The organism is Pseudomonas sp. MAG733B, from assembly GCF_036884845.1.
Classification (GTDB): Bacteria; Pseudomonadota; Gammaproteobacteria; order Pseudomonadales; family Pseudomonadaceae; genus Aquipseudomonas.
Window position 1 is genome coordinate 1495268 of sequence record NZ_CP145732.1, and the last position, 113634, is coordinate 1608901.

The 113634-nt window shown below is 59.8% G+C and carries 106 protein-coding genes and 2 pseudogenes (2 of these 108 only partly in view); 69 read left to right on the forward strand and 39 right to left on the reverse strand.

Annotated elements, in window-relative coordinates; translation table 11 throughout:
- Nucleotides 1-875 carry the 3' portion of a sulfate adenylyltransferase subunit CysD gene (cysD, locus tag V6Z53_RS06735; protein ID WP_338584745.1) on the forward strand. The gene continues 43 nt to the left of window position 1, outside the view, so 875 of the gene's 918 nt are visible here — the last part of the coding sequence; its start codon lies beyond the left edge, outside the window; its stop codon occupies nucleotides 873-875.
- Nucleotides 876-884: 9 nt separating this feature from the next.
- A complete protein-coding gene (gene cysN / locus V6Z53_RS06740) occupies nucleotides 885-2783 on the forward strand; it encodes a sulfate adenylyltransferase subunit CysN (protein ID WP_338584747.1) in 1899 nt (632 codons plus the stop codon).
- Between the two features lie 169 nt (nucleotides 2784-2952).
- On the opposite strand, the gene V6Z53_RS06745 is transcribed toward cysN, so the two are convergent.
- The 3 genes from V6Z53_RS06745 to V6Z53_RS06755 are packed head-to-tail and all read right to left on the reverse strand — an operon-like array spanning nucleotide 2953 to nucleotide 6344.
- Nucleotides 2953-3858 carry an acyltransferase gene (locus tag V6Z53_RS06745; RefSeq protein WP_338584748.1) on the reverse strand — a complete coding sequence of 302 codons (906 nt, stop codon included), beginning with the start codon at nucleotides 3856-3858 and terminating at the stop codon, nucleotides 2953-2955.
- Complete coding sequence (gene pta, locus V6Z53_RS06750; RefSeq protein WP_338584750.1) at nucleotides 3859-5958, reverse strand: phosphate acetyltransferase; 2100 nt, start codon at nucleotides 5956-5958, stop codon at nucleotides 3859-3861. It abuts the gene before it with no gap.
- A gap of 59 nt (nucleotides 5959-6017) precedes the next feature.
- Nucleotides 6018-6344: a DUF3565 domain-containing protein gene (locus tag V6Z53_RS06755; protein WP_338584751.1), complete on the reverse strand. Its 327-nt coding sequence runs from the start codon at nucleotides 6342-6344 to the stop codon at nucleotides 6018-6020.
- Here V6Z53_RS06755 and V6Z53_RS06760 point away from each other — a divergent pair.
- From V6Z53_RS06760 to V6Z53_RS06770, 3 genes are all read left to right on the forward strand, one after another.
- Nucleotides 6313-6798, forward strand: a complete 486-nt coding sequence (locus tag V6Z53_RS06760) for a peptidylprolyl isomerase (RefSeq protein WP_128606625.1) — start codon at nucleotides 6313-6315, stop codon at nucleotides 6796-6798. The two genes, V6Z53_RS06755 and V6Z53_RS06760, sit on opposite strands and share 32 nt — an antisense overlap.
- A gap of 124 nt (nucleotides 6799-6922) precedes the next feature.
- Complete coding sequence (locus tag V6Z53_RS06765) at nucleotides 6923-7405, forward strand: glutathione peroxidase (RefSeq protein WP_338584753.1); 483 nt, start codon at nucleotides 6923-6925, stop codon at nucleotides 7403-7405.
- Between the two features lie 194 nt (nucleotides 7406-7599).
- Nucleotides 7600-8703 (forward strand): NADH:flavin oxidoreductase, encoded by a 1104-nt coding sequence (locus tag V6Z53_RS06770; protein ID WP_338584754.1) that lies wholly within the window; start codon nucleotides 7600-7602, stop codon nucleotides 8701-8703.
- Between the two features lie 112 nt (nucleotides 8704-8815).
- On the opposite strand, the gene V6Z53_RS06775 is transcribed toward V6Z53_RS06770, so the two are convergent.
- Both V6Z53_RS06775 and cysZ read right to left on the reverse strand, forming a co-directional pair.
- Nucleotides 8816-10015, reverse strand: coding sequence for a glycosyltransferase family 1 protein (locus tag V6Z53_RS06775; protein ID WP_338584755.1), 1200 nt, complete (start codon nucleotides 10013-10015; stop codon nucleotides 8816-8818).
- A 40-nt stretch (nucleotides 10016-10055) separates the two neighbouring features.
- Nucleotides 10056-10808, reverse strand: a complete 753-nt coding sequence (cysZ, locus tag V6Z53_RS06780; protein ID WP_338584756.1) for a sulfate transporter CysZ — start codon at nucleotides 10806-10808, stop codon at nucleotides 10056-10058.
- A 315-nt stretch (nucleotides 10809-11123) separates the two neighbouring features.
- Between cysZ and trxB the strand changes: the two genes are divergently transcribed.
- Nucleotides 11124-12080, forward strand: a complete 957-nt coding sequence (gene trxB / locus V6Z53_RS06785; protein WP_175389524.1) for a thioredoxin-disulfide reductase — start codon at nucleotides 11124-11126, stop codon at nucleotides 12078-12080.
- Between the two features lie 178 nt (nucleotides 12081-12258).
- Here the strand turns inward: trxB and V6Z53_RS06790 are convergent, their stop codons facing one another.
- The 7 genes from V6Z53_RS06790 to V6Z53_RS06820 form a co-directional block, all read right to left on the reverse strand.
- Nucleotides 12259-13509, reverse strand: a complete 1251-nt coding sequence (locus V6Z53_RS06790) for an aspartate aminotransferase family protein (RefSeq protein ID WP_338584758.1) — start codon at nucleotides 13507-13509, stop codon at nucleotides 12259-12261.
- Between the two features lie 195 nt (nucleotides 13510-13704).
- Nucleotides 13705-14043 carry a HopJ type III effector protein gene (locus tag V6Z53_RS06795; protein WP_008054402.1) on the reverse strand — a complete coding sequence of 113 codons (339 nt, stop codon included), beginning with the start codon at nucleotides 14041-14043 and terminating at the stop codon, nucleotides 13705-13707.
- Entirely contained in the window at nucleotides 14036-14332 is a 297-nt protein-coding gene (locus V6Z53_RS06800) for a DUF1244 domain-containing protein (RefSeq protein WP_095129425.1), read from the reverse strand. Before V6Z53_RS06800 ends, V6Z53_RS06795 begins: the two co-directional genes overlap by 8 nt.
- A gap of 67 nt (nucleotides 14333-14399) precedes the next feature.
- A complete protein-coding gene (folX, locus tag V6Z53_RS06805) occupies nucleotides 14400-14771 on the reverse strand; it encodes a dihydroneopterin triphosphate 2'-epimerase (protein WP_338584760.1) in 372 nt (123 codons plus the stop codon).
- Between the two features lie 2 nt (nucleotides 14772-14773).
- Complete coding sequence (gene folE, locus V6Z53_RS06810) at nucleotides 14774-15349, reverse strand: GTP cyclohydrolase I FolE (RefSeq protein ID WP_338584762.1); 576 nt, start codon at nucleotides 15347-15349, stop codon at nucleotides 14774-14776.
- Nucleotides 15350-15369: 20 nt separating this feature from the next.
- Nucleotides 15370-16080 carry a dihydromonapterin reductase gene (gene folM / locus V6Z53_RS06815; protein WP_338584763.1) on the reverse strand — a complete coding sequence of 237 codons (711 nt, stop codon included), beginning with the start codon at nucleotides 16078-16080 and terminating at the stop codon, nucleotides 15370-15372.
- Between the two features lie 160 nt (nucleotides 16081-16240).
- Nucleotides 16241-16810 carry an antibiotic biosynthesis monooxygenase gene (locus V6Z53_RS06820; RefSeq protein WP_338584765.1) on the reverse strand — a complete coding sequence of 190 codons (570 nt, stop codon included), beginning with the start codon at nucleotides 16808-16810 and terminating at the stop codon, nucleotides 16241-16243.
- Between the two features lie 210 nt (nucleotides 16811-17020).
- Here V6Z53_RS06820 and V6Z53_RS06825 point away from each other — a divergent pair, with 210 nt between their 5' ends.
- Entirely contained in the window at nucleotides 17021-17980 is a 960-nt protein-coding gene (locus tag V6Z53_RS06825; protein ID WP_338584767.1) for a MerR family transcriptional regulator, read from the forward strand.
- A 2-nt stretch (nucleotides 17981-17982) separates the two neighbouring features.
- Here the strand turns inward: V6Z53_RS06825 and V6Z53_RS06830 are convergent, their stop codons facing one another.
- Nucleotides 17983-18588, reverse strand: a complete 606-nt coding sequence (locus V6Z53_RS06830) for a hypothetical protein (protein WP_338584768.1) — start codon at nucleotides 18586-18588, stop codon at nucleotides 17983-17985.
- Between the two features lie 54 nt (nucleotides 18589-18642).
- Nucleotides 18643-19119 (reverse strand): PAS domain-containing protein, encoded by a 477-nt coding sequence (locus V6Z53_RS06835; RefSeq protein WP_338584770.1) that lies wholly within the window; start codon nucleotides 19117-19119, stop codon nucleotides 18643-18645.
- 102 nt (nucleotides 19120-19221) lie between these two features.
- On the opposite strand from V6Z53_RS06835, the gene V6Z53_RS06840 reads away from it, so the two are divergent.
- The 4 genes from V6Z53_RS06840 (at nucleotide 19222) to V6Z53_RS06855 (ending at nucleotide 22632) form a co-directional block, all read left to right on the forward strand.
- A complete protein-coding gene (locus tag V6Z53_RS06840) occupies nucleotides 19222-19677 on the forward strand; it encodes a flavodoxin (RefSeq protein WP_338584772.1) in 456 nt (151 codons plus the stop codon).
- 233 nt (nucleotides 19678-19910) lie between these two features.
- Nucleotides 19911-20693: a class II aldolase/adducin family protein gene (locus V6Z53_RS06845; RefSeq protein WP_338584773.1), complete on the forward strand. Its 783-nt coding sequence runs from the start codon at nucleotides 19911-19913 to the stop codon at nucleotides 20691-20693.
- Nucleotides 20693-21595, forward strand: coding sequence for an alpha/beta hydrolase (locus V6Z53_RS06850; RefSeq protein ID WP_338584774.1), 903 nt, complete (start codon nucleotides 20693-20695; stop codon nucleotides 21593-21595). Before V6Z53_RS06845 ends, V6Z53_RS06850 begins: the two co-directional genes overlap by 1 nt.
- Before the next feature lie 125 nt (nucleotides 21596-21720).
- The gene (locus tag V6Z53_RS06855; protein WP_338584775.1) at nucleotides 21721-22632 is read left to right on the forward strand and encodes an SDR family oxidoreductase; all 912 of its coding nucleotides are present in this window, start codon (nucleotides 21721-21723) and stop codon (nucleotides 22630-22632) included.
- A gap of 37 nt (nucleotides 22633-22669) precedes the next feature.
- Here the strand turns inward: V6Z53_RS06855 and V6Z53_RS06860 are convergent, their stop codons facing one another.
- Nucleotides 22670-22930 carry a bacteriocin immunity protein gene (locus tag V6Z53_RS06860; protein WP_338584776.1) on the reverse strand — a complete coding sequence of 87 codons (261 nt, stop codon included), beginning with the start codon at nucleotides 22928-22930 and terminating at the stop codon, nucleotides 22670-22672.
- A 1-nt stretch (nucleotide 22931) separates the two neighbouring features.
- Complete coding sequence (locus V6Z53_RS06865) at nucleotides 22932-25043, reverse strand: S-type pyocin domain-containing protein (protein ID WP_338584777.1); 2112 nt, start codon at nucleotides 25041-25043, stop codon at nucleotides 22932-22934.
- A 723-nt stretch (nucleotides 25044-25766) separates the two neighbouring features.
- On the opposite strand from V6Z53_RS06865, the gene V6Z53_RS06870 reads away from it, so the two are divergent.
- The 4 genes from V6Z53_RS06870 (at nucleotide 25767) to V6Z53_RS06885 (ending at nucleotide 32135) form a co-directional block, all read left to right on the forward strand.
- Nucleotides 25767-27560, forward strand: coding sequence for a DUF1302 domain-containing protein (locus V6Z53_RS06870; RefSeq protein WP_338584778.1), 1794 nt, complete (start codon nucleotides 25767-25769; stop codon nucleotides 27558-27560).
- A gap of 23 nt (nucleotides 27561-27583) precedes the next feature.
- Nucleotides 27584-28954, forward strand: coding sequence for a DUF1329 domain-containing protein (locus V6Z53_RS06875; protein WP_338584780.1), 1371 nt, complete (start codon nucleotides 27584-27586; stop codon nucleotides 28952-28954).
- A gap of 140 nt (nucleotides 28955-29094) precedes the next feature.
- Nucleotides 29095-31641 (forward strand): LuxR C-terminal-related transcriptional regulator, encoded by a 2547-nt coding sequence (locus V6Z53_RS06880; RefSeq protein ID WP_338584781.1) that lies wholly within the window; start codon nucleotides 29095-29097, stop codon nucleotides 31639-31641.
- Nucleotides 31642-31778: 137 nt separating this feature from the next.
- Complete coding sequence (locus V6Z53_RS06885; RefSeq protein ID WP_338584782.1) at nucleotides 31779-32135, forward strand: hypothetical protein; 357 nt, start codon at nucleotides 31779-31781, stop codon at nucleotides 32133-32135.
- 112 nt (nucleotides 32136-32247) lie between these two features.
- Here V6Z53_RS06885 and V6Z53_RS06890 read toward each other — a convergent pair whose 3' ends face one another.
- Nucleotides 32248-33045, reverse strand: coding sequence for an IclR family transcriptional regulator (locus V6Z53_RS06890; RefSeq protein ID WP_338584784.1), 798 nt, complete (start codon nucleotides 33043-33045; stop codon nucleotides 32248-32250).
- 165 nt (nucleotides 33046-33210) lie between these two features.
- On the opposite strand from V6Z53_RS06890, the gene hmgA reads away from it, so the two are divergent.
- From hmgA to maiA, 3 genes are read left to right on the forward strand one after another with little or no spacing between them, the layout of a single operon-like run.
- On the forward strand, nucleotides 33211-34515 hold the full coding sequence (hmgA, locus tag V6Z53_RS06895) for a homogentisate 1,2-dioxygenase (RefSeq protein ID WP_338584785.1): 1305 nt from the start codon (nucleotides 33211-33213) through the stop codon (nucleotides 34513-34515).
- 3 nt (nucleotides 34516-34518) lie between these two features.
- Nucleotides 34519-35823, forward strand: coding sequence for a fumarylacetoacetase (fahA, locus tag V6Z53_RS06900; protein ID WP_338584787.1), 1305 nt, complete (start codon nucleotides 34519-34521; stop codon nucleotides 35821-35823).
- Between the two features lie 12 nt (nucleotides 35824-35835).
- Nucleotides 35836-36471, forward strand: coding sequence for a maleylacetoacetate isomerase (gene maiA, locus V6Z53_RS06905; RefSeq protein WP_338584789.1), 636 nt, complete (start codon nucleotides 35836-35838; stop codon nucleotides 36469-36471).
- Nucleotides 36472-36591: 120 nt separating this feature from the next.
- Here the strand turns inward: maiA and V6Z53_RS06910 are convergent, their stop codons facing one another.
- Nucleotides 36592-37395, reverse strand: a complete 804-nt coding sequence (locus V6Z53_RS06910; protein WP_338584791.1) for a transglutaminase family protein — start codon at nucleotides 37393-37395, stop codon at nucleotides 36592-36594.
- Nucleotides 37396-37577: 182 nt separating this feature from the next.
- Between V6Z53_RS06910 and V6Z53_RS06915 the strand changes: the two genes are divergently transcribed.
- Nucleotides 37578-38597, forward strand: coding sequence for a Glu/Leu/Phe/Val dehydrogenase dimerization domain-containing protein (locus tag V6Z53_RS06915; RefSeq protein WP_338584792.1), 1020 nt, complete (start codon nucleotides 37578-37580; stop codon nucleotides 38595-38597).
- 247 nt (nucleotides 38598-38844) lie between these two features.
- Here V6Z53_RS06915 and V6Z53_RS06920 read toward each other — a convergent pair.
- Nucleotides 38845-39084: pseudogene (locus V6Z53_RS06920) on the reverse strand (YebG family protein); the annotation flags it as partial.
- A gap of 276 nt (nucleotides 39085-39360) precedes the next feature.
- Between V6Z53_RS06920 and V6Z53_RS06925 the strand changes: the two are divergent.
- A complete protein-coding gene (locus V6Z53_RS06925) occupies nucleotides 39361-39861 on the forward strand; it encodes a phosphate-starvation-inducible PsiE family protein (RefSeq protein ID WP_338584793.1) in 501 nt (166 codons plus the stop codon).
- Here the strand turns inward: V6Z53_RS06925 and V6Z53_RS06930 are convergent.
- The gene (locus V6Z53_RS06930) at nucleotides 39858-40175 is read right to left on the reverse strand and encodes a DUF3509 domain-containing protein (RefSeq protein ID WP_338584794.1); all 318 of its coding nucleotides are present in this window, start codon (nucleotides 40173-40175) and stop codon (nucleotides 39858-39860) included. The two genes, V6Z53_RS06925 and V6Z53_RS06930, sit on opposite strands and share 4 nt — an antisense overlap.
- 245 nt (nucleotides 40176-40420) lie before the next feature.
- Nucleotides 40421-41797 carry an L-serine ammonia-lyase gene (locus tag V6Z53_RS06935; protein WP_338584795.1) on the reverse strand — a complete coding sequence of 459 codons (1377 nt, stop codon included), beginning with the start codon at nucleotides 41795-41797 and terminating at the stop codon, nucleotides 40421-40423.
- A 135-nt stretch (nucleotides 41798-41932) separates the two neighbouring features.
- Between V6Z53_RS06935 and V6Z53_RS06940 the strand changes: the two genes are divergently transcribed.
- From V6Z53_RS06940 to V6Z53_RS06975, 8 genes are all read left to right on the forward strand, one after another.
- Nucleotides 41933-42874: a LysR substrate-binding domain-containing protein gene (locus tag V6Z53_RS06940; protein WP_338584797.1), complete on the forward strand. Its 942-nt coding sequence runs from the start codon at nucleotides 41933-41935 to the stop codon at nucleotides 42872-42874.
- 219 nt (nucleotides 42875-43093) lie between these two features.
- Entirely contained in the window at nucleotides 43094-43501 is a 408-nt protein-coding gene (locus V6Z53_RS06945) for an HPF/RaiA family ribosome-associated protein (RefSeq protein WP_338584800.1), read from the forward strand.
- Between the two features lie 215 nt (nucleotides 43502-43716).
- The gene (locus V6Z53_RS06950; RefSeq protein ID WP_338584801.1) at nucleotides 43717-44022 is read left to right on the forward strand and encodes a DUF3649 domain-containing protein; all 306 of its coding nucleotides are present in this window, start codon (nucleotides 43717-43719) and stop codon (nucleotides 44020-44022) included.
- Entirely contained in the window at nucleotides 44019-45596 is a 1578-nt protein-coding gene (locus V6Z53_RS06955; RefSeq protein ID WP_338584803.1) for a PepSY-associated TM helix domain-containing protein, read from the forward strand. Before V6Z53_RS06950 ends, V6Z53_RS06955 begins: the two co-directional genes overlap by 4 nt.
- Nucleotides 45597-45923 carry a DUF3325 domain-containing protein gene (locus V6Z53_RS06960; RefSeq protein WP_338584804.1) on the forward strand — a complete coding sequence of 109 codons (327 nt, stop codon included), beginning with the start codon at nucleotides 45597-45599 and terminating at the stop codon, nucleotides 45921-45923.
- Nucleotides 45924-45927: 4 nt separating this feature from the next.
- Nucleotides 45928-46500, forward strand: coding sequence for an RNA polymerase sigma factor (locus V6Z53_RS06965; RefSeq protein ID WP_338584805.1), 573 nt, complete (start codon nucleotides 45928-45930; stop codon nucleotides 46498-46500).
- Entirely contained in the window at nucleotides 46497-47486 is a 990-nt protein-coding gene (locus tag V6Z53_RS06970; protein ID WP_338584807.1) for a FecR family protein, read from the forward strand. The genes V6Z53_RS06965 and V6Z53_RS06970 overlap by 4 nt, the downstream gene beginning before the upstream one ends.
- A gap of 214 nt (nucleotides 47487-47700) precedes the next feature.
- The gene (locus V6Z53_RS06975) at nucleotides 47701-50127 is read left to right on the forward strand and encodes a TonB-dependent receptor (RefSeq protein WP_338584809.1); all 2427 of its coding nucleotides are present in this window, start codon (nucleotides 47701-47703) and stop codon (nucleotides 50125-50127) included.
- Between the two features lie 134 nt (nucleotides 50128-50261).
- On the opposite strand, the gene V6Z53_RS06980 is transcribed toward V6Z53_RS06975, so the two are convergent.
- The gene (locus V6Z53_RS06980; RefSeq protein WP_338584810.1) at nucleotides 50262-51137 is read right to left on the reverse strand and encodes an AraC family transcriptional regulator; all 876 of its coding nucleotides are present in this window, start codon (nucleotides 51135-51137) and stop codon (nucleotides 50262-50264) included.
- A gap of 138 nt (nucleotides 51138-51275) precedes the next feature.
- Between V6Z53_RS06980 and V6Z53_RS06985 the strand changes: the two genes are divergently transcribed.
- Entirely contained in the window at nucleotides 51276-52178 is a 903-nt protein-coding gene (locus V6Z53_RS06985; protein ID WP_338584811.1) for a DMT family transporter, read from the forward strand.
- A gap of 51 nt (nucleotides 52179-52229) precedes the next feature.
- Here the strand turns inward: V6Z53_RS06985 and V6Z53_RS06990 are convergent, their stop codons facing one another.
- Nucleotides 52230-53204 carry a D-glycerate dehydrogenase gene (locus tag V6Z53_RS06990; protein WP_338584812.1) on the reverse strand — a complete coding sequence of 325 codons (975 nt, stop codon included), beginning with the start codon at nucleotides 53202-53204 and terminating at the stop codon, nucleotides 52230-52232.
- 194 nt (nucleotides 53205-53398) lie between these two features.
- Here V6Z53_RS06990 and V6Z53_RS06995 point away from each other — a divergent pair, with 194 nt between their 5' ends.
- Nucleotides 53399-53635 (forward strand): hypothetical protein, encoded by a 237-nt coding sequence (locus V6Z53_RS06995; protein ID WP_338584813.1) that lies wholly within the window; start codon nucleotides 53399-53401, stop codon nucleotides 53633-53635.
- Nucleotides 53636-53792: 157 nt separating this feature from the next.
- On the opposite strand, the gene V6Z53_RS07000 is transcribed toward V6Z53_RS06995, so the two are convergent.
- The 5 genes from V6Z53_RS07000 to norR form a co-directional block, all read right to left on the reverse strand.
- The gene (locus V6Z53_RS07000; protein ID WP_338584815.1) at nucleotides 53793-54542 is read right to left on the reverse strand and encodes a YkgJ family cysteine cluster protein; all 750 of its coding nucleotides are present in this window, start codon (nucleotides 54540-54542) and stop codon (nucleotides 53793-53795) included.
- An 83-nt stretch (nucleotides 54543-54625) separates the two neighbouring features.
- Nucleotides 54626-54952, reverse strand: coding sequence for a hypothetical protein (locus tag V6Z53_RS07005; RefSeq protein ID WP_338584816.1), 327 nt, complete (start codon nucleotides 54950-54952; stop codon nucleotides 54626-54628).
- 44 nt (nucleotides 54953-54996) lie between these two features.
- Nucleotides 54997-55455, reverse strand: coding sequence for a GNAT family N-acetyltransferase (locus V6Z53_RS07010; RefSeq protein WP_338584818.1), 459 nt, complete (start codon nucleotides 55453-55455; stop codon nucleotides 54997-54999).
- 25 nt (nucleotides 55456-55480) lie between these two features.
- On the reverse strand, nucleotides 55481-56383 hold the full coding sequence (locus V6Z53_RS07015; RefSeq protein WP_338584820.1) for a chemotaxis protein: 903 nt from the start codon (nucleotides 56381-56383) through the stop codon (nucleotides 55481-55483).
- A 264-nt stretch (nucleotides 56384-56647) separates the two neighbouring features.
- Nucleotides 56648-58198 carry a nitric oxide reductase transcriptional regulator NorR gene (gene norR, locus V6Z53_RS07020; RefSeq protein WP_338584822.1) on the reverse strand — a complete coding sequence of 517 codons (1551 nt, stop codon included), beginning with the start codon at nucleotides 58196-58198 and terminating at the stop codon, nucleotides 56648-56650.
- 156 nt (nucleotides 58199-58354) lie between these two features.
- Between norR and hmpA the strand changes: the two genes are divergently transcribed.
- The 9 genes from hmpA (at nucleotide 58355) to V6Z53_RS07065 (ending at nucleotide 67542) form a co-directional block, all read left to right on the forward strand.
- Entirely contained in the window at nucleotides 58355-59536 is a 1182-nt protein-coding gene (gene hmpA / locus V6Z53_RS07025) for an NO-inducible flavohemoprotein (protein ID WP_150703700.1), read from the forward strand.
- A gap of 265 nt (nucleotides 59537-59801) precedes the next feature.
- Nucleotides 59802-60311 (forward strand): disulfide bond formation protein B, encoded by a 510-nt coding sequence (locus V6Z53_RS07030; protein ID WP_338584824.1) that lies wholly within the window; start codon nucleotides 59802-59804, stop codon nucleotides 60309-60311.
- Nucleotides 60312-61137: 826 nt separating this feature from the next.
- Nucleotides 61138-62073, forward strand: coding sequence for a ubiquinol oxidase subunit II (cyoA, locus tag V6Z53_RS07035; protein WP_338584825.1), 936 nt, complete (start codon nucleotides 61138-61140; stop codon nucleotides 62071-62073).
- Nucleotides 62074-62076: 3 nt separating this feature from the next.
- Nucleotides 62077-64107: a cytochrome o ubiquinol oxidase subunit I gene (gene cyoB / locus V6Z53_RS07040; protein WP_338584827.1), complete on the forward strand. Its 2031-nt coding sequence runs from the start codon at nucleotides 62077-62079 to the stop codon at nucleotides 64105-64107.
- Between the two features lie 3 nt (nucleotides 64108-64110).
- The gene (locus V6Z53_RS07045) at nucleotides 64111-64737 is read left to right on the forward strand and encodes a cytochrome o ubiquinol oxidase subunit III (RefSeq protein ID WP_338584828.1); all 627 of its coding nucleotides are present in this window, start codon (nucleotides 64111-64113) and stop codon (nucleotides 64735-64737) included.
- Nucleotides 64738-65079 carry a cytochrome o ubiquinol oxidase subunit IV gene (gene cyoD / locus V6Z53_RS07050; RefSeq protein ID WP_338584829.1) on the forward strand — a complete coding sequence of 114 codons (342 nt, stop codon included), beginning with the start codon at nucleotides 64738-64740 and terminating at the stop codon, nucleotides 65077-65079. It begins immediately after the preceding gene.
- Nucleotides 65080-65089: 10 nt separating this feature from the next.
- Entirely contained in the window at nucleotides 65090-65977 is an 888-nt protein-coding gene (gene cyoE / locus V6Z53_RS07055) for a heme o synthase (protein ID WP_338584830.1), read from the forward strand.
- Between the two features lie 490 nt (nucleotides 65978-66467).
- Nucleotides 66468-67106, forward strand: a complete 639-nt coding sequence (locus tag V6Z53_RS07060) for a DUF6036 family nucleotidyltransferase (protein ID WP_338584832.1) — start codon at nucleotides 66468-66470, stop codon at nucleotides 67104-67106.
- On the forward strand, nucleotides 67090-67542 hold the full coding sequence (locus V6Z53_RS07065; protein ID WP_338584833.1) for a hypothetical protein: 453 nt from the start codon (nucleotides 67090-67092) through the stop codon (nucleotides 67540-67542). The genes V6Z53_RS07060 and V6Z53_RS07065 overlap by 17 nt, the downstream gene beginning before the upstream one ends.
- Nucleotides 67543-67817: 275 nt before the next feature.
- Here the strand turns inward: V6Z53_RS07065 and V6Z53_RS07070 are convergent, their stop codons facing one another.
- The gene (locus V6Z53_RS07070; protein ID WP_338584834.1) at nucleotides 67818-69236 is read right to left on the reverse strand and encodes a PLP-dependent aminotransferase family protein; all 1419 of its coding nucleotides are present in this window, start codon (nucleotides 69234-69236) and stop codon (nucleotides 67818-67820) included.
- Between the two features lie 153 nt (nucleotides 69237-69389).
- Here V6Z53_RS07070 and V6Z53_RS07075 point away from each other — a divergent pair, with 153 nt between their 5' ends.
- From V6Z53_RS07075 to V6Z53_RS07120, 10 genes are all read left to right on the forward strand, one after another.
- The gene (locus tag V6Z53_RS07075) at nucleotides 69390-70490 is read left to right on the forward strand and encodes a hypothetical protein (RefSeq protein WP_338584835.1); all 1101 of its coding nucleotides are present in this window, start codon (nucleotides 69390-69392) and stop codon (nucleotides 70488-70490) included.
- 42 nt (nucleotides 70491-70532) lie between these two features.
- Complete coding sequence (locus tag V6Z53_RS07080; protein WP_338584836.1) at nucleotides 70533-71813, forward strand: biotin carboxylase; 1281 nt, start codon at nucleotides 70533-70535, stop codon at nucleotides 71811-71813.
- Between the two features lie 61 nt (nucleotides 71814-71874).
- Complete coding sequence (locus tag V6Z53_RS07085) at nucleotides 71875-72369, forward strand: RidA family protein (protein ID WP_338584837.1); 495 nt, start codon at nucleotides 71875-71877, stop codon at nucleotides 72367-72369.
- A gap of 83 nt (nucleotides 72370-72452) precedes the next feature.
- A complete protein-coding gene (locus V6Z53_RS07090) occupies nucleotides 72453-72938 on the forward strand; it encodes a cupin domain-containing protein (RefSeq protein ID WP_338584838.1) in 486 nt (161 codons plus the stop codon).
- A 211-nt stretch (nucleotides 72939-73149) separates the two neighbouring features.
- Nucleotides 73150-73794 (forward strand): glutathione transferase, encoded by a 645-nt coding sequence (gene yfcF, locus V6Z53_RS07095; RefSeq protein ID WP_338584839.1) that lies wholly within the window; start codon nucleotides 73150-73152, stop codon nucleotides 73792-73794.
- Between the two features lie 21 nt (nucleotides 73795-73815).
- Nucleotides 73816-75168 (forward strand): lysine 2,3-aminomutase, encoded by a 1353-nt coding sequence (locus V6Z53_RS07100; RefSeq protein WP_338584840.1) that lies wholly within the window; start codon nucleotides 73816-73818, stop codon nucleotides 75166-75168.
- A gap of 31 nt (nucleotides 75169-75199) precedes the next feature.
- The gene (locus V6Z53_RS07105; RefSeq protein ID WP_338584841.1) at nucleotides 75200-76072 is read left to right on the forward strand and encodes a branched-chain amino acid aminotransferase; all 873 of its coding nucleotides are present in this window, start codon (nucleotides 75200-75202) and stop codon (nucleotides 76070-76072) included.
- Between the two features lie 21 nt (nucleotides 76073-76093).
- Nucleotides 76094-76852: a TauD/TfdA family dioxygenase gene (locus V6Z53_RS07110; RefSeq protein ID WP_338584842.1), complete on the forward strand. Its 759-nt coding sequence runs from the start codon at nucleotides 76094-76096 to the stop codon at nucleotides 76850-76852.
- Between the two features lie 66 nt (nucleotides 76853-76918).
- Complete coding sequence (locus tag V6Z53_RS07115) at nucleotides 76919-77878, forward strand: diiron oxygenase (protein WP_338584843.1); 960 nt, start codon at nucleotides 76919-76921, stop codon at nucleotides 77876-77878.
- Between the two features lie 14 nt (nucleotides 77879-77892).
- On the forward strand, nucleotides 77893-78693 hold the full coding sequence (locus V6Z53_RS07120) for an N-acyl homoserine lactonase family protein (RefSeq protein ID WP_338584844.1): 801 nt from the start codon (nucleotides 77893-77895) through the stop codon (nucleotides 78691-78693).
- Between the two features lie 115 nt (nucleotides 78694-78808).
- On the opposite strand, the gene V6Z53_RS07125 is transcribed toward V6Z53_RS07120, so the two are convergent.
- The 4 genes from V6Z53_RS07125 to V6Z53_RS07140 all read right to left on the reverse strand — a co-directional run bounded on the left by V6Z53_RS07125 (nucleotide 78809) and on the right by V6Z53_RS07140 (nucleotide 83792).
- Nucleotides 78809-80239 (reverse strand): PLP-dependent aminotransferase family protein, encoded by a 1431-nt coding sequence (locus V6Z53_RS07125; RefSeq protein WP_338584845.1) that lies wholly within the window; start codon nucleotides 80237-80239, stop codon nucleotides 78809-78811.
- A 326-nt stretch (nucleotides 80240-80565) separates the two neighbouring features.
- Nucleotides 80566-81270: a hypothetical protein gene (locus tag V6Z53_RS07130; RefSeq protein ID WP_338584846.1), complete on the reverse strand. Its 705-nt coding sequence runs from the start codon at nucleotides 81268-81270 to the stop codon at nucleotides 80566-80568.
- A 285-nt stretch (nucleotides 81271-81555) separates the two neighbouring features.
- A complete protein-coding gene (locus tag V6Z53_RS07135; RefSeq protein ID WP_338584847.1) occupies nucleotides 81556-83076 on the reverse strand; it encodes a HAMP domain-containing sensor histidine kinase in 1521 nt (506 codons plus the stop codon).
- Nucleotides 83073-83792 (reverse strand): response regulator transcription factor, encoded by a 720-nt coding sequence (locus tag V6Z53_RS07140; RefSeq protein ID WP_338584848.1) that lies wholly within the window; start codon nucleotides 83790-83792, stop codon nucleotides 83073-83075. Before V6Z53_RS07140 ends, V6Z53_RS07135 begins: the two co-directional genes overlap by 4 nt.
- Nucleotides 83793-84071: 279 nt before the next feature.
- Here V6Z53_RS07140 and msrB point away from each other — a divergent pair, with 279 nt between their 5' ends.
- Genes msrB through msrA form a run of 3 tightly spaced genes read left to right on the forward strand, consistent with a single transcriptional unit; the run spans nucleotide 84072 to nucleotide 87137 of the window.
- Nucleotides 84072-84590, forward strand: a complete 519-nt coding sequence (gene msrB, locus V6Z53_RS07145) for a peptide-methionine (R)-S-oxide reductase MsrB (RefSeq protein ID WP_338584849.1) — start codon at nucleotides 84072-84074, stop codon at nucleotides 84588-84590.
- Between the two features lie 33 nt (nucleotides 84591-84623).
- On the forward strand, nucleotides 84624-86399 hold the full coding sequence (locus V6Z53_RS07150; RefSeq protein WP_338584850.1) for a cytochrome c biogenesis protein DipZ: 1776 nt from the start codon (nucleotides 84624-84626) through the stop codon (nucleotides 86397-86399).
- Between the two features lie 30 nt (nucleotides 86400-86429).
- Nucleotides 86430-87137 (forward strand): peptide-methionine (S)-S-oxide reductase MsrA, encoded by a 708-nt coding sequence (gene msrA, locus V6Z53_RS07155; protein ID WP_338584851.1) that lies wholly within the window; start codon nucleotides 86430-86432, stop codon nucleotides 87135-87137.
- A gap of 4 nt (nucleotides 87138-87141) precedes the next feature.
- Here msrA and V6Z53_RS07160 read toward each other — a convergent pair.
- Nucleotides 87142-88154 (reverse strand): annotated as a pseudogene (locus tag V6Z53_RS07160) (diguanylate cyclase).
- A gap of 61 nt (nucleotides 88155-88215) precedes the next feature.
- Nucleotides 88216-89121, reverse strand: coding sequence for a LysR family transcriptional regulator (locus V6Z53_RS07165; RefSeq protein ID WP_338584852.1), 906 nt, complete (start codon nucleotides 89119-89121; stop codon nucleotides 88216-88218).
- A 102-nt stretch (nucleotides 89122-89223) separates the two neighbouring features.
- Between V6Z53_RS07165 and V6Z53_RS07170 the strand changes: the two genes are divergently transcribed.
- A complete protein-coding gene (locus tag V6Z53_RS07170; protein ID WP_338584853.1) occupies nucleotides 89224-90393 on the forward strand; it encodes an aspartate aminotransferase family protein in 1170 nt (389 codons plus the stop codon).
- 247 nt (nucleotides 90394-90640) lie between these two features.
- On the opposite strand, the gene V6Z53_RS07175 is transcribed toward V6Z53_RS07170, so the two are convergent.
- Nucleotides 90641-91135 carry an adenylate kinase gene (locus tag V6Z53_RS07175; RefSeq protein WP_338584854.1) on the reverse strand — a complete coding sequence of 165 codons (495 nt, stop codon included), beginning with the start codon at nucleotides 91133-91135 and terminating at the stop codon, nucleotides 90641-90643.
- 124 nt (nucleotides 91136-91259) lie between these two features.
- Entirely contained in the window at nucleotides 91260-93176 is a 1917-nt protein-coding gene (locus tag V6Z53_RS07180) for an alkaline phosphatase D family protein (RefSeq protein WP_338584855.1), read from the reverse strand.
- Between the two features lie 205 nt (nucleotides 93177-93381).
- On the opposite strand from V6Z53_RS07180, the gene V6Z53_RS07185 reads away from it, so the two are divergent.
- The 7 genes from V6Z53_RS07185 to V6Z53_RS07215 all read left to right on the forward strand — a co-directional run bounded on the left by V6Z53_RS07185 (nucleotide 93382) and on the right by V6Z53_RS07215 (nucleotide 99772).
- Nucleotides 93382-94362, forward strand: coding sequence for a quinone oxidoreductase (locus V6Z53_RS07185; RefSeq protein WP_338584856.1), 981 nt, complete (start codon nucleotides 93382-93384; stop codon nucleotides 94360-94362).
- A 13-nt stretch (nucleotides 94363-94375) separates the two neighbouring features.
- The gene (locus tag V6Z53_RS07190) at nucleotides 94376-95224 is read left to right on the forward strand and encodes a TauD/TfdA family dioxygenase (RefSeq protein ID WP_338584857.1); all 849 of its coding nucleotides are present in this window, start codon (nucleotides 94376-94378) and stop codon (nucleotides 95222-95224) included.
- Between the two features lie 98 nt (nucleotides 95225-95322).
- Nucleotides 95323-96375, forward strand: a complete 1053-nt coding sequence (locus V6Z53_RS07195; RefSeq protein ID WP_338584858.1) for a 3-keto-5-aminohexanoate cleavage protein — start codon at nucleotides 95323-95325, stop codon at nucleotides 96373-96375.
- A gap of 91 nt (nucleotides 96376-96466) precedes the next feature.
- The gene (locus V6Z53_RS07200) at nucleotides 96467-97783 is read left to right on the forward strand and encodes an MFS transporter (RefSeq protein ID WP_338584859.1); all 1317 of its coding nucleotides are present in this window, start codon (nucleotides 96467-96469) and stop codon (nucleotides 97781-97783) included.
- On the forward strand, nucleotides 97780-98442 hold the full coding sequence (locus V6Z53_RS07205; RefSeq protein ID WP_338584860.1) for a DsbA family oxidoreductase: 663 nt from the start codon (nucleotides 97780-97782) through the stop codon (nucleotides 98440-98442). The genes V6Z53_RS07200 and V6Z53_RS07205 overlap by 4 nt, the downstream gene beginning before the upstream one ends.
- On the forward strand, nucleotides 98439-98765 hold the full coding sequence (locus V6Z53_RS07210) for a Rieske 2Fe-2S domain-containing protein (RefSeq protein ID WP_338584861.1): 327 nt from the start codon (nucleotides 98439-98441) through the stop codon (nucleotides 98763-98765). Before V6Z53_RS07205 ends, V6Z53_RS07210 begins: the two co-directional genes overlap by 4 nt.
- On the forward strand, nucleotides 98762-99772 hold the full coding sequence (locus V6Z53_RS07215; RefSeq protein WP_338584862.1) for a putative sulfate exporter family transporter: 1011 nt from the start codon (nucleotides 98762-98764) through the stop codon (nucleotides 99770-99772). The genes V6Z53_RS07210 and V6Z53_RS07215 overlap by 4 nt, the downstream gene beginning before the upstream one ends.
- 175 nt (nucleotides 99773-99947) lie before the next feature.
- Here the strand turns inward: V6Z53_RS07215 and V6Z53_RS07220 are convergent, their stop codons facing one another.
- The gene (locus tag V6Z53_RS07220; protein WP_338584863.1) at nucleotides 99948-100955 is read right to left on the reverse strand and encodes an AraC family transcriptional regulator; all 1008 of its coding nucleotides are present in this window, start codon (nucleotides 100953-100955) and stop codon (nucleotides 99948-99950) included.
- A 356-nt stretch (nucleotides 100956-101311) separates the two neighbouring features.
- On the opposite strand from V6Z53_RS07220, the gene V6Z53_RS07225 reads away from it, so the two are divergent.
- The 7 genes from V6Z53_RS07225 to V6Z53_RS07255 all read left to right on the forward strand — a co-directional run bounded on the left by V6Z53_RS07225 (nucleotide 101312) and on the right by V6Z53_RS07255 (nucleotide 112656).
- Entirely contained in the window at nucleotides 101312-101878 is a 567-nt protein-coding gene (locus tag V6Z53_RS07225; RefSeq protein ID WP_338584864.1) for an alpha/beta hydrolase, read from the forward strand.
- 136 nt (nucleotides 101879-102014) lie between these two features.
- Nucleotides 102015-104018: a DUF1302 domain-containing protein gene (locus V6Z53_RS07230; RefSeq protein WP_338584865.1), complete on the forward strand. Its 2004-nt coding sequence runs from the start codon at nucleotides 102015-102017 to the stop codon at nucleotides 104016-104018.
- Between the two features lie 41 nt (nucleotides 104019-104059).
- Nucleotides 104060-105418, forward strand: coding sequence for a DUF1329 domain-containing protein (locus tag V6Z53_RS07235; protein WP_338584866.1), 1359 nt, complete (start codon nucleotides 104060-104062; stop codon nucleotides 105416-105418).
- Between the two features lie 175 nt (nucleotides 105419-105593).
- Nucleotides 105594-106670, forward strand: a complete 1077-nt coding sequence (locus V6Z53_RS07240) for a YCF48-related protein (protein ID WP_338584867.1) — start codon at nucleotides 105594-105596, stop codon at nucleotides 106668-106670.
- Nucleotides 106671-106686: 16 nt separating this feature from the next.
- Nucleotides 106687-109206: an MMPL family transporter gene (locus V6Z53_RS07245; RefSeq protein WP_338584868.1), complete on the forward strand. Its 2520-nt coding sequence runs from the start codon at nucleotides 106687-106689 to the stop codon at nucleotides 109204-109206.
- Nucleotides 109207-109213: 7 nt separating this feature from the next.
- Nucleotides 109214-110992, forward strand: a complete 1779-nt coding sequence (locus V6Z53_RS07250) for an acyl-CoA dehydrogenase C-terminal domain-containing protein (protein ID WP_338584869.1) — start codon at nucleotides 109214-109216, stop codon at nucleotides 110990-110992.
- Nucleotides 110993-111012: 20 nt separating this feature from the next.
- A complete protein-coding gene (locus tag V6Z53_RS07255) occupies nucleotides 111013-112656 on the forward strand; it encodes a fatty acid--CoA ligase (RefSeq protein ID WP_338584871.1) in 1644 nt (547 codons plus the stop codon).
- A 3-nt stretch (nucleotides 112657-112659) separates the two neighbouring features.
- On the opposite strand, the gene V6Z53_RS07260 is transcribed toward V6Z53_RS07255, so the two are convergent.
- Entirely contained in the window at nucleotides 112660-112836 is a 177-nt protein-coding gene (locus V6Z53_RS07260) for a hypothetical protein (protein ID WP_338584872.1), read from the reverse strand.
- 141 nt (nucleotides 112837-112977) lie between these two features.
- Between V6Z53_RS07260 and V6Z53_RS07265 the strand changes: the two genes are divergently transcribed.
- Both V6Z53_RS07265 and V6Z53_RS07270 read left to right on the forward strand, forming a co-directional pair.
- Nucleotides 112978-113319 carry a potassium channel family protein gene (locus V6Z53_RS07265; protein WP_338584873.1) on the forward strand — a complete coding sequence of 114 codons (342 nt, stop codon included), beginning with the start codon at nucleotides 112978-112980 and terminating at the stop codon, nucleotides 113317-113319.
- Nucleotides 113320-113380: 61 nt separating this feature from the next.
- On the forward strand, nucleotides 113381-113634 hold the 5' portion of the coding sequence (locus V6Z53_RS07270) for a PH domain-containing protein (protein WP_338584874.1). The gene runs 115 nt beyond the window's last position; only the first 254 of its 369 coding nucleotides appear in the window; its start codon is at nucleotides 113381-113383; its stop codon lies beyond the right edge, outside the window.

Below are 113634 nucleotides of genomic sequence, written 5' to 3' on the forward strand. Positions count from 1 at the left end.
GCATCCACATCATCCGCGAGGTGGCAGCCGAGTTCGACAACCCGGTGATGCTGTACTCGATCGGTAAAGACTCCGCCGTGATGCTGCACTTGGCTCGCAAGGCATTCTTCCCTGGCAAGCTGCCGTTTCCCGTGATGCACGTCGACACGCGCTGGAAATTTCAGGAGATGTACAGCTTCCGCGACAAGATGGTCGCCGAGCTGGGCCTCGACCTGATCACCCACGTCAACCCCGACGGCGTGGCGCAGAACATCAACCCGTTCACCCACGGCAGCGCCAAGCACACCGACATCATGAAGACCGAAGGCCTGAAACAGGCTCTCGATAAATATGGTTTCGATGCAGCCTTCGGTGGTGCCCGCCGCGATGAAGAGAAATCCCGTGCCAAAGAGCGCGTGTACTCGTTCCGCGACAGCAAGCACCGCTGGGACCCGAAAAACCAGCGTCCAGAGTTGTGGAACGTCTACAACGGCAAGGTCAACAAGGGCGAGTCGATCCGCGTATTCCCTTTGTCGAACTGGACCGAACTGGACATCTGGCAGTACATCTATCTTGAAGGCATCCCGATCGTTCCGTTGTACTTCGCTGCCGAGCGTGAAGTCATCGAGAAGAACGGCACGCTGATCATGATCGACGACGAGCGCATCCTCGAGCACCTGAGCGATGAAGACAAAGCCCGCATCGTCAAAAAGAAAGTGCGTTTCCGTACCCTTGGCTGCTACCCGTTGACGGGCGCGGTGGAGTCCGAGGCCGAAAGCCTCACGGACATCATTCAGGAAATGCTCCTGACGCGAACTTCCGAGCGCCAGGGCCGTGTCATCGACCACGATGGCGCAGGCTCGATGGAAGATAAAAAACGTCAAGGTTATTTCTAAGGGGCTGTCATGTCGCATCAATCTGATTTGATCAGCGAGGACATCCTCGCCTACCTGGGCCAGCACGAACGTAAAGAACTGCTGCGCTTTTTGACCTGCGGTAATGTCGACGACGGCAAGAGCACCCTGATCGGGCGCCTGCTGCACGACTCCAAGATGATCTACGAAGATCACCTGGAAGCGATTACCCGCGACTCGAAAAAAGTCGGCACCACCGGCGAAGACATCGACCTGGCATTGCTGGTCGACGGCCTGCAGGCCGAGCGTGAGCAAGGCATCACCATCGATGTCGCGTACCGCTACTTCTCCACCGCCAAGCGCAAATTCATCATCGCCGACACCCCCGGCCATGAGCAGTACACCCGCAATATGGCCACCGGTGCGTCCACCTGTGACCTGGCGATCATCCTGGTCGACGCCCGTTACGGCGTGCAGACCCAGACCCGCCGCCACAGCTTCATCGCCTCGTTGCTGGGCATCAAGCACATCGTCGTCGCCATCAACAAGATGGACCTCAAGGACTTCGACCAGGGCGTGTTCGAGTCGATCAAGGCCGACTACCTGAAGTTCGCCGAAGGCTTGAAGCTGAAGCCAACCAGCATGCACTTCGTGCCGATGTCGGCGCTGAAGGGCGACAACGTGGTGAACAAGTCCGAGCGCTCGCCGTGGTACACCGGCCAGTCGCTGATGGAAATCCTCGAGACCGTGGAAGTGGCGGGCGATCGCAACTTCACCGACCTGCGTTTCCCGGTGCAGTACGTCAACCGTCCTAACCTGAACTTCCGCGGTTTCGCCGGCACCCTCGCCAGCGGCATCGTCAAGAAAGGCGACGAAGTCGTTGTGTTGCCTTCGGGCAAGAGCAGCCGCGTGAAATCCATCGTCACCTTCGAAGGTGAGCTGGAACACGCCGGTCCTGGTCAGGCGGTAACGCTGACTATGGAAGACGAAATCGACATCTCCCGTGGCGACCTGTTGGTGCATGCCGACAACGTGCCACCGGTGACCGACAGCTTCGAAGCGATGCTGGTGTGGATGGCTGAAGAGCCGATGCTGCCGGGCAAGAAATACGACATCAAGCGCGCCACCAGTTACGTGCCGGGTTCCATCGCCAGCATCGTCAACAAGGTCGACGTCAACACCCTTAAAGAAGGCCCGGCCAGCGCGTTGCAGTTGAACGAAATCGGCAAGGTCAAGATCGCGCTCGATGCGCCGATTGCCCTCGACGGTTACGACAGCAACCGCACCACCGGCGCGTTCATCATCATCGACCGCCTGACCAACGGCACCGTTGGCGCCGGCATGATCGTCGCCCAGCCGTTGGCGCATGGCACCAGCACCCACCATGGCAAACTGGCCCACGTTGCCACCGAAGAACGCGCCCAGCGCTTCGGCCAGCAGCCGGCCACCGTGTTGTTCAGCGGCTTGTCGGGCGCTGGCAAAAGTACTCTGGCCTACGCCGTTGAACGCAAGCTGTTCGACCTGGGCCGTGCAGTGTTCGTACTCGATGGCCAGAACCTTCGTCACGACCTCAACAAAGGTCTGCCGCAGGATCGCGCCGGGCGTACCGAGAACTGGCGTCGTGCGGCTCACGTTGCGCGTCAGTTCAACGAAGCCGGTCTGCTGACCCTCGCTGCTTTCGTTGCGCCGAGCGCCGAAGGTCGTGAACAGGCACGAGAGCTGATCGGCAAAGAACGTCTGCTGACGGTCTACGTCCAGGCTTCGCCGACTGTGTGCGCCGAGCGTGACCCGCAAGGCCTGTACGCGGCAGCCGGGGACAACATCCCGGGCGAGTCCTTCCCGTACGACGTGCCGCTGGATGCCGATCTGGTTGTCGACACCCAGTCCGTGACGCTGGAAGAAGGCGTCAAGCAAGTGCTGGATCTGCTTCGCAAGCGTGGCGCGATCTAAGCGTTAGCCGATAATAAAAAACCCGCCGATGAGTGATCATCCGGCGGGTTTTTTTTGAGTGCGGCTCGGTCAAATGTGGGAGCGGGCTTGCTCGCGAAAGCGGTGGATCAGTCAGCATCTATGTTGAATGTCAGTCCGTATTCGCGAGCAAGCCCGCTCCCACATTGGTTCAGCGGCGGTCTGGATACTCGCGATGCATCTGCCCCAGCAACGCATCCTTGTCCTGCCACAACTGGTTGATCCAGCCCTGAAACTGCAGTCGGTACTCGCCGTCCTGGTCGTAGTTCTTGCCAATGAACTGCGGCGGAATCTTCAGCTCTTCAAAGTGCACCACCACGTCCGCAATATTCCCGCACAGCAAGTCCCAGAATCCTGGACGCCCGGCAGGGTAGTGGATGGTCACGTTGACCAGGGACTCAAGCTGCTCGCCCATTGCATCGAGCACGAAAGCAATGCCGCCCGCCTTGGGCTTGAGCAGATACTTGAACGGTGATTGCTGTTGCTTGTGCTTGCCCTCGGTGAAGCGCGTGCCTTCGACAAAGTTGAAAATGCCCACTGGGTTGTTGCGAAACTTTGCGCAGGTCTTGCGGGTGGTTTCCAGGTCCTTGCCTTTCTTCTCCGGATGCTTCTCCAGATACGCCTTCGAATAGCGCTTCATGAACGGAAAGCCCAGCGCCCACCACGCCAGTCCAATCACCGGCACCCAGATCAGCTCCTGTTTGAGAAAGAACTTCAGCGGCTGGATGCGCCGGTTGAGCACGTATTGCAGCACCAGAATGTCGACCCAACTCTGGTGGTTGCTGGTGATCAGGTACGAGTGCTGGTAGTCGAGCCCTTGCAGGCCGCTGATGTGCCAGCGGGTGCGGCGCACCAGGTTCATCCAGCCCTTGTTGATACTGATCCAGGCTTCGTGGGTATGGCTCATCAACCAGCCCGCAATGCGCTGGGTAAAGGCGAACGGCAACACCTTGACGAGCGCCACGCAGAACAGAAACGAGCAGAGCAAAATCGTGTTCAGGGCCAACAACAGTGAGGCAATCACGCCTCGCAGTGGTGCGGGTAGAAAATCCAGCATTTAAACATCCATAGGTCGGTTGGCTGCCTGGATCGCGGTCAGCGCGATGGTGTAGACGATGTCGTCGACTTGCGCGCCGCGCGGCAAATCGTTCACCGGTTTGCGCAGGCCTTGCAGCATCGGCCCGAGGCTGACGCAGTCGGCGCTGCGCTGCACGGCTTTGTGGGTGGTGTTGCCAGTGTTGAGGTCGGGGAACACGAACACCGTGGCGCGACCGGCCACCTGGCTGTTCGGTGCCATTTGCCGGGCCACGGCTTCGTTGGCGGCGGCGTCGTACTGCAACGGGCCGTCGATCAACAGCGAGTGCTGTTGTTCGTGGGCCAGCAGCGTCGCTTCGCGGACCTTCTCGACTTCTTCGCCACTGGCCGACTCACCGCTGGAGTAGCTGATCATCGCCACTCGCGGGGTGATGCCGAACGCCGCTGCCGAATCCGCACTTTGCAGTGCAATCTCGGCCAGCTCGCTGGCGCTTGGGTGCGGGTTCATCACGCAGTCGCCATAGACCAGCACTTCTTCTGGAAACAGCATGAAGAACACCGACGACACCAGTGTGCAACCCGGTGCGGTTTTAATCAGTTGAAGGGCCGGGCGAATGGTGTTGGCGGTGGAGTGAATCACGCCCGACACCAGTCCATCGACTTCATCCAGCGCCAGCATCATGGTGCCGATCACCACGGTGTCTTCCAGTTGCTGCTCGGCCATCGGCGCGTTGAGACTTTTGCTTTTGCGCAGCGAAACCATCGGCTCGACGTAGCGTTCGCGGATCAGGTCCGGATCCAGAATTTCCAGCCCCGGTGGCAACTCGATCCCTTGGGCGCGGGCAACGGCCTGCACGTCTTCGGGTTTGGCCAACAACACACAACGGGCAATGCCTCGGGCTTGGCAGATTGCGGCCGCTTGAACGGTCAGTGGCTCGCTGCCTTCGGGCAGGACGATGCGTTTGTTGGCGTTCTGCGCGCGCTGGATCAGTTGATAGCGGAACACCGCTGGCGACAGGCGCATTTCGCGTGGCGTGCCGCAACGCTGGTGCAGCCACTTGGCATCGAGATGACTGGCAACGAAATCAGTGATGATCTCGGCGCGTTCGCGGTCGTCGATCGGGATTTCCTTGTTCAGCCCGTTCAACTGGTTGGCGGTGTCGTAAGAACCGGTACTCACCGACAACACCGGCAAGCCTGCCTGCAACGCGCCCCGGCACAAATCCATGATGCGCGGGTCGGGCAGGGTGTCGCTGGTCAGTAACAGGCCGGCCAGCGGTACGCCGTTCATGGCCGCGAGGCTGACGGCGAGGATGATGTCGTCGCGATCGCCGGGGGTCACCACCAGCACGCCGGGCTTGAGCAGCTCCACGGTGTTGCGCATGGTGCGCGCGCAGATGATGATTTTGGTCATGCGCCGGGTTTCATAATCGCCTGCGTTGAGCACTTGTGCGCCCATCAGATCAGCAACGTCACGGGTGCGCGGCGCGTTCAGTTCCGGTTGGAACGGAATGCAACCCAACAAGCGGAAATCGCCGCTGCGCAACAGCGGTGAATGCTCCTTCAGGCGCGAGGCGAAGGCTTCCATGCTTTCGTCGGTCTTGACCTTGTTGAGGATCACACCGAGGACTTTCGGGTCTTTCGGGCCGCCAAACAATTGGGCCTGCAACTCCACGCGACCGGAGAGTTCGGTCAGCACTTCGTTTTCCGGCGCCGACACCAGAATCACCTCGGCGTCGAGACTCTTGGCCAGGTGCAGATTGACCCGCGCGGCGTAACTGGCGCTGCGCGTCGGCACCATGCCTTCGACGATCAACACATCCTTGCCGATGGCGGCCTGCTGATAAAGCGTAATGATTTCTTCGAGCAACTCATCCAGCTGACCGTCGCCAAGCATGCGCTCGACATGTGCCAGTCCCAGCGGCTGCGGCGGTTTCAGGCCGTGGGTGCGGGCCACCAGTTCGGTGGAGCGCTCAGGCCCGGTGTCACCCGGATGCGGTTGGGCGATCGGTTTGAAAAAGCCGACCTTGAGGCCGGCGCGCTCAAGCGTACGCACCAGCCCGAGGCTGATGGAGGTCAGACCCACGCCAAAATCGGTGGGTGCGATAAAAAAAGTTTGCATGCGGATTCTCTAAAGGAGCAGGCAAAGGTGAACGCCTATAGCTGGCGATCTACCGAAATTCAGTCGCCAAGGTTATCGCTAACCGAGCCTTGTGCGCACCAACCGCAAGCAAAGGGCTGGCCTATTTTTTCAAGACGTTGCGCAGGGTCCATGACCCAGGCCCGCGATTGCCACGGTGGCTGGTGTCGCAGGTGTTGAGTGTGGCCGCAGGAAAGTTCGGCCACCCAGTGGCCGTCCTCGTCCTGATGGAAGCCTGTGATCGTCGCAACCCGTTTGTCCGGGTTGTGTTCGCTTTCGGACGATTGCTTCGCTAAACTTGGCCTTTCTATATTCTTATGCAAAAGGTCTCGCCCCATGCTGATCGCCGCCAATAAGGCTGTCTCCATCGACTATACCCTGACCAACGACGCTGGTGAGGTCATCGACAGCTCCGCCGGCGGCGCGCCGCTGGTCTACCTGCAAGGCGCAGGTAACATCATCCCGGGTCTGGAAAAGGCTCTGGAAGGCAAAGCAGTCGGCGACGAGCTGACCGTAGCCGTTGAACCTGAAGACGCTTACGGCGAATACGCTGCCGAACTGGTCAGCACCCTGAGCCGCAGCATGTTCGAAGGCGTCGACGAACTGGAAGTGGGCATGCAGTTCCACGCTTCCGCTCCGGACGGCCAGATGCAGATCGTGACCATCCGCGATCTGGACGGCGACGACGTCACCGTCGACGGCAACCACCCGTTGGCTGGTCAGCGCCTGAACTTCCAGGTCAAGATCATCAGCATCCGTGATGCCAGCCAGGAAGAAATCGCTCATGGTCACGTCCATGGCGAAGGTGGCCATCACCACTGATTTTCTGCGCTAAGCTTTCGAGAACTGGAGAGGCGCCCCGAGGGCGCCTTTTTAGTCTGCGGCTGTCCCAAGCGACACCGCCAAGTGGCTGTTTCGAGAAGAACACGGGAATCTGGAGTACGTCATGAGTGCTTTTCACGACCTTAATTTGACAGCCCTGGATGGTCAGGCGCTACCTTTGGCGCCTTTCAAGGGGCACGTCGTGCTGGTGGTCAACGTTGCCTCCAAATGTGGCCTGACCCCACAGTACGCGGCATTGGAAAACCTCTACCAGCAATACAAGGGCAAGGGTTTCAGCGTGCTTGGCCTGCCGTGCAACCAGTTTGCCGGGCAGGAACCGGGTTCCGAGCAAGAGATCCAGGAGTTTTGCAGCCTCAACTATGGCGTGACTTTTCCGTTGTCCAGCAAGCTGGAAGTCAACGGTCATGAGCGTCATCAGCTGTACAAGCTGCTGGCCGGCGAGGGCGCCGAATTCCCCGGCGACATTACCTGGAACTTCGAGAAGTTCCTGCTGGGTAAGGACGGGCGTGTGCTGGCGCGGTTTTCCCCGCGTACACCACCGGATGATCCGGCCGTGGTTCAGGCGATTGAAAAAGCCCTGAGCTGATACAGCAACTTCAAAAGATCGCAGCCTTCGGCAGCTCCTACAGGTGTACACATTCTTCTGTAGGAGCTGCCGAAGGCTGCGATCTTTTACTTTGTGTCTTTTGACTCTTAATCAACAAAATCAATAATGCTGTTCAAGGCGTCGGACTCTCCATATTATCGCCGTCATAAAGTCATTCTTCCGTGGAGCGTCCCATGCCCGTAAAAGCCCTGTTCAAACCGTTCCACCTCGGCACCCTCGAACTGCCGACCCGTGTCGTCATGGCGCCGATGACCCGCTCGTTCTCACCCGGTGGCGTACCGAATTCCAAAGTGATCGAGTACTACCGTCGTCGCGCGGCGGCTGGCGTCGGCCTGATCATCACCGAAGGCACCACCGTCGGCCACAAGGCTTCCAACGGCTACCCGAATGTTCCGCATTTCTATGGTGACGCGGCATTGGCCGGCTGGAAGAAAGTCGTTGATGCAGTGCACGCCGAAGGCGGCAAGATCGTTCCGCAGCTGTGGCATGTGGGCAGCGTGCGCCGCATCGGCACCGAGCCAGACGCCAGTGTGCCGGGTTACGGTCCGTCGGAAAAAATCAAAGACGGTCAGGTCGTAGTCCACGGCATGACCCAGCAAGACATTCAGGACGTGATCGCTGCGTTCGCCCAAGCCGCCAAGGATGCCCAGAGCATCGGCATGGACGGCGTGGAAATCCACGGTGCCCACGGCTATCTGATCGACCAGTTCTTCTGGGAAGGCAGCAACCAGCGTACCGATGAATACGGCGGCAGCCTGGCCAATCGCTCGCGTTTCGCCATCGAGCTGATTCAGGCAGTGCGTGCAGCGGTCGGTGAAGGTTTCCCGATCATTTTCCGTTTCTCGCAGTGGAAGCAGCAGGATTACACCGCGCGTCTGGTGCAGACGCCGGAAGCCTTGGGTGAATTTCTCAAGCCGTTGTCTGACGCCGGCGTGGATATTTTCCACTGCTCGACGCGCCGTTTCTGGGAGCCGGAGTTCGACGGTTCCGAACTGAACCTGGCTGGCTGGACCCGCAAGCTCACCGGCAAGCCGACCATCACCGTAGGCAGCGTCGGCCTGGATGGCGAGTTCCTGCAGTTCATGGTCAACACCGACAAGGTCGCGCAACCGGCCAGCCTGGAAAAACTGCTGGAGCGTTTGAACAACGATGAGTTCGACCTGGTGGCGGTCGGTCGTGCGCTGTTGGTGGATCCGGACTGGGCGCAGAAAGTGCGTGACGGTCGTGAGGAAGACATCCTGCCGTTCAGCCGTGAGGCGTTGATGACGCTGGTTTAAGCCTGATCAATCCCCATCGCCAGCAGGCTGGCTCCCACAGGTTCTGTGTACACCGCAGATCCCATGTGGGAGCCAGCCTGCTGGCGATGAGGGACTCCAAGTCAGCAAAACATCAGGGCACCGTCGGCGCATTCGGCACCACCTGCTCCCCAACACAAGCACCCCGCAACTGCCCTTCAAATTGTTCAATGATCGCCGCCCAACCCTGCCGACTGGCATGCTGGCGCGCATTGAGCCGCACGCAGCGCAAGGTTTCGCGCTCTTCCAGCAACCACACCGCCGCATCGCAGAACGCCTCTTCGTCCCCCGGCATCGCCAACACGCCGTTGTAGCCATGGCGGATATGCTGCGCCGCTGCAGCCTGATCGTAAGCCACTACGCCCAACCCTGAAGCCAGCGCCTCCAGCACCACATTGCCGAAGGTTTCAGTCAGGCTGGGAAACAGAAACACATCCCCCGATGCATAGTGACTGGCCAGGGCTTCGCCGCGTTGGGCGCCGCAGAAGATCGCTTCGGGCATTTCGCTTTCCATCAGCAGGCGTTGCGGGCCATCGCCCACCACGATCAGCTTCAGGTTGCGCTGTGGATAAGTCGCCTTGAGGGTGTTGAAGCAGCGCTTGAGCAAACCCAGGTTTTTCTCCTGCGCCAAACGTCCTACATGGATGACGGCAATGTCGTTCTCGCCCAGTCCCCATTGCTCGCGCAGCGCATTCAAGCGTTTGGCCGGGTGAAACAACTGGCTGTCGACGCCACGAGACAGCAAAGCCAGGCGCTCGAAATGCCGGCGCTCCAGTTCCATGCGCTGGCTGACACTCGGCACCAGCGTGAGGTTCGAACGATTGTGGAACCAGCGCAGGTAGTGGGTCAGCAGGCGCGTCAGCAAACCGAGGCCGTACTGGCTGGAATACTGCTGGAAATTGGTGTGAAAGCCGCTGACCACCGAAATGCCCAAACGCCGCGCCGCGCGCAATGCCGACAAGCCCAGTGGTCCCTCGGTGGCGATGTACAGCACATCCGGGCGCTGACGTTTCCATCGTCGCAGCAATTTGTGCATCGACGACTGTCCCCACTGCAAACCGGGATATCCCGGCAGCGGCCAGCCTCGGCACAGCAGCAATGCATCGTCGCTGCCTGCTGATTGATCGCAGCCCTGGCGCGGTCGCACCAATTCCACCTGATGCCCGCGCGCGCGCAAACCGTCGCACAAGCGACCAAGGGTATTGGCCACGCCGTTGATTTCGGGAGGAAAGGTTTCGGTGATCAGGGTGATATGCAGAGCTGTCGTCATGACCTCAGTGTCGGCTGAGGCCATGTCGACGTTGTGACGGGCAGATGATGGATTTGTTACTGGCTCAGCGCTGGACCACCAGGTTTTCGGCACCGCGCTCGCGGACCCAGAACAACGTCGCCCCCGCCACGGCCGCCGGCATCATCAGGATGTTGACCACCGGGATCAGCAACACCAGATACACGCTGCCGCCAAAACCCATGCTCTGCCAGCGCTTCTGCCGCAGCCAGGCGAGCATTTCGTTCCAGCCGAGTTTGTGGTTATCCGCCGGGTAGTCGATGTACTGGATCGCCATCATCCATACCCCGAACAGCAGCCACAGTGGCGCGGCGATGATGTTCACCACCGGGATGAACGACAGGATGAACAAGCCGATTGCCCGGGGCAGGAAGTAACCGAGCTTGCGCATTTCCCGGGCCAGGGTGCGCGGGATCATCGCGACCAGTTCGCCCCAGCTGAAGGCTGGGAAGTCGTCGGTGCCGCGCACCACCACTTCGACTTTCTCCGCGAGAAAACCGTTGAACGGCGCAGCGATGATGTTGGCGAGCATGGTGAAGGTGAAGAACACCATGAATATCACCAGCACCACGAACAGCGGCCAGAGAATGTAACTGAGAAAACTCAGCCACTCGGGCAGGGACGGCATCAGCGTATCGACCCACAGGCTGAACTGGTGGCCGGCCAGATAGATCAATCCGACGAACAGCACCAGGTTGATCGCCAGCGGCAACAATACGAACAAACGCAGGCTTGGGCTGAGGACCAGTTTGAGGCCTTCGCGCAGGTATTGCGGGCCAGACAGAACGGGGGCGGGCATAACGTGCTCCGAGCAGAGGGTAAACGCGCCGACCTTACCGGCTTTGCCTGACCGGCGAAAGCGCGGCAGCGGTATCGACATTCACTGTAACAAAGGCGTCCTGAAAATCACGCTGACGGGATAGAGACCACCTATGAGCTGGATTGTTAAACCGTATTTCCTTAATCTTCGCCCCCTCGATACGCTGCACCCAATCTTTTTACAGGACGGTCGTGTTCAAGCCTTCCCCAAGTGCTTTCAACCGTTCTTTTTTATTCCCGCCGGTGATCCGGCGTTCCGCGCCAGGTGTTCCGGGCCGGTCAACAGGAGCAGGTCATGTCTGAAGTCCGTCATTCGCGAGTGATTATTCTCGGTTCCGGCCCTGCCGGTTACAGCGCTGCGGTATACGCCGCCCGTGCCAACCTCAAGCCACTGCTGATCACCGGCATGCAGGCCGGTGGTCAACTGACCACCACCACCGAAGTCGACAACTGGCCGGGCGACGTCCACGGCCTGACCGGCCCGGCGCTGATGGAGCGGATGCGCGAGCACGCCGAGCGTTTTGAAACCGAGATCGTTTTCGATCACATCAATGCCGTGGACTTCGCTTCCAAGCCGTACACCCTGATCGGCGACAGCGCGACCTACACCTGCGACGCCCTGATCATCGCCACCGGTGCCAGCGCTCGTTACCTGGGCCTGCCATCGGAAGAAGCGTTCATGGGCAAAGGCGTGTCGGCCTGCGCAACGTGCGACGGTTTCTTCTATCGCAACAAGCCTGTGGCTGTGGTCGGCGGCGGCAACACCGCGGTTGAAGAAGCCCTGTACCTGGCCAACATCGCCAGCACCGTAACCCTGATCCACCGTCGCGAAACCTTCCGCGCCGAGAAGATCCTGATCGACAAGCTCAACGCTCGCGTGGCCGAAGGCAAGATCATCCTGAAGCTGAACGCGACCCTGGACGAAGTCCTGGGCGACAACATGGGCGTGACCGGTGCCCGCCTGAAGAACAACGACGGCAGCTTCGACGAAGTGAAAGTCGACGGCGTGTTCATCGCCATCGGCCACACCCCGAACACTTCGCTGTTCGAAGGCCAGTTGACCCTGAAAGACGGCTACCTGGTTGTGCACGGCGGCCGTGACGGCAACGCCACCGCCACCAACCTCGAAGGCATCTTCGCTGCCGGTGACGTGGCTGACCACGTGTACCGTCAAGCCATCACCTCGGCCGGCGCCGGTTGCATGGCGGCACTGGATGCCGAGCGTTACCTCGACAATCTGCAGAACGCTTGATTCTGTTTTCGTCGAAATGAAAAACCGGCTTCGGCCGGTTTTTTGTGCGCACGATTTAATGCCTGATCACAATCCATTGTGGGAGCGGGCTTGCTCGCGAAAGCGTCGTTTCAGGTGGCATTAACATTGACTGTCGCACCGCATTCGCGAGCAAGCCCGTTCCCACAGGGTGATGTGTTCAGGTCAGTTTGGCCAGGCAAGCCTCAAGAATATCCAGCCCTTCCTCCAGCACCGCTGCCTCGGTGGTCAACGGCGCCAACAGCCGAATGATGTGCCGCGACTTTCCGCTAGGCATCAGCAGCAAACCGGCGTCCCGCGCCAATGCCAGCAATTGCGTCAACTGCGCCGCTGCGGGCGAGCCGTCGGCATTCGCCAGTTCGATGCCGCGCATCGCGCCAACACCGGTCAGGCGTCCCAGATACGGCGACAGCTTGCTCGCGCGCCAGGTTTCGTAACGGCTGACAATCGCCTCTTCCTGCTGCGTACCCCACGCTTGCAGATTGGCATCGGTCATTTCGTCCAGCGTCGCCAATGCAGCGGCGCAGGCGATGGGGTTGCCGGAATAGGTGCCGCCGAGCCCGCCCTTGGGCAAGATGTCGAGCAGCGATTTGCGCCCGACGACCGCACCGAGCGGCACGCCACCGGCGATGCTTTTACCGAGCAGGATCAGGTCCGGCTCGATGCCCAGCCGCGAGAACGCAAAACGCTGACCGGTGCGGCCGAAGCCGGACTGGATTTCATCGGCGATCAGCACAATGCCCTTCTCGTCGCAGAATTTGCGCAGCGCCTGGGCGAACTCGACGTCCATGGCCAGGAAACCCGCTTCGCCCTGCACCGGTTCGACGATGAAGCAGGCCACGTCCTCGACGTCGATTTCAACGCTGAACAACCGATCCATGGCCTTCAGCGCTTCAGCGCAAGTCACGCCGTTGTCCTGGCTGGGGAAGGGCAGGTGATACACCGGCCCCGGCAGTACGCCGACTTTCTGTTTGTAAGGCGCGACTTTGCCGTTGAGGTTGAGCGTGGCCAGGGTGCGACCGTGGAAGGCGCCATCGAAGGCGATCACGGCCGTGCGGCCGGTCGCCCCACGGACGATCTTCAGCGCGTTCTCAGCCGCTTCGGCGCCGCTGTTGGTGAGCATGCCGCTGACCGGATAATCGACCGGGATAAACGCGCTGAGGCGCTCCATCAAGTCGATGTAAGGGCCATGAGGCGCGGCGTTGAATGCGTAGTGGGTCAGGCGCGTGGCTTGTTCGCGAATGGCTTCGACGATTCGAGGATGGCAATGGCCGAGGTTGAGTACGCCGATGCCACCGACGAAGTCGATGTAGCGTTTGCCATCGGTGTCCCAGACCTCGGCGTTTTTGCCGTGGCTGAGCGTGACAGGGTGAACGATATTGATCGACTGACTGATGGTTTCGCTGCGCATGGATGACCGGCTCGGAAGAAGGAGGACTTCTTTTTATCTAAGCCGTCAGCAGCGGTAGGGGGCAAACGAAATAAAGTTGCCGGGTCAATCTTAAAAGTCTGGATGTGTTGCTAGAACCTGTAGGAGCACGGCTTGCCGGCGATGGCGATTTCAAGTGCGCCATCGCCGGCAAGCCACGCTCCTACAGAAAAGCTATCAGCGGCGGGTCAGCGGCTGTTGAGCGAACTTCACACCCGCCAGGCCATGGGCGATCAACGCACGGATATTGCCGTGATCGCTGCCTTCAGGAGTAGCCAGCACGGAGCGGTAATGCTCGCCGAACGCCAACAGCGCTTCTTCATCGCTAAGGCCTTCCAGCAACGCCAGACCCAGGGTCTTGCACGAACCTTCGTTCTGCCCGGCAGCGTTTTCCACGCCGCCATTGTTGAAGGCCTGGGGCTGATAGTCGTAGCCGGCGGCGATGAAGGCCAGGGTGTCGGCGAAGGCATGTTCGCCGCTCTTGAGGCTGGCGCGCAGGGTGTTCAAATCACTCATTGGGTTTTCCTTTGGCGAACGCCGCTTGTTGTTCGGCGTTGGCTTCTTGCTGATATTGGGCTTTCCACTCGGCGTATGGCATGCCGTAAACCACTTCGCGGGCGTCGTCGAGGCTGACCTCGATCTGGCGCTCGTCGGCGGCGGCCTTGTACCACTTGGACAGGCAGTTGCGGCAGAAACCCGAGAGGTTCATCAGGTCGATGTTCTGCACATCCTTGCGGCTATCCAGGTGCGCGACGAGCCGGCGAAAGGCGGCGGCTTCGAGTTCCAGGCGTTGTTGGTCGTTCATGGCGGGCTCTGTGTGACTCAATCGTGCGCGGATGATAAGAGTCTGACGGGCAATGCGCCAGACGCGCTCAGCGGCTCGCCGCCAGCGTAATCGACACCGACTCGGCAAATCGCAGGGCATGAGGCTTGTCGACTTCGACCTCGGCGTACAGCACCGACTTGTTGGCCATGACCAGATCGAGAATTTCCTGGGTCAGGCGTTCGAGCAGGGCAAAGCGGTTGCCCTCGACGTGAGCGATGATCGCCTTGGTGATGGTCCGGTAATTCAGCGCGTGATCGATATCGTTGTCACGCACCGCTTCCTGGGCCGCATAGAGGATGGTCAGGTTGATCAACACATCCTGCTTGTTGAGGATTTCATCCTCGTTGATACCGATGTAGGTGCGCAGGCACAGGTCCTTGACCCGGATGCGTGCCATGCCTGGTTGAAGTTGTGGCATTACTACTTGCTCCGTCCAATCAATTGCAGGAACTCCTGACGGGTGTTGCTCGACTCGCGGAACGCACCGAGCATCACCGAGGTGTTCATGGTCGAATTCTGTTTCTCGACGCCGCGCATCATCATGCACATGTGCCTGGCTTCGATGACAACGGCGACACCCGCCGCGCCGGTGACTTGCTGCACCGCCTCGGCGATTTGCCGGGTGAGGTTTTCCTGGATTTGCAGGCGACGGGCGAACATGTCCACCAGCCGCGCAATCTTCGATAGGCCCAGCACTTTGCCTGTTGGAATATAAGCCACATGCGCCTTGCCGATGAAGGGCAGCATGTGATGTTCGCAAAGCGAATAGAGCTCGATGTTGTCGACGATCACCATTTCATCGTTGTCGGAGGCGAACAGCGCGCCGTTGACGATCTCTTCGACACTTTGCTCGTAGCCATGACAAAGGTACTGCATGGCCTTGGCCGCACGCACCGGGGTGTCTCGCAGGCCTTCGCGATCGGGGTTTTCACCGAGGCCGATGAGGATCTCGCGATAGCTCTGGGACAGGGCGTTCTGGTGCAGGGATTGCGTCATGGAAGATCCTCGCGGGACACTTATTTGATGTGCCTTCCGCCGTTGACGGTCAGGGTCGTGCCGGTGACATAAGGGTTGTCGAGCAAATAGCGCAGGCTGTGATAGATCACTTCGCTGCCGGGTTCGATGCCCAGCGCGGACTTGGCCAATGCCTTGGCGCGGTAGGCTGCGTCGTCGTCAGGATTGAACAGTAGCAGGGCCGGCGCAATTGCGTTGACCTTGATGGTTGGCGCGTATTTGGCGGCGAAAGACAGGGTCAGGCTGTCGAGCCCGGCTTTGCTGGCGCAATAACCGATGTGCTTGCTGCTGCCCTTGCGGGTTACGTCATCGCTGATGTGCACGATGTCGGCAGGGCTTGAGCGTTGCAGCAAGTCGGCGCAATGCAGGTTGATCAGGTAGGGCGCGAGCATGTGCACGCTGAACATGCGGGTGAACGCTTCGGCATCGGTGTCCGGGGTTTCGGCCAGCCATTCGGAAGCGTTATGGACGATTGCCCGCAGGCTGTCGGTATGGGTTTTCAGTTCGCTGATGAAGGCGAAAATTCCGGCTTCGCTGGAAAAGTCCGCAAACACCGCCGTCGCCCCCAGATCCCGCAGGGTTTGCACGCCGGGGCGTTCGCTGCGGTAGCTGAAGATCACGCGATGGCCGTCTTCGAGCAGGCGCTGCGCACAATGCAGGCCGACACGCTGGCCGGCACCGGTGATGAGGATGGGGGCTGCGGAAGAAGTCATGAACGGCTCGCATCGCGGTAAGAGCAAAACTATACCAGCGACGTAAAGCGAACACCTCTATCCCGTAGGAGCAATGCTTGCTCGCGATGAACGATGACGCGGTCGTGGCGCGGAACCGCGGCGTCCCTATCGCGGGCAAGCCTTGCTCCTACGGGGTTGATCACTGGTTTTGGGTGGTGGGCTCGGCAGGCAAGCGCCGTGTCGGCGCCGTGTTCAGCCAGTTGGCCAGCAATCGGGTCGACAATGGAATGAAGAAATAAACCATCAATGGCGTCAGGCACAAAGTGCTGATCAATACCCGGCTCAGCAGGCCCATTTCGCCGAGCAACGGCCCCAGGGCGAAATTGAACAGCAGGGACACCGGGAAAAACGCCAGCCAGATCGCCACGGCCTGTTTCCAGCGAGGTGGGCGTTGTCCGGCGGCGCCGAACCAGCCTTCGATGCCGCTGACCCGATGTTCCGTGGGGTGGGCAAACAGATCGCTGCCGCGTCCCAGCCAGGCAGTACGCGAGGCAGAGTGCTCCCAGGCGTGCAGGGTGTGCTCGTCGGCGAAGCGGAAAATAATCTGGAATTCATCATCGTCGGGTGGCGGTGCCAGCACGCCTGAACCGAGATAACCGGGAAAATCCGTGGCCAGTTGTTCGCCTTCGCGCAACCAGGCGATCAGGTCCTGATAACGCCCATTGGCGACACGGCGCGCAACCATCAGCGTGACGGGGGAGGTAGACATCATGTATCTCCGTAAACAAACGCGTCGCTCCGGATAGGAGCTTCGCCAGGCGCAGCACCGGGGTGGTGGGCTGCGCCTTGGGACAAGCAAGGATTATTCCTGATTCCAGCAGCGACGTCTGCGGCCTTCGAAACGACCAATGTCTTGAATCATGATGGGGCAGGCGAGTTAGAATGGGATCCAACTCACACATGGATGTAGCCCTCCCAGATGCCTGTCCTCACTGACGTTGCTCCTGGTGTGTCGCATACGCGCTCTCTTGACCGAGAGGAGCTCTTTCCCATTCGCGAAGTGGCGCGTCTGACGGGCGTCAACCCGGTCACGCTTCGCGCATGGGAGCGCCGCTATGGGCTCATCGTGCCAACGCGCACCGAAAGCGGGCATCGCCTGTATTCGATGACCGATATTGAACGCGTGCGCAGCATTCTCGACTGGATCGAACGTGGTGTGGCGGTCAGCAAGATCGGCAAGATACTGGCCAAGGCCGCACCGCTTGAGGCCCTGTCCCACATCATTCCAGACAACCTCGTGCAAGCCGACTATGCGCAATGGCAGCAGCAGGTCCAGGCAGCGGTGAGTGCGTTTGACGATGTGGCGCTGGAACAGGTCTACGGGCAGATTTTTTCCAGTTACTCCCAGCCGGTCGTGTTCCAGGACATCCTGATCCCGCTCTGGAAGCAGATGCTGCAACGGCAGGAGTCTTTCGGCGGGACGAGCGAGTGGTTGTTCTTCGATGGTTTTCTGCGATCAAGGGTACTGCAGCGCTTGCTGTTGATCCGTGACAAGCAACCACGGCGCGTGATCGTCAGCGCCCTGGCAGGTCAGTGCCGGGAGCTTGAGTTGCTGATTGCCGCCCTGTTCCTGAGCAGCGGGCAAACCGGTGTGCGCGTGTTTACCATTGGCCAGCCGTTCGACGAATTGACGCTGATCTGCGAAAGAATCAAGCCCCAGGCGCTGGTGCTGTTTTCCAATCACGTCCCTTCACCTGAACTTCCACGGCGTTTGAATCGCCTGGCGATGAGCCTGGATTGTCCGGTGTTGCTGGCCGGCGATGCGTCGGATCTGGCCGAGGAAAGCCTGGCCGGATCATCGATCGGGTGCTTGGGAAATGAGGGCGAAGTGATGCGCCAGCGACTCAAACAGTTCCTGGCGGGCAACCTCGATACTTGATGTCAGAGATGCAGGGAGGGGTGGGTCAGCCGATGCTGTTGCAGGATGTACTGGCGCAGGCGTTCGGTTTCGTCCTTGTCGTCCTGGCTCAACTGATAGGCATAGAAGCCTTGCTCGGTTTCTTTCTCGAACGTGCCACGCAACGCAATTCGCTCATAGCCTGACGGGCTGAACCACAACGCGAAATGCTTCGGCGCTTTGGTCTTGTTGCGAACTTCCAGCAAAACACCCTTGAACGACACTTCATGCACCCACATCGTGCCGGGCTGGCCCTTGGCGTTTTCCAGCGCAACCGGTTCGTCGAGCACCAGTCGCCATGGCCGGACCAGAGGCCCGTCTTCATAGATGCTGGGAACGCCAAGACGCAAATGCAACGCGTGAAACTCGTCTTCCACCAGGTGCAGCGGGAAGGTCATTTGCTGGTTTTCGAAATTGGCTTGAATGGTGACTTGCTCATGGGCGGCGAGGCGCGTGAGCAAATCACGGATTTGCGAACCACCGTTGACGAGCAGACTCGACGTCGCATCCCGCACATTGAGCTGCGGGTTATGTTGCATGGTCTGGATGAAATCCAGCTCATCCTGGGTCAGGAGCGCGTCGCGTTGCATGGCAGACTCGAAAGATATAGTTACAAAGTCATTGGTGATTGTAGTTAATGACAATTAATTCGCTGATTTGTTTGCGCCGTTCGTCGCCTTGAGTGCGGCCAATTCGGCCTGAACTTCAGCCAGTTGCGCCTCAAGCTGCACCACACGCTGCTGCGCCTTGACCTGGACGGTCACGTCTTTCTGCACGCCGATGAAATAAACCTGGCCGTCGCTCGGGTTTTTTACCGTCGAAAGGGACAGCTCATTCCAGAAGGGCGTGCCGTCCTTGCGGTAGTTACGCAGGATTTCCCGGCACGATCCTTCGCTGTTCAATGCGTCGCGAATTTTCGGCAGGACGTCTTGGTCGCGATCGCCCGATTGCAGGAAACGGCAATCCTGATAAAGGATTTCTTCGCTGGTGTAACCGGTCAGGCGTTCGAATGCGGGATTTACGTAAATCAGGATCTTGTCCTGCTCGCCTTCCTTTTCGGCAATCACGATGCCGTCGTTGGAGGCGTTGATGGCCAGTTGCAGCAGTTTTGCGTTGATCATCGGTGAAACCCTTTCTTGTTGGTTGTCTCGGGCATTCTAAAAGAACAATCGGGAGTGTGCTGTTAATATCCCGGTCCTTTACTCAGGTTCAGGATCAGATTGATGAAAGTCGCCATCATTTCCGGCTCGGTGTACGGCACGGCTGAAGAAGTCGCCCGGCATGCCGCCAGCATTTTGAAGGAAGCCGGTTTCGAAACTTCGTATAACCCGCGTGCAAGCCTTGCCGATATCCAGGCCTTCGGTCCCGAAGCCTTTCTGGCAGTAACCTCGACCACGGGCATGGGCGAGTTGCCGGATAATCTGCAGCCGCTGTATTTCTCGATTCGCGACCAGTTGCCTGCTGCCTGGCGTGGCTTGCCGGGTGCGGTGATCGCGCTGGGTGATGCTAGTTATGGCGATACGTTCTGCGGTGGCGGCGAGTTGATGCATGAGTTGTTCGGTGAGCTGGGCATCCGCGAAGTGCTGCCGATGCTGCGTCTGGACGCCAGCGAAAGCGTGAACCCGGAAGGCGATGCCGAGCCTTGGCTGGCGGAACTGGTCGGCGCTCTGCGCGGCTGACCAATTTGCCTGGAGCACCCGCAACGGGGCTCGTCATGGTTCTGACGGGGCGGCTGAATGCGCGCCCCGTGCCTTCTCTGGCGGCGGCCATTTGACACGGATCCAAACTTCCTTGCCCGCTGACTCGTTCGGCCATCAAGCTGGCTGCCAATGCAACTACGCGAACCCGGATGGCTGACTAGACTCGGTAGTCATTGGAAACACTCCATAATAAAAACCAGAGGTTCCTAGCCGTGAGCGTAGCCCCCGTCCAATCGCCCCAGAGTGTCAAAGACCTGGTCAGCCCCGCCGAATGGCAGGCCCGCGTCGACCTCGCGGCCTGTTATCGCCTGGTGGCCCAGCATGGCTGGGATGATCTGATTTTCACCCACATCTCCGCCAAAGTTCCGGGCACCGAAGACTTCCTGATCAATCCGTTCGGCATGATGTTCCACGAGATCACCGCGTCGAGCCTGGTCAAGGTCGATCAGGCCGGCAACAAGCTGATGGACAGCCCTTACGAGATCAACCCGGCGGGCTACACCATCCACAGCGCGGTGCACGAAGTCCGTCACGATGTCGTCTGCGTGCTGCACACCCACACCGCATCCGGCGTCGCGGTGTCGGCGCAGAAACAAGGGATTTTGCCGATCAGCCAGCAGTCGTTGTTCGTCCTCTCCAGCCTGGCGTATCACGCTTACGAAGGCGTTGCGCTCAACCACGAAGAGAAAGCGCGACTGCAAGCCGACCTCGGCGAGAACAATTTCCTGATGCTGCACAACCACGGTCTGCTGACCTGCGGCAGCAGCATTGCCGACACGTTCCTGATGATGTTCACCTTCCAGCGCGCCTGCGATATCCAGGTCATGGCGCAGACCGGCGGCGCCGAACTGATCGCCATCGAACCGCAGATTCTGGCGGGAGCCAAGGCGATGATCGCCGGTGTCACAAAAAGTGCTCAAGGCATGGGCGGAGCGCTGGCGTGGCCGGCGTTGCTGCGCAAACTCGATAAACAAGACCCGGGATACAAACTCTAATGGCACTCGCCGAGATTCCCCTGTCGGTCTGGCGCAAACGCAGCCAGACATTCGTCTTCCGCGGCCAGCCCATTCGTTATTGGGCGGCGGGGCAGGGTGAACCGCTGCTGCTCATTCATGGCTTTCCCAGCGCCAGTTGGGACTGGCATTACCTGTGGCAGCCGCTGGCTCAGCGCTATCGCGTGATCGCCTGCGACATGCTCGGTTTCGGCGACTCGGCCAAACCGGTGAACCACGACTACAGCTTGCTCAAGCAGGCTGATCTGCAACAGGCGCTGTTGGCTTACCTGGGTGTCGAACAACCGCTGCATGTGCTGGCCCACGATTATGGCGACAGCGTGGCTCAGGAACTCTTGGCCCGGCATTACGAATCACAGATCAATCTCGCCAGCTGTGTGTTCCTCAACGGCGGCCTGTTCCCCGAAACCCATCGTCCGGTGTTGATGCAAAAGCTGCTGCTCAGTCCCTTGGGCTGGATGATCGGCCGCGCGTTCAGCCGTGATGGACTGGTGAAGAGTTTCCGCCAGATCTTCGGTCCACAGACCCGTCCCAGTGAAAGCCAGATGGATGACTTCTGGAGCTTGATCGAAAGCAATCACGGCCCACGGATCATGCACAAACTAATCACCTACATTCCCGAGCGGCGCACACAGCGCGAGCGTTGGGTCAGCGCGATGCAGCGCGGTGAAGTGCCGCTGCGGGTGATCGATGGCGAGGTCGACCCGATCTCCGGCGCACACATGGTCGCGCGCTACCGGGAGCTGATTCCCAACCCGGACGCGGTCCTGCTAAGCGACATCGGGCATTACCCGCAGATCGAGGCGCCGTGCCAGGTGCTCAAGCATTACCTGGCGTTTCGCGATCAATTGCTGTCGCCGCCGCTCAAGGTGGCCTGTTCCTGAGGGCTGGGGCTCATCATCCCCCAGCCTTATCGCACACCATTCAGCCTCCCCCCTGTTCATTGTGACCCGCAGCGCCGTGCCTGAAACTCCAAGGCAATGTCCCTGGCCTGCTGGAGTTTCCCCACATGAACGAGTCTGTGCGCTTCGAAGATAAAGTCGTGATCATCACCGGTGCAGGTGGCGGCCTGGGACGGGCGCACGCACTGCTGTTCGCCAAACAGGGCGCGAAAGTGCTGGTCAACGATCTCGGCGGCTCGGCTCAAGGCGAAGGCGCGAACGCTTCGGCAGCGGATCGCGTGGTCGCGGAAATTCGCGAGGCCGGCGGCACTGCCGTGGCCAACCACGACTCGGTCACCGACGGCGACAAACTGGTCCAGCACGCCCTCGACGCCTTCGGCCGAGTCGACGTGGTGGTCAACAACGCCGGGATCTTGCGTGACAAGACTTTCCACAAAATGGACGACGCCGACTGGGACCTGGTTTACCGCGTCCACGTCGAAGGCGCCTACAAAGTCACCCGCGCCGCCTGGCCGCACATGCGCGAGCAAAACTACGGCCGGGTGATCTTCACCGCCTCCACCTCGGGCATCTACGGCAACTTCGGCCAGTCCAACTACGGCATGGCCAAACTCGGCCTCTACGGCCTGACCCGCACACTGGCCATCGAAGGCCGCAAGAACAACATCCTGGTCAACGCCATCGCCCCCACCGGCGGCACCCGCATGACCGAAGGCCTTATCCCGCCGCAAGTCTTCGAACAACTCAAACCGGAACTGGTCAGCCCGCTGGTGGTGTACCTGGCCAGCGAAAACTGCCAGGAAACCTCTGGCCTGTTCGAAGTCGGCGGCGGCTGGATGGGCAAGGTGCGTTGGGAACGCAGCCTCGGCGCCGGGTTCGATCCTCGGGAGGGGTTCTCCCCGGAAGATGTGGCGGCACACTGGCAGCAGATCTGCGACTTCGAAGGGGCGGCGCATCCGAAGGACAATATTGAGGCGTTGAAGGAGATGATGGGGAATTTGCAGAAGTATTCGATTTAATAATAATGGAGCAGGTATGGATACCTGCTCCATTATTTTATTTTTCTTCTTTAAAACCTGGTTTTCCGTTGGAAGCCCGCCAAGCGGACACTTTTATAATGATGGCTTCGGGTGTTGAATCTTCATCTGAGTCAGCGTAGTAAATTAAGTCAGACCCGTCTGGGTGCTCCGTCAGCTCTTCAAATAAAAGTACTGCATCTATTTGTTCTTTTTCAGTCGCAAACTTCGATTCGCAGATTGTAGTAAGGAATTCAAGAAATTCGCTTTCGGTATAGTTGGAGATGTTGGAATTACTCATGTTATTTTCCTCCTTTGTGTAGCTCGGAGTGTCGTTTTGGAGTGACAACTCGAATGTTGTCGATGTCGTAGACCTCACCGCCTTTAGAAATGTGATTCACATGATGCATCTCAAACTTTACTTGTCCACCCACTCTATCGTTTTTACGTGAAAAAGGGGCCCTTCCGTGTTTCATCTCCTCGATGTTGTTAGCGCTAAATTGTTTGGATAATTCAGGGTCGTTAGCAGCAGCTTTCCAGAGTGCCTCTCTAAATGCTCTAAAATTCGGAAAGTCTCGTCCTCTGAGTTTATCCGCAATTTGATTGGGGATCACCGCACCATCACCTTGCGAGGCTGGTCCCAACCAAATGCCCGATATTGGTTCCCCATACCCGCTGGCAACACCGGGCTCACCCCGCCGATCCCGGAACATCGTGAAGGTCGGAGGAATTCCCGATTCCGCCGGAAAAACAGTAATGAAGCCACCAAAGCTGTAAAGGTCCAGCTCCGGAAATGAATCAGTCCTCCCTTCAAGGGCTGTTAGGGTAGTGCCGTCATAAACGGCAGTGTTCGGCGCGCTTGCCGGGAAGTAGGTTGACGCGTTGCTGGGCCTGACTATCGGCGTCCATGTCATGCCAATCGACGGGGCGTCTGGATTGTAAGCGGTGTAAAGGTTGAGGTTTGGATCGTATGTGGCGAGCCGAACAGGGACTTTGCCCGACACCGAAATGCCATTGGTGGCAGCGACGAAGAATTCCGTTGTATTACCCACAGATTTGGAGCCGATGGCGACTGGCAGTTCGATTTCTCCATTGGCCTCAGCAATGGCATGTAAATCATGGAACTCACCAAATGTGAGATCCGAAAGTGGAATGCTCAAAGCGTGGAGATTATCGGGCTCGTATTCCTCCAGCGAGAGGGACCAGGCATGCATATCGTCGGGCACCAGATCCCGAAGTGGGACGTTCAATTGACGGCTTTCGCCGTCACCCAATGGCGAGGGAAACAGCAGTGCCGCGAATCCGACAAGGACCACGCTCGCTGATGTCGCCGCTGCGGTCATCACAGCGGTTGCTCCGGTTTGCAGGGAAGTTCTGATGGCCAAAGTCGTGGCTGTATTGGTTGCGAGGCGCCCCGTTGCCAAAGTGAACACCGGACCACTTGCCGCCGCCGCGCCCGATATGGCAAACGGGCCTTGAACGGAATTCGACGATTCCATTGCCTCACGAAGCGCTTGTTCTTCTGCTTGCCGTTCATTTTCGAGGCGCAGTTGTTCAGCTTGTCGTTGAACCTCTGCCTCGGCTTCGAGGCGAGCCTGTTCAGCCGCGAAGTACTGAGCGGCGGCCTCCGCGGCAATCCGGGCTTGTTCGGCGGCCACTCGCTCGGCGTCTGCCAATGCGGCTAATCGCGCCTGCTCTTGAGCATGTACCAGCGCTTCAGCTTCCGCCCTGATACGTGCCTGCTCAGCGGCAATACGTAGTGCTGCCTGTTCAGTTGCCAATCGCGCCTGTTCATCAGCTTGCATGACACTGAAGGTGTGTTGAAGGCTGATGGTTCGCTGTTGGAGCGATTGCAAGGTTTGATTCAGCAGTCTGGCATCGATTGCGGCTCTGAGTGATTGATTCAGGGCCTGCATGGCGATGCCGTTCGGTCCCGGCCAATACTCCCTTTTTGTGGCTTTCAACATGAAATCGTGAATATTCCAGTTGAATGGATCTCCCCCATAAAAGGCATTCGCCATCGCAGTTTTGCTATGGAGTTCGGCGGTTTTTCGTTGGTGAAGAGTATTTAGCACTCTTAGTTCACGGACTAGTGACGGCAATGGCGCAACTGGATCATTAGGGCCCTCTGATCTTACCGCAGCCAGATCCGCCTCTAGGGTTTGGGATAGTTGGCTACTCCTAACTTGATAGGCTTGTTCGAGTTCGTTGATTGTCCGTACGATCGTTGCCCGATTTTGAACGAAGCTTTCTGCTCGATTAATTCCAAATGGACCATTTCTAAGATGACTTGATCCTTTAGGTGGGATAATGATGTTGTCAGGCGCAACGTCTCTTATATCGATATAGCCATCAATTTCCAGGTAACCGGGTCTTGATGAATTGGGACGTGGTGGTCCAGGTAGCTTCTGCATATTCATATCCTTGTGAATTTGCACGCTGTTTGAGAGTTAAGCTTTGCTGTTGTGCTTTCGTGCTATTTAAAGTTACCGCGAAAATGGTAGAGATGGGTCTGAGAGATTTGTGATCTTTTGCGTGAGAATTTGAAGGGTGTTGCGCTAAGGCGGGGATAAAGCCGATATTGTCCTCAGCGCAAAAAGATATTTCTTACGCAGTTACAGGTAGTGTCTTGTAGGACTTGCTTTAAACATCAAGTGAAACAGACTGAAGCTAAAAACATCGCCCAAAAAAAGGCCGCTGCAAACGCAGCGGCCAAAGCAAGACGTTGGATCCAGGAGCTACAAATCAACGTCGGTGTACACGGGGCGATGAGTCGAAACGCTTCAACTCACCTGAAATCTGTTGCGAATGGCGAAGGTTGGATCACCTGTAGTCGCTTCGCGCTTTCCGGCTGTTTTCCGTGGAAGCCCGGCAAGAATAAGTCTTTGCCGGCAAAGGAAAAACAGCGTTTCCGGACATGCACCGTTACCGCCTGCGTAACAGTCGTGTGTGCCCCAGCGTAGCCCATGATTTCGACTTATGCCGCCACATCCAGAGAATCTATGCACGGTGCAATCGCCCATGCCAAAGGGCCAGTCATCCTTTAGAGGTACACCACGAATACCTCCTTGGTGCGCTTATCGCCCCAGGTTCGCGGCAGTAGGGTGAGGCCTTCTGTCACTCACCGGGGAAGACGCATGACAAAAACAACAATGCGCGCCATCTTCACACCGCAGGCGCTGGCCGCTGCGGTTGCCTTGGGCTGTTGTGCCCAGGCGCAGGCTGTTTCATTCAACATCGGGGAAATCGAAGGGACGTTCGACTCTTCGCTGTCGGTCGGCGCGAGTTGGGGCATGCGCGATGCGGACGATGCCCTGGTGGGCACGGTCAACGGTGGTAGCGGGCAGGCGTCGACCGGCGACGACGGGCGGCAGAATTTCAAGAAAGGCGAAACCTTTTCGAAGATTTTCAAAGGTATCCACGACCTCGAACTGAAGTACGGCGATACCGGTGTGTTCGTGCGCGGCAAGTACTGGTACGACTTTGAGCTCAAGGACGAAGACCGGCCGTTCAAGCCGATCAGTGATCACAATCGCAAAGAGGGTTCCAAGTCGTCAGGTGGGCAAATCCTCGATGCGTTCGTCTATCACAACTATTCCATCGCCGATCTGCCGGGCACTGTGCGTGCGGGTAAACAGGTGGTCAGTTGGGGCGAAAGTACTTTCATCGGCAACTCGATCAACAGCATCAACCCGGTGGACGTTTCCGCTTTCCGTCGTCCGGGCGCCGAGATCAAGGAAGGGCTGATTCCGGTCAACATGTTGTTTGCTTCCCAAGGCCTGACGGACAAGTTGACGGTGGAAGGTTTCTATCAGCTGGAGTGGGACCAGACCGTCGTCGACAACTGCGGTACCTTCTTCGGGGTCGACGTGGTGGCGGACGGATGCGACAAGGGTTACACCGTCGCCAGCCCGGCCATTGCCCCGTTGCAGCCGGTAGCCGCTGCGTTTGGACAAGGTTTTGAGGTGACCAAGGAAGGCGTGGTCGTTCCCCGTGGCGGCGACCGTGATGCCCGCGATTCCGGGCAGTGGGGCACGGCGCTGCGCTGGCTCGGTGACGACACCGAGTACGGCCTGTATTTCATGAACTACCACAGTCGCACACCGAACGTCGGCACGACAACCGCCGGCCTTGCGACGCTTGCGACCATTCCGCGCATCGTGACCACGGCCAACGGCATTGCCCCTGGCAGTGGTTCGGGGCTGGCGCAAAGCGTGATGCTCGGGCGCGGCCAGTATTACCTCGAATACCCTGAAGACATTCGCTTGTACGGCGTGAGTTTCGCCACCACGTTGTCCACCGGTACGGCGTGGTCCGGCGAAATCAGCTATCGGCCGAATCTACCGGTGCAGGTCAACACCAACGACCTGACCCTGGCGATGCTCAACCCTATCGCCGGTGGCACGGCATCGCCCATCGCCACCTCACCCGGCGCCGACAACAAAGGCTATCGGCGCAAGGAAGTGACGCAGGTGCAGAGCACCCTGACGCACTTCATCGACCAGATTGCCGGTGCAGATCGCCTGACCCTGGTGGGCGAAGCGGCGGTGGTGCATGTCGGTGGCCTGGAATCCCGTAGCAACCTGCGCTACGGCCGCGACTCGGTGTACGGCCAGTATGGTTTCGGTGGTGACACCGACGGTTTCGTGACCTCGACCTCGTGGGGTTATCGGGCCCGGGCGATCCTCGATTACAACAACGTGATCGCCGGGATCAACTTCAAACCCAACCTGTCGTGGTCCCACGACGTCGCCGGTTACGGCCCCAACGGGTTGTTCAACGAGGGCGCCAAGGCCGTCAGCCTCGGCGTCGATGCGGACTACCGCAACACCTACACCGCAAGCCTCAGTTACACCGATTTCTTCGGTGGTGACTACAACGTGCTCGAAGACCGCGACTTCGTGGCGCTGAGCTTTGGCGTGAACTTCTGATCTGGCTGAAAAGGATGAATTCAATGCGCAAGATGATTCTGCAATTGGGCACCGCCCTGGCCTTGAGCGTGCTGGCCGTCAATGTGATGGCAGCGGTGTCTCCGGAAGAAGCGAACAAGCTCGGCACCACGCTCACGCCGCTGGGGGGCGAGAAGGCCGGTAATGCAGATGGCTCGATTCCGCCGTGGACCGGCGGCATTCCGAAAAACGCTGGCGCGGTGGACAGCAAGGGTTTCCTCGCCGATCCGTTCGCCAATGAAAAACCGCTGTTCACCATCACCGCGGCGACGGTCGACAAGCACAAGGACAAGCTGTCCGACGGGCAGATCGCGATGTTCAAGCGCTATCCCGAAACCTACAAGATTCCGGTCTATCCAAGTCATCGCACGGCAGCGCTGCCGCCGGAAGTTTATGAGGCGGCCAAGCGCAGTGCGCTTAACGTAACGCCGACCAACGATGGTAACGGCCTGGCCAATTTCACCGGCAATCGCTATTACGCCTTCCCGATTCCGAAGAACGGCGTCGAGGTGATCTGGAACCACATCACCCGTTATCACGGCGGCAATTTGCGTCGCACCATTACCCAGGCAACACCACAATCCAACGGTGACTTCACCGTTATCCGCTTCAAGGACGAAGTGGCCGTGCCGTCGCTGCTGGGGGATTTGAAACCGGGCAGCGATGACAACGTGCTCAACTATTTCAAACAGGAAGTGACCGCGCCGGCGCGGTTGGCGGGCAACGTGCTGCTGGTTCACGAAACCCTCGATCAGGTCCAGGAACCGCGCAAGGCGTGGATCTACAACGCCGGACAGCGGCGCGTGCGACGTGCACCGCAAGTGGCGTATGACGGTGTGGGCACCTCGTCCGATGGATTGCGCACCACCGACAACTTCGACATGTTTTCCGGCGCCCCGGACCGCTACGACTGGAAGCTGATCGGCAAGAAGGAAATGTACATTCCGTACAACAGCTACAAACTCGACTCGCCTGACCTGAAATACACCGATGTGATCAAGGCCGGTCACATCAATCAGGACCTGACCCGCTATGAATTGCACCGGGTCTGGGAAGTGGTGGCCACGGTCAAGCCCAATGAGCGGCACGTTTACGCCAAGCGCCACATGTACATCGACGAAGACACCTGGCAGGTGGCGCTGGCCGATCACTATGACGGTCGCGGTCAACTCTGGCGGGTGGCCGAAGGGCATGCGCAGTTCTACTACGATCATCAGGTGCCGGCCTATACCGTCGAAGCGCTGTATGACCTGATTGCCGGTCGCTACATCGCCCTCGGGATGAAGAACGAGGAGAAACGCAGCTTCGAATTCAACATCGCGGCAAAAGCCGGGGACTACACGCCAGCGGCACTGCGGAGTACGGGTGTGAGGTAATCGTCCTACAGGCTCCTACACAAAAAGGTGACTTCGTGGTCACCTTTTTTATGGCTGCAAATCAGTCTGCTGAATACTTCTTCAACAAGCGCTCGGGAGGGGGCTAGGGTGGCGCCACAACTATAACAAGGCGCATCACTATGACTGCCATGACGACGTGTCTGGACCGTCCTGGACTTCTGCCTCGCTTGTCTTCCCATCATCAGCCCCGCGAGCGACTGGTCGAGCCTTTGCTGGCCTCGACGGCGCGGGTGAAATTGCTCTGTGCACCGCCCGGCAGCGGCAAGAGTGCGCTGCTCACCGAGTGCCTGTTGCGTGCGCCGACGCATTGTCGTGTGTATTGGCTGCCGCTGGCGGGCGAGCCGTTGAGTGCTGCCGATTTGTTGCAGCGGTTGGCGCAGGTGCTGGGGCTCGGAACAAAGGACGAGCCTGCCTTACTGGATTACCTGGCCCGGTTGCAGACACCGACCTGGCTGTTTATCGATGACTACTGCCGCGTTGCCAATCCTGAGCTCGACCGCTTACTGGATCGTTTACTGGCTGTCAGAAGTCCGGTGTTGAATTGGTGGCTGGGCTCGCGTCGACGACCCTCCTGCAACTGGCCCCGCCTGTTGCTCGATGACGAGTTGTACGAGTACGACGGGCATGCTTTGACGTTTACCGAACGTGACGTCGAGCAGATGCTCGGCCATGTCGAGCCGTCGCGCGTGACAAGCATCGCCAGGCGAGTGATTCAGCGTAGCGGCGGTTGGTGCGCCGGTGTGCGCATTGCCTTGCTCGACGGCTGCCAGTGGGCTGCCGGTCAGGACAAGCTGGAACGCTCGGCGACGCTGCTCGATTACTTGCAGCATGAACTGTTCAACACCTTGCCCCCCGAGCTGGTGGAAACCTGGCAGGTGCTCGCCCATTTGCCGCGATTCAATGCCCGCCTGTGCGAGCATCTGTTCGGCGCCGGTGAAGGCGCAAAAGGGTTGCAGACTTTGCAGGACATGGGCTGTTTCATCGAGCCGTGGGAAGACTCTGTCGACTGGCTGCGCGTCTACGTTCCCCTGGCCCGTGCGATGCGTGACGAACAGGGTTCGGCCGGTCGTTCCTGGCATCGCCGCGCGTGCCAATGGTTCTGCGCCGAGGAAGACTGGCAGGGAGCATTCGAACAGGCGCTGCTGGCCGAAGAGTTCGAAGCCGCGGTGAGTTTGTTGCAGCACTTCAGTTTTGAGCATCTGTTCCGACGCGAGAATGTGCGCCTGCTGTTGAACCTGCACGAGCGCCAGGGCCAGGAGTTGACCCTCGGGTCGCCGCAATTGGTCGGGCTCATCACGGCGGCGTTATTGTTTGCCGGGCGCTTCGATCAGGCGGCGGAGTGCATCGAGCAAATGACGCGGTTCGCGCCGCAGCCGACGGCATCTTTACAGCGGCAACTGCTGGCGCGTTGGCAGGCGCAGCAAGGCTGGCTGCTGCATTTACAGGGGCGCATGGCGGCGGCGCGCGGGCACTTTGTCGAGGCACTGGCCGAGCTGGACGCGGACGCCTGGCCAGCGCGCTTGTTGTGCCTGTCCGGGTTGACCCAACAGGCGCTGCTCAATGCCGAGCTCGATGTCGCGCAGGCGCTCAACCGTGACGCACTGTGCCTGGCGCGTGCGCAAGGTTCGTTGCTGTTCGAAGGCTTGCTCGAACTGGATCACGCGCAATTACTGGAGCAACGCGGCGCTCCCCGGCGTGCCGAAAGCCTGTTGGCCGATGTTCATGAGTTGTTGTCTCGACAGGCGGATCGTCCGACGCCGCTGCTGGGGCGGATTGCCTTGCGGCGCGGGCGCTTGGCGCTGTGTCAGGGGCAAGACGAAGTGGCCGGTGAATTCTTCCACATCGGTCTTCAGGACTGCCTGCTCAGTCACGACAAACGTGCGTTGTATGGCTTTCTCGGGCAGGCCCAGGTGGCGGCCAATCAACGCGATTACGCCCATGCGTTTGATCGCTTGCGCGATGCCGAGCGGTTGATGCAGCAGCGGCAGATTCCCGACACGGTGTATCGCGGAGTGTTGCTGCAAATCAGCAGTCATTTCTGGCTGCAGCAAGGCCGGCAACACCTGGCCCATGAAGCTCTGACTCGCGTATTGCGCCATTACCGCGGGCCTCACGCTCGACAGGCACCTCCCGCTACCGTGGGGCTGATCGTGCGGATCGAGTACTTGCTGGTGCTCGCCGAAACCCATCTGCAACTGACGAAGCAGCCCTTGGAGCGGCTCAAGCTGTTGCTCGATCAAGCGCAACAGCATGGGCTGCTGGCGTTGGAAGCGGAACTGCAACTGGTCATCTGCGAAGTGGCGGACCTGACTGGTGAGCCTGACGTGGCGAGGTCGGCTTTGCAGGCTGGTCTCGCCTTGGTAAGGCGTTGCCAATTGCAACAGGCCTTGAACGAATTGCGCTTGCGTCAGCCGACGTTGCTCAGTCGCCTGGGAGTGAATGATGAAGAGCCTGCGGCGGCTCTGGACAGCAATCCATTGAGCGGACGTGAGTTGGAGGTGCTAAGCCAGATCGCCAAGGGCAACTCCAATCAACAGATTGCTGACCTGTTGTTCATATCGCTACATACCGTAAAAACCCATGCGCGACGTATAAATGGGAAGTTAGGTGTAGAGCGCAGGACCCAGGCGGTGGCGCGGGCAAAAGAACTTGGGTTGATTATTTAGTTGCTTTTGATTTCTCGATTCATGAATGAATACAAGTCTGTGGTGTACTTCAGGTGGAGGGGTGTTTATAAGTTTTTCGTCGGTCTAGGTTTTATTAGACGCCGGACCGATCCCACTTATTAGAAAGGATGCTACGGATGAGTAATGATTTGCTGAAGGAAGTTAGTGAAAAGCTTGCGGAAATATTCGAGGGGATGGGCCACGCAATTGATGTGGATAAAACTTATCTCACGTCGGTAGTGGTCAATGAACAGGGTAAACAGGTGGTCGATTACTCCGAAAGCCTGAGTTGGGCGATAATGGAAAAAGTACAAGCGAACGAACTGCCGGATTTCAAAGAGGATTTTGCAGGGGTGTTTTTCAAGCAATGGACTTTTGATCCTGCTTATCGAGTTGCTAGTGTGGACGTGATCGATGTAAATAATAGTGGCCGATTTATCGTTCGGTCCTATCGGGATGAAAAGCGCGCATCGAAATCGACGGTTTCTGTGTGAGGTCGTCTTTCTGGAATTAAGTTTGTGCGTGCAATAAACATTGAAAAGTAGTTGTTATTAACTTATCCCGGCGGGTAGAAGCCGCTGGAATAAGTTAATGGTCCGCCCGCTTTCAATGCGTTGCGGCAGGCTCATACCCCATCCGCCAGCTTACGGCCCGCGTCGCCGCCAGCAATCGCTGCGCCGCCGGGCCATTTTCATCGGCATGGAACAGCGATGTCGGGCCGACCACGGTCACCACCGCCACGACATTGCCCATTGCGTTCAATACCGGTGCCGACAAGGCATCCACGCCTGGCATCAGCAAGCCATGCACATGGTGCAGGCCGCGTGCGCGGATCTGCTCGCACATTTCGGCGTAGGCCTGATCGTCTGCCAGTGCGTGAGTTGCGTGGCCCTGCAATTCCTGTTCACGCAGGTCCACGGTCTCGCGCTTTGGCAAATAGGCGCCAAACACCAGTCCCGTCGAGGAACTGAGCAGCGGCAACACCGAGCCCAATTGTGTGACCACCGTCACCGCACGCACCGCCGGTTCGATGCGCACCACCGTCGCGCCCTGATTACCCCACACCGCCAGAAAGCAGGTTTCGTTCAAGTCGTCGCGTAACTCGGCCAAGGGCAGGGCGGCGACTTTCATCACGTCCATACTGTTGAGTGCTGCCAAGCCCACGCGCAAGGCTTCACGGCCGAGGCCGTAATGGTTGGTCGCGGCGTTCTGTTCGGCAAAACCACTGGCGATCAGGGCCTGCAAATAGCGGTGAACCTTGCTCGCCGGCATCTGAACGTGTTCAGCCAGGCGCGAGAGTGACGTCGAGGGCGACAACTCGGCCAACGCCTTGAGGATGTCGGTACCCACCTCGGCGGAGCGGACTTTCTGTTTACCGTTGCTGTCGCTGGTGGGCTTTTCCATGGTGGCGCTGGGATCCGGGGATGAATGGGCGTCTTTATAGCTTGACGGTCAATACCAATCAAATTACGTTATGCGTAATCGAATTACGATAAAAATAACCCCGGCGTGCCACAAGCTCTGCAACAGAGCGATCGGCCACCGCCGACTCCCTGTTCAGGAGGCTCCATGAACCTCGATTCAACGACGCCAGCGCTGGCTTATCAGTCAGGCTTCGGCAACGAATTCAGCAGCGAAGCGTTGCCCGGCGCACTCCCGGTCGGCCAGAACGCGCCGCAAAAAGCCCCTTACGGCCTCTACACCGAACTATTCTCCGGCACCGCATTCACCATGGCCCGCAGCGAAGCGCGACGGACGTGGATGTATCGCATCCAGCCGTCGGCCAATCATCCGGCGTTCGTCAAACTCGATCGGCAACTGGCAGGCGGACCATTGGGTGAAGTAACCCCCAATCGCCTGCGCTGGAATGCCCTGGAGATTCCCGCCGAACCGACCGATTTCCTCGATGGCCTGGTGAGCATGGCGGCCAATTCCGGCGCCGATAAACCGGCCGGTATCAGCATCTACAACTATCTCGCCAACCGCTCAATGGAGCGGGTGTTCTTCAATGCCGACGGCGAAATGCTGCTGGTGCCGCAACTGGGCCGCCTGCGCATCGCTACAGAACTCGGTGTACTGGAAGTGGCGCCGCTGGAAATTGCCGTACTGCCACGGGGTTTGAAATTCCGCGTCGAGCTACTCGATCCACAGGCCCGCGGCTACATCGCCGAGAACCATGGCGCGCCGCTGCGCCTGCCGGATCTGGGGCCGATCGGCAGCAACGGCCTGGCCAATCCACGGGACTTCCTGACCCCGGTCGCTTCTTACGAAAACCTTCAACAACCCACTACGTTGGTGCAAAAATTCCTCGGCCAGTTGTGGGGTTGCGAACTCGATCATTCGCCGCTGAACGTGGTCGCCTGGCACGGCAACAATGTGCCGTACAAATATGACCTGCGCCGCTTCAACACCATCGGCACCGTCAGCTTCGATCACCCGGACCCGTCGATCTTCACCGTGCTGACCTCGCCGACCAGTGTTCACGGTCTGGCCAACCTCGACTTCGTGATCTTCCCGCCACGCTGGATGGTGGCCGAGAACACCTTCCGTCCACCATGGTTCCACCGCAACCTGATGAACGAATTCATGGGCCTGATCCAGGGCGAATACGACGCCAAGGCCGAAGGTTTCGTGCCGGGTGGTGCGTCGTTGCACAGCTGCATGAGCGCCCACGGCCCGGATGGTGAAACCTGCACCAAAGCGATCAACGCTGACCTCAAGCCGACGAAAATCGACAACACCATGGCCTTCATGTTCGAGACCAGCCAAGTGCTGCGTCCGAGCCGTTTCGCCCTTGATTGCCCGCAACTGCAAACCACTTACGATGCTTGCTGGGCCACGCTGCCCGCCACTTTCGACCCGACCCGGAGATAACCCATGACGCAGACTTCAATCACTCGCAGCTGGGTCGCTTCCGCCAACGGCCATGCGGATTTCCCGCTGCAAAACCTGCCGCTGGGCGTGTTCAGCGTGAAGGGTTCGGCGCCACGCAGCGGCGTGGCCATCGGCGAACATATTTTCGATCTGCAGGCTGCGCTCGATGCCGGCCTGTTCGACGGTGCGGCGAAGGTAGCGCTCGAAGCCACTCGTGGCGGTCAGCTCAATGCGTTCTTCGAACTGGGCCGTGAGGCGCGCTTGGCACTGCGCGAACGCCTGCTGGAACTGTTCGCCGAAGGCAGCACCCTGCACGGCAAGATCGAAGCCCAGGGCGCAAAACTGTTGCCGCTGGCGGCAGATTGCGAGATGCACCTGCCGGCGAAAATCAACGATTACACCGACTTCTACGTCGGCATCGAGCACGCGCAAAACGTCGGCAAATTGTTCCGCCCGGACAACCCGTTGCTACCGAACTACAAGTACGTGCCAATTGGTTATCACGGTCGCGCTTCGACCATTCGCCCGTCCGGCACCGACGTGCGTCGTCCGAAAGGCCAGACGCTGCCGGCCGGTCAGACCGAGCCGACCTTTGGTCCATGCGCGCGCCTGGATTACGAACTGGAACTGGGCATCTGGATCGGTCAGGGCAACGACATGGGCGACTCCATCGCCATCGGTGACGCCGCTGATCACATCGCCGGTTTCTGCCTGCTCAATGACTGGTCGGCGCGGGACATCCAGGCCTGGGAATACCAGCCGCTGGGGCCGTTCCTGTCGAAGAGTTTCATCACCAGCATTTCGCCATGGGTTGTCACGGCCGAAGCGCTGGAACCGTTCCGTCGTGCCCAGCCTGCACGCCCTGAAGGCGATCCGCAGCCACTGCCGTATCTGTTCGACAAACGCGATCAGGCCGCTGGCGGCTTCGACATCGAACTGGAAGTGCTGCTGCTCACCGAAGCCATGCGCGGACAGAACCTGCCGGCCCATCGCCTGACCCTGAGCAATTCAAAACACATGTACTGGACCGTGGCGCAAATGGTCGCGCACCACAGCGTCAACGGCTGCCAGTTGCAGGCCGGTGACCTGTTCGGTTCGGGGACTTTGTCGGGACCGGAAAACGGTCAGTTTGGCAGCCTGCTGGAAATCACCGAGGGTGGTAAAAAGCCGATCGAGCTGGCCTCGGGCGAAGTGCGCAAGTTCCTTGAGGACGGCGATGAAATCATTCTGCGTGGTCGTTGCAGTCGCGAAGGTTTCGCCTCCATCGGTTTCGGCGAATGCCGCGGCAAAGTGCTGCCGGCGCGCTAAGGGGAACGGGTAATGGAGCTCTATACCTACTACCGTTCCACTTCGTCTTACCGGGTGCGCATCGCGTTGGCACTCAAGGGGCTGGACTACCAGGCGCTGCCGATCAACCTGATCGCACCGCCCGGTGGCGAGCACCGCCAGCCGCCGTATCTGGCCATCAACCCGCAAGGTCGCGTGCCGGCCTTGCGCACCGATGACGGTGAGTTGCTGGTCCAGTCACCGGCAATCATTGAGTACCTGGAGGAGCGTTATCCACAGGTGCCGCTGCTGTCCAAAGACTTCGCTGCCCGCGCCCATGAGCGCGGCGTGGCGGCGTTGATCGGTTGCGATGTGCATCCGTTGCACAACGTCAGCGTACTCAACCGGCTGCGGCAGGTGGGGCATGACGAAACGCAGGTGGTCGAGTGGATCGGCCACTGGATCAGCCAGGGGTTGGCGGCTGTGGAGCAGTTGATCGGCGATGAGGGTTATTGCTTTGGCGCGCAACCGGGGATGGCGGATGTGTATCTGATTCCGCAGTTGTACGCCGCCGAGCGCTTCAACATTTCCCTTGAGGCGTATCCACGGATTCGTCGAGTGGCGGAGTTGGCGATTGCGCATCCGGCGTTCATCAAGGCGCATCCGGCGAATCAGCCAGACACTCCTTGAAGACATGCGCTGAACTAATGTGGGAGCGGGCTTGCTCGCGAATGCGGTCTGACAATCACCAATAATGGTGCCTGACACACCGCTTTCGCGAGCAAGCCCGCTCCCACAAGGGTTCTGTGTTTAATGGACGATGGAATTGGGCGGCAAATGCCCGAGTCGTTCCGTCAACCGAATCCGCTGGATCGGATCATCACTGAGCAGCAGAGCATGCTCCAGGTCGAAACGCTCGGCATTGGGGCAGTCCAGCCGTTGGTAGAGGCTGGCCCGGGCCAGGTAGTCGGCGGCGGTGCCGTTGCCCAGTTCCAGCACGCGTTCGGCGTCCACCAGCGCACCGATGTAATCTTCGTTGGAAAGGTGCAACTGGCGCAGATTGCGCGACAGGCGTTGCAGCATTTGCACGGGCTCGGCGGTGACCAGGTGTTCGGCGCTGAGCTTCAGGTTAGGGCCGTATTGGCGATGCAGCAGTTCCCGGCAATCGTTGGGGTACAGGCGACGGCCGCCGCACGGATCAAGCAGGTGATCGGCGCCCGGCACGCGCAGCAGAAAATGCCCCGGGAAATTGACCCCGACCAAGGGGATCTCCAAAACTCTGGCCAGTTCCAACGCAATCAGTCCCAGAGCCAGTGGTTGCCCACGTCGGCGTTCCAGCACCTTGCTGAGCAGCGCCGCTTGCGGACGCAAGGGCGAGGAATCGTCCTGAGCAAATCCCAGGTCATTCATGCGCCGTAGCAACGGTTGCGCCAGTTCGCTGACCGGCAACATCGGCAGGCTGCCACTGATTCGCTGTTGCAGTGTCTTGAAGTTTGCCAGTAGATCCTCGAAGTTCACCTCTCTGTCATGTTCGGCCGAAATCCATAGCGCCGCCTCGAACAGCGCGGGCGGTGAACGTTGCAGGCAGGCGAAAAACGATTGGCGCGGGGTCATCGAAATCTCCGGGCAATGCCTCGTTTTAGCCTCGTCTGCGACATTCGTCCAGTGCCGCAACGGGTAGCTTCGGGTTATTTCCGAATGCCTGAATGGCCGCGTCGCTTATTCCGGTGCGCTTCTGCAATTTTTGAGCGCAAGCCTATACTGGCGACTACAAGAAGTGATTCGGGAGCCTTACGATGTTCGCTCTCATGCAAAGCACTCGCCTTGAATCGCTGCATCTGAGCGTTGACCCGGTCACCGGGTTGAAGGCGGTGATTGCCATTCATAACAGTCGCCTGGGGCCTGCCTTGGGTGGTTGTCGTTACCTTGCCTATCCCAGCGACGAGTCTGCGGTCGAGGATGCGGTGCGCCTGGCCCAGGGCATGAGCTACAAGGCCGCGCTGGCCGGTCTGGCCCAGGGCGGTGGGGTGGCGGTGATTATCCGCCCGATCCATGTGGCAAACCGTGCCGCGCTGTTCGAGGCCTTCGGGCGCTGCATCAATCAGCTCGACGGCCGCTACATCACCGCCATCGACAGCGGCACGTCGGTGGCGGACATGGATTGCATCGCCCAGCAGACCCAACACGTCACCAGCACAACATCGGCGGGCGACCCCGCGCCGCACGCAGCGATGGGCGTGTTCACCGGTATTCGTGCAACGGCCATGGCTCGCCTGGGCAGCGATAATCTCGAAGGCCTGCGCGTGGCCATCCAGGGTTTGGGTAATGTTGGATTTGCGCTGGCAGAACAACTGCACGCCGCTGGCGCCGAGCTATTGGTTAGTGACATCGACCACGGCAAGGTGCAACTGGCCATGGAGCAACTCGGCGCTCATCCGATTGCCAACGATGCATTGCTCAGCACCCCTTGCGACATTCTGGCGCCCTGCGGACTGGGCGGCGTGCTCAATAGCCATAGCGTGACGCAATTGCGCTGCTCGGCGGTGGCGGGGTCGGCGAACAATCAGCTGACCCATCTGGATGTGGCCGATCAACTGGAGCGACGGGGCATCCTGTATGCGCCGGATTACGTGATCAATGCCGGCGGGCTGATCTACGTTTCGCTCAAGCATCGTGGCGAAGAGCTGCCGACCATTACCGCGCATCTGTCGAAGATCAGTTCTCGACTCACTGAAGTCTTCGCCCACGCGCAGGCGGAAAAGCGTTCACCGGCGCGTGTGGCCGATGAATTGGCGGAGAAGGTGTTGTATCGATAGATGGATCAAAAGATCGCAGCCTTCGGCAGCTCCTACAGGATGTACGCAAATCCCCTGTAGGAGCTGCCGAAGGCTGCGAGATTTTTTATTCTGAAAATGAAAAAGGCCCTGAGCCATTCGACTCAGGGCCTATTCAATTCGGATGTCATTTTGCAGCTTTCGGTGCCTTGGCCTGTTTGGCTGGTGGCGTTGGATCTTCGGCTTCTGCTGCTTCTACCGTTTGCGCAACTTCAGCCGGCGCGGTCAGCAACTCGGACAGGGCGTCCGGCTGACTCTTGAAGGCCTTGGCAAACACATCGCGGTTCTTCGCCATGTAGATCCCGGCTTCTTCCACTTGCTGCTCGGTCAGGGACGGAACGGCTTTTTGCAACACTTCAGCCAGCAGCTCGGCCAGTTCGAGCATTTTGTCATGACGGTCAGCTTCGGCTTTATCCATGAACAAGCGCTCCAGATCTCGGCTGCTGCGGTATACCACTTCGACGGCCATTCACCACCTCACATGCCTTCACATTGGTTGTCGGTTTCGACTACTGTATCTATATACAGCGAAAAGGATAAGCGAATCCCTTTGCTTTGGGTAGTGGCTTTTTAATGTAGTCCGAATTCAGGGTTTGTCAGGCCGAGGCCACGACAGGTGCGACCAAACGCCACGGAGCGTAATTTACAGCGGCTCGCCATCATGGGGTGGCCTTTTTTCTGCATGCAGAAAACCGTCACGTCCAACCCGCATTATCCGGTCGAGCCGACCTAAGGAAGCATCATCGTGAAAATCAACTGGGCCGAAAAGCTGCGGCAGAACGTGCATGAACTGGCCGAGTCCCTGGGCAACCTGTTCGTCGAGACCTTTCACTACCTGGCGCTGTTCGCCATCGGTGCCGTGACCGCGTGGGCGGCGGTGATGGAGTTTCTGGGGATGCTCGAACAGGGGCACATCAAGATCGATGACATCTTGCTACTGTTCATCTATCTGGAACTGGGGGCGATGGTCGGGATTTACTTCAAGACCAACCACATGCCGGTGCGCTTCCTGATCTACGTGGCGATCACCGCACTGACGCGCCTTCTGATTTCCAATGTCTCCCACCACAATCCGCCCGACCTGGGGATCATCTACCTGTGCGGCGGGATTCTGCTGTTGGCGTTTGCGATCCTGGTGGTGCGTTACGCTTCGTCGCAATTTCCGTCAGTGAAGATTGAAAACCCGCACCGTAAGATCGGCGCGGGTTCCAGTGAACATCCGGAAGTGGAGAAGGGCGAGATTTAAAGCCCCATCGCAGGGCGGGGGCGCCCTTTGGCTTTTGGTGGTGGCAGGCTGCGCGTGCCGCCATCGGTCATGGATTCGAGGATGGCCACCGCGCTGTGGCCCTGTTCGATGGCAATGCCGAACTGAATGCTCTGCACCAGTCGTTTGAGGCGCTCAGGGTCGTTGCGTTGTTCGGCGCTAATCATGCGCTTTGCGACTACGCGGCCACTGTTGGACAGGGTCAACATGATGCTGCCGTCCAGGCCCTGAATGCTCAGGTTGATTTGATAATCCGCTGCAAAGGTATCGGTAATGAGCTGAAAGGGGTTGTCCATGATGCGTCACCGCCTGATTGAACGTGCAGTTGTTGACCGGCCGTGATCGGGTTGGTTCGCAACGCCGGACCACCGGCCATTTCACGGCCATATCGCCATCATTGTTCCAACAGGGATGTAGCAAGGGGCATGCCGACTAAATTGTCGGACAATGATCACAGGCAAAAAGAAGGCGGGCACCATGGCCCGCCTTCTTTTTGCCTGCCCGTTTCAGGGCAATAAAACCTGACGTGCCTCCAAAGCGATCAGCATTCCACCCAGTTAACCGCCAAGCCGCCCCGTGAGGTTTCTTTGTATTTGTCGTGCATGTCGGCGCCTGTGTCACGCATGGTGCGGATCACCCGGTCCAGGGAAATGAAGTGTTTGCCGTCGCCGCGCAGGGCCATTTGCGTGGCGTTGATCGCCTTCACCGCCGCAATCGCATTGCGCTCGATGCATGGCACTTGCACCAGTCCGCCCACCGGATCGCAGGTCAGGCCCAGGTTGTGTTCGAGGCCGATTTCCGCGGCGTTTTCCAATTGCTCCGGTGTGGCGCCCAACACCTCTGCCAGACCAGCGGCTGCCATGGCGCAGGCCGAGCCGACTTCGCCCTGACAGCCGACTTCGGCGCCGGAGATCGAAGCGTTTTTCTTGCACAGAATGCCGACCGCCGCCGCACCAAGGAAGAACGCCACAACGTCGTCGTCCGACGCGTCCGGGTTGAATTTCATGTAGTAGTGCAGGACCGCCGGAATGATCCCCGCCGCGCCGTTGGTCGGGGCGGTGACCATGCGCCCGCCGGCGGCATTCTCCTCGTTCACGGCGAGGGCGAACAGGTTGACCCATTCCATGGCCGAGAGGGTCGAGGTGATGACATTCGGCTTGCCGATTTCCAGCAGGCTGCGGTGCAATTTCGCTGCGCGACGCGGCACATTCAGACCACCGGGCAGGATGCCCTCGTGTTGCAAGCCTTGTTCGACGCACTCGCGCATCACCGACCAGATATGCAGCAAGCCCTGACGGATTTCGGCGTCACTGCGCCAGGCCCGCTCGTTGGCCATCATCAACTCGGAAATCCGCAGACCGTGCTGGTTACAGAGCTGGAGCAATTCGACAGCGCTGGAGAAATCGTACGGCAATACCACGTCGCTGTCGGGTGCAACACCGGATTCGGCTTCGGCCGCTTCGATGATGAAACCGCCGCCTACCGAGTAGTACGTTTGCTCAAACAGCTCGCCGGTTTCGCCGAAGGCTGTGAGAGACATGGCGTTCGGGTGGTAGGGAAGACTCTCGTCGAGCAGCAGGAGATCGCGTTTCCAGTCGAAGGCAATCGTCACCTGGCCCGCGAGAGAAAGCTCAGCGGTTTCGCGCAGGGTGTGGATGCGGCTGTCGATTGTGGTGGGGTCGATACGATCCGGCCACTCTCCCATCAAGCCCATGACGCAGGCGCGGTCAGTGGCGTGGCCGACGCCGGTTGCCGACAGGGAGCCGTAGAGGCGGATCTCCATGCGGCGCACATCGTTCAGCAAAGCCTGATCGATCAACGCTTGGGCGAAGGTCGCCGCCGCGCGCATCGGACCAACGGTATGGGAGCTGGACGGGCCGATGCCGACTTTGAAGAGATCGAAAACACTGATAGCCATGCTAAAGCCTATTCCTGAAATGGAAGATGAATCGCTGCCATTTTTGTAGGACGAGCGCACTTTCAGCGATACTGCCTCCCTCGGTCCTACGTGACCAACGAAACTTCCTAAGACAGCCTTTAGCAGGACTAAACGATGAGCCGTCAATTGCACGCCCAGACCTACGTGTGGCTGCAGGTGTTTTCCTGTGCCGCGCGGCACTTGTCGTTCACCCGCTGCGCCGAAGAACTGCACATCACGCCGGGGGCGGTCAGTCAGCAGATCCGCCAACTGGAAGAGCGCCTGGGTTTTCGCCTGTTTCATCGGCGTGCGCGCGGAGTGGAGCTGAGTGCTGAAGGGCAACGACTGGCCATCACGGTCAACGAGGCCTACGGCAGCATTGATGCAGAGTTGCGTCGATTGGACGCCGGCATGATCAGCGGGACCCTGCGGGTGCGTTCGATTCCGTCGTTCCTCAGCAAATGGCTGACCCCGCGTTTGCCGCGGTTGCAGCAGCGCTTTCCGGACATCCAGTTGCGTCTGGTGGCCGAGGACAGCAGCGTGCCGTTGCATGAGGGCGACTTCGATCTGGCCATCGACTTGAACGATGGCAGCTACCCTGGATTGCTATCCACAGCCTTGCTCGATGAGCAGATTTTTCCGGTGTGTGCGCCGAGCCTGTTGCGCGGGCGTCCACCGTTGCACGGCCCGGCTGACTTGATGCATTTCCCGCTGCTGCACGACATCACCGCCTGGCGTGGCAGTTACGAATATGCGGAATGGGAGTTCTATCTCAATGCGATCGGCTTCGAAGGCGCGGATGTGCGGCGCGGGCACACGTTCAATCGCAATCACCTGACCATCGAAGCGGCTATCGCCGGGATGGGCGTTGCCATCGCCCGTCGCACGCTGTTGAACGATGAGCTGGAACGCGGTGCGCTGATCGTGCCGTTTGGCCTGACCGTGCCCAATCACAAGCGCTACATGGTGCTTTATGCGCCGGGTGCGCTGAGCCATCCGGGCGTGCGTGCGGTGCATGACTGGCTGGTGGAAGAGGCGGGGATTTTTCGTGGCTTGCACCCGCTGGGGGAGCGGTAAATGTGAGCAATTATTACGTAAGAGCAGGTCGACTCAACTCCCGACCTTAACAGCGCTTTTGCCGGTTGTCCGGTTTTTTTGCGATTACAAATTTATCTTTTTTTAGGGGTTGAATTGTTCAGCGTACAGACCGATTGTGTAAGTAAGAGGTCACGGTGATGACGCCCAAGGGCTTAGCTGACCGGCCTCTCGCGAGCTAGCTGAAATAAGGGATGAACTATGCAAATCCAAGTCAATAGCGATAACCATATTCAAAGCAGCATCCGACTGGAGGAGTGGGTACGTACTACCATTGAGAGCACGCTCGAACGATACGAAGAGGACCTGACACGCGTCGAGGTTCACCTGCGGGACGAGAACGGCGACAAGCCCGGACCACACGATTTGCGCTGCCAACTGGAAGCGCGGCCAAAAGGCCACCAACCGATTTCCGTGACCCATAAAGCCGATAGCCTGGAACTGGCGATCGACGGTGCGGCCACCAAACTTGAACATGCGCTGGAGCATATGTTCGGCAAATTACGCGGCAAACGAGCCAATGTGGTGCCCATCGAAAGTGGCGCCCATGCCGATACGCTGCTGGAAGAGGAATTTCTGGAAAACGAACAGGCTGCGCTCAACGGCTGACAGCTGGTCTAACTCTTAACCTTCCCACCAAAAACGGGCCTGCGAATGCAGGCCCGTTTTGCTTTGTGGCGAAGGGAAAACTTGAGGGAAAGCGGTTAGCGGCGATTGTCTTGGCAAGCCAATCTCATTCGACAGTTTTGCGTATGAGAATATTTATCATTAATATTGCGCTTTGCTGGCCCCGCACGCGGGCCCACCCGTTTTCCAGGTCGTTCATGAAAGCCAAAAGCCCCACGCTCCCCGTTTCCTATCGACTGGCGGTCACTTCGCGAGTGCTTGCCGCTGTGTTCGGTGGTTATTGGGTCACGGCGCTGGCGAGTGTCTGCCTGACGTTGTGGGTGCCAATGGCCCGAGCCGAGGCGGTAGTGACCGGGATGACCAGTTCGTTCGTGATCTATTTGCTGGCGGTGATCTGGTGCTTTGCCTGTCGAACGGCATGGCGGGCCTGGTTCGGGTTGATTTTGTCGAGTCTGTTTTTGGCGGCGCTGGCCGGGCTGGCGTACTGGATGGAGCAGTCATGAAAGAGGGCTTTCGCCAGGCCATGGCGTGGTTGCACACCTGGGCCGGTTTGACCTTCGGTTGGTTGCTGTTTGCGATTTTCCTGACCGGCACGCTTGCTTACTTCAAGGACGAGACCAGTCACTGGATGCAGCCGGAAATCCCCGCGCGTTCGGTGTCCTCCGAAGCCAGTCTGACGCTGGCCCAGGCGTATCTTCAGCAGCACGCCTCCGGCGCTTCGCGCTGGCTCATCGAGCTGCCCGATGCCCGTGAACCCGCGCTTTCAGTGCGCTGGCAACAGGCGCCGTCCAAGCCCGGTGAACGCGGGCAACTCACGGCAAAACTGCTCGATCCGCAAACCGGCAATGAAGTCCAGGCCCGGGACACCCAGGGCGGCGAGTTCTTCTACCGTTTCCACTTCCAGTTGCAAATGCCCTATCCGTGGGGGCGTTGGCTGTCGACCATCGCGGCCATGGTGATGTTCGTCGCGCTGATCAGCGGGATCATCACCCACAAGAAAATCTTCAAGGACTTCTTCACCTTCCGCCCGCGCAAGGGCCAGCGTTCCTGGCTCGATGGGCATAACGCGGTGGGTGTGCTGGTGTTGCCGTTTCACCTGATGATCACCTACAGCAGCCTGGTGATTTTCATGAGCATGGTGATGCCGGCGAGCATCCTGGCGGCGTACAAAGGTGACGTGCAGGCGTTCTTCAGCGACGTGTTTCCAGCCGCCAATACGGCGAAAGCCGCTGGTCAACCGACACCGTTGCTGCCCTTGGCGCCGCTGTTGGAAAAGGCCCGCGAGCAGTGGTCGGGTGGAGAGGTCGGGCGCTTGACGGTGAACAATCCGGGCGATGCGAACGCCTCGGTGGTGTTGGCTCGCAGCGGTGCGGATCGCGTGGTTCATGATTTCGGCAGCGCCGTGACCTTCAACGGCGTGACCGGGCAGCTGCTCGCCGCGACTCCGGCTCAACCGTTGCCAATGGCCATTGCCGGGAGTTTCTACGGTTTGCACATGGGCCATTTCGCCGGCCCGTTATTGCGCTGGTTGTACTTTATCTGCGGGCTGGCGAGTACGGCGATGATCGGCACCGGGCTGGTGATCTGGCTCGGCAAGCGTCAACTCAAACATGCAAAGAGCGGCGTGATGCCCTTCGAATTGCGGCTGGTGGAAGTGCTGAATATTGCCAGCATGTCAGGCCTGGTCGTGGCGGTGGCGGCGTTCTTCTGGGCCAACCGTTTGTTGCCGCTCGGCATGGCCGAGCGGGCAGGTTGGGAGGTCAACAGCTTCTTCATCATCTGGGGGATTAGCCTGCTGCATGCCATGGTCCGCCGAGGTCGCGCGGCGTGGGTGGAACAATTGGCGCTGGCCGCGTTGCTGTTTGGCGCGGTGCCGTTGCTCAACGCGCTGACCACGCCTTATCACCTCGGCGTCACGCTGGTGCAGGGCGATTGGGCCATGGCCGGTTTCGACCTCGCGTGCCTGGGCAGCGGCGTGTTTCTCGCTTGGGCTGCCTGGAAAATGCAGTGCGCCGGAAAGACCGAAGTCGTCCGGCAACGCGCCCAATCGATCACCCTTGAGCAAGAGGCGAACTGAATGTTGCTGGCCTGCTTGCTGTGTTACGGCGGTTTCACCGCGCTGTGTTTGTCCATGGATCGTCACCACGCCGAGTTGCTGGGGCGCAAGCCGACGCTGGTCATGCGTCGACGGATGAAGCTCGCGGGATGGTTGCTGCTGGCCGTTTCGCTGTGGGCGGCGGTATCGACCACGGGCTGGGCGCTGGGTCTGGTCGAATGGTTTGCGGTGCTGATGCTCAGTGCCTTGTTGCTGGTTATGCTGATGCCATATCGACCGCGCCTGGCCTTGGCGCTGGCCGGGGGTAGCCTGCTGGTCAGCCCGCTTGCCGCGTTTGCGCAGTATTGAATCGATGATCAACCGCCCAGCCGGACCCGGTGATCCCGAGCGCGATGAGCCGCGCGGCGACCGTGCACATTTTCTTCAGGTGTTCCTCTCGCAACGTTCGCAAATGGAAGCACTGGTGAACCGGCGCGTCGGTTGCCGGGCGACGGCGGCGGACCTGGTGCAGGACTTGTTCCTGCGATTCTGGCGACGGCCGCTGGTGCAGGTCGAGGAGCTCAGCACCTATCTGCTGCGATGCGCCGGCAACATTGCCATCGACCATTTGCGCAGCGAAGGCTCGCGGGTGCGGGCCAGCGAAGGCTTGATGACGGAGCCGTCGGACAGCGTGGGTGGCGAGCCGCAAGCCGCGCTGGAAGCAGGCAATGATTTGCGCCATGTCGAAGCGGCGTTGCGCGCATTGCCCGAGCGCACGCGGCAGATCTTTTTGCTCAACCGCATCCATGGCCGCAAGTACGCCGAGATCGCCAAGGCCATGGGCCTGTCCCAAAGTGCCGTGGAAAAACATATGATGCGCGCGCTCGAGGCCTGCAAGGCCAGCCTGCGGGAACCGCAACCGCGTACGCCAGGGAAAGCACCGTGAACAATTTTCAGAGCGTCACCCCGACGCCCGCTCAGGAGCAGGCCGCGCTGGCCTGGCTGAGTCTGTTGCATGACCAACCGAGCAGCGGCGATCAGGCTAATTTCAGCCAATGGCTGAAGGCCGACCCGGCCCACGCCGAAGCCTATGCCCGTGCGCAGGTGCTGTGGGAATTGAGCGAAGTGCCGGCGCGCACCCTGGCCGAGGAAGACGCCTTCGCTCTGCAGGGTTATCTCAATGCCATGAACCGCTCGCGGCGCAGTAGCGTTCGGCGTTGGTCCGGGGCGCTGGCTATGGCCGCTTGTTTGCTGCTGATGATCAGCCTCGGCAGCGGGTTTCAGCCGTTGCGCTGGATCGATGATTTGGGCGCCGATTATGTGTCGGCGCCGGGGGAAATCCGCACCGTTATGCTGGCCGACAAATCCCAAGTCACCCTTGATGCCGACAGCGCGATTGCCGTGGATTTCAGCGGCGGTGAGCGGCATGTGCAGGTGCGTCGCGGTGCCGGTTTTTTCAGCGTGACCCACACCGGCGAGCCATTTGTGGTTGACGCGGAAAAGGGCCAGGCGCGGGTGCTAGGCACGCAGTTCGAAGTGCGTCTGCAACCCCACGGCGCACAGGTCACGGTGTTGTCCGGGCGGGTGGGTGTGACGGCGGACAAAAACGCCGAGCTGCAAATTCTCACGGCGGGCCAGCAAGTGGCGTACGGCAATGGCTCGGCGGAAAAACTTCACGCGGTGGACAGTGAAGCGCAACTGGCGTGGCGCCAGGGTTGGCTCAATTACTACAAGGCGACGCTGGCCGATGTGGTGCAGGACCTGGGGCGTTATTTCCCGGGGCGGATCGTGTTGCTCAACGATGAGCTGGCTCAGCGGCGGGTCAGCGGCAGTTTTCCGAGCAAGAACCCGCAAGCGGTGTTGAGTTCGTTGCAGGGCGTTTTGGGGTTTGAGCAGTATCAGGTGATGGGGCATCTGATTATTTTGCGCTGAACCAACCGGCCTCTTCGCGAGCAAGCCCGCTCCCACAGGGAATGCATTCCAAATGTGGGAGCGGGCTTGCTCGCGAAGGCGCCAGATCAATCACAGCATCTGTCGGATAAAAATATTTTCAACTTTCTGCTGAGGTAAAACCGAACGCCATCCGTGTAGTGACTGAAACTGCGAGTCATTCGCATCCGCTGCGGTTCTACACAGGTCATGAGTCATGAAGTCCAGGGCAAAATCGGGTTCGGTCAAACAATGGTTGGGTGTTTCTGCGTTGAGTTTTTCGGCGTTGGCGTTGCTGCCGCTGAGCGTGGCGATGGCCGCGCAAACCAGCGCGCAGCAACAGACGCAATTCAGCTTTTCGATGGCCGCCAAACCGCTGCCCCAGGCTCTGAGCGACTTCAGCCGCACCACCGGCATCAGCGTGGTCTACACCGATGAAGCGCCTTATGGCATCACCGCACCCGCCGTCAGCGGCCAGTTGAGTGCCGAGCAGGCATTGCAGCGTTTGCTCAGCGGTTCCGGTTTCACCTTCCGCCGTACCGACGGCCACACGATGGTGCTGGAGCCGCTGCCCACCGAAGGCGCGCTGAACCTGGGCGCGACCACCATCACTTCCATGATGGACGAATCCACCAGCTACCAGCCACCGCCCACAAGTTCCGTGATGCGCAGCTCCGCGCCGCTTCAGGAAATTCCGCAGACCGTCAACGTGGTCGCGGCCCAGGTCATTCGCGATCAGGCGCCGCGCAACCTCGATGATGCCCTGGCCAACGTCAGCGGCATCACTCAAGGCAACACACTGGGTAGCACTCAGGATTCGGTGATGACTCGCGGCTTCGGCGACAACCGCAACGGCTCGATCATGCGTGACGGCATGCCGATCGTGCAGGGCCGTGGCATGAACGCCACAGTGGACCGGGTCGAAGTGCTCAAGGGGCCGGCCTCGCTGCTCTACGGCATTCAGGACCCGGGCGGTGTGGTGAACATGGTCAGCAAGAAGCCGGAGCTTGAGCAATACAACGCGTTGACGGCGCGCGGCTCGACCTATGGCGATGGCAAGAATGGCAGCGGTGGCACCTTCGACAGCACCGGTGCATTGGGCGATACCGGATTGGCCTATCGCATGGTGGTGGACCACGAAGACGAAGATTACTGGCGCAACTACGGCGTGCATCGCGAAACCCTGGTCGCCCCGTCGCTGGCCTGGTTCGGCGAAAGCACCAAGCTGTTGTTCGCCTACGAACACCGTGAATTCCTGACCCCGTTCGACCGTGGCACGATCATCGACCCGCGCGACAACCACCCGCTGGACATCTCCCGTGATCGTCGGCTCGACGAGCCTTTCAACAACATGGAAGGGCGTTCGGACCTGTATCACTTCGAGGCCGATCACGAACTCAACGACAACTGGAAAGCCCACTTCGGCTACAGCTGGAACCGCGAAACCTACGACGCCAGCCAGGTTCGCGTGACCGCCATCGACACCAGGAAAGGCACGCTGACCCGCAGCATGGACGGCACGCAGAATGCGATCAGCACCGACCGTTTCACCACGCTGAGTCTCGAAGGCAACGTCGACGTTGCGGGCATGCGCCACGACCTGGTGTTCGGCATCGATGACGAGTGCCGCAAGATTTACCGCGAAGACCTGATCCGCCAGAAAAGCCTGACCACCTTCAGCTACCTCAATCCGGTGTACGGCCGTGAAGTACCAGGCTCCACCGTCAGCCCGGCCGACAGCGCCCAGACCGATAAACTGCGCAGCGACTCGGTGTTTTTGCAGGACTCGATCCACCTCACCGACAAATGGATTTTCGTGGCGGGCGGTCGTTTCCAGGAGTACGACCAGTACGCCGGCAAGGGCGTGCCGTTCCATGCCAACACCGACAGCAACGGGCAGAAATGGGTGCCGCGCGCCGGCCTCGTCTACCGCTATACCGATGAGCTGTCGTTCTACGGCAGCTACACCGAATCGTTCAAACCCAACTCGACCATCGCGCCATTGAGCGGCAGCACCGTCGTGCTCGACGGCAGTGTCGCGCCGGAAGAAGCCAAGTCTTGGGAGATCGGCGCCAAGCTTGATTTGCCGGGGCGCGTGACGGGCAACGTCGCCCTGTTCGATATCAAGAAACGCAACGTGCTGATCGCCAACTCCGAAGGTCCGGTGACGATTTACAGTGCCGCCGGTGAAGTGCGCTCCCGCGGCCTGGAAGTGGATTTGAGCGGCCAGCTCAGCGACCGCTGGAGCATGATCGGCAGCTACGCCTACACCGATGCCGAAGTGACCGAAGACCCGGATTACAAAGGCAAGAAACTGCAAAACGTGGCGAAGAACAGCGGCTCGCTGTCGGCGGTGTATGACTTCGGCAGGATCATCGGTGGCGACCAGTTGCGGGTCGGCGCTGGCGCGCGTTACGTCGGAGAGCGGGGGGGTAATGCGGTGAACGATTTCGAGCTGCCGAGCTACACCGTCGCCGATGCGTTCGCCACCTACGACACGCAACTCGATGGGCAGAAGGTCAAGTTCCAGCTCAACGTGAAGAACCTGTTCGATCGCACGTACTACACCTCGGCGGCGAGCCGGTTCTTTGTGTCGATGGGGGATTCGCGGCAGGTGACGTTGTCCAGCACTTTGGAATTCTGACGACAGACCGCGTCATCGTTCTTCGCGAGCAAGCCCGCTCCCACTTTCGACCAAGTTGCCTTAGGGTAATGCGATCAAATGTGGGAGCGGGCTTGCTCGCGAAGTGGCCTTGGCAGGCACTGAAAGTCCTGGGTCTAACGCAAAAACGCCTGCCGGTATTCCCCAGGCGTCCCACCCAACGTCTGCCGAAACCGATTGGTAAAGTGACTGGCACTGGCAAACCCGCACGCCAATGCAATCTCCCCCAACGGCTGCGCAGTCGAGCGCAACAATTCCCGTGCCCGATTCAGGCGTCGCGCCAGCACATATTGATGCGGCGGCAGGCCGAAGCTCTCACGGAACATCCGCGCGAAGTGGTATTCCGACAGCGCACACAGCGCCGCCAGTTGCCCCAGGCTGATGGCTTCGGCGAGATGACTGTCGATGTAGTCCACCAACAGCCGCCGTTGATGCGCGGCCAAACCACCCTTGAGGCGCAAGTTCGGGCGCACGCTGACCTGGCTGAGCAGCGCATGGCCGAGTATCTCGTGGGCCAGGCTGCTGGTGAGCAAGCGTTCGCCCGGTTCGTCCCAGTTGAGGGTGATCAACTGGCGAAAACGCACGGCCTGCTGCGGATCATCAAGGAAGGTTTGCTCGCGCAACTGCAATTCACGCGGTTCGCGGTCGAGCAGGGTGACGCAGCCGAGGGCAAATTGTTCGGGGCTGAAATACAGGTGCGCGAGGCGAATGTCGCCATTGATCACCCAGCCGGACTGATGGTCGGCGGGCAGGACGCACAACTTGTCGGGGCCACCCTTGTTGCCGGGTTGATCGCGGCGAAAGGTGCCGGTGCCGCCGGCGATGTAGCACGACAGCGTGTGATGGCTCGGCGCTTCGTAATCCTGGGCGTCGTGGTGATTGCTCCACAAGGCTGCGGACAAGCCGTCACCGAGCTCGGCGCTGTGCTCAAGGCGAGCATTGGGCGAGCGGTTGAGGGCTTGAAAGACTTGCAGGGTATCCAGTGCGGCCATGATCGGTTCTCTCCAACGCCTTGCATCCTACTCCGTAGACCTGCGCCTGCCAGCCCGTCGTGCGACAAAAGCGCAAGTTTATGCAAGTGCACCAGGGCGCGGCGCAGGACACTGGGCACCTATCGAGGAGCCTTTGTCATGAACCTGTCTTTGTACCTGCTGACCGTGCTGATCTGGGGCACCACCTGGATTGCCCTGAAATGGCAACTGGGCGTGGTGGCGATTCCCGTGTCGATTGTCTATCGGTTCGGCCTCGCCGCGTTGGTGCTGTTCGTCATGTTGCTGCTCACCCGGAAGCTTCAGGTGATGAACCGTCGCGGGCATTTGATCTGCCTGGCGCAGGGGCTGTGCCTGTTCTGCATCAACTTCATGTGTTTCCTGACGGCAAGTCAGTGGATCCCGAGCGGTTTGGTGGCCGTGGTGTTTTCCACTGCGACGCTGTGGAACGCCCTCAATGCGCGGGTGTTTTTCGGCCAGAAGATCGCCCGCAATGTGCTGATGGGTGGTGCGTTGGGCTTGCTCGGGCTGGGCCTGTTGTTCTGGCCGGAACTCGCCGGCCACACCGCCAGCCCGGAAACCTTGCTCGGCTTGGGTCTGGCGCTGCTCGGCACTTTATGTTTCTCGGCGGGCAACATGCTGTCGAGCCTGCAACAGAAGGCCGGGCTCAAGCCGTTGACGACCAACGCCTGGGGCATGGCTTACGGCGCGGCGATGTTGTCGGTGTGGTGCCTGGTCAAAGGCATTCCGTTCGATATGGAATGGAATGCGCGCTACATAGGCTCGCTGCTGTATCTGGTGATTCCAGGCTCGGTGATCGGGTTCACCGCTTACCTGACGCTGGTCGGTCGCATGGGTCCGGAGCGTGCGGCCTATTGCACCGTGCTGTTCCCGGTGGTGGCACTGAATGTCTCGGCGTTCGCCGAGGGCTATCAATGGACCGCGCCGGCACTCGCAGGGTTGGTGATGGTGATGCTGGGGAACGTGCTGGTGTTCCGTAAACCCAAGCCACCGCTGGTGCAGGGCAACGGCAAGTTGGCCTGAAGCCATCTGCGAATAAACGGGCAGGCGTGTCTGGCGCCTGCCCGTTTTGCTTTAGCCCTTCCAGACTTGCGGGTTGACCAGATCCTGTGGTCGTTCACCCAGCAAGGCACTGCGCAGGTTGGCCAGCGCACGATTGGCCATCGCTTCGCGAGTCTCGTTAGTAGCCGAGCCGATGTGCGGCAAGGTTACGGCGTTTTTCAGCTGGAACAGCGGCGACTCGGCCAGCGGTTCCTTTTCGTAGACATCCAGCCCGGCGCCGCGAATGCGGTTGTTTTGCAGCGCTTCGATCAGTGCCGGCTCGTCCACCACCGGACCACGGGAGATGTTCACCAGGATCGCGCTCGACTTCATCAGCGCCAGTTCGCGGTGGCTGATCAGGTGTTTGGTTTTCTCGCTGAGCGGCACCACCAGGCAGACGAAGTCGGCTTCGGCCAGCAGCTCATCGAGGCTGCGGAACTGCGCGCCGAGTTCCTGTTCCAGTTCGGTCTTGCGGCTGTTGCCGCTGTAGAGGATCGGCATGTTGAAACCCAGGCGACCACGGCGGGCAATGGCGGCGCCGATATTGCCCATGCCGACGATGCCCAAGGTCTTGCCGTGCACATCGCAACCGAACAGCTGCGCGCCGACGGTGGCTTGCCATTGGCCGGCCTTGGTCCAGGCATCCAGCTCGGCGACGCGGCGGGCGCTGCTCATCAGCAGGGCGAAGGCCAGGTCGGCGGTGCTTTCGGTGAGCACGTCCGGGGTGTTGGTGAGCATGATCCCGCGTTCGTTGAAGTACGCGACGTCATAGTTGTCGTAGCCCACCGAGACGCTGGACACCACTTCCAGCTTGGCGGCGTTCTCCAGTTGCGCACGACCGAGCTTGCGGCCGACACCGATCAAGCCGTGGGCGTGGGGCAGGGCGTCGTTGAACTGGGCGTTGATGTCGCCGTTTTTCGGATTCGGCACGATGACGTCGAAGTCTTGTTGCAGGCGTTCGACCATCTCAGGCGTGACGCGACTGAAGGCGAGGACGGTTTTTTTCATGGATGCAGGCTCGTCGGGCGGGAATGCTTAGCAAGCTACAAGTTTCAGGCGTTCAGCCGCAAGCCCAAAAGGCGCCGCGGCTGTTTTTAACTTGTGGCTTGCAGCTTGAAGCTTGTAGCTGCCCTTCCGCTATACTGGCGCCTTTCGCGGCTCGCTGACCGGGCCCGACACTTTGCGCATCACCCGGAGCTTTCATGACTTCCCCGATACAACCGCCGGTCGCCGACGATTTGAGCGACAACGTCGACGCCAGTGCCGACAGCGAAACCAAAGCCGAAATCCCTGCGTTCAAGTTCCCGTTCAAACCGGGTGAGCTGGCGTCCGCCAAGGGCTCGAACCAGCCGTGGTACAAGAACGGCGCCAAGAACGGCCACACCAAGACCCCAGGCATGGCGCCTCCGGGGACGCGGCGGTCGATGGGTAAGCGTTAGGCCTTCAGTTTTTTCGGTGTCGGGTCTATCGCCTTCGCGAGCAAGCCCGCTCCCACATTGGATCTTCGTCGTACACAAAATCTGTGTCGTATGAAGAACCAATGTGGGAGCGGGCTTGCTCGCGAAGAGGCCGGCACAAACAACACAACTCCCAGTGTTAAGCCGCCCGCAACGAAATAAACGCATAGTTCGTCGGCGCTTCTGTCGTCACGAGCGCCCCGGCCGCAACAACCTGCCCGGCAATATCCTCTCCCGAGACATGAAACTGCCACTCGCTGCTCCACTCCGGCAACGTCTGCCCGGTCAGTTCGTCGATGATCGTGGCAAATTCATTCATGTCCGGCAGATAAGCGGTGAACCCGTCGCCTTTCAGTGCGGTCGTCCGAAACCCCAGCAACGCACAAATCGCGTCCTTCATCTGGATGTCATCACGATCCGCCTGACGGGAGCGTTGGATCAATTCCGACAGCTCACGGTCGACCAATTCACCGCCGACGATCAGGTCCGGCCCTTTTTGCCACGACTCGGGCGGGCATTCCTTCACGGCAGTGTTCAGCGGAATGTGCGGATTGATTTCCATCGGATAAATACGGCACACCAGCGGCCGGCGTTCGTAGATGCGGCAGAGGTTGTCTTCGTCAAGATTACGGCAGGGGCCAACGTTGTAGGCGGCGAAGGTGATGGCGACATAAGCCTCGGCGTCGGCGCTGCGAACCACCGCCGAACGGCGTTCGGCGTGTTCCCGTTGTTGCGCCGGCAGGCCCAGGCCGTTGCTCAGGAAGGCTTCCGCCAGCACGATCACCTGACCGCCGTCGGCGGCCCACATGCGGGCTTCGGGCAGGGTCAGGGGCACATGGTGATCATTGCAGCATTTGCCGCAGCCTACGCAAGAAAACGTCGTATTCATTGAGCGGTCAGTCGCATCCGGGAGCATGAAACGGCGACAGAATGCCGCCGCAAAGGCTGCTATCGAAGCAAATTATGCGCCACTCACTGCGCCTTGGCGCTCGGACGGACGGAGTCCCATTCAGTGACGTACGCGGTTTTGCTCTTTTTGTTGTAGAGGCACAGTTCGGTGCCCTGCGCGCCTTTCATGTGTTTTTGCGGATATTGCCCTTGCAACAGGAGGGCGGTGTAGCCAACGCGGTCATCGAACTGCGCGGCGTTGCCGACGGGTTTGGCATCCTTCAGGCCGCTGGCCTTGGTGCAATTGGCGAGCACGGTTTTGTCGTAGGCGGCCCAGGCGTCGGGGCTGGAAGCATGGGCCTGAGAGGCGAGGGCGGTGAGGCAGAGGAAGGCCAGGGTGGCGGTTTTCATTGTTCGGGGATCCTTGGGCAAGTAAGGGCCAAGGTGTGAGTATGTCAGACCGGAACCGGTTCCCGACGCACCTCACACATCCCGACACGCTCATACAAGCGCCGCGCGCGCAGGTTGTCTTCCAGCACCTTCAAATCCACAAACCCTTCCCGGCGCAGCTGAAATACTTTGAAGGCGTGCAACAGCAATGCGCGCCCCAGGCCTTCGCGTTGCGCCCGCGGATGCACCACCAGATTCTTGATGTAAGCGCTGGTCCAGCATTGACACACGCCAACCACGCCTTCGCCATCCAGGGCAATGAAGCACAGGGCGGGATCGTATTCAGGATCGGTTTCAAACTTTTGCTGCCAGAGCTCCTGCGCCGGCACCCGGCCACCGCCGTCGCGGTAACCCAGTTCCATCAAGCGATGGACCGCTTCGGCGAGCTCGGGGCGATAGGTGATCAAGTGAATGCCGGTCGGCCAGTCGATAGCCGGCACCACCTCGGCGAGGTCGCGCCTCATCAGCCAGCAATAATCCAAGGTCAACTCAATGACCTTGTTCGGCCACAGCCTTGGCTGCTTCGATCAGGCATTTGGTCAGTTCCGGCGACGAGAACTTGGTCAGCACCGCGTTCGCCCCGGCCAGCCGCGCTTTTTCGCTGTTCATCGCGCTGTCGAGCGAGGTGTGCAGTAAGACATAAAGATGTGCGAAGTCCGGTGTTTCGCGCAGGGTGCGGGTGAAGGCGTAGCCGTCCATCTCGGACATTTCGATGTCGGAGACGATCAGGTTGATCTGCTGCGCGGTGCCTTGCAGGTCCAGCAGGCAGTCGATGGCTTCCTTGGCACTGCGCGCAGTGTGGCATTGCAGGCCGAGGTTGCGCAGGGTGTGCACCGATTGCTGCAACGCGACCTGGCTGTCATCGACCACCAGAATCCGCGCGCTGCCCAGGACTTCGGCGTCTTCCATGCTCAGCTCGGTCGGGGCCATCTCGATTTGCACCGGGGCAATGCCGTGGATGACTTTCTCGATGTCCAGCACCTGCACCAGCGTACCGTCGACCGAGGTCACGCCGGTGATGTACGAGCGCACGCCACCAGAACCGAACGGCGGCGGGCGAATGTCGGTGGTCAGGCAGTGGACGATCTTGCTTACCGCCTGCACGTGCAGGCCCTGCTTGGAACGGCTGACATCGGTGACGATCAGGCAGCCGCCGTTCGGATCTTCCAGGGGACGCTCGCCGATGGCGCGGCTCAGGTCGATCACTGACAGCGACGCGCCGCGCAGCGTGGCGATGCCTTTGACGTGCGGGTGCGACTCCGGCAGCTTGGTCAGCGACGGGCAGGGGATGATTTCACTGACTTTGAGCAGGTTGATCGCCATCAACTTGCCACTGCGCAAGGTAAACAGCAGAAGCGAAAGTGAATCTGCGCGGGCTTTGGTGGTGGACATAAGAACCTTCTTGGGCAAAAGGTGATGGGCTGTCACGGTTGCCGACAGCTATCGATGCCGGGTTATCGACTTGTTTGGGGCAGGCTTTAGGCTAATTACCGACAGCCTGACTGTTGGTGAACTCCTGTGGCGAGGGAGCTTGCTCCCGCTCGGCTGCGTAGCGGCCGCAAAACCTGCAACCCAGTGTTTCCTGGATGCATCCTTTCGCCTGATTTGGGACCGCTTCGCGCTCCAGCGGGAGCGAGCTCCCTCGCCACAATAGGGTTATTTCATGCCCAACCTTTTGGCCATCCGCCCAAGGTTCGCCCGATCCAGCCCCAACTCCCGCGCCGCACTGGCCCAGTTGTTGTTGTGCCGTTCCAGGCACGCGCCGATCAACTGGCGCTGATAGTTTTCGGTAGCCTCGCGCAAGTCGCCGGTCACCAGCGCCATGGCAGCCGTGGCCGGTTGCTCGGCGCTGACTTCAATGCTGCCGTTAGGCAGGTCCAGGTCGGCAGCGCTCAAGCTGAGAATCTTCGGCCGTTCCTTGCAGTTGCCCAATGCCTTCAACGCGCTGCGACCGATCAGGTGTTCCAGTTCCCGCACGTTGCCTGGCCAGTCATAGGCGAGCAACGCGGCTTGGGCATCGCTGCCCAGGCGCAGGCTGTTGAGGCCCATGCGCGAGCGGTTCTGCTCCAGGAAGTAACCGCTGAGCAGCAGCACGTCACGGCCACGATCACGCAGAGCCGGGACTAATAAAGGATAAACACTGAGACGATGATAGAAGTCGGCACGATAGCGGCCACTGCGCACTTCTTCGGCCAGGTCGCGGTTGGTCGCGGCGATCAGCCGTACATCGACCTGATGCTCCTTGTCCGACCCCAGCCGTTGCAGCTGACCGCTTTGCAGCACACGCAGCAATTTCGCCTGCACCGTCAACGACAGCTCGCCGACTTCATCGAGAAACAGCGTGCCGCCATTGGCCAGCTCGAACTTGCCGCGTCGATCGTTCATTGCGCCAGTGAAGGCACCGCGCACGTGGCCGAACAATTCACTTTCCACCAGCGTATCGGGCAGCGCGGCGCAATTGAGGCTGATGATCGGCTTGTCGGCGCGCGGCGAGGCGGCGTGAATGGCCTGCGCCACCAGCTCCTTGCCGACCCCGGTTTCCCCGGTGATCAGCACGGTCAGGTCGCTGCCGCCCACCAGGCTGATTTCTTCCACCAAACGTTTGAGGGCCTTGCTCTGGCCGACCATTTCGCGGTTCTGCTGACCGCTGGCCTGACGGTAGACCTCGGCGCGCTGGTGTTCATCCTCGACGCGATTGTTCAGGCGCTCGATGCGCTCGACGGCATTGACCGTGGCGGCAGCGAGGCTGGCGAAGGCCTCAAGGGCGTCAAGTTCGATGGGTTCGAACTGTTCCGGATCGAGCGCGTCGAGGGTCAGCAAACCCCATGGATGCTCGTCGATGAGCAGAGGGCAACCCATGCAATCGTGGACTTCAAGGTGGTCATCAAGGCCATCGACCAGCCCGTCGTACGGGTCGGGCATGTCGCTGTCGGCGGCGAACCGGGTCGGGCCATTGCTGCTCAGCAACGCTTCGAAGCGCGGATGCTCGCTGACCTTGAAACGGCGACCGAGGGTGTCGGTGCTCAAGCCGTCGACGGCCAGCGGCACCAGCCATTCGCCGTCGAGACGCAGCAGGGCAGCGGCATCGCAGGGCAGCAGGGCGCGCATGGCTTCGAGCAGGCGTCGGTAGCGCTCGCCCTCGGGGAGTTCGCGGGACAGGTCCGAGACCAGTGGCAGCAGGGCGGTAAGCAGGGATTTTGCAGTCATAGTGACTCCATGTAGTCGGTGTGACTATAAAACAGAAGGTGTCGTTATGACTATCATGTTGTTAACTTGTTGATTTATATGAATTTAATAGTTGGCATGGAAACTGAAATGCATAGGGCAATAGTCACCAAAACTTTGCTGCCCAGGAGTCACTTTATGCTTAGCGTCCAAGACCGTGCCATCGTCAAATCTACAGTGCCGTTGCTGGAAAGCGGTGGCGAAGCCCTGATCACTCACTTTTACCGCATGATGCTCTCCGAGTATCCGGAAGTCCGCCCACTGTTCAACCAGGCCCACCAGGCCACGGGCGACCAGCCGCGTGCGCTGGCCAACGGTGTGCTGATGTACGCGCGCCATATCGATCAGCTCGACCAGTTGGGCGATCTGGTAGCGAAGATCATCAACAAGCATGTCGCCCTGCAGATTCTCCCGGAGCACTACCCGATTGTAGGCACCTGCCTGCTGCGCGCCATTGCCGAAGTGCTCGGCGAAGAAATCGCCACCCCGGAAGTGATCGCGGCCTGGGGCGCGGCCTACGGCCAACTGGCGGACATCCTGATCGGTGCCGAAACCAGCATTTACGACCAGAAAGAACAGGCGCCGGGCGGCTGGCGCGGAGCGCGGGAGTTCATCGTTGCGGCCAAGGTCGAAGAAAGCGCGGAAATCACCTCGTTCTACTTCGAACCGGTGGACAAAGGCCTGATTCTGGCAGCCGAACCGGGCCAGTACATCGGCATGAAACTGATCCTCGATGGCGAAGAAATCCGCCGCAACTATTCGCTGTCGGCCCTGGCGAACAAAGGCCAGTACCGCATCAGCGTCAAGCGCGAGGCCGGTGGTCGCGCGTCCAACTTCCTGCACGATCAATTGCACGTGGGCTCGACCATCCAGCTGTTCCCGCCATCGGGCGAGTTCACCCTGACTGCCAGCGACAAACCGCTGGTGCTGATCAGTGGGGGCGTCGGCATCACCCCAACCCTGGCGATGCTTGAGGCCGCGCTGGAGACCAAACGCCCGGTGCACTTCATCCACTGCGCGCGCAACGGCAAAGTCCATGCTTTCCGCGACTGGATCGATGGCTTGGCCGAGCGTCATCCGCAACTCAAACCGTTCTACTGCTATGCCGAAGACGACGGCGTGAGCCCCGCGGCGCACAAGGTCGGGCTGTTGAGCCAGGAGCAGTTGGGCGAATGGCTGCCGCAAGAGCGCGACCTGGACGCTTACTTCCTCGGACCGAAAGGCTTCATGGCGGCGATCAAACGCCATCTCAAAGCGTTGGGTGTGCCGGAGAAACAAAGCCGTTACGAGTTCTTCGGCCCGGCTTCGGCGTTGGAGTAACCGGTTGGCGGCTCGGGAGACCGAGTCGCCTTCATTGCGGGCAAGCCTTGCTCCTACAGGTTTTGTGTCGATCCACGTTAATGTGAACGATGCAATACCTGTAGGAGCAAGGCTTGCCCGCGATGGCTTCACCTCGGTCCAGAACTGAAAAACCCTTCGAAAGTTAATCCCTTCTTAACCCGCCTGTCGTCTATTCCCCCGACATCCCCCAGCACGCGCCCAGCGTGTAGACTGGCGGGCAATCGATATCTTGAAGGGAAACGCGATGAGCGAGGAAACACTGCGGTTGGGCCGTGAACGGCGTTATCTGGTTTTGCTGGGCATCATCTGCCTGGCGTTGATCGGCGGCGCGCTGTACATGCAAATCGTACTGGGCGAGGCCCCGTGCCCGCTGTGCATCCTGCAACGTTATGCCTTGCTGTTGATCGCGATCTTCGCCTTTATCGGCGCGGCCATGCGCAACCGTCGCAGCATCACGATTTTTGAAACCCTGGTGGTGATTTGCGCACTGGCAGGCGTCGGTGTGGCGGGTCATCACGTCTACACGCAGTTCTATCCCGCCGTCAGTTGCGGCATCGATGTACTGCAACCGATTGTCGACGGCCTGCCGCTGGCGAAGATCTTCCCGCTGGGCTTCCAGGTCGACGGTTTCTGCTCCACGCCGTACCCGCCGATTCTCGGTTTGTCGCTGGCGCAATGGGCGTTGGTCGCCTTCGTGCTGGTCGTGGTGCTGGTGCCGCTGCTGACGATGCGCAACCGCAAAGCAGTGCGCTGAGACCCTGCGCCACATCGTATTGTCGGACAAAAAATGCCCCGGTCCTCACTGAGAGGGCCAGGGCATTTTTTTGCAGATCAGAGGCTGGTGGAAAACACCGTAGCAGGTGGAAACAGAGGTGCGACACGTGTGCGACATGTTGTCACATCTTCAGTGTCGCAGCGGCGTCCAAGGCAGCGGATTGGCACGGGCTCATGCAATGAAATTGGACTGTTTCGCAGCCTGTCGGGCTTGTTCGCTGTCAGGCTGGAGCAGGCAGTTTTAACAGGGTCTGGCGATTTGCCAGAGCCCTTGTGACATGGGGGCTTGCGCCGGGTAGGGTGGTGTCGCCGAGCAGCGGAAACTGTCTGAACTGCCGGTGGTAGACCTACTATTTTTGGTGTTTTTGTTGAGAATTAATTTCGATAACATGCGCCACTTTTACGAGTTCGGCGAAGCATTGTTGCGGCTCGGGATATAAATTATTTCGGGATGAGACATGGTTTAAAAAACGCTACATAACTACAATCGCCCGCACTGAATTCCCGGCGCTGCTCACCCTTAAAGGTGTTTGAGCAGAATCAGGGTGTCGAGAGGCCGGGCGGCTTCATGCGACTCCCAGGTGTCGGTGCCTCCAACTATCCGCACCAAATGGAATTGGTCTGTAACAAGGCCTTTGACCACGAATTCGAATAAGAACTCACCGCTGGCCCAGGATTTGTCGAAACGCGTCTGACGCTCGACGGGCAGCCCTTATTCAATCCAAAGAAATGCCAACCCTTGGCAGGGTGAAGTGTTGGCGATCAAAACCCAACTGCATTGCGCAAGCTGCTTTAGAGGTCGTGAGATGAGTAAAAACAGGTACCCCAGACTACTAGGCTTAGTGCCGCTGCTCGGCACGTTGTTGCTGGGAGGCTGCAACATGACCTTGCTCAATCCCACCGGCCAGATTGGCCTGGAACAGCGCAACCTGATCATCACCGCAACGCTGCTGATGCTGTTGGTCGTGGTTCCGGTCATCGTCATGACCTTCCTGTTCGCCTGGAAATACCGCGCGTCCAACACCAAGGCGACCTACACGCCTAAATGGAACCACTCCACCAAGATCGAGATCGCGGTGTGGACTGTTCCGGTGTTGATCATCATTGCCCTGGGTTACATCACCTACATTTCGACCCACGAACTGGACCCGTACCGTCCGATCGAATCCGACGTGAAGCCGGTGACCATCGAAGTGGTCGCGCTGGACTGGAAGTGGTTGTTCATCTACCCGGAACAAGGCATTGCCACGGTCAACAAGATCGTGTTCCCGGCGAACACACCCATCAACTTCAAGATCACCTCCGACGCCGTGATGAACTCGTTCTTCATCCCGGGCCTGGGCGGCCAGATCTACGCGATGGCCGGCATGCAGACCAAGCTGCATTTGATCGCCGACCGCAACGCTGAAATGGAAGGCATCTCCGCCAACTACAGCGGCGCTGGTTTTACCGGTATGAAATTCAAAGCGATCTCAACTTCCCAGGAAGATTTCGACGCCTGGGTAAGTGAAGTCAAAAAGGCACCTAAACAGCTTGAACAAGCTGAATACGCAGCCCTTTCCAAGCAGAGCCAGAACAACCCAGTCGAGCTCTACTCCTCGGTGACGCCGAACCTGTTCCAGACCATCGTCGACAAGTACGAAGGCATGAAACCGGGCCCGAAGGTCAAGCACGAGAAGAAAGAGAAAGAAGTGGCCGCTACGGACATGAACTCGCATTCAGCTGCCGGGGCAGAGGAGTAAACGATGTTTGGTAAATTAAGTTGGGAAGCGGTCCCGTTCCACGAACCGATTGTGATGATTACCATCGCCATGATCGCGCTCGGTGGTCTGGCACTGTTCGCGGGTATCACTTACTTCAAGAAGTGGACCTACCTGTGGACCGAGTGGCTGACGTCGGTCGACCACAAAAAAATCGGCGTGATGTACATCATCGTCGCCATGGTCATGCTGCTGCGCGGTTTTGCCGACGCCATCATGATGCGTACCCAGTTGGCCATGGCCACCGAGGGTTCGCCTGGCTACCTGCCACCTGAACACTATGACCAGATCTTCACCGCTCACGGTGTGATCATGATCATCTTCATGGCGATGCCATTCTTCACCGGCCTGATGAACCTTGCAGTGCCGCTGCAGATCGGCGCGCGTGACGTTGCCTTCCCGTTCCTGAACTCCTTGAGCTTCTGGCTGCTGGTTTCCGGTGTTGTGCTGATCAACCTGTCCCTGGGCGTCGGCGAATTCGCCAAGACCGGTTGGGTTGCCTATCCGCCGCTGTCGGGCCTGCAATACAGCCCTGGCGTGGGGATGGATTACTACATCTGGGCGCTACAGCTATCCGGGCTAGGTACGACGCTAACGGGGGTTAACTTCCTCGCTACCGTGCTGAAAATGCGTACCCCTGGCATGAAACTGATGGACATGCCGATCTTCACCTGGACCTGCACCTGGGCCAACGTCCTGATCGTGGCTTCGTTCCCGATCCTGACCGCTACCCTGGCACTGCTGACGCTTGACCGTTACATGGATTTCCACATTTTCACCAATGAACTTGGTGGCAATCCAATGATGTACGTCAACCTGTTCTGGGCGTGGGGCCACCCTGAGGTATACATCCTGATCCTGCCGGCATTCGGCATTTTCTCGGAAGTCATCTCGGCCTTCACCGGCAAGAAACTGTTTGGCCACAAGTCGATGATCTACGCTTCGGGCGCGATCTCGGTACTGGGCTTCATGGTTTGGCTGCACCACTTCTTCACCATGGGTTCGGGTGCCAGCGTCAACGCCTTCTTCGGTCTGGCGACGATGCTGATTTCCATCCCGACGGGTGTGAAGCTATTCAACTGGCTGTTCACCATTTACCAAGGTCGTCTGCGCTTCACCAGCCAGGTTCTGTGGACCCTGGGCTTCATGGTGACCTTCGCCATCGGCGGCATGACCGGCGTACTGCTGGCCATCCCGGGTGCTGACTTCGTTCTGCACAACAGCCTGTTCGTGATCGCGCACTTCCATAACGTGATCATCGGCGGTGCGGTATTCGGTTACATCGCTGGTTTCGCGTTCTACTTCCCGAAAGCGTTCGGCTTCAAGCTGCACGAAGGCTGGGGTAAAGCAGCGTTCTGGTTCTGGATCTCGGGCTTCTTCGTCGCATTCATGCCGCTCTATGCACTGGGCTTCATGGGCATGACCCGTCGTCTGAACGCCACCACCAACCCTGAGTGGGTGCCGTACCTGTACGTCGCCATGTTCGGTGCGGTGATGATCGCTGTCGGTATCGCCTGCCAACTGATCCAGCTGTACGTCAGTGTGCGTGACCGCAACAAGCCAGAGAACATGTGCGAACACGGTGACCCGTGGAATGCCCATACCCTGGAATGGTCGACCTCGTCGCCACCTCCGTTCTACAACTTCGCCGTGCTGCCGAAAGCTGACTGCGTCGATCCGTTCACCGAAGCCAAGGAAAACGGCACTGCGTACAAGGCTCCGGCCAAGTACGAGCCGATCCACATGCCAAACAACACCGCTACCGGTGTGGTCATGGGTGCTCTGCTGACCGTGTTCGGTTTCGCGATGATCTGGCACATCTGGTGGCTGGCAATCGCGAGCCTGGTAGGCACTGTCGTCTACTTCGCGATCCACGCTGCACGTGACGACCAAGGCTATATGGTCCCGGTTGAAACGATCGAGCGCATCGAAGCCGAGCAGCACAAGCGTCTGGTAGCGGCAGGGAAAATCCCGGCCACCGCCACCCGTGTTGAAACCTCGTTGGAACAGGCTTAAACCATGTCGAACTTAGTGACCAATGCTGGACACACCCATGTCGATGGACATGGGCATGATGACCATCACCACGACTCGGGCGAGATGACCGTATACGGTTTCTGGCTCTACCTGATGACCGACTGCATTCTGTTTGCGTCGATCTTCGCGGTGTACGCGGTACTGGTTAACAACGTAGCCGGTGGCCCGTCGGGCCACGACATCTTCGAACTGCCATACGTGCTGGGCGAAACCGCTCTGCTGTTGTTCAGTTCGATCACCTACGGCTTCGCCATGCTGGCGTTCTACCGTGGCAACAAGAAGCAGGTCCTGGGCTGGTTGGCCATGACCTTCCTGTTCGGCGCCGGCTTCATCGGCATGGAGATCAACGAATTCCACGTTCTGATCTCCGAGGGCTACGGCCCTAGCCGTTCCGGTTTCCTGTCCGGCTTCTTCACCCTGGTCGGCACCCACGGTCTGCACGTGACCAGCGGTCTGATCTGGATGGCGATCATGATGTATCAGGTCAACAAGCATGGCCTGACGTCGACCAACAAGACCCGTCTGAGCTGCCTGAGCCTGTTCTGGCACTTCCTGGACGTTGTCTGGATCTGCGTATTCACCGTTGTTTACCTGATGGGGACTATGTAAATGGCTAACCCAGCTCATTCCCACCACGGCCACGATGACGCCGGTCACGGCAGCTACAAGTCGTACGCCATCGGTTTCATCCTGTCGGTGATCCTGACCGTCATTCCATTCGGTCTGGTGATGTACCCGTCGCTGCCGAAGTCGATCACCCTGTTGATCGTCCTCGTGTTCGCGATCGTCCAGGTGCTGGTGCACCTGGTGTACTTCCTGCACCTGGACCGTTCGGCCGCGCAGCGTAACAACGTGATCGCGTTTGTCTTCGCCGCGATCGTAATCGTCCTGCTGGTTGGCCTGTCGCTGTGGATCATGTTCAGCATCCACACGTACATGATGGCGAAGTGAGGTAGACCCGATGTCGCTCAAGCACTTTATCCAAATCACCAAACCGGGGATCATTTTCGGTAACGTGCTTTCTGTGGCAGGCGGGTTCTTCCTGGCCTCGAAAGGGCATGTCGATCTGGCCGTCTTTCTGGCAGCCATGATCGGCACGTCCCTGGTCGTCGCCTCCGGTTGCGTTTTCAACAACTGCATCGACCGCGACATCGACATCAAGATGGAACGCACCAAGAACCGGGTGCTGGTACAGGGCTTGATCTCCCTGAAACTGGCCCTGATCTATGCGACCGTCCTGGGTGTTCTCGGCGTTGCGTTGTTGTACAAGGTGGCCAACCCGTTGGCCGCTTTGTTCGCGGTGATCGGCTTCGTGATCTACGTCGGCTTCTACAGCCTGTACCTCAAGCGCAAGTCGGTTCACGGCACGCTGGTGGGCAGTCTGTCGGGCGCCATGCCGCCAGTGATTGGTTATGTCGCAGTCAGCAACACCTTCGACATGGCTGCACTGACGCTGCTGGTGATGTTCAGCCTGTGGCAGATGCCGCATTCCTACGCCATCGCGATCTTCCGCTTCAACGATTACCTGGCCGCATCGATTCCGGTGCTGCCAGTGAAGCGCGGGATTCAAGTGGCCAAGAAGCACATCCTGATCTACATCCTGGCCTTCCTCGTGGCGACCTTGATGCTGACCTTCAGCGGCTACGCCGGCATGAGCTACCTCGCCGTCGCCGCGGCCATGGGCATGTACTGGTTGTACATGGCCTGGACCGGCTACAAGGCAGTGGATGACACGGTCTGGGCACGCAAGCTGTTCGTGTTCTCGATCTTCACCATTACCGCGTTGAGCGTGATGATGTCCCTGGACTTCAAAGTGCCGGCCGAGCTGTTGCTGACGTACGCGCCTTAAGGTTTAGACGCTGTAACGAAAAACCCCGCCTTCGAGAGAAGAGCGGGGCTTTTTGTTGGGTGTAAGTCAATCTTAAGTACAACGACGAAAGCCCTGTAGGAGCTGCCGACGGCTGCGATCTTTTGATCTTGTTTCTGGGGGCGGCTGAGGTCGCTAAAGGTCAAAAGATCGCAGCCTTCGGCAGCTCCTACAGGGGCTCTCTGCTTGACGCTAATTTTTGTGGACGTGAGCCGGCTTGCGAATCTGCTAAGAGAAAATGAAGAAGATCTCAAAATCTAAAGATTTTCTTGGCCCGCTAAAGAAAAAAGCGCGGGGCATCTTCATTTCAGCCCGGTTGTTAGAAGATGCGTCGAGCACTTCATCGTGTCGTCGACGGAAAGAATGCCTACGGATTTGCCTGAACTTTCCCACGGGTTTTTCAGGTTGAGGCTCGGAAGTCGCCTCTCTAGCCTCGGGATGCCGTTTTTACAAGCATCCCCGAGGACTTACGATGGAACTGCCAGAGGTAATTACCCCGCGTATTAGTACAGATACAGCGTTGGGGCAGGCTTTGATTTCGATGTTCAAATCTGTCGAAGCGGAACTGGAGCTTGAGAGCGCAGGACCAGGGGCGGTCAAAATTATTCTGTTCGGTGGCTGCGCTGTTCATCTTTACACCCATCATCGTTTTTCCACCGACGTCGATGCAGAAATTTATGAGGCTAATGTTCCCGAAGGCCTGCACTTGCAAACCATGCTCGCAGAAATACCCGAGCAGTTTGTTGATGAGCGATCAGGTCGATTGATGGAGCTGAACTACGACCTGCAATACAACACCAGTTTTGGCCCCATTCATGAGGACTATTGGGAACGAAGCCTTCCCTTTACAGAGTTCCCGGCGGAGTCCCCGCTGCATCTTCATGTTGCGGCGCCTGTCGACATTGCCATCTCCAAGCTGGGCAGGGCGACCGACCAGGACATTGGTGATATCAAGGCACTTCTCAGGGCTGGTTTCATCCTGAGTAGCGAGTTTCGTCGACTGGCATTGCAGGCGATTGATGTATATGTTGGAAACAAGGAGCCACCCATCTCCGTCCTCACAAATATTTTGCATGACTATCTGGAGAGCACAGATGACGAAGCCTCATAGCGGCCACGTCCTCTCATCCGCCTTGGACACGCTGGTAAAAAGACCTTTGAATCAAGCGGATGACGCTGCCCTGGTGAGCGCAGCCAAAGCTGTCTGGTACTCGGACTCAAATCTTGAAACCGAAGTAACCGCTTTTTTGAATTGTCACGCTGATGATGTGGAGGTTCGGCGCGCTGGTTATCTGCTTGAGCGACTCACCCGATTTACCTGTTTGTCTGATCTGCGTGTGTCGGAGACGCTCAATGCCCTCGAGCTTTTGGCGCATTCGACTTCCGTGCAAGCCGTGACGCTACAAACTGTTACGCCATTGCGCCGACGCCGTGATGAGCTTGCTGTCTCTTGGGGGGTGAGTGAAGGCCTCGGCCTGAAAGCCCAAGCCCTCATGCCGTTCCAGACCCGGCATTACGAAGCTGAGCAACGTGCCATGTTTTCCTGAATCCCGGATGCCGTGAAGAGGCCGCATCGTTTGGTCAAAAAGCTGAAACGGCCTGTAGCGTAAAAGCCCTCCCTTCGAGAAAAAGGTGGGGCTTTTTCATACACAATCGTGGCCTTGTGCTCGCCGGGATGCGATTGAACACCGCAACCCCCTGTAGGAGCGAGCCGGCTCCGGGCGGCGTTCCGACGATGGCGGTGTGTCAGGCGACATTGATGCTGGATGTGAAGGCCCCATCGCATGCAGGCTCACTTCTACAAGGGATAGGCGGTGGTCGGTTATTTGTGCGGCTTGTCCAGCAACCGGAAAAACCGCTCGCGCACCTGCACATGATCACTGTGCGCCACGTTGAACCGCAGAAACTGATTGGCATCCGCCGCCTTGCTGAGCATGGTTCCCGGCGCCAGCACCAGTTCGATTTCCAGTCCCTTTCTGGCCAGGCATTCGGCTTTGTATCCCTCCGGCAGTCGAGTCCAGATGTATAACCCTTCCCCCGGCAAGGACGACACCGAACACCCGGCTTCGCCCAGCCACGCCGCCACCCGGCTGTTCGACTCGTAGAGGCGATCCACCGTGCGCCGCATGTGTTTGGTGTAGCTGCCGTCGCTGAGCATGGTGCAGATGATCTGCTCGGCCATTTCCGAGGTCATGCCGCCGCAGGCCATTTTCAGGGTCACCATCCGCGCCGCCAGTTGCGGTGACAGCACCGCGAAGCTGACGCGGCTGTTGGCGGTCAGGGTCTTGGAGAAGCCTGAGACGTAAGAGACATTGTCCAGCCCGCTCGCGGCCAGGCGTGGCGTTCGACGTTGCTGCATGTCGCAGTACAAATCGTCTTCGAGGATGTGGAAGTTGTAGCGATGGCTCAACTCCACCAAGCGGTATACCTGCGCCGAAGTGAACGAATGCCCGGTCGGGTTGTGCAGGGCGTTGTTGGTCATGTAGAGCACGGGACGATGGGCGATCAGCAATTGCTCGAACGCGTCCAGGTCCATGCCGTCACATTCGCGGCGGATGGTGATGACCTTGACCCCGTGCCACGCCAGATTGGTGTGCATCGTGAAGTAGCAAGGGTCGTCGAGCAGCACCGTGTCGCCGGGTTTGACCAGCAGGCGCATCAGCATGTCGATGGCTTGAACAGTGTTGGCGGTGGTGATGATCTGTTCCACCGGCGCTTCGATGCCCAGGGTCGCCATTTTGACCCGCAGCGCCTGGCGCAGTGGCAGGTAACCGCTGGCGTTGCCGTACTCGCCCATGCGCAGGGTGGTCGCGCGAAGCGTTCCGCGCACGGCTTTGAGCAATTCTTCGGCCGGCAACCAGGAGGAAGGCAGGAAACCGGCCCCCGGGCGCAGCGCGCCATTGTCCAGCAGCACCGCGCGGCGCACCACGCTGAGGGTGTCTTGCGGGAGCAGGTCCGGGCCGGCATCGGGCTGGATCGTGGCGCTGGAGCGGTGCACGTAATGCCCAGAACCTTGGCGCGACACCACCAGACCCTTGGCCCGCAAGCGGTCGAGGGCATCGACCACCGTGGATTTGCCCACGTTCATCAAGTCGGAGAGTTCGCGAATCGGCGGCAGCCTGGAGCCGTGGGGCAGGCCGCCCTGACTGATTGCTACGGTCAATTGATCGACGATCTGCTGCACCAGCGGTACACCCGGCTGGAACTCGATGGCGGCGATCACTGCGCGCTGAACCTGCATTTTACTGGTCTCTCCGGCAGTAAAGTTCGTTGGATTCTATACGAACTTGCTCTGATCAAGACAAGCATCTCTTTCTACTATCGCTTTGGAGTGTTTTCGGATTGTCGACCGTTTTGTCGGTCGTTCAGTCACCCAGGTGTATGAGGTGTTGCAATGAGTTTAGAAACAACCGCCGTCGTGGCGAAACCGGTGATCAACCTGCGGTTGTTCACCATTCGGATCATCACGGCCGTTGCGCTGTTCGCGGTGCTGGGCAAGGCCAACGTCTGGCTCGACACCGCCACCAACAGCATTCTGGCCTTGGGTTATCGGGCCTTGTTGTTACTGCTGCCGTTGACGTTGCTGGTCCTCGGTCGCCGTTCCCTAAGCGTCACGTTGCTGTGCGCTGCCGCCGGTCTGGTGCTGCTGGCCGTCACCAGCAACCAGGGCGTTGTCATGTTTGCCGCGGCGTTGTTTGCCTACGGCATTGCGATTGCCGGTTACCTGATCAAGAGCGAAGCGGCGCAGACCAAGGAAGGTGCGGCCTATAACCGTGTGGCCATGAACATGGGCAGCCTGGTGGCCGGTTTGATCCTGCTGTCGCCGTTGCTGACGCCGAGCATGTTTTTCCTCGGTGCCGCCAGTTTCGTCCTGTTGTGCCTGCCCATCGCCATGGGCGCAACCTTCACCACCGAAGCCGCCGTGGCCCGCCCGGTCAGCCAGGAAGGCAGCGGCTGGCGCAACAAACTGCCGTGGGTGATCGCCGGGATCATCATGGGCATCAAGCTGTTTGGTGTGTTCTCGATCCTGCCGCAAGCGATCCTGCTCGAAACCGGCGAATTGCCCGCCTGGTACGGCCTGATGCTGATCCTCAACAGTGCCGTCGTGGTGTTCGCGCAAGTGCCGGTCATGAAACTGATCGAGAGCACCGGGCGCTTCAAGGTCCTGACGGTGATCGGGATCATCGTCGGCGGTTTTGCCGTGCTGTCTTCGCCGGCTGCATTCCACGTCGAAACCCTGGTCGGCGCGCTGATCTGGGTGGCGCTGCTGTCCATCGCCGAGTGCGCGTTCAGCCACCTCGATTACTTCTCGGTCAAGCAGAACAACATGTTCGTCAAGGAAGTGTCCTTGGGCGTCGGTGCCGGGTTGACCGTGTTGATCATGCGGGTCATGCCACCGCCCTACAACGCGTTGTTGCTGGCCGCCATCGGCGCTGCGGGGATCCTGGTCTGGTACTGGCTCAACCGCAAATCCATTGCGTCGTTGCATGACTGACTTATCGCCGTTTCGGTTTTCACTTTGCAAGTCGGGGACATTATGAATACGACTTCATGCGTAGTAGTGGTGGGGTACAACGGCAGTCGGGTCCACGATATCCCGAAGTTGCGAGAACTGTGCAAGTCGCTCTACAACGCTCGTTTGATCCTGCTGGTCGAGCAGATCCAGCCTTTTGACGAACAGGTTGCCGATCACGTTTGCAGCACATCGCTGGCGGAGAAAGACGTCGCGGCTTCGCTGGAACTGGTGGTCGGCTGCCTGAATGCTGACCGCTGGAAGCTGATCGGCGTGCTGCCGTTTTCTGATCGCGGCGTGTTGCTCGGTGCCGCGCTGGCCAGCCATTTCGGCTTGCCCGGCATTACGCCGGCCGAAGCGCGGGCGGGGTTGGACAAGCAGATTTTCCGTCAGCTCGAAGCGGCGGCCAGCACATCTCCTGATGATTATCGCCCAGTGCTTTCCGTACGGATCGAAAGCCTGCCGGAGCTGCGCCAGCGGGTGATCGAACTGGGCGGCAAGGCGTTCATCAAGCCCGCCTGCGAAGGCGCCAGCCGTGGCTGCCGCGTCATCCGTCACCCGACCGAATGCGATGAGGCGTGGCAAGCGCTCAAGCCCTATCGCGAGGGCGGCATCGTACTCGAAGAGTTGATTCAGAACGCCCGTGAATACAGCTGGGATTATGTCGCGGGAAGCACCTGGATCACCGAAAAAACCACCACCGAAGGCGCCTACCGCGCCGAGATCCAGCAAGTGGTGCCTGCACCGTTGGCGGCTGATGCACAGGCTCGATTGATGGCGGCCGGCCGGCACATGGCGGGGCTGGTCGCGCAGGACAACGGTGCCTGGCACAACGAAGTTTTCCACAGGGCCAATCATCGCACCTCGGCCGTCGAAACCAACATGCGCCCCGGTGGCATGCATATCTGGGATCTGGCGTGTCAGGCGTTCGTCGATTTCAACCCGTGGGAACGTTGGGTCCGTTGGGCCGTGGAAGGCCAGGTCGATAGCCATGACCCGGTGCCTCGCGGCTACTGCGGCATTCGCCTGCTGCGGGCTAGCGCCGGTGGCCTCTTGCGCGATGTGCCGGACATCCAGGCCCTGGCCCGATCGCTGGGCATCGAACTGGTGGAGGCGGTGCTGAGCAAGCGTATCGGTGATTCGGTCACTGCCTTGGTGAAAGACAATTTCTCGTTCATCGGCCACATCGTGTTGTTCAACGAGGACTACGAGCGGCTCAATCATGACCTGTTGCGGCTGGCCGAAGCGGTCGAATCACGCGTCGGCATCACCAGCCTGGCACCGTCCGTAAGGGCCGTGGGTTGAGCCGTGGTTTTAGCAGTAGCGATCGATGTTTTTTGCAGTATTGATCAAGAGGGGTTGGTAAATGATTTCGCACATGACCTGTGATGAACGCTTCATCGCGCTGGCACAGGAATTCGGTTATGACATCTACGGCGAGAACACCGCTGGCGGGCATTACGCGCCGCTGATTCGTCACCACGATGAACTGTATATCAGCGGTCTGGTGCCGCGCATGGACGGCAAGATCCACTATCCGGGCCGGGTGGGGCGGGACCTCAACATGGCGGATGCGCAAGCGGCCGCCAGCATCAGTGCGATGCGCGGGTTGGCGCTGATCGTTGATGCCATCGGTTCGCTGGACAAGATCAAGTCGCTGATCCGGGTGACGGTGTATGTGAGGTGCACCGAGGATTTTGTCGACCTCAGCGAAGTCGCCAACGGTGCGTCGGATGTATTCAGTCACGTGCTGGGTGATGCCGGAAAACATACACGGACTACCGTGGGTGTTTACCAGTTGCCAAAAAATGCGGCGATCGAAGTTGATATGATCGTGGCGCTGCGCCCTTCAGCGTTATAAGTAGCGTTGTTCGACTTTACACTGTGGAAGGGTTCGCCTAAGGTTTGGTAACTCAAGTCGGCAGAACAAGTTGGAATCAGCAGATGAATAACGTTCAGGGTGCGTTTTTTTCATATAAAGACTTTCGCCAGAGTTTAGATCGGCAGCCAATCAAACCACGGGTGTGGAAGGCTGCTGAACTTACCGATATGCGTCAGACCCTTGAGGCCAGCGACATCGATATTGTTGCGCTGGCCCACGATAACAACCTCGAAGGTTGCCAATTGACGCCCGGAATGGCGGTGTCCATGCAGTGGCTGGTGCCGGGTTCAACACTCACCGGCCATGCCCATGCTTGGTGGCATCTGTTCATCATCCAATCGGGCTGCGGCGCGTTGACACTGGGCGATGCCGATGAGGTGAGCGTCAGCCCCGGCGACGTGTTGCTGGTGCCGGCCTGGACCCGGCATGGTTTCGTCAACACCAGCGCAACCGAGCCGTTGGCCATGCTCAACCTCAGCAACATGCCGCAGATGGCATTGCTGTCCAACCATGTCGACAACGTTGGCTTGATCCCCCGTCAACGGTAATTTCCCCTCTGCTGCACACCAGGGAGTCCGCGTTCGCTGACTCCCTTTTTCGTTTCTGTCGTGCCCGCAAAAAAGCCTCGTGGTGATTGGCAGGTTCGGATTTCTGTATCGATAGAAACAGATAATTTCTGTATCTGTTCAGAGGGTAATCAACTTAATACGATCGCTTCAAATGCAACGGATTAATGTGCTTAGTGCAAGGGAGCGTTCTATGGAAAGTGCGAAGTTGAAACTGTATCTCGGCGCAGATTATGTCAGCGCTTTTGCGATGTCGGCTTATGTGGCGCTCAAGGAAAAGCAACTTTCGTTTGAGCTTGTAACAGTGGATTTGAAAGCTCGCGAAAACTATCAGGTAAATTATCGCGATCTTTCATTGACCTGCAAAATCCCGGTATTAGTTCACGAAGGTTTTGCGCTGTCGGAATCTTCAGCCATTGCCGAATACCTGGAAGAACTCGCTCCATGCTCGAAAAGAATTTACCCGCAAGACATCAAACAGCGCGCTCGGGCTCGTCAACTTCAGGCCTGGTTGCGCAGCGATCTGCTGGTGGTGCGCAAGGAGCGTCCGTTTGATCTGGTCTATTTCGGCAAGAAGGACACGCCACTGTCCGACGACGCCCGGGCCGCTGTCGACCGACTGTTCTTCGTGGCCGATCACTTGCTGGAAGAGGGTGCTGAGCACCTGTTCGGTGACTGGAGCATCGCCGACACCGACCTGGCAATCATGCTCAACCGACTCGTTGCCAATGGTGACCCGGTGCCTGCGCGACTCGCGGCGTATGTGCGCCGTCAGTGGGATCGCGACAGCGTTCGGGCATGGATGGACATAGAGCGCAAAGCGCCGGCCATCGCGTAAACGACCATCAGGAGCGCGGCCATGCAAGGACTGTCGGAGCACGAACGCTACAAACCCTACAACGCACGCACCATTCGCGACACACCGTACTGGGACAAGCTGACCCCGGCATTGCAGGAAGCCATGACCGTCGTGGCCCGGGTCATGCCGTTTCGCACCAACGAATACGTACTGGGGACGCTGATCGACTGGAACAACATCCCGGACGATCCGATTTTTCGCATGACCTTTCCCCACAAGGACATGTTGCTGGCGGATGAATACGCATCGCTCAAGCAACTGATCGACCAGGATGACGCCGCTGCGATCAAACGGCGGATCGAAGCGATCTGGTTGCGCATGAACCCGCATCCGGCCGGGCAACTGACGCACAACGGCGCGACCCTCGACGGAAAAGTCCTCGCGGGCATTCAGCACAAGTACCGCGAGACCGTGTTGTTTTTCCCCGGTGCCGGTCAGACGTGTCATGCGTACTGCACGTTCTGTTTCCGCTGGGCGCAGTTCATCGGTGAAGAAGAGCTCAAGTTCAACGCCCGTGAGTCCCAGGAGCTGGTGAGTTACCTGCAAGTGCACACCGAAGTCACCGACGTGCTGATCACCGGCGGCGATCCGATGATCATGAACACCCGTTCGCTGGCCGGATACATCGAGCCGCTGCTGGCGCTGCCGCACATCAAGAGCATCCGCATCGGCACCAAATCCGTGGCGTACTGGCCGCAGCGATTTGTCAGCGACAAGGACGCGCCCGAGTTGCTCGAACTGTTCCGGCGGATCATCGCGGCGGGGAAAAACCTCTCGGTCATGGGCCACTACAACCACCCGGTGGAGATCCGCCAGGACATCGCCCGCCAGGCTGTCGAACGTATTCGCTCCACGGGTGCAACGTTGCGCATGCAAGCACCGGTGATTCGCCACATCAACGAAAACCCCGCCGATTGGGCGGATCTCTGGACCGAGGGCGTGCGGCTCGGTGCGGTGCCTTATTACATGTTCGTCGAGCGTGACACCGGCCCCAGCCACTACTTCGCGATGCCGTTGGCCCGGGCGTTCGAAATCTTTCAGGCGGCGTACCGCACGGTCTCCGGATTGGCGCGCACGGTGCGCGGGCCTTCCATGAGCACCTTCTACGGCAAGGTGTTGATCAACGGCATCGAGACCGTCGCCGGGGAAAAAGTCTTCGTGCTGCAGTTCCTCCAGGCCCGCGATCCGCAATGGGTGTTGCGCACCTTTTATGCCCGCTTCGACCCGCAGGCGACCTGGTTCGATCAGTTGCGCCCGGCCTTCGGCGAGCGAGCGTTTTTCTTTCAGACCGAGCCGGAGCTTTTGCTGGCAACAGCGCCGGAATTGATACCGGTCCTGCTGCAAACGGCGTAGGACGAATCTTGATTACTGGGGAGATAAGAACATGAGCGGCATCCCGTTTGATCAGCGCGAGGGAATGATCTGGCTCGACGGCGAGTTCGTCGAGTGGTCCCAGGCACGCCTGCATGTGTTGACCCACGGCTTGCATTACGCAAGTACGGTGTACGAAGGGGAGCGCGTGTACAACGGCAAGATCTTCAAGCTGCGCGAACACACCGAGCGCCTGTATCGCTCGGCGCAGTTGATGGATTTTGCCATCCCGTTTGAGCCCGCCGAACTGGAGGCCGCCAGTCACCAATTGCTGCAGCGCAATAACGTTGCCGACGGTTACTTGCGGCCGGTGGCCTGGCGCGGAAGCGAGATGATTTCCACCTCGGCACGCTTCAACCGCGTGCATGTGGCGATCGCCTGTTGGCAGTGGCCGAGCTACTTCGACCCGGCGGCGCGTATGGACGGCATTCGCCTGAAGACGGCGACGTGGCGCCGTCCGCCGCCGAGCAGCAGCCCCTTCGAAGCCAAGGCCTCAGGGCATTACCAGATTGCCACGCTGAGCAAGCACGATGCGGAAAACAATGGTTATCACGACGCCTTGATGCTCGACTGGCGCGGGCGCATCGCCGAAGCCACCAGTGCCAATGTGTTCTTCGTCAAAGGCAGGACGCTGCACACGCCGACGCCGGATTGTTTTCTCGATGGCATCACGCGCCAGACCGTGATCGAGCTGGCCAAAGCGCTCGACTATCAAGTGGTCGAACGTATGATTTTGCCCACGGAGCTTGGCGACTTCGACGAGTGTTTTCTCACAGGCACCGCCGCCGAAATCACCCCGGTGCAGAGCATCGACGAGCAGCACTACCAACCGGGCGATGCCTGCCGCGATTTGATTGCCGCTTACACCTCAACCGTCAACGCCTGATAAACCGCCGAGAATCTCACCATGTCAGATCAAGGGATTGTTGCGTCCAAACCTTATGTTTCGCTGGGCCATCGCCATGAAGAATTGGCGCGTCGTGGCTGGACGGTGCTTACGCCGGGGGAATTTGCCCACGATGTTGTAGGCACACTGCACGAGTTCGGTCCGGTTATTCCGCAGTTCAACGGGCAGGTAGCGTTTGCCATTACCCGCAAGCCGGGCTACGAAGCCCTGCCGTATTCCCAGAGCATGAACGGCATCGGTCCGCACACCGAAGCGCCGGTGTACGGCCCGCCGCCGCGCTACCTGGCCTTGCACTGCCATAAACAGGCCACGTGCGGTGGCGGGCACACGGGATTGGTGGACGGTTACGCGTTCTTGAAGTCGCTTGAGCACACCGAACCGAAACTGCGTGAATGGCTCGATGACACGCCCGTGGAATTCGTCGCCACCGCCAAGCCGGGTGAACCGGCGCAGACGCGGGTCAGGGAATACATCCTGACGCCTACAGCCGAAGGAGACATTTTCCGCTTCAGCTACAACCAGTTTCACTACGGCGATGTGAATCCGTCGGAGGAAGCTTTGCAGCAGTCGCAAGTCGCCAACAACAACTCGCCACTGGCCAGGTTTGCCGTGCTGGGTGAAGCGTATTTCGTCGAGCACAACGTTCCGGTGCTGATTCCCGACGGATGCATGCTGATTTGGGACAACTGGCGGATGATTCACGCCCGCAGCCGATACACTGACCCGGCGCGCAACCTGACCCGCTACTGGCTGGCCTGATTCTTCCGTCGCCCTTCATTCTTTTGGCGTACCCCTCGCGGGTACGCGTCTTACAGGTATTGCGTCATGCAAACAGCAATCGAGATCGCCCAGGTCGATCATCAACTGATCATGCGGCTCAATCAGGCCTGGACCAAGCGCGCCACGGTGTGTTCGCCGGACAAGGCCCAGGTCAACGAAGTGTTCGACCCCGCCCGCCCGGATTACCCGGAGTGCATGGTGCCGTTTTTTCATCATCCGAAATTCCAGGCCTTGAGCGATGAGCTCAAAAGCAGCGTGGTGACCTGGGGCTGGATCGGCTACAACCTGCGCACGGTGACCGCCGAGGAGCACGTGGTGAACCCGGCGCTGAGCGTTATCGCCAACCAGTACCTGGGCAAGGACGACTGGCATTTTCGTGAGGCGATGCAGCAAACTCTGATTGACGAGCACTACCACACGCTTATGCACCTGCGGGCCATCGAGCGAACCAAACTCGATCGCGCACTGGATCGGGATCTGGACTTGCCGCCATCCATCACTTACCTGCGCCTGAAGGCGCTGCGTGAAGAACTGCCCGAACAATGGCAGCGCGATCTGGCGGCGATCACCTTTGCGGTGGTGGCCGAGATCAGCGTCAATGCCTATCTCGACCTGCTGGCGGATGACCAGACCATTCAGCCGCAAAACCGCCGCGTCGCCGAACTGCACAACCGCGACGAGTATGCGCACAGCAAGGTGCTGGCCGAAGTGGCCAAAGTCATGTACGCGAACATGCAGCCTGAGCAGCGGGCGTTTTTCGCCGGTCATTTGTCGGTGGCGCTGAGTGCTTTTATCGCCCAGGACTACTCGATGTGGGAGGCGATTCTGACGCAACTCGGGGTCACGGATGCGGCGTCGATCATTGCCGACACTCGTGAGAGCAACAAGAACGCGACGATCATGCGTGACTACAGTGGCCTGCATAAACTGGCGCACGACCTGGGTATCAGCGAGCAGATCGATTTCGATTTTCGTCCGACCCTCAAAGCCACCGCAGCAGCCTGAGCCCGGAGGTGTCCATGTCCGTTCCCGTGTACGAAGTGTTCGCCATCCGTGTCGGAGCCAACGCCCAACGCACCGCCAGGGAGAATTTTCTCTACGACGCCTGCTGCGGTGATCCGAACGCGCCAATGCCGCTGGATTATTACTTCTGGGTGATTCGCAATGAGCAACAGGTGATCGTGGTCGACACCTGTTTTCAACCGGCCACGGCGGACCGGCGCAACCGCCAGATGTATCGCCTGCCTGAAGAATCCCTACTGCAACTGGACATCGATCCGGCGCAGGTCGAGCATTTAATTCTCACGCATTTGCACTGGGACCATGCCGGCAATCTCGGGTTGTTTCCCAAGGCGACCGTGCATTTGCAGGAAGCGGAACTGCGTTTCTGCACCGGGCCGAAAATGAGCCATCACACGGTGAATAAAACCTACGAGGTCGAGGACGTGATGTCGGCGTTGCCACCGCTGTTCGAAGGGCGGATGCGTTTGCACAACGGCACGGTTGAAGTGATGCCCGGCGTGACGCTGCACGCGGTGGGCGGTCACACGCCGGGCAGTCAGGTGGTGCGGGTGAATACCGAACGCGGCTGGATTGTGCTGGCATCAGATGCGGCGCATTTGTGGGTCAACATCCGCGAGCGCAGTCCGTTTCCGATCATCGACGACCTGGCGCAAAGCCTTGAAGCGTTCAGCGAAATCGACCGTTTGGCCGATAGCGAAGATCACGTTATCCCCGGCCACGATCCGTTGATCGCCGAGCGTTTTCCGCACTGGAATGATGACCCGCATATCATTTGCCTGCACCAGACCCCGATCTAAAGATCACCTCAAACCTGTAGGAGCAAGGCTTGCCCGCGATGACGGCGGCACATCCAACAACGCTGTGTCTGACATACCGCCATCGCGGGCAAGCCTTGCTCCTACAGGGGTTGGGTTAACCCTGAAGTTTGAGCAGTTTCCCCAACGTCTCCAGCGCCCCGTCAATCCTCGGCGAATACGGCGTCCCACATCCAATTCGCACAAAATTCCCGAAGCGTTTGGCGTTGGAAAAGATATCCCCAGGTGAAATCTGGATACCAACGTTCAACGCCTCATGAAAAAGCGCCATGGCCGAATGCCGCGCGGGCAATTCCACCCACAGCAGCGTGCCGCCCTGAGGGTTTGTGACTCGGGTGCCATCGGGAAAGTAGCGAGTGATCGCCGCGCTCATCTGCTGGCGCTGTTGCGTCAGGGTTTTCCTCAAGCGTCGCAGGTAGCGTTCGTAGGAGGGTGTTGCCATGAACGCACTGACCGCCAATTGCGACAACGCTTCGCAACCACGGGACTGGGTGTGCTTGAGCATCTCCAGGCGGTCGTGCCATTTGCCGGCGCTGATCCAGCCCAGGCGCAGGCCGGGTGCCAGGGTTTTGTTCAGCGAAGCGCAATAGATCACGTTGTCGGTGCGGTCCCAGTGCTTGAGGGTGGACAGCGGTTGCTCGGTGTCCACCAGATCACCGTAGGTATCGTCCTCGATCAGCACCGTGTCGTGCTCGGCGCACAGTTTCACCAGTCGAGCCTTGTGGGTGTCGGGCATGATGCTGCCCAGCGGATTGTGCAGGTTGGGCATGACGATCAATGCCTTGATCCGCTCGGGGCCTTGCAGCAGATGTTCGAGCGCCGGCAGGTGAATCCCCGCGTGGGTCGAGGCCGGGACTTCCAGCACCCGCAGGTTCAGGCTTTCGAGAATTTGCAGCAGGCCGTAGAAGGTCGGCGACTCCACGGCCACGGTGTCACCGGGGCGGGTCACGGCACGCAAGGCCAGATTGATCGCTTCGGTGGCGCCGTTGGTGATCACGATGCGCTCGGCCGTCAGGTTGGTTTTGGCGGTCAGCATCCGGCGCGCAAGGACATTGCGCAGCGCAATGTTGCCACTGGTTGGCCCCGTGGTATCGAACACATGCGAGTCTTGGCGCAGCGTCTTGATCATGTTGTCCTGTAGCGTCTTGAGCGGATAGAGCTGCGGCGCGCAGTAGGCGCTGGCGAAATTGACTTTGATCGTCGCGCGCTGACTGGCCTTGAGCACCGAAGACACCTGTTCATGGATACCGACGTAGACACCGGTATCCAGCGGCGGCGGCACGGCGATCAGCGCGGGTTTGCCCGGTGTGTCGGGCTGGCGGATGTAGTTGCCCGAGCGCGGCCGCGCTTCCAGCACGCCATAGTCCTCAAGCTCCCGGCACACCTGCACGGCGGTCGACAGGCTGACGGCATGTTTCTCCATCATCAAGCGGATCGAGGGCATGCGTTCGCCGGTTTTCAGGGTGCCGCTGCGGATGGCGTCCAGGTAATGATTGGCTAACTGACGGTAGAGCGGGAGCGTGTTCATGATGACCTCGGCAGTCGCACCACTGAGGTCTTGGGCTGGAAAGTGAGTCGACGCTTCCCGCAGACGGACTCGTGATGCTGATGGGGGAAGGGAAGTGTTGTTCTGGCGTTGATACTGGAAGAGTAATCGGGGATTCGCCGGAATCGCGGGCAATAAAAAGCCCCGCTCTGGGGCGGGGCTCTGGGTGAGTCGTTGAGGCACATGTGGCGAGGGAGCTTGCTCCCGCTTGAGTGCGGAGCACTCACAAAAATCGGCAAGTAATGTCAGATTTTTGGGGCCGCTTCGCAGCCTAGCGCGAGCAAGCTCGCTCGCCACAACTGGATTTGTTACTGCGCGGCGATGCTATAGCCGTCGAACGCGGTCTGCTGTTGCAGGGCGGTGATGATGTTCTTGCGGTTGACGGCTTGTTCGGCCCCGGCATTGTCCAGGAACGTCTCGCTTTCCAGCTCCGCTTCATCGCCTTCACCGACAAAGGTGAACCCGAGGAATTCCAGGGCTTCACGGTCGACACTCAGGCGCGAGCGCGGGGTGCGCAGCGGCAAGGTCACGCTGATGCCGTCCTTACTGATGGTGAACACTTCGACTTCTTTCTTGGCCTTGGCGGCCTTGCTCTTGCCGCCGCTCGGGTTGCTGATCGCCTGGTGCGTCTGGTTCAGGACTTTCAGGGCCAGGCCGTAGACGATTTCCTGGAACGCCGGGTCGTCCTTGAAGCTGGACAGGATGCGGCCGATCGAGAACTTGCTGCTCAGGTCTTCCAGGGCGGCGATGTCGGCGGCCTCGGCGTCCTTGAGTTGCTTGAGTTCGCCCATCAGTTCGTAGGCTTTGTCATCGTCGAAGCTGTCGTGGGCCTGGCGGATCGCGGCACGCAGTTCGCGGATCTGGTCGCTTTCGCGGGTGGACTGGAAAGCGTCCAGCACCATCTCGCTGATGGTTTTCGCCTGGGACACGTGTTGTGAAAGATTGATGGAGTTTTCGTATTCCGCTTTGGACGACAGGGTGACTACGGATTCAGCGGTGTTGGAATCGGACATTGAAATTTCACTACTTTTTTAGCTTGAATTGGGGCGAGAAAGCACGGGGGCTTTTTCAGGTCGCCTAATCTATTGGACCGGGGCGGCGTTGTCACGACCCAACAGGCCAACGGGCGATTTTGCCGTGAGCGCGACGGGTCGAAAAACTGTGGTGTATTGGCTGGCCTCATCGCTAGCAGGCTAGCTCCCACAGTGGATTTTGGTTGTTCGCAGACCTTGTGCACACCGACTGACTTTGTGGGAGCTAGCCTGCTAGCGATGGGGCCTTATGGGGCACCACAGCTTTCAGGCCTGCCGCGGTGTATTCAGGTTCATCGACCGCACCGCCAGCGTCGACGCCGTCTCTTCATCAACCGGCAATGAAAACCGGAACGTCGCCCCGCGCCCCGGCACATCGATCAACTGAATCTCGCGCCCATGCAATTGCAGGATGCGATGCACAATTCGCAATCCCAACCCGCCATCGCGCCGCGCACCACCGATGTTGAACGGCCGCAAGAACAACCCTTCACGCAATTCCGGGGCAATCCCCGGTCCTGTATCGCTGACGGTCACTTCGATAAACGACCCTTGCGGGCGCAAGCCAAGTTCGACTTCTCCGCCCTGCGGCGTATGGCGCAAAGCGTTATCGAACAGGTTGGTCAGCACTCGCTCGATCAAACCCAGATCGGCGCAGGCCGCTGAAACGTTTGGCGCGAACGTGGCCTTCAGTTCGACCTGACGCGCTTCGGCGGTGAGTTCGAATTTCTGGAAGATGTCCTGGGCCAGATCGGTCAGGGAAAACCGTTCCAGCACCGGCTGCACAAAACCATGCTCCAGCCGCACCAGTTCCAGCAGCGATTGCGCCAGGCCACCGACCTTGCGGCTCTGATCCAGCGCAATGCCCAGATAACGGCGGCGGTCGGCAGGCGACAGCGTGGCGTCCTTGAGTGACAGGGTTTCCAGATAACCGTGCAATGAAGCCAGCGGCGTGCGCAAGTCGTGGGAGATGTTCGCCACCAGTTCACGGCGTTCCTGATCCTGGCGGGTCAACGAACGCCATTGTTCGCCGAGGCGCGCCTGCATCTGCCGGAACGTGGCGTCGAGGATGGCGATTTCATCGTGGCTGGCGGTTTTTTCCGGGGTGAGGGGCAGGGCCGGGGTCACCGGGACGCCGTCGATGTCGAACTGGCTGACGGTTTCGGTCAAGCGGCGCAGCGGCCGGGTGATCAAGGCAAACGCGGTGAGACCGGCAATCAGGCACAGCAGCGCGACCAGTCCGATGGAGAGCAGGGCGGTGTTGAGCGCGGCGCTGGTCGCACCGCGTTCGGCCAATCGATCATGGTCTTCACCGAGCAGCACCACGTAGAGATAACCGGCCGGTTTGCCGTCGACCTTCAGCGGCGCGGCGCTGAACACCTTGCGTGCATCAACGCTGCGCGGGTCGTCGCCGGGAATCGGCAGCGCATCGCCCCGTAGCAGACGCTGGATCGGTGCCAGGTCAACTTTCTCCCGGCGAATTCGGCCTTCGGGCGCGGCGCTGCCGACAATCTTGCCCTCGGTGTCGAGCAGATACACCTCGACACTCGGGTTGACCTGCATCAGCTTGCTGAACAGATCGCGCACGGCATTGGGCATCAGGCCCTGGGTGTCCATCAGCACCGTATCGCGAGCGATGTGTTGCGCCAGGTCGCGGGACAAGCCTTGCACCACTTCCTGTTCATGCATCTGGTTGGAGCGCACTTGCATCCACGCCGACGTGCCGCAGCACACCAGCAGCAACACGGCGAACACCAGCGACAGGCGCTGCGTCAGGGTCAGCCTCATGGCTGCGGCTCCTCACCGGTGGCGAATTTGTAGCCACGACCCCACACCGTGAGGATGCGCACCGGTTGCGCCGGATCGGCCTCGATCTTGGCGCGCAGGCGATTGATGTGGGTGTTGACCGTGTGCTCATAGCCTTCGTGGCTGTAGCCCCACACGGCATTGAGCAGGTCCATGCGCGAAAACACTTTGCCGGGCTGGCGGGCGAAAAAGTACAGCAAGTCGAACTCCCGGGGCGTGAGGTCCAGGCGCCGTCCGTCGAGGGCCACTTCGCGGGTGATCGGGTCGATGGCCAGGCCGTCGATGAGCAGGCTGCCGGCGTCCATCTTCAGGTTGCGCGCCATGGCCTCGACCCGGCGCAACAGCGCTTTGACCCGAGCCACCAGTTCGAGCATGGAAAACGGCTTGGCCAGGTAGTCGTCGGCCCCCAGTTCGAGACCGAGAATCCGGTGCACTTCGCTGGAACGCGCACTGGTGATGATGATCGGTGTGTAGCGCGCCATGGCCCGGGCGCGGCGGCAGATTTCCAGGCCATCGACGCCGGGCAGCATCAGGTCGAGGATCAAGGCGTCCCAGTTGCCTTGCTGCAACAGGCGCATGCCTTCAGTGCCATCGGCACTGTGCACCACCTCGAACTGCTCATCACGCAGATGCAGGCAGATCAGGTCGGCGATGTGCATGTCGTCCTCGACCACGAGGACGCGTTTGGTCTGTTCCATCCTGCTCATCCTTCGGCGCGGCTAAGGTGCAAAAAACTGTGGGAGCGAGCTTGCTCGCGATAGCGGATTCACATTCAACATTCATGGCGGCTGACACAACGCCATCGCGAGCAAGCTCGCTCCCACAGTAATCGCATCCGTTCGAAATCGGCGTTATGCATTGTGCGGGTTTTTCGGGGCTCGAGTTATCACGAATTGTTTAACTTCCCGTGAGGATTTGGCGATCACCCCAAGCCTAGGCTGTGTTCCATGAAACACCCTGGATTTTTGGAGGCGCGCATGTTTTCACGACGGCAATTTCTTGTAGCAAGCGGCGGGCTGGGGGTTGCAGCCCTGGCAATCGGCCTGTTGCCGAAGTTTTCCACAGGCTCGGCATTGATCAGCGAGGCCGACGCAGCGGAGGTGTTCGAAGTGACCCACAGCGACAGCGAATGGCATGCAATCCTCAGCGACGAGCAGTACGAAATCCTCCGCGAAGAAGGCACCGAGCGCGCCTACAGCAGCCCGCTGAACAACGAACACCGCGACGGCACGTTCGCCTGCGCCGGTTGCGACCTGCCGCTGTTCTCCTCGGCGACCAAGTTCGACAGCCGCACCGGTTGGCCGAGTTTCTGGGCACCGCTGGACAAGGCTGTGGCCACCCGTCAGGACCGCACCTTCGGCATGGTCCGCGAAGAAGTGCACTGCCGGCGCTGCGGCGGGCATTTGGGCCATGTCTTTGATGACGGCCCGAAACCCACCGGCCTGCGCTACTGCATGAACGGGTTGTCGATGAAGTTCGAGCCCAAGACCGCCTGATCCATTTCACTCACTTTTGAACAGGTAAACGCCATGTGGCTCCTGATCCTCGCCTATCTCGGTGGTGTGCTGACGATTGTCAGCCCGTGCATTCTGCCGGTACTGCCGTTTGTCTTCGCCCGCACCGGGCAGCCGTTCATGAAGAGTGGTTTGCCGCTGTTGGCGGGGATGGCGCTGACGTTTGCGCTGGTCGCCACGCTGGCGGCGGTGGGTGGCGGTTGGGTGGTGCAACTCAATCAGTATGGGCGCTGGCTGGCGCTGGTGTTCGTCGCGCTGTTCGGCCTGACACTGATGCTGCCGCAACTGGCCGAGCGCCTGACCCGGCCGTTGGTTGCGGCGGGCAGTCGCCTTTCGGAAGCGGCGGGTGCCGATGCGCGGCCGCGTCCCGGTGCTTCGTTCCTGATCGGCGTAGCGACAGGGCTGCTGTGGGCGCCGTGTGCCGGACCGATTCTGGGCCTGTTGCTGACCGGTGCGGCGCTGCAAGGCGCAAGCATTCAAACCACCTTGTTGCTGCTGGCGTACGCTGCCGGTGCGGCGACGTCCCTGGCGTTGGCGTTGCTGTTGGGCGGTAAAGTCTTCACCGCGATGAAGCGTTCGATCGGCGCTGGTGAGTGGGTGCGTCGAGGCCTGGGTGCGGCGATGCTGGCCGGTGTAGCGGCGATTGCGCTGGGGCTGGACACCGGGATTCTGGCGCGGGTTTCGACGGCTTCCACCGGGGGCATTGAGCAAGTGTTGGTGGAACAGTTGGCCGGTAAATCTCCGCGTAACAGCGGGGCGATGATGGCGCAAGATCCTGCCACCGAAGGCGCAATGCAAGTGGCTGAAAAATCCACGGGCACCCTGCCGGTCGAAGGTAACCTGCCGCCGTTGGACGGCGCCGTGCAGTGGCTCAATTCGCCACCGCTCGATGCCCAGGCGTTGAAGGGTAAGGTGGTGCTGGTGGATTTCTGGACCTACTCCTGCATCAACTGCCTGCGCTCGCTGCCCTATGTCAAAGCCTGGGCGGAAAAATATCGCGATCAAGGCCTTGTGGTGATCGGCGTGCACGCACCGGAGTTCGCCTTCGAACGCGACATCAAGAACGTCACCAAAGCCATGAAGGATCTGGGCATCAACTACCCGGTGGCCATCGACAACGAATTCAAGATCTGGCGCGCCTTCAACAACGAATACTGGCCGGCGCACTATTTTGCCGACGCCCAGGGTCGCATCCGTTATCACCATTTTGGCGAAGGCGCGTACGACGAATCAGAGCGGGTCATCCAGCAACTGTTGCGTGAGGCGGGTGCCGCCAAGGTCTCCGACGGACTGATCAATGCCAAGGCCGACGGTGTGCAAATGGCGCCGGACAGCAACGAAGTGCAATCGCCGGAAACCTATGTCGGCTACCAGCGTGCCGAGCATTTCGTGCCGGAAACCGCATTGGTGCCCGACAAGGTCGCCGCCTACAACCCGCCTGCACAATTGGCGCTTAACGATTGGAGCCTGGGCGGCCAATGGCATGTCGGCTCGGAACGCGCCACCGCCAGCGCTGCGGACAGTCGCATCGTTTATCGCTTTCACGCCCGGGATTTGCATCTGGTGCTCGGCCCCGGCGCCGATGGCAAACCGGTGCGCTTCAAGGTGCTGATCGACGGCAAGACCCCGGGCGCTGACCACGGCATGGACGTGGCCCCCGATGGCAGCGGCACCGTGACTGACCAGCGTTTGTATCAATTGGTGCGGCAGAACGGCGGCGTGACTGACCGAACTTTCAGCATCGAGTTTCTTGATCCGGGCGCATCGGCCTACGCCTTTACCTTCGGCTGATTGCCTTTCAATTATTCAGGAGTCCAAATCATGAAAACCCTGTTCACCTGGCGTCGTACGTTGTTGGGGCTGGCTGCTGCCGGTGTCATCAGCCAATGCTCGGCGTTCTCCTTCGGAAGTTCAGAAGAGGCGGTCGTGATTCCGCCGCCCACGCTCGACGAAATCACTCAGGCCCACAGCGAAACCGCAGTCTTTGCCGGCGGTTGTTTCTGGGGCGTCCAAGGGGTGTTTCAACACGTCAAAGGCGTGAAAGATGCTGTCTCCGGTTATGCCGGTGGCGCGGCCAATACGGCGCAGTACGAGCGTGTCAGCAACGGCAATACCGGCCATGCGGAATCGGTCGAAGTGACGTTCGACCCGACTCAGGTCAGCTACGGCACCTTGCTGCAAATCTACTTTTCCGTGGCGCACAACCCGACCGAACTCAACCGTCAGGGGCCGGACACCGGCACGCAATATCGCTCGGCGATTTTCACCAAAAACGCGGAACAGCAAAAAGTCGCGGAGGCATACATTGCCCAGCTCGACGCCGCCAAATCGTTCAGCAAACCGATCGTGACCAAACTGGAAAGCTACAACGGGTTCTACCCGGCTGAAGAGGAACATCAGGATTTTCTGACCGAACATCCGACTTATCCGTACATCGTGATCAACGATCTGCCGAAAGTGGCACAGCTCAAGCAGCTGTACCCGGATCGCTATCAGGACAAACCGGTATTGGTGAAAGACGGTATCTAAGGATTTATCCCGAGATCACATTCTTGCCGGCGATTTTCGAGCGATACAGTGCCTGATCGGCTCGCGCCATCAGGCCGGTCTGTTGCTCTTCATCAAAACGCTGGACCACGCCGAAACTCATGGTCACGTGGAAGTCGCCCACGGGCAGCAATTCAGAAAGGCCATGACGGATTTTTTCGGCGAGAGTCCGGGCTTCGGCCAACGAAGTGTTGGGCAGCGTCATGATGAATTCATCGCCGCCCCAACGGGCCAGCAGGTCGCCTTCACGCACGAAGCGTTTGACGTTCTCGACCACCTGCACCAGCGCGGCATCGCCCAATGCATGGCCGTAGTGATCGTTGATGGTTTTGAAGTCGTCGATGTCCATGGCGATCAGCGACAGTGGCTCGCGAAACCGCTGGGCGCGTTCGCAGGCCTGAGGCAGCACCTGTTCCAGGCGATAGCGATTGGCGATGGCGGTCAGGGTATCGGTTTGCGCCAGTTGCGGTTTTCTTCGAGTTGCAGCTGCAACTGCTGATTGACTCGGGATAACTCCTGAGTGCGCTCTTCGATCAACGCTTCCAGGGAATGATTGCGCCGTTCGAGTTCTTCGAACAGGCGTCGTTTGTCTTCAATGCTGCGGTGTGCGCCGATCATCCGTGCCACTGAACCGTCGGCATTGCGCGCCAGGATGTGGCCGCGATCTTCGATCCACAGGTAATTGCCGTCCTGCATGCGACAGCGGTACTCGGCCTGATAGCCGGGGGCGCGCTGGCTCAGGTAGTCGTCGAACAGGGCCATGACCTGCGGGTAGTCGTCGGGGTGGATGACGTTCTCCCAGGTCAGCACATTGTTGTCCAGGGAGTGCGGCGTATAGCCGAGCATTTCGTACCAGCGCGCCGTGCGGTAGACGAAACCGGTGTTGGCGTTCCAGTCCCAGATGCCGTCGCTGACCAGTTCCAGGATGGTGTGCAGCATGTCGTCATTCATGTCAGCCGCGTTGAACTTCAACGGCTCGATATTCGATGCCTCACCCATCTGTGCTCTCCCTGTCACTGAATCATCAGCCCGCAGATTAGTGCATGGCGCATTCCGCCTGCTAGTGCTTGCCCCACTTCTGCACGGCGAAGTCGACGAAACGACGCAATTTCGGCAGGCGGTAGCGATCCTGAGCGTAAACCAGGTGCATCGGTCGGCTGGGCGGGCAAAAATCGGGCATCAATGCCAACAGTTTTCCGTCCCGCAGATCCTGTTCGACCAGCGCATCGGGCATCATCACGATGCCCATGCCGGTCAGCGCCGCTTGATGCAGCCCGGCCGAGCTGTTGATCAGCATCGGCCCGCTGACCCCCACGCTGACTTCGCCGTCAGGTCCGGCCAGACGCCACTCCTTTTGCACCGATTGCCAGTCATCCCCGGCCGGATAGGCGAAGGACAGGCAATCGTGGTGTCGCAGGTCTTCGGGAGTTTGTGGTGTACCTCGACGGGCCAGATATTCAGGGGATGCGCACATGGTCAGGGTGTAGTCGATCAGCGGACGGGCGATCAGGTTGGAGGGTTCCAGTGCGCCAAGACGAAACGCCACATCCAGACCGTTTTCCAACAGGTCCGGGCGGCGGTTGGTCAGCACCACATCAAGTTTCACTCGCGGGTTTTGCAGGCTGAACTCGCTCAGTGCCGGCGCCAGGCGCTCGGTGCCGAAGGTCAAGGGCGCGGTGATGCGCAAGTTGCCGCTCGGTTCGTCGAGTGCCTGTTCGGCCAGACGTTCGGAGTCCGCCACCAGTCCCAGCACTTCCAGGCAACGCTGGTAATATGCGCTGCCGAATTCCGTCAGACGCTGGCGCCGCGTCGTGCGATTGAGCAGGCGTACACCCAACCGTTGCTCCAGCGCCTTGAGGTGATTGCCGACCATGGTCGTGGACATTTCGCACTGCGAAGCGGCGGCCGTCATGCTGCCGGCCTCCACGACTTTCACGTAAACGCTCATTGCCTGGAACAAGTCCATTATCAAGTCCAACTTTAAAATGATTGAAGTGTTGCAGCGTTTATCCAACTCAGGTGGCTAACCATACTGCAAAAACACCGACAATTGATGGAGCTTGATGTCATGACCGCCGCCTGCCTGATGAGCACTTACCAACCGCTGGCCTTGAGTTTCAACAAGGGCCTGGGCACGCGCCTGTGGGATCAGGCCGGTCGCGAATACCTGGACGCGGTGGCCGGTGTGGCGGTGACCAATGTCGGCCACTCCCATCCGAAAATCGTCGCGGCCATTACTGAGCAGGCCGGGTTGCTGCTGCACACCTCGAACCTCTACAGCATCGACTGGCAACAGCAACTGGCGCAGAAACTCACTCGGCTGGCGGGTATGGACCGGGCATTCTTCAACAACTCCGGGGCTGAGGCCAACGAAACGGCACTGCAAATCGCCCGGTTGTACGGTTGGCACAAAGGCATCGAGCAGCCGTTGGTAGTGGTCATGGAAAACGCCTTCCACGGTCGCACCCTCGGCACTTTGTCCGCCAGCGACGGCCCGGCCGTGCGCCTGGGCTTCAATAAATTGCCGGGCGACTTCATCAAGGTGCCGTTTGGTGATCTCAAGGCTTTGGACAAAATCCAGCAATCCCACGGCTCGCGCATCGTCGCGATCCTGATGGAACCGATCCAGGGCGAAAGCGGCGTGCAACTGGCCCCACCCGGTTATCTCAAAGCGCTGCGCGATCTGTGCAACCGGAACGCATGGCTGCTGATGCTCGACGAAATCCAGACCGGCATCGGCCGCACCGGCCAGTGGTTCGCGTTCCAGCACGAAGGCGTCGTCCCGGACGTCATGACCCTGGCCAAAGGCCTGGGCAACGGCGTGCCCATCGGCGCCTGCCTGGCCCGAGGCAAAGCCGCCGAACTGTTTACGCCGGGTAGCCACGGCAGCACATTCGGCGGCAATCCACTGGCCTGCCGGGTCGGGTGCACCGTGCTGGATATTGTCGAAGAACAAGGTCTACTGGAAAACGCCCGGCTCCAGGGCGAGCGGCTGCTGGACAGATTGCGCATGGAATTGGCCGACAATCCCAATGTGCTGGCGATTCGCGGACAGGGCCTGATGATCGGCATCGAACTCAAACAACCGATCCGCGACCTGAGCCTGATCGCCGCCCGGGATCATGGGTTACTGATCAATGTCACGCGGGGGCAGATCATTCGGCTGTTGCCGCCGCTGACGATTGATGAGCGGGAGGTGGGGATGATTGTCAGGGGATTGAGTCGGGCGATTTCGTAAGTGTTCGAGCGACCTGAGTAATCGTTCAGCATTGGCTTTGGAGCTCAACAGATACGTCGTTTCATCGAACACTTTGGGATTGTCCAGAGTGTTCTTGTTCCTGCTGCTACGGTTCAGTAACCATTGGATAATTCGCATCACCCGCTCCTAATTTAGATAGGCGCTCAGTATCTATTGCCCTTCTATGAGATGTTTCTGTAAGCGTTGTAGTCCCGTTCCGGTTTGGAAAAGGGAGTGCAAAGAATGATCAATCCGAGTTTTGAATCGTGCTGACGAAGTCTGCGATTTCAGCCCGGTCCATCAGTTGAATACTGAATCCGGCAAACCCTTCAAACAGTCGCCGATGCGCCGCAAACCCACTCGACCCATCACGCATTCGATAGCTGCCCGCCCACTCCAGCAACGCAACCAATCGCTCGTCGTCCTTGGTTTCCCGCTGGCGAATATTAGCGACGCACACCTCATCTTCAACGCTTAGCCAGACCAGCGCTGTCGCCCTGTGGATAACTTCGCTGACGATCCAGCCATACACCCCCTCGATCACCCAGCGGGGTTCATCGGCCGCGATACGCGCCATGCCCAAGGCTTCGGCGCGGGGGCGGGGGATGCTGTGTTCGTCGGATAGCCAGTGAATCCGGTCGAGATCGATCCAGGGTACTTGCAGTTGTTCGGCCAGCCTTTGCGCCAGCCAGCTCTTGCCGGAGCCGGAGTTGCCGATGATCAAGGTTCGGGTGAGGTTCATGAACGCCACCGATCAATTGTGGGAGCGGGCTTGCTCGCGAATGCGGTGGGGCAGGTATCACAACAGTGACTGGCAGACTGCATTCGCGAGCAAGTCCGCTCCCACAGGTTTTCGGTCCAGTCCTTCAGTCATCATTTTCGGGGGCAACCATCCGCGTCTTCGGCGAGCCATTCGAGTTGTGCTGAAAGATATCCTGCGGCTGCCCTTGCTCATTGAAAAACACTTGGCCAATCCCCGCCGAATTCCACAACCGTTCACCCGCTTCAGCATGCTCCGGAACATGCGGCACGATACGCATGCGCCGACGTTTGGTCAGCCAGTTCAGCGGCGAGCGTGGCGAATAGAGCCAGCGGTTGAGGCGGTCGAACCATTCCAGCAGCGCTGGCGGGAATTCGTTCTTGATACCGCTGCTGGTGATCTGCCAGATGCGCGGCCCGGCCTTGCGGTGGCGGATCAGCACTTCGTAGACAAAGGAATAATGCACATCGCCGGACAGCACCACGTAATTACCCGGTGTGCGCGAGTGGCGGAAAATGTTCAGGATCACCTGCGCCGCGCCGCGATGGGCCATCCAGTTTTCGGCATCGACCAACAATGGATAACCGAACCAGCTGAACACTTTTTGCACGGTTTCGATCAGCTTCACACCGAACACCGGCGCGGGCGAAACGATGATCGCCGACGGATGATCCAGCAGCTCATGTTGCAGTTCGCTGAGGGCTTCCCAGTCGAGCAGGCCGGAAGGCTGCTTGAGGTTCATCTCGCTGCGCCAGCGTCGCGTGCGGGTGTCGAGCACCACCATGGCCGGCGTGGTGGGCAGCACGTAATGCCAGTGCTGGAGCCGCAACAGCTCATCGATCAAACCGTCCTGCACGTCGCTGTCGAGATATCGGTCGTGCCCGGTGGCGCTGAAGGCGCGGGCCTTTTCCAGTACATAGCCGAAGGCGTCCGGGTTGTTGCCCCAGCCCTGGCACAGCATGTAGGCGATCAGCGCATTGCCGATGATGCGTTTGGAGAACGGATGGCCGTAGGCCGTTTCCTCCCATTGCGCGGACAGATTCCAGTCATCGGTAATGTCGTGATCGTCGAAAATCATCAGCGTCGGCACGTGCGCCAGCGCTCGCGCGACGTTGCCGAGACCGGCCTTGAAACCGTCGATGCGCGTCTGTTCCAGCGCATAACGCTCACGTCGTTCCTTGATCAGCTTCGGCGGTTTTGGCGCGATCAGCGTCCAAGGCGTTGGCGACCAGACCAGCAGGTACATCGCCATGACTTCGCCAAATGTCACCAGATGATTGTCGGCACTGCTGCTGGTGAAAATCGGTTTGCGCGCCCCGCCGAAGAAGCGATCACGCAGGGTTTCATTGCTTTTCAATGCCGGCAGCAAATCGGCGCGGTGGTAGTAGCAGGCGGCGTGGCCGTACAGCGCGGCACTGTCGGTGACCACTGCGCCTTCGAGGTGTTCTTCGAACAACCCCAACCGCTCGATCAAGGCATGAATCGCCCGCAGAGTCGGCCCGGCTACGTCATCGGCATACACCTGATCGCCGCTCATCATCAACAGTGCCGGGCGATCCTTGGCCTGGTGTTCTTGCGCCAACAAGTTATCCACACACAGCAAACCGTCGGTCGCCGGGTGATGAGGCTTGCGGCAAGAGCCGTGCAGCAGTTGATCGATGCGAGCGCGCAGCACGAAGTTCGGGCAACCCGCCTCGCCATACAGCAGATGCGGCGCCCACTCGGCGATACCTATGCCATCGATCAGCAGGTCGTAATCGATCCGGGTATCCGAGGGCAGGGCAACATCCAGTTGCACATCAATCAAGTGCACGAACGCGTGGCTGCCCACCGCAATGATCGTGCACTGCCGTTCATCAAGGCGAATGTCGGCGAGATCCTGCAAGCGCAACGTCAGCTCCAGTGCCCGAGATCCCACCAGCCACATCACCAGCCGCGTTGGCTCCAGGCGCCGCAGCAGCGGGCCGGCCAGGACTGGTGGCAGGGAAGGGTGATCGTCGGGCAGTGGCAGCGTTGCGGACATCCGGGTTCTAGACTCTTGGGGCGCAGAGGCGGGGGATGATAGCGCAGGTGACGTCGGGACCGGCGAGAACGAAGCCGTTCAGGCTGTCACCAAATGAAAAGCCATTGTCGTCTGATGAGAAGCGTCCCGATAGGCCTCGTCCTACAGTCCAATCAGCGCAATTCGATGCAACACGCCCATATTGCAGATTGGAGAATAAGAAAAAATGGCCAAAGCCGTACGCTTCTACGAAACCGGTGGTCCCGAAGTTCTACGTTATGAGGACGTCGAAGTCGGCGAGCCCGGCCCCGGCCAGGTCCGTCTGCGTCATGTGGCGGTCGGCCTGAACTATGCCGACACCTACTTCCGCAATGGCACCTACCCGATCCCGATGCCCAATGGCATGGGCGTCGAAGCCTCCGGCGTGGTCCAGGCCATCGGCGAAGGCGTGACCAACGTTCAGGTGGGGGATCGCGTCACGTACACCGGTTTTCTCAACACCCTCGGCGCCTACAGCACCGAACGCCTGATCCCGGCCGCGCCGCTGATCAAACTACCGGAAACCATCAGCTTCGAAACCGCCGCTGCCATGACCATGCGCGGCCTGACGTCTTCGTACCTGATGCGTCGCATCTACGACTTCAAGGCTGGCGACACCATCCTGCTGCATGCCGCCGCTGGCGGTGTCGGCCTGATCGTTTCGCAATGGGCCAAGCTGCTGGGCCTGAACGTGATCGGCACCGTGTCCACCGAGCAAAAAGCTGAAATCGCCCGCGCTCACGGTTGCGAGCATACGATCAACTACAGCCATGAAGACGTCGCCGCACGCGTTCGCGAATTGACCGACGGCGTAGGCGTCAATGTGGTGTTCGACAGCGTTGGCAAAAACACTTTCATGGGCTCGCTGGATTCGCTGAAACCCCGTGGCCTGATGGTTTGCGTGGGTACCGCGTCGGGGCCGATCCCGGCGTTCGACCCGGTGATGCTGGCGATGAAAGGTTCGCTGTACCTGACCCGTCCGGCCCTGGCCAACTACATCAGCGACCCGGCGGAAAAAGCCGAGCTCGCCGGTGAGTTGTTCGACCACGTCGGCAGCGGCCGGATCAAGATCGAGATCAACCAGCACTACGCCTTGCAGGATGCGGTGCAGGCTCACCGTGATCTTGAATCGCGCAAGACCACCGGCTCGTCGATCTTCGTCATTTAAGGAGCTGCCAGCCATGAAAGTCGAACAATTAACCTGCACCATTGGCGCCGAGCTGATCGGTGTCAACCTGGCCGACGCGGTACATGACGACGGTCTGTTTGCCGAGATCCGCACCCAGTTGCTCAAGCATCGCGTGGTGTTCCTGCGCGATCAGGACATCACTCGCGCCGAGCACGTAGCCTTCGCCCGCCGCTTCGGCGAGCTGGAGGATCACCCGGTGGCCGGCAGCGATCCGGAGCATCCGGGGCTGGTGCAAATCTACAAGCGTCCGGACCAGCCGGCGGACCGCTACGAAAACTCTTGGCACAGCGACGCCACCTGGCGCGAAGCCCCGCCGATGGGTTGTGTGCTGCGTTGCGTGGAGTGCCCGCCAGTGGGTGGCGACACCATGTGGGCCAACATGGTCGAGGCCTATGCGCGTTTGCCCGAAGACGTGAAGGTAAAGATTGCCGACCTGCGCGCCCGCCACAGCATTGAAGCCAGTTTCGGCGCGGCCATGCCAATCGAAAAACGCCTGGCACTCCGGGAGCGGTTCCCGGATGCCGAGCACCCGGTGGTGCGCACGCACCCGGAAACCGGCGAAAAAGTGCTGTTCGTCAACGCTTTCGCCACGCACTTCAGTAACTACCACACACCTGCGCGGGTGCGTTTCGGCCAGGACGCCAACCCCGGCGCGAGTGAGCTGCTGCGCTACCTGATCAGCCAGGCGTACATCCCTGAGTATCAAGTGCGCTGGCGCTGGAAGCCCAACAGCATCGCCATCTGGGACAACCGCAGTACCCAGCACTACGCCGTCATGGATTACCCGCCGTGCCATCGCAAGATGGATCGTGCCGGGATCATCGGCGACAAGACTTACTGATCCACGTCTCTGCATTCGCTCTCGTAAACACGCCTGCCCGGCGCGACCCCGGGTGGGCGGAATAATCATAAGAACTGGCATAAGAACTGGAGTAACCCATGCAATTCTTCGACGATTCCCTGCACCCGGAAAACATGGAAAAGGTAGTCATTACCGTGGCCCCGTACGGCCCGGAGTGGATGCCGGAAGACTTCCCGGAAGACATCCCGCTGACCATGGACGAGCAAGTCCAGAAAGCAGTCGATTGCTATGAAGCCGGCGCCACCGTATTGCACTTGCACGTGCGTGAACTGGACGGCAAAGGCTCCAAGCGCCTGTCGAAATTCAACGAGCTGATCGCCGGTGTGCGTGAAGCCGTACCGGACATGATCATCCAGGTCGGCGGCTCGATTTCCTTCGCCCCGGAAAGCGATGGCGAAGCGGCCAAGTGGCTGTCGGACGACACCCGCCACATGCTGGCCGAGCTGACGCCGAAACCGGATCAAGTGACGGTGGCGATCAACACCACGCAAATGAACATCATGGAGCTGTTGTACCCGGAGTACCTGAAAGGCACGTCGCTGGACAACCCGATGATCCACGCCGCCTACAGCGAAATGACCGTTCCGGCCGGCCCAGCCTGGGTTGCCGAGCACCTCAAGCGCCTGATGGACAACGGCATCCAGCCGCACTTCCAGTTGACTGGCATGCACGCCCTGGAAACCCTCGAGCGCCTGGTGCGCCGTGGCATTTACAAAGGCCCGCTGAACCTGACCTGGATCGGCATCGGCGGCGGTTTCGACGGTCCGAACCCGTTCAACTTCTTCAACTTCATCCACCGCGCGCCGGATGGTTGCACCCTGACCTCCGAGTCGCTGCTGAAGAACGTCATGCCGTTCAACACCATGTCGATGGCCATGGGCATGCACCCGCGTGTGGGCAACGAAGACACTATCATTGACCACAAGGGCGATCGCTTCGGCTCGGTGGCGCAAATCCAGCAAACCGTGCGCATTGCCCACGAACTGGGTCGTGAAATCGCCACCGGCAAAGAAGCCCGCGAGATCTACCGCATCGGTGTGCAGTACGAAACGATCGAGGAAACCCTGTTGGCCAACGGCATGGCCCCCAACCGCAAGGCTGGGCAGAAAGGCGTGCCGCAACGCGGCTGACCGACACGGCGAGCGAGCGGCCGTGACCGCTCGTTCGCCGCACTGCTACACGCTTGATAACAACAATAAATAAAAGCTTTGAGGAGGCTGCATGGCCTTTCACCCAATCGCCGACGACGATGACTCCGGTGGAGTTGTTGTTGCGCGTAAATATGCCTGGATCGTCTTCGCCCTGACGTTCGGCCTGTTGATTTCCGATTACATGTCGCGCCAGGTGCTGAACGCAGTGTTCCCGCTGCTGAAAAGCGAGTGGGCACTGAGCGACGGCCAACTCGGATTGCTTAGCGGCATCGTCGCTTTGATGGTCGGGCTGCTGACGTTTCCCCTGTCGCTGATGGCCGACCGTTTTGGCCGGGTCAAGAGCCTGGCGCTGATGGCGATGCTCTGGAGTCTCGCGACCCTGGGTTGCGCGTTGGCCCAGGACTACCAGCAGATGTTCATCGCCCGCTTCATGGTCGGCGTCGGCGAGGCGGCCTACGGCAGCGTCGGCATCGCGGTGGTGATTTCGGTGTTCCCGAAACACATGCGCGCGACCCTGGCCAGTGCCTTCATGGCTGGCGGGATGTTCGGTTCGGTGCTGGGCATGGCGCTGGGCGGTGCGATTGCGGCCAAGCTGGGCTGGCGCTGGTCGTTCGCCGGCATGGCGTTGTTTGGGCTGGTGCTGGCGCTGCTTTATCCGCTGATCGTCAAGGAAGCGCGGATTGCGCCGCAGCGTGCGGCCAAGGCTGTGGCAACGGTCAAGCGCCCACTGCGCACCTTGTGGTCCAGTCGTTCGGTGGTGGCAACCTACGTCGCCAGCGGCTTGCAGTTGTTCGTCGGAGGCACGGTGATGGTGTGGATTCCCAGCTACCTCAACCGCTACTACGACATGCCCACGGACAAGGCCGGCGGCATGGCGGCGATCATCGTGTTGTGCAGCGGCGCGGGGATGATCCTGTGCGGCATGCTCAGCGATCGCCTGTGCCGTCACTCGCCGGAGCGCAAGGTCAGCCTGGCCATCGGCTTTTGCCTGGGCAGCTGTCTGCTCTTGTCGGCGGCGTTTGCCTTGCAGGCGGGGCCGTTGCAACTGGCGCTGATTTGCCTGGGCATGTTGATCGCCACCGGCACCACCGGCCCGTGCGGTGCGATGGTCGCCAACCTGACGCATTACTCGGTCCACGGCACGGCGTTCGCCACGCTGACCCTGGCCAACAACATGCTGGGGCTGGCGCCGGGGCCGTTCATCACTGGCCGAGTGTCCGACCTGATCGGTTTGCATGCCGCGTTTCAACTGGTGCCACTGGTCAGCCTCGCGGCGGCAGCGGTGTTCTTTTATGCCAAGTGTCATTACCACAAAGATATTGCCCGTCTTCAGGGTCAGAGCGTTTCTGAGCCTGTGAGCGAAGCCGGGATCGAGGTGAAGTTGTGAGTCGTCGTTTACGTATTGATGTGTTTTTCGATTTTATCTGCCCGTGGTGCCTGATCGGCAAACGCCAATTGGAGCATGCGCAGGTGCAGTTTCGCAGTCGCCATCCGGATGTGCAGATCACCACGCAGTGGCACGGTGTGCAGTTGTTGCCGCAGTTGCCGTTGGAGGGTGAGCCGTTCGCTGATTTCTACCGCAAGCGCCTAGGCAATGCCGACGCCATGACCATGCGCCAGGCTCAGGTGCAGGAGGCTGCCAGGGCCGTGGGATTGAGCATCGACCTCAGCCGTATCGAGACGATGCCCAACACCGCAGACGCCCATCGTTTGTTCGAGCGTGTCGGCGAGATCGGCAATGTTGCCCAGCGTGAAATGTTGCTCGAGCGCCTGTTCGCCGCGTATTTCCAGCGACGCGAAAACCTCGGTTGCCGTGAAACATTGCTCGCCATTGCCCGCGCTTGCGGCATCGACCCGGACACTGTGGTCGATTGCCTGAAGGGCGACGCTACAGCGTTTGACGGATTCCCCGGCGCGACCAGCGGCGTACCGAGCTTTCAGTTCGATCGCCGCATGACGGTGATCGGCGCACAACCGGCCCAGGCGCTGCTCGGGGCCATGAACGAAGCCCTCAGGGAAAGTGAGCGCGAGCGGCAGCCGGCATGACCCGGCGCATTCCCGTACCTGCCGGTAAACACCCGCAGGCCGGTGGTCGTGCGCTGTTCGAATTCGAAGACAAAAGCCTGGCGTTGTTCAACGTCGACGGGCAGCTGTTTGCCATCGATGACAGCTGCCCGCATCAAGGCGCTTCGCTGTGTGGCGGGCGGCTTGAGGGGCGGGTGATTCAGTGTCTCGCCCATGGTTTGCGCTTCGATTTGCGCAGTGGTTTTTTGCTCAATTCCACACTCGTCAAAGTCAACAGCTACCCGGTCGAGATCATCGACGACCAGGCGTTTATCGTCATTACTTGCGAGGAGTCCGCGCCATGAGCGCCATCGCTCTCACCCGTATCCACAGCCGCACGCGCGAACTGGCACCGGGGTTTATCGTCAGCCTGATCGTGGCGGCCGCCGCGTCGTTTTTGTCCGAGCACTACGGTGCACCGGTCATGCTGTTCGCCTTGCTGCTGGGCATGGCCCTGAATTTTCTTGCCGATGACGGCCCGTGCAAGGCCGGGGTCGAATTCACCGCGCGCACGGTGCTGCGCATCGGCGTGGCGCTGCTGGGGATGCGCATCACCCTGGAGCAAATGGCCGCGTTGGGCTGGAAGCCGATTGCGCTGGTGGTGATTCTGGTGGTGGTGACCATCAGTGTTTCCGTGATCGCCGCCAAGGCTATGGGCTTCCAGCGTTTGTTCGGCATGTTGACGGGCGGGGCGACAGCGATCTGTGGTGCTTCGGCGGCGTTGGCTTTGGCGGCTGCACTGCCGAACCATCCGCAGAAAGAACGCGCGACGCTGTTCACGGTGATCGGCGTTTCGGCGCTGTCGACGATGGCGATGATTGTCTATCCGATGATCGCCAACTGGCTTGAGTTGTCACCGCAGGTGGCGGGGGTTTTCCTCGGTGCGACCATTCACGACGTGGCCCAGGTGGTTGGCGCCGGTTACAGCATGTCCACCGAGACCGGCGACACCGCCACGGTGGTCAAGTTGATGCGCGTCGCCATGCTGCTGCCGGTGATCGTCACCGCAGCGATGATCACCCGCATGCAAGGCGCCGATCCAACCGGTAAACGTCCCCCGTTGCTGCCGTGGTTTGCCGTTGGTTTTCTGATTCTGGCGTGCATCAACAGCACCGGATGGATCGCCCCGGCAGTGCAGGGCTCGATCAACGAACTGTCGCGCTGGTGCCTGGTGATTTCCATCAGTGCGCTGGGCATGAAGACGCGCTTGCGCGAGCTGGCAGCAGTGGGGATCAAGCCGATTCTGCTGATGGTGGGGGAGACCGTATTCCTCGTCGTACTCGTGCTGCTGTTGTTGCGGTGGGGTTTCTAGACATCACACAAATCCTGTGGGAGCGGGCTTGCTCGCGAAGGCGGTGTATCAGTCGATAGTGATGTTGACTGACACAGCCCTTCGCGAGCAAGCCCGCTCCCACAGGGGGAATGCATTTCAATTTCGCTCTTTGCGGCGACCGTGCCAGCGGTCGCCGTTTTTTTTTGCCGGGCTGTCAGGACGGTTTCTGTTTCTGCGCCCGCCATGTCGCCGGCGGCATTCCAAACTGGCTGATAAACCACCGGGTAAACGAACTCGCCATCGAGTAGCCGAGCATGTCGGCAATCCGGCTCAGCGGATAATTCGGGTTATCCAGATAACGCAGCACCAGATCGCGGCGCACATCATTGATCACGTCATTGAACGCACAACCGTCGTCCTTCAGGCGACGCTGCAGCGTGCGCACGTTCATCCCCTGGCTCTGGGCGACTTGTTCGATGGTGGCGCGGCCCATGGGCAGCAGCAGGTAGATGGCTTTGCGCACTTCGAACAGCATCGAGGTGCCTTGATTACTTTGCAGTGAGTCGAGGTAACTTTGTGCGTAACGGGCCATGGCCGGGTCGGCGTTGGGGTTGGTCATGTCGAGGCTGGCGTCGGAACAGACGATGCCATTGAACTCGCTGCCGAACTCCAGGGTGCAACCGAACAGGCGACGATGCAGCTGCAGATTGTCCGGTGCCTGGTGCATGAAATTGACGCTGTAGGGATGCCAATGCGAGCCGAGCAGCGCCGCGCACAAGCGAAACATCACGCCGATGGCCAACTCGGTGGCCTGACGGCTAGGCATCGGCGTTTCGGTCACCACCTCTTCACGAATGATCACCATCTTGCCGGCCTCTTCGATGAAGATCGCCAGCGAGTCATTCATCAAATGCCGGTAATGCACCACCACCTGCAACGCATCGCGCAACGTGCGCTGATGACTGAGCAACAGGCTGACCACGCCAAAATCTGAGAGCTGACGCGACTCGGCCATGCTCAAACCGAAGGTCTGGCAACCGCTGGCAGCGGCCGAATCTTCCAGCAAACGCACGGCGGAATCGATGGGGATGCGGTGTTCGGGGGCTAGCAATTGAGTCCTGCTCAAGCCGACGGCGGCCAATGCATCGCGCGGGTTGAAGCCCAGGTACTGGGTGACCTCCAGGTAGTTGGTCAGTACAGCGGCGCGAACAAGCTTGGGCATGCGTGGGTCTTCCCTGGGCCGATGGCGAATGTCATGAGCGAGGCGACTATATCCAGCGCATCGACGGTTGAACAGTTGTCTTGTCGTCGATGGTTTTCGCGCTGACCGCTCTCGAATCAGCGCTACTCACAGGCGCAATCCGGGCTCATCCGTTGATTACAGTGACCCTGCGCCAACCTGCGGGGTTTTTCGACCAGCGGTCACGGCGATGAAGTGTCGGACAATTTGTCATCAAAAGAAAAGTGCCTGACGTCCAATGTAAAGCGCCCCCGCTGGCCGCTCTTTAATGTCGACCCTACAAAAAGCCCCTGGCGAAAACAGCCAGTCGAGTTATCGAGAAAGCGAAGGTGTTGACCGTGGACAAATTGCAAACTGCTGCCACCGTTCTGATCGTACCGGGTCTGCGCGAGCACGTTGCCGAGCATTGGCAAACGTTGCTTGAAGCCAGGCTCGCCAAGGTACGCAGTGTCCCGCCACTGGAGACCGACAAGCTCGACTGCGCTGCTCGTGTGCGGGCGATCCAGCATGTACTGGAGCAGATCGACGGGCCGGTGATTCTGGTGGCCCACAGCGCCGGCGTGTTGATGGTTGCGCACTGGGCGGCGCAGTACAGCCACCCGATCAAGGGCGCTTTGCTGGCCGCGCCACCGGATCTCGATGCGGTCTGGCCGTCTAATTATCCGTCTTCTGAAACCCTGCGCAGCCAGGGCTGGAATCCGCTGCCACAAGGTCCGCTGCCATTTCGCAGCATCGTGGCCGGCAGCACCAACGATCACCTGGCCAGTTTTTCCGCCGTGTCCCGCATGGCTGAAAACTGGGGCGCCGAATTGCTCGATCTGGGCGATGTCGGCCATCTCAATCCGGCCGCAGGATTTGGCCACTGGGCGCAAGCCGAGGCGCTGATCCTGCGATTGGACCAATAAAACAGGACCGCTAATACAGGAACCGGCAGGCATTACGCCAACCGGTATTTGCCCTCACTCCTGAAACGTTGACCCGAAGAGGTCCGCGAGAGGGCGGCTGCGCTTAAAACAAATACAAAAAGGCGGAGACAACGCAATGCACAACAACAAGAGTCACGGGTTCACCGCTTCACGCTACACCTTGCTGGCCTCGGCCATTCTCGCGGCAACGGTGCCGATGGCCCATGCGGCGGAGATCGAGACGGGTAACCCGGACTGGACAGTTCGCCTGGATAACACCGTGAAGTACAACTACGGCGTGCGCACCGAAAGCGCCGACAAGCGCATGTTGGCCACGCCGAACAACAACGATGGCGATTACAACTTCCGCAAGGCCGGCACCAACATCACCAACCGCGTCGACCTGTTGACCGAGATGGACGTGGTCTATCAAAACCACATGGGCTTTCGCGTCAGCGCCGCCAGCTGGTACGACAAGGCTTACGAGAATGCCGGCTCCAACTCCAACCCGTTCGTCAACGGCAACGGTTCGACTTCGGGCCTGATCGCCAACGATCCGCGTCTGGCGGGCGTCACCAATGACAACGTCGGCACCGGCAGTCCGCACCTGAGCAACTACGCCCAGCGCTACTACACCGGCCCGTCCGGCGAAATCCTCGACGCTTTCGTGTTCTACAGCACCGAGATTGGCGAAGAATCGATACTCAGCGTCAAGGCCGGCCAGCACAACGTGTTCTGGGGCGAGACCCTTCTCAACCCGGTGCACTCGGTCAGCTACGGTCAGTCCGGTCTCGATCTGGCCAAGCTCGCGGCGTCGCCGGGCACTGAAGCCAAAGAGCTGTTCGTCCCGCGTAACCAGCTGTCGATGTCGTTCACCGTCAACCCGGAATTGACCGTCGGCGCCCAGTATTTCCTGGATTGGGATGAAGCGCGTTTGCCTGAGGCCGGAACCTATTACGGCGGTTCCGACCTGGTCGGTTTCGGCGCGCAGTCGTTCCTGCTCGGCAACACCAACGCCGTGGTTCCGGGCAGCCCGCTGGGTTGTGGCCTGGCGCCGTGCAACGGTTTGACCAACGTGCGTCGCGGCCATGACCTGACGCCGGACAAGCGCGGCGACTGGGGCGTCATGGCCAAGTGGTCGCCTGCGTGGCTGGATGGCACCCTCGGCGTCTACTACCGCGAAACCTCGGAAATCCTGCCGCAAGCCTGGCTCGATGCTCGCGGTCTGTCCTCGGCCAATGCCAACGGCACCCGCCCGGCCGGGCAAGTGCCTGCCGTGGTCAACACCCTCAACTCGTTGAGCACCGCCACCTATCAAATGGCCTATGCCGACAACATCAAGATCGTCGGCCTGAGCCTGTCCAAGGATGTCGGCGGGGTCAGCGTCGGTTCGGACCTGAACATTCGCCACAACATGCCGCTGGCCAGTATCCCGGCGATTGTCAGTACCAACAGTCCGTTGGGTCTGGGCCAAGGGCTTGGCCTGCTGCCGGCGCGCACCGCTGCCACCGGCGTGGTCTACGACACCCCGGAAAAGGGCGACAGCATGGCCGCCACCGGCGACACCTTGCACTGGACGCTCAATGGCTTGATGACCATTGCCGATACGCCGCTGTTCGATTCCGCGACCCTGCTTGGCGAGTTGTACTACAGCAACCTGCTCAAGCTCGATAGCAAGAACGAGGCGCTCTACAAAGGCAAGGACAGCTATCGCGGCATCGACGCGCCGACCCGGGACAACTGGGGCATCGCGGTCAACTTCACACCGACCTGGTATCAGGTGTTCCCCGGTGTCGACCTCAACGCGCCGATGTCCGTCAACGTCGGTCTTGATGGCGTGTCACCGGTCTCCGGTGGCGGTGCCAAGGACACCGGCAACTACGCCATCGGCCTCGGGGCCGTTGTGTACAACAAATACTTTGTCGACCTGAAGTACGTGGACTCTTTCGGCAAGACCGACAAGTGCAACGTCAGCGGCACAAGCACCGGCCCGACCGGTGGCGACGGCTCCACGCCGAACGCCTTCAGCGGCAACGAAAACTACGCCTGTTACGCCGGTGGCTACTCGGCCTTCTCCGGTGGCGGTGCAACGACTGAGGACCGTGGCGCCGTGTACCTGACGATGAAAACCACTTTTTGATTCACCACTGATTTGCTCAATGCAAGCAGGAGAATAACAACATGAAATTCGCACAAACCGTGTTGGCCGCTTCGCTGGCCATGGTCCTCGCCGCGCAGGCGCAGGCCGCTGTTTCACCTCAGGACGTTGCCAAACTCGGCAGCAGCCTGACGCTGGTGGGCGCCGAAAAGGCCGGGAACGCTGATGGTTCCATCCCCGCCTACAACGGTGGCCTGACCACGCCGCCGGCCAGCTTCAAGGCCGGCGACAGCATGCGCCCGGACCCGTTCGCCAGCGAAAAACCACTGCTGGTGATCGACGGCAAAAACGTCGATCAGTACAAGAACATGCTCAGCGCCACCACGGTGGAACTGGCCAAGCGTTTCCCGACTTTTCGTGTCGATGTGTTCCCGACTCACCGCACCGTCTCGCTGCCCCAGGCCGTGCTGGATAACGGTGTGAAAAACGCCAGCGGCGCCAAGTCGCTCGAAGGTGGGCTGGCCATCGAAAACGTGCTGCCGGGCGTCCCATTCCCGATTCCGCAGTCGGGCAATGAAGCGATGTGGAACTTCCTGTTGCGCTATCAGGGCGTGAGCATCAACTCCAAGTACGACTCGTGGAACGTCGACTCCGCGGGTGTGCCAAGCCTGGCGATCACCGGGCAGGCATTCATTTCCTACCCGATCTACGAAAACCTGGCGCAGCCGATCAGCAGCGCCGACGTGTACTACCAGATGAAGCTGTCCTACACCGGCCCTGCGCGCCGGGCTGGCGAAGCGATCATGCTCAAGGACGCGGCCAACCCGTTGCAGCAGCCACGCCGCGCCTGGCAATACCTGCCGGGCCAGCGTCGGGTGAAACTGGCGCCGAACCTGGCCTACGACACGCCGAACCCGGGCACCGCCGGCGCGGGCACCTACGATGACGTGTTCGTGTTCAACGGTGCACTGGATCGCTACGACTGGAAGCTGGTGGGCAAGCAGGAAATGATCGTGCCTTACAACACCTACAAGCTGACCTACGTCCAGGATCCGAAGTCGCTGACCAGCGCCAACCACCTCGCGCCAGACTTCGTGCGTTGGGAAAAACACCGCGTGTGGGTCGTCGAAGGCACCCTCAAGTCCGGTGCGCGCCACATCTACGCCAAGCGCCGCTTCTACCTCGACGAAGACAGCTGGACCGCTCTGGCCTCGGATCAATACGACGCCCGTGGCCAGCTCTATCGCGGCTCCTTCGCCTTCCTCAGCCAGAGCTATGACAAGCAGGTGCCGGACTCCACGCCGTTCATGATCTACGACCTGGTCGGCGGCACCTACAACATCAACGGTGTGGTCGGCCCGTATGGCGGCATCAAGTACATCGACCCGCTCTCCAAGGCGCAGTGGTCGTCGGAATCCCTGGCCGGCGCCGGTATTCGCTAAGCCACGATCCACTGTGGGAGCGAGCCTGCTCGCGATGGACTCAAGAACACCGCGGGGAACCAGACGCCCCGCGTCATCGTTGACGACCATCGCGAGCAGGCTCGCTCCCACAGACGGCATGAACGTCAGGCACACGGACGTGTGTCCCGGCGCGGTTTTCCGAAGAGGACGCGGTATGTGTTCGTATAAAAATTATTTGCCGTTGGCGTTTGGCGTGGTGCTCGGCCTGTTGCAGGGCACCACCCACGCGGCTAATTACGTCGATGTGCTGGACCTGCCTGTCAAGGTCAGCGCCTTGGCCATCAAAAGCCCGTTGTCCGGCATGGCCCGCGCCGGTGAGCGCGTGATCGCCGTCGGCCAGCGTGGCCATATTGTGTTTTCCGATGATTCCGGTCAGCACTGGAAGCAGGCCACCGTGCCGGCCAGTGCCGACCTCACTGCGGTGAATTTTCCGACCGCCACCCAAGGCTGGGCGGTGGGCAATGACGGCGTGGTGCTGCACAGCAGCGACGCCGGTGCGACCTGGCAAAAGCAACTCGACGGTCGCCAGATCGGCGATTTGCTGGTCAAGCATTACACCGCGCTGGCCAACACCGAGCCGAGCAACGAGCAATGGCCGTTGCTGGTTGCCGAGGGCCAGCGATTGGTCGAGCAGGGCGCGGATAAACCGCTGCTCGACGTCTGGTTCGCCAACGACAAAGTTGGCTACGTGGTCGGCGTGTTCAACCTGATCCTGCGCACCGACGACGGTGGCCAGAGCTGGACGCCATTCCAGGATCGCACCGACAACCCGCAGAGTTTCCACCTTAACGCCATCGCCTCCACCGGCGACGCGGTGTACATCGCTGGCGAACAAGGCCTGTTGCTCAAATGGGATGACAACGCCCAGCGCTTTGCCGTCGTGCCGACGCCGTATCAGGGCAGCTTCTTCGGTGTACTCGGCAAGCCCGGCGAAGTGCTGGTCTACGGCCTGCGCGGTAACGTGTTGCGCAGCATCGATGGCGGCCAGAACTGGACCGCGCTCGACACCGGCCTGCACGTCAGCATCACCGCAGGCCTGATCGATGCCCGTGGCAATTACCGCTTGTTCACCCAGGGCGGACAGATGCTGGTCAGCCAGGGCACGGGCGCGCAATTGCAGCTGCTGCGCCAACCGGTGCCGACGCCGGTCGCCGGTGCCACCCAGTCCGCCGCTGGCGCGTTGGTGGTCGCGGGCAGCCGTGGCGCCCAGACGCTAGCCCTCGAACCCTAAGAGCGAGAACCCAGACATGGGCAATATCAAACAAGACGCCATGCCGGTGATCCGCGATCTGCGGGATTTCGACCAACACTCCGGCAACCTCCTCGAACGCTTGGTGTTCAACTTCCGCCCGCTGTTCATGCTGCTGATGGCGCTGACCACCGTGGTGCTGGGCTTCATGGCTGTGACGCGCCTTGAGCTGCGTCCCAGCTTCGAAAAAATGATTCCGCAGAGCCAGCCCTACATCCAGAACTTCCTGGAAAACCGCCAATCGTTGCGCGGTCTGGGCAACTCGGTGCGCGTGGTGGTCGAGAACACCCAAGGCGATATTTTCGACCCGGCGTACCTCGACGTGCTCAAGCAGGTCAACGATCAGTTGTTCCTCACCGAAGGCGTCGACCGGGCCTGGATGAAGTCGCTGTGGAGCCCGGCCGTGCGCTGGACCGAAGTCACCGAGGAAGGCTTCCAGGGTGGCCCGGTGATGCCCGATACCTATTCCGGGCAACCTGAGCAAATCGAGCAGTTGCGCCAGAACATCTCCCGCGCCGGTCTGGTCGGCAGCCTGGTGGCCAGCGATTTCAAGTCGACCATGCTGATCGTGCCGCTGCTGGACAAAGCCGCCGCCGGCGGCCAACCCATCAACTACCACGCCTTCTCGCAAATGCTCGAAGAGCAGTTGCGCGACAAGATCGAATTCGCTGGCGACAGCGCCGCACGCAAGGCCGGGGAAGAGGGCAAGGGCCAGTTCAAGGTGCGGGTGATCGGCTTCGCCAAACTGATGGGCGACCTGATCGATGGCTTGATCCAGGTGATGATGTTTTTCGGCCTGGCGGTGATCACTTCGCTGGCGATCATCTACGCCTACACCCGTTGCGTACGCAGCACATTGCTGGTGGTCGGCTGCTCGCTGATCGCGGTGGTCTGGCAACTGGGCATCGTCGCCTGGCTCGGCTACGCCATCGATCCGTACTCGGTGCTGGTGCCGTTTTTGATCTTCGCCATCGGCGTGTCCCACGCCGCGCAGAAGATGAACGGGATCATGCAGGACATCGCCCGTGGCACCCACAAACTGATCGCTGCGCGCTATACCTTCCGCCGTTTGTTCATTGCCGGCGTTACCGCGTTGCTCGCCGATGCCGTGGGTTTTGCGGTGTTGATGCTGATCGATATTCCGGTGATCCAGGACTTGGCGATCACCGCCAGCATCGGCGTCGCGGTGCTGATCTTCACCTCGCTGTTGCTGATGCCGGTGGCGCTGTCCTATGTCGGCGTTGGCGCCAAAGCCGCCGAGCGCGCACTGAAAATCGACACCCGCGCCGAACACCACAAAGGCTTCGGCAAACTCTGGGATCTGCTCGACCGCTTCACCACCGCCAAGTGGGCGACCGGCGCGGTGTTGGTCGCGGTGCTGATGGGCGTCGGCGGTTTCATGGTAAGCCTCAACCTGAAAATCGGCGACCTGGAAAGCGGTGCGCCGGAACTGCGTGCCGACTCGCGCTACAACCGCGACAACGCCTACATCACCCAGCATTACGCGCTGTCCAGCGACCTGTTCGCGGTGATGATCAAGACCGCGCCGGAAGGCTGCCTAAACTATAAAACGCTGGTGCTCGCCGACCGCCTGGCGTGGGAGCTGCAACAGTATCCGGGCGTACAAGCCACGGCTTCGCTGGTCAACGCCGTACGGCAAATCACGGCCGGCACCTACGAAGGCAACCCAAAACTCAACAGCATCCAGCGCAATCAGGACGTGCTCAACTACGCCGCGCAGCAAGCCTCGGTCAACTCGCCGGAGCTGTTCAACACCGATTGTTCGCTGATGCCGGTGATCACCTTCCTTAAGGATCACAAGGCCGAAACCCTCGACGCCGTGGTGGCGATTGCCGACCAGTTCGCCAGGGAAAACAGCACCGAGGATCGCCAGTTTCTGTTGGCGGCCGGTACGGCGGGCATCGAGGCGGCGACCAACATCGTCGTGCGCGAAGCCAATCGCACCATGCTGCTGTACGTCTATGCGGCGGTGACGTTGTTCTGCCTGATCACCTTCCGCAGCTGGCGCGCCACGCTGGTGGCGTTGTTGCCGCTGGTGCTGACCTCGATCCTCTGCGAAGCGCTGATGGTCGCCATGGGCATCGGCGTCAAAGTCGCGACCTTGCCGGTGATCGCCCTTGGCGTGGGCATCGGCGTCGACTACGCCTTGTACCTGCTCAGCGTGCAACTGCACTTCCAGCGTCAGGGCTTGCCGCTGTCCCAGGCCTACCGCAATGCCGTGTCGTTCACCGGCCGGGTGGTCGGGCTGGTGGGCATCACCCTCGCGGCGGGCGTGGTGTGCTGGGTCTGGTCGCCGATCAAATTCCAGGCCGACATGGGCATCCTGCTGACCTTCATGTTCCTGTGGAACATGCTCGGCGCGCTGATCCTCATTCCAGCCCTGTCGTACTTCCTGCTGCGTGAACGGGTGCCGCAAACCGCACCCGTCACGGCAGCCGAAACCACCGAATCCACTGAACGTCCGGGCGTGCCTCATGCCCTGACCACTTCCGAGTAAGCCAACAATGTCTGACTACAAAGCTCCTTTGCGCGACATGCGCTTCGTACTCAACGAGGTTTTCCAGGTGTCCCGGTTGTGGGCCAAACTGCCGGGCCTGGCCGAAGTGATCGACGAAGAAACCGCCGCCGCCATTCTGGAAGAGGCCGGCAAGATCAGCGGCGAAGTGATCGCGCCGCTGAACCGCGCCAGCGACGAACAGGGCTGCACCTGGAACAACGGCGTGGTCGGCGCGGCGGATGGTTTCGCCGAGGCCTATCAAGCGTTCGCCGAGGGCGGTTGGGTCGGTGTCGGCGGCGATCCGCAGTTCGGCGGCATGGGCATGCCCAAGGCGATTTCGGCGCAGGTCGAAGAAATGGTCAACTCGGCCAGCCTGTCGTTCGGCCTGTATCCGATGTTGACGGCGGGCGCTTGCCTGTCGATCAACGCCCATGCCAGCGAAGCGCTGAAAACCAAGTACCTGCCGAACATGTACGCCGGGACCTGGACCGGTTCGATGTGCCTGACCGAAGCCCACGCCGGCACCGACCTCGGCATGATCCGCACCCGCGCCGAGCCTCAGGCCGATGGCAGTTACAAGGTCAGCGGCAGCAAGATTTTCATCACCGGCGGCGAACACGATCTGACGGAAAACATCATCCATTTGGTGCTGGCGCGTCTGCCGGATGCACCGGCAGGGCCGAAAGGCATCTCGCTGTTTTTGGTGCCCAAAGTACTGGTCAACGACGACGGTTCACTGGGCGAACGCAATGCGCTGTCCTGCGGTTCCATCGAACACAAGATGGGCATCAAGGCGTCCGCCACCTGCGTGATGAACTTCGACGGCGCCACGGGCTGGATCGTCGACGCGCCGAACAAAGGCCTGGCGGCGATGTTCACCATGATGAATTACGAGCGTCTGGGCGTGGGCATACAAGGCCTGGCGCAGGGTGAGCGCTCCTACCAGAACGCCGTCGCTTACGCCCGTGATCGTCTGCAAAGCCGTGCGCCGACCGGTGCGCAGTTCAATGAGCAGTCCGCCGACCCGATCATCGTCCACCCCGATGTGCGGCGCATGCTGTTGACCATGAAAGCCTTGAACGAAGGCGGTCGCGCGTTCTCCAGCTACGTGGCGCTGCAACTGGACAGCGCCAAGTTCAGCGAAGACGAAGTCACCCGCAACCGCGCTCAGGAACTGGTGTCGCTGCTGACCCCGGTGGCCAAGGCCTTCCTCACCGACATGGGCCTGGAAACTACTTTGCACGGTCAGATGATCTTCGGCGGCCATGGCTACATCCGCGAGTGGGGCCAAGAGCAACTGGTGCGCGATGTGCGAATCACGCAGATCTACGAAGGCACCAACGGCATTCAGTCCCTGGACTTGGCCGGGCGCAAAATCGTCGGCAGCGGCGGGGCGCTTTACCGTTTGTTCGCCTCGGAAATCCGCAACTTCACCGCCAATGCCTGCGCCGATCTCGGCGAGTTCACCAAGCCGCTGAACGCCGCCGTCGACACCCTCGACGAACTGACCGCGTGGCTGCTCGACCGCGCACAAAGCAACCCGAATGAAATCGGCGCGGCCTCGGTCGAGTACCTGCACGTGTTCGGCTACACCGCCTACGCCTACATGTGGGCACGCATGGCCAAGGCCGCCATGAGCACCCATTCGAAGGACGATTTCTACGTCAGCAAACTGGCCACCGCACGCTTCTACTATGCCCGCTTGCTGCCGCGTATCCACTCGTTGAGCGCATCGGCCAAGGCTGGCAGTGAATGCCTGTTCGCGTTGCAAGCCGATCAGTTCTGAAAGGACAAGGAACCCCCAACATGATGGCGACAAAAATAATTCCGCCCGCCGACGGCGCCTACGCCTATCCGCTGCTGATCAAGCAGTTGCTGCTGTCCGGCGTGCGCTACGAGCCGGGTCGGGAAATCGTCTACGCCGACAAGCTGCGCTACAACTACCTGACCCTCAACAAGCGCATCCGCCGCCTGGCCAACGCGCTGACGGCGGCCGGTGTGAAGGCCGGCGACACCGTGGCGCTGCTCGACTGGGACAGTCACCGTTATCTGGAATGCTTCTTCGCCGTGCCGATGATCGGCGCGGTGCTGCACACGGTGAACATTCGCCTGTCGCCGGAACAAGTGCTCTACACCATGAACCACGCCGAGGATGATCTGGTGCTGGTGCATGATGATTTTCTGCCGCTGGTTGAGCAGATTCACGGGCGGCTGAAAACCGTCAAAGGTTACCTTCAGCTGACCGAAGACAAACCAGCCGCAACGTCTTTGCCGATGTTCGGCGAGTATGAAAATCTGCTGTCCGAGGCATCCGACCAATACGCCTTCCCCGATTTCGACGAGAACTCGGTCGCCACCCTGTTCTACACAACAGGCACCACCGGCGACCCGAAAGGCGTGTACTTCACCCATCGCCAATTGGTCCTGCACACCCTGAATGCCGTTGGCACGTTGGGCGTTTATCAGGGCCAGCCGCTGCTGCGCTCCGACGACGTGTACATGCCGATCACGCCGATGTTCCACGTGCATGCGTGGGGCGTGCCGTACGTCGCGACCCTGATGGGTATCAAGCAGGTCTACCCCGGCCGCTACGAACCCAACAGCCTGGTGCGCCTCTATCGCGAAGAGAAGGTCACGTTTTCGCACTGCGTGCCGACCATCCTGCAAATGATCCTCAACTGTGAGGAAGGCAAACAGGCGCGTTTCGACGGCTGGAAAATGCTTCTCGGCGGCAGCGCGCTGACCCTCGGCATCGCCCATGAAGCCAGCAGCAAAGGCATGGTGGTGCACGCCGGTTACGGCATGTCGGAAACCTGCCCGTTGCTGTGCCTGACCTACCTGCGTGACGAAGACCTCCAGTTATCCGCCGAAGCGCAACTGCCGATCCGCATCAAGACCGGCACGACGGTGCCGATGGTCGACCTGAAAATCATCGATGCCAACGGCAACGATGTTGCCCACGACGGCGAATCTCTCGGCGAAATCGTGGTGCGCGCACCGTGGCTTACCCAAGGTTATTTGAAGGACAAGGAGAAGGGCGCCGAACTCTGGCACAACGGCTGGCTGCACACCGGTGACATGGCGTCGATAGATGAATGGGGCGGTGTGGAAATCAAGGACCGCATCAAGGACGTGATCAAAACCGGCGGCGAGTGGATCAGCTCACTGGAACTGGAAAGCCTGATCAGCCAACACCCGGCGGTGATGTCGGTCGCGGTGGTGGGCATCGTCGATGAACAATGGGGTGAACGGCCCATGGCGATGGTCGTCTGCGAGCCGGGCCAGTACCTCGACCGCAAACACCTGGAAACGCACTTGCAAGCCTTCGTCGATGGCGGGCGCATCAACAAATGGGCGATTCCCAAGCAGTTCAAATTCGTCGCCGAAATCCCCAAGACCAGCGTCGGCAAGATCAACAAGAAACTGATCCGCGAGAGCGAAGCCAACTGAACGCTACATCCTCGGCCGTGGCATGGTCGAGGGCATGCGTTGCTGGGGAGGGATGATCCTGCCACTGCCACCGTTGACGGGCGGACTGGCCTGTTCGTCCTGGCGGGTGTCGTGGCAGGACGACCCGCTGATGGCCACGACCACGGCGAGCAGGAACGGCGCGAGCAAGTGCTTGAGCATGGGAGTTCTCCAGTGCCGGGTCTTTCCAGCTTAATCCGTGTTCTGCGCCTGCCACGCTCCGTTGGTCCGGCCATCGATTTCCAAATCCTGTGCCAAGCTGATGGGTGCCCACCCGCCTGCTGCCCACAGGAAGCCCAAGACATGAAGCACGTTCGTACGTCGCACATCCGTCGAGAGTTCTACAAAGCCGTCGGCTATTACCTTCGAATCGTTTCGCCGATCCTTTCCGTCATGCTTGTCGTCATCGTCACCTTCGGCCTGATCATCAGCTATCTGGAAGGTTGGGAGCCTTTCGACGGCATCTACTTCGGTTTCGTGACCGGGTTGACCATCGGCTACGGCGAACTTGTGCCGAAACTGGCGGTGTCGCGGGTATTGGCGATATTGCTGGGGTTCAACGGCGTGCTGCTGACCGCGATATTCGCGGCGATCAGCGTGCGGGCGATCGAGATCGCGGTGCGGGTAACAGGTGGCGACAAGTAAGACAGGCTCAATGCCATGAAGTCGTGCTTAGATGCGGGTTTTGACCCACAGGGAATGACCCATGATCGACTTCAACAACAAGGGATTCTTCAAGCTCAAGCAAAACGACGAGTACGCCGAACGCGTGACCGCCCTGTTGCTGGACGGTGAGAAAGTCATCGACTCCTACAAATCCATGCGCGACGGCGTGGTGTTTACCAACAAACGCATCATCGCGGTGAACGTGCAGGGCATCACCGGCAGCAAGAAAGACTTCACTTCGTTGCCGTACAAAAACATCGTGGCGTACTCGGTGGAAACCTCGGGGACGTTCGA

Coding starts and splice junctions, on each gene's coding strand:
- cysN (WP_338584747.1), top strand. CDS start 885: ATGTCGCATCAATCTGATTTGATCAGCGAGGACATCCTCGCCTACCTG.
- V6Z53_RS06745 (WP_338584748.1), bottom strand. CDS start 3,858: ATGCTGGATTTTCTACCCGCACCACTGCGAGGCGTGATTGCCTCACTG.
- pta (WP_338584750.1), bottom strand. CDS start 5,958: ATGCAAACTTTTTTTATCGCACCCACCGATTTTGGCGTGGGTCTGACC.
- V6Z53_RS06760 (WP_128606625.1), top strand. CDS start 6,313: ATGCTGATCGCCGCCAATAAGGCTGTCTCCATCGACTATACCCTGACC.
- V6Z53_RS06755 (WP_338584751.1), bottom strand. CDS start 6,344: ATGGAGACAGCCTTATTGGCGGCGATCAGCATGGGGCGAGACCTTTTG.
- V6Z53_RS06765 (WP_338584753.1), top strand. CDS start 6,923: ATGAGTGCTTTTCACGACCTTAATTTGACAGCCCTGGATGGTCAGGCG.
- V6Z53_RS06770 (WP_338584754.1), top strand. CDS start 7,600: ATGCCCGTAAAAGCCCTGTTCAAACCGTTCCACCTCGGCACCCTCGAA.
- V6Z53_RS06775 (WP_338584755.1), bottom strand. CDS start 10,015: ATGGCCTCAGCCGACACTGAGGTCATGACGACAGCTCTGCATATCACC.
- cysZ (WP_338584756.1), bottom strand. CDS start 10,808: ATGCCCGCCCCCGTTCTGTCTGGCCCGCAATACCTGCGCGAAGGCCTC.
- trxB (WP_175389524.1), top strand. CDS start 11,124: ATGTCTGAAGTCCGTCATTCGCGAGTGATTATTCTCGGTTCCGGCCCT.
- V6Z53_RS06790 (WP_338584758.1), bottom strand. CDS start 13,509: ATGCGCAGCGAAACCATCAGTCAGTCGATCAATATCGTTCACCCTGTC.
- V6Z53_RS06795 (WP_008054402.1), bottom strand. CDS start 14,043: ATGAGTGATTTGAACACCCTGCGCGCCAGCCTCAAGAGCGGCGAACAT.
- V6Z53_RS06800 (WP_095129425.1), bottom strand. CDS start 14,332: ATGAACGACCAACAACGCCTGGAACTCGAAGCCGCCGCCTTTCGCCGG.
- folX (WP_338584760.1), bottom strand. CDS start 14,771: ATGCCACAACTTCAACCAGGCATGGCACGCATCCGGGTCAAGGACCTG.
- folE (WP_338584762.1), bottom strand. CDS start 15,349: ATGACGCAATCCCTGCACCAGAACGCCCTGTCCCAGAGCTATCGCGAG.
- folM (WP_338584763.1), bottom strand. CDS start 16,080: ATGACTTCTTCCGCAGCCCCCATCCTCATCACCGGTGCCGGCCAGCGT.
- V6Z53_RS06820 (WP_338584765.1), bottom strand. CDS start 16,810: ATGTCTACCTCCCCCGTCACGCTGATGGTTGCGCGCCGTGTCGCCAAT.
- V6Z53_RS06825 (WP_338584767.1), top strand. CDS start 17,021: ATGCCTGTCCTCACTGACGTTGCTCCTGGTGTGTCGCATACGCGCTCT.
- V6Z53_RS06830 (WP_338584768.1), bottom strand. CDS start 18,588: ATGCAACGCGACGCGCTCCTGACCCAGGATGAGCTGGATTTCATCCAG.
- V6Z53_RS06835 (WP_338584770.1), bottom strand. CDS start 19,119: ATGATCAACGCAAAACTGCTGCAACTGGCCATCAACGCCTCCAACGAC.
- V6Z53_RS06840 (WP_338584772.1), top strand. CDS start 19,222: ATGAAAGTCGCCATCATTTCCGGCTCGGTGTACGGCACGGCTGAAGAA.
- V6Z53_RS06850 (WP_338584774.1), top strand. CDS start 20,693: ATGGCACTCGCCGAGATTCCCCTGTCGGTCTGGCGCAAACGCAGCCAG.
- V6Z53_RS06855 (WP_338584775.1), top strand. CDS start 21,721: ATGAACGAGTCTGTGCGCTTCGAAGATAAAGTCGTGATCATCACCGGT.
- V6Z53_RS06860 (WP_338584776.1), bottom strand. CDS start 22,930: ATGAGTAATTCCAACATCTCCAACTATACCGAAAGCGAATTTCTTGAA.
- V6Z53_RS06865 (WP_338584777.1), bottom strand. CDS start 25,043: ATGCAGAAGCTACCTGGACCACCACGTCCCAATTCATCAAGACCCGGT.
- V6Z53_RS06870 (WP_338584778.1), top strand. CDS start 25,767: ATGACAAAAACAACAATGCGCGCCATCTTCACACCGCAGGCGCTGGCC.
- V6Z53_RS06875 (WP_338584780.1), top strand. CDS start 27,584: ATGCGCAAGATGATTCTGCAATTGGGCACCGCCCTGGCCTTGAGCGTG.
- V6Z53_RS06880 (WP_338584781.1), top strand. CDS start 29,095: ATGACTGCCATGACGACGTGTCTGGACCGTCCTGGACTTCTGCCTCGC.
- V6Z53_RS06885 (WP_338584782.1), top strand. CDS start 31,779: ATGAGTAATGATTTGCTGAAGGAAGTTAGTGAAAAGCTTGCGGAAATA.
- V6Z53_RS06890 (WP_338584784.1), bottom strand. CDS start 33,045: ATGGAAAAGCCCACCAGCGACAGCAACGGTAAACAGAAAGTCCGCTCC.
- hmgA (WP_338584785.1), top strand. CDS start 33,211: ATGAACCTCGATTCAACGACGCCAGCGCTGGCTTATCAGTCAGGCTTC.
- fahA (WP_338584787.1), top strand. CDS start 34,519: ATGACGCAGACTTCAATCACTCGCAGCTGGGTCGCTTCCGCCAACGGC.
- maiA (WP_338584789.1), top strand. CDS start 35,836: ATGGAGCTCTATACCTACTACCGTTCCACTTCGTCTTACCGGGTGCGC.
- V6Z53_RS06910 (WP_338584791.1), bottom strand. CDS start 37,395: ATGACCCCGCGCCAATCGTTTTTCGCCTGCCTGCAACGTTCACCGCCC.
- V6Z53_RS06915 (WP_338584792.1), top strand. CDS start 37,578: ATGTTCGCTCTCATGCAAAGCACTCGCCTTGAATCGCTGCATCTGAGC.
- V6Z53_RS06930 (WP_338584794.1), bottom strand. CDS start 40,175: ATGGACAACCCCTTTCAGCTCATTACCGATACCTTTGCAGCGGATTAT.
- V6Z53_RS06935 (WP_338584795.1), bottom strand. CDS start 41,797: ATGGCTATCAGTGTTTTCGATCTCTTCAAAGTCGGCATCGGCCCGTCC.
- V6Z53_RS06940 (WP_338584797.1), top strand. CDS start 41,933: ATGAGCCGTCAATTGCACGCCCAGACCTACGTGTGGCTGCAGGTGTTT.
- V6Z53_RS06945 (WP_338584800.1), top strand. CDS start 43,094: ATGCAAATCCAAGTCAATAGCGATAACCATATTCAAAGCAGCATCCGA.
- V6Z53_RS06950 (WP_338584801.1), top strand. CDS start 43,717: ATGAAAGCCAAAAGCCCCACGCTCCCCGTTTCCTATCGACTGGCGGTC.
- V6Z53_RS06955 (WP_338584803.1), top strand. CDS start 44,019: ATGAAAGAGGGCTTTCGCCAGGCCATGGCGTGGTTGCACACCTGGGCC.
- V6Z53_RS06960 (WP_338584804.1), top strand. CDS start 45,597: ATGTTGCTGGCCTGCTTGCTGTGTTACGGCGGTTTCACCGCGCTGTGT.
- V6Z53_RS06965 (WP_338584805.1), top strand. CDS start 45,928: ATGATCAACCGCCCAGCCGGACCCGGTGATCCCGAGCGCGATGAGCCG.
- V6Z53_RS06975 (WP_338584809.1), top strand. CDS start 47,701: ATGAAGTCCAGGGCAAAATCGGGTTCGGTCAAACAATGGTTGGGTGTT.
- V6Z53_RS06980 (WP_338584810.1), bottom strand. CDS start 51,137: ATGGCCGCACTGGATACCCTGCAAGTCTTTCAAGCCCTCAACCGCTCG.
- V6Z53_RS06985 (WP_338584811.1), top strand. CDS start 51,276: ATGAACCTGTCTTTGTACCTGCTGACCGTGCTGATCTGGGGCACCACC.
- V6Z53_RS06990 (WP_338584812.1), bottom strand. CDS start 53,204: ATGAAAAAAACCGTCCTCGCCTTCAGTCGCGTCACGCCTGAGATGGTC.
- V6Z53_RS06995 (WP_338584813.1), top strand. CDS start 53,399: ATGACTTCCCCGATACAACCGCCGGTCGCCGACGATTTGAGCGACAAC.
- V6Z53_RS07000 (WP_338584815.1), bottom strand. CDS start 54,542: ATGAATACGACGTTTTCTTGCGTAGGCTGCGGCAAATGCTGCAATGAT.
- V6Z53_RS07005 (WP_338584816.1), bottom strand. CDS start 54,952: ATGAAAACCGCCACCCTGGCCTTCCTCTGCCTCACCGCCCTCGCCTCT.
- V6Z53_RS07010 (WP_338584818.1), bottom strand. CDS start 55,455: ATGAGGCGCGACCTCGCCGAGGTGGTGCCGGCTATCGACTGGCCGACC.
- V6Z53_RS07015 (WP_338584820.1), bottom strand. CDS start 56,383: ATGTCCACCACCAAAGCCCGCGCAGATTCACTTTCGCTTCTGCTGTTT.
- norR (WP_338584822.1), bottom strand. CDS start 58,198: ATGACTGCAAAATCCCTGCTTACCGCCCTGCTGCCACTGGTCTCGGAC.
- hmpA (WP_150703700.1), top strand. CDS start 58,355: ATGCTTAGCGTCCAAGACCGTGCCATCGTCAAATCTACAGTGCCGTTG.
- V6Z53_RS07030 (WP_338584824.1), top strand. CDS start 59,802: ATGAGCGAGGAAACACTGCGGTTGGGCCGTGAACGGCGTTATCTGGTT.
- cyoA (WP_338584825.1), top strand. CDS start 61,138: ATGAGTAAAAACAGGTACCCCAGACTACTAGGCTTAGTGCCGCTGCTC.
- cyoB (WP_338584827.1), top strand. CDS start 62,077: ATGTTTGGTAAATTAAGTTGGGAAGCGGTCCCGTTCCACGAACCGATT.
- V6Z53_RS07045 (WP_338584828.1), top strand. CDS start 64,111: ATGTCGAACTTAGTGACCAATGCTGGACACACCCATGTCGATGGACAT.
- cyoD (WP_338584829.1), top strand. CDS start 64,738: ATGGCTAACCCAGCTCATTCCCACCACGGCCACGATGACGCCGGTCAC.
- cyoE (WP_338584830.1), top strand. CDS start 65,090: ATGTCGCTCAAGCACTTTATCCAAATCACCAAACCGGGGATCATTTTC.
- V6Z53_RS07060 (WP_338584832.1), top strand. CDS start 66,468: ATGGAACTGCCAGAGGTAATTACCCCGCGTATTAGTACAGATACAGCG.
- V6Z53_RS07065 (WP_338584833.1), top strand. CDS start 67,090: ATGACGAAGCCTCATAGCGGCCACGTCCTCTCATCCGCCTTGGACACG.
- V6Z53_RS07070 (WP_338584834.1), bottom strand. CDS start 69,236: ATGCAGGTTCAGCGCGCAGTGATCGCCGCCATCGAGTTCCAGCCGGGT.
- V6Z53_RS07075 (WP_338584835.1), top strand. CDS start 69,390: ATGAGTTTAGAAACAACCGCCGTCGTGGCGAAACCGGTGATCAACCTG.
- V6Z53_RS07080 (WP_338584836.1), top strand. CDS start 70,533: ATGAATACGACTTCATGCGTAGTAGTGGTGGGGTACAACGGCAGTCGG.
- V6Z53_RS07085 (WP_338584837.1), top strand. CDS start 71,875: ATGATTTCGCACATGACCTGTGATGAACGCTTCATCGCGCTGGCACAG.
- V6Z53_RS07090 (WP_338584838.1), top strand. CDS start 72,453: ATGAATAACGTTCAGGGTGCGTTTTTTTCATATAAAGACTTTCGCCAG.
- yfcF (WP_338584839.1), top strand. CDS start 73,150: ATGGAAAGTGCGAAGTTGAAACTGTATCTCGGCGCAGATTATGTCAGC.
- V6Z53_RS07100 (WP_338584840.1), top strand. CDS start 73,816: ATGCAAGGACTGTCGGAGCACGAACGCTACAAACCCTACAACGCACGC.
- V6Z53_RS07105 (WP_338584841.1), top strand. CDS start 75,200: ATGAGCGGCATCCCGTTTGATCAGCGCGAGGGAATGATCTGGCTCGAC.
- V6Z53_RS07110 (WP_338584842.1), top strand. CDS start 76,094: ATGTCAGATCAAGGGATTGTTGCGTCCAAACCTTATGTTTCGCTGGGC.
- V6Z53_RS07115 (WP_338584843.1), top strand. CDS start 76,919: ATGCAAACAGCAATCGAGATCGCCCAGGTCGATCATCAACTGATCATG.
- V6Z53_RS07120 (WP_338584844.1), top strand. CDS start 77,893: ATGTCCGTTCCCGTGTACGAAGTGTTCGCCATCCGTGTCGGAGCCAAC.
- V6Z53_RS07125 (WP_338584845.1), bottom strand. CDS start 80,239: ATGAACACGCTCCCGCTCTACCGTCAGTTAGCCAATCATTACCTGGAC.
- V6Z53_RS07130 (WP_338584846.1), bottom strand. CDS start 81,270: ATGTCCGATTCCAACACCGCTGAATCCGTAGTCACCCTGTCGTCCAAA.
- V6Z53_RS07135 (WP_338584847.1), bottom strand. CDS start 83,076: ATGAGGCTGACCCTGACGCAGCGCCTGTCGCTGGTGTTCGCCGTGTTG.
- V6Z53_RS07140 (WP_338584848.1), bottom strand. CDS start 83,792: ATGGAACAGACCAAACGCGTCCTCGTGGTCGAGGACGACATGCACATC.
- msrB (WP_338584849.1), top strand. CDS start 84,072: ATGTTTTCACGACGGCAATTTCTTGTAGCAAGCGGCGGGCTGGGGGTT.
- V6Z53_RS07150 (WP_338584850.1), top strand. CDS start 84,624: ATGTGGCTCCTGATCCTCGCCTATCTCGGTGGTGTGCTGACGATTGTC.
- msrA (WP_338584851.1), top strand. CDS start 86,430: ATGAAAACCCTGTTCACCTGGCGTCGTACGTTGTTGGGGCTGGCTGCT.
- V6Z53_RS07165 (WP_338584852.1), bottom strand. CDS start 89,121: ATGGACTTGTTCCAGGCAATGAGCGTTTACGTGAAAGTCGTGGAGGCC.
- V6Z53_RS07170 (WP_338584853.1), top strand. CDS start 89,224: ATGACCGCCGCCTGCCTGATGAGCACTTACCAACCGCTGGCCTTGAGT.
- V6Z53_RS07175 (WP_338584854.1), bottom strand. CDS start 91,135: ATGAACCTCACCCGAACCTTGATCATCGGCAACTCCGGCTCCGGCAAG.
- V6Z53_RS07180 (WP_338584855.1), bottom strand. CDS start 93,176: ATGTCCGCAACGCTGCCACTGCCCGACGATCACCCTTCCCTGCCACCA.
- V6Z53_RS07185 (WP_338584856.1), top strand. CDS start 93,382: ATGGCCAAAGCCGTACGCTTCTACGAAACCGGTGGTCCCGAAGTTCTA.
- V6Z53_RS07190 (WP_338584857.1), top strand. CDS start 94,376: ATGAAAGTCGAACAATTAACCTGCACCATTGGCGCCGAGCTGATCGGT.
- V6Z53_RS07195 (WP_338584858.1), top strand. CDS start 95,323: ATGCAATTCTTCGACGATTCCCTGCACCCGGAAAACATGGAAAAGGTA.
- V6Z53_RS07200 (WP_338584859.1), top strand. CDS start 96,467: ATGGCCTTTCACCCAATCGCCGACGACGATGACTCCGGTGGAGTTGTT.
- V6Z53_RS07210 (WP_338584861.1), top strand. CDS start 98,439: ATGACCCGGCGCATTCCCGTACCTGCCGGTAAACACCCGCAGGCCGGT.
- V6Z53_RS07215 (WP_338584862.1), top strand. CDS start 98,762: ATGAGCGCCATCGCTCTCACCCGTATCCACAGCCGCACGCGCGAACTG.
- V6Z53_RS07220 (WP_338584863.1), bottom strand. CDS start 100,955: ATGCCCAAGCTTGTTCGCGCCGCTGTACTGACCAACTACCTGGAGGTC.
- V6Z53_RS07230 (WP_338584865.1), top strand. CDS start 102,015: ATGCACAACAACAAGAGTCACGGGTTCACCGCTTCACGCTACACCTTG.
- V6Z53_RS07235 (WP_338584866.1), top strand. CDS start 104,060: ATGAAATTCGCACAAACCGTGTTGGCCGCTTCGCTGGCCATGGTCCTC.
- V6Z53_RS07240 (WP_338584867.1), top strand. CDS start 105,594: ATGTGTTCGTATAAAAATTATTTGCCGTTGGCGTTTGGCGTGGTGCTC.
- V6Z53_RS07245 (WP_338584868.1), top strand. CDS start 106,687: ATGGGCAATATCAAACAAGACGCCATGCCGGTGATCCGCGATCTGCGG.
- V6Z53_RS07250 (WP_338584869.1), top strand. CDS start 109,214: ATGTCTGACTACAAAGCTCCTTTGCGCGACATGCGCTTCGTACTCAAC.
- V6Z53_RS07255 (WP_338584871.1), top strand. CDS start 111,013: ATGATGGCGACAAAAATAATTCCGCCCGCCGACGGCGCCTACGCCTAT.
- V6Z53_RS07260 (WP_338584872.1), bottom strand. CDS start 112,836: ATGCTCAAGCACTTGCTCGCGCCGTTCCTGCTCGCCGTGGTCGTGGCC.
- V6Z53_RS07265 (WP_338584873.1), top strand. CDS start 112,978: ATGAAGCACGTTCGTACGTCGCACATCCGTCGAGAGTTCTACAAAGCC.